The organism is Nostoc sp. ChiVER01, assembly GCF_034531155.1.
Classification (GTDB): Bacteria; Cyanobacteriota; Cyanobacteriia; order Cyanobacteriales; family Nostocaceae; genus Nostoc.
This window is the reverse complement of record NZ_JAVRBS010000011.1, coordinates 88,473-203,815: the sequence shown is the minus strand read 5'-3', so window position 1 is coordinate 203,815 and position 115,343 is coordinate 88,473. Positions and strand designations below refer to the sequence as shown.

Here is a 115,343-nt window from a genome sequence, read left to right as displayed (position 1 = left end):
GCAACAAACAACTATTAATCACTAACTACTAACTACTAACTACTGTAAGGGTAAAGCATTTTGGTGAATATTTTTCCGTTTTAGAGAAAGATTTATTTCCAAATGCTTCGCCTCTACTTTTACCATTCCCCATTCCCTAAAAATTAGTTCAGTTGGAGAGTCTTGGGTTGACCAAACATGTGAATTGTATCAACAAATCGAGCCGTATTCGATTGGTTGGAAATTACCAAGCTTTGAGTTCTTGCTCCACCACTGAAGAAACGTACACCTTCCATGAGATTACCACTGGTAATGCCGCAAGCAGCGAACAGAACAGTTTCACCAGATGCCAGTTCATGAGCATCATAGACCTTATCGGGGTCATTGATATTCATAGACTTTAAACGATCAATATTGGCTTCTCTGCTTTCTCCAATCAGACCTGTTTTTACTATTGCAGGATCGTAAATCAGTTGACCTTGGAAGTGTCCGCCCAAAGCACGCATTGCGGCTGCTGAGATTACACCTTCAGGAGCCGCACCGATACCCATCAGAGCGTGGATATTAGTTCCAGCAAAACCACAGCTGATAGCTGCACCCACATCACCATCTGAAATTAGGGCGACTCTCGCTCCAGCCTCACGGATTTCTTTAATTAAATCGTTGTGGCGTTCGCGCTTCATAACCACAACTACGAGTTCTTCAATAGAACGTTCTAGACACTCAGAGAGAATCTTCAGGTTTTCTGTTGCTGACTTGTTGATGTCTACCTTGCCTTTAGCTGCGGGGGGTGCTGCTAACTTCTTCATGTAAAAGTCAGGAGCAGCAAATAAGCCACCCTTTTCAGAAATTGCCAACACAGCCATCGAACCAGGTTGTCCATAAGCTACCAAGTTCGTACCTTCACAAGGGTCAACAGCGATATCAATTTCGATTAATTCATCAGGGTTACAGAGAGCTTCAGCATTTGGTTGAGTACAAATACCAACTTCTTCCCCGATGTATAACATAGGCGCGTCGTCGCGTTCGCCTTCCCCGATCACAATGCGACCCCGCATATAGATTTTATTCATCCGCTCCCGCATAGCTTCCACAGCTACTTGGTCAGCGATATTTTTTTCGCCTTTACCCATCCATTTTGCGGATGCGATCGCGGCTTGTTCCACTACTTCAATAATCTCTAACCCAAGTGTATTTTCCACAGAGTCTGCCCTCTCAACTGCTTGAATTTCTGCCGCTTTATCTGGCTATTTCAGTCTTCAAGTCTACCAAAGGGCGGATACACCTGGAAGAAAGTTAAGTTTTACTGCTAACTCGTTAAAAAAGTGCCATTTGTGACATTGTTTTTTGATCATAACTATTCCAGCATCAAGCGTGTTCAAAAGTAACTAAGTTTTGAACCATCCAGAACATTGCTTTTCTTCAGTATCTATCTTTAGGTATAAAATAATAAAGAAAAAAAGCTGGTGAGTTCTCTCAAAACTGAAGAGCAATCCAGAAGGACATTAAGAGGTTAATCGTGTTTATCGACTACATCACACTAATGTTAATCAATATGGTAGCTGGGCTATTTCTACTAGCTGACTATGTGTATCGTGGTATAGATAGTTCTAATCAAAGACAGTGGATTCCCGGCTTTGGAATTACAGGTGCGATCGCCTTAACAACTGGTTTACACATGATCTTCACCTGGCCAGTCATGGGTAGCTTTAACATTGCCTTCGGTGAGACAACTGTTTTATTTGGTATCTTGTTTATTGCAGCAGCGATCGCACTTGCTCAAGGTTGGGATTTATTGACAATAGCAATTTACGGCTTCTTTGCTGGTGCAGTTGCGATCGTAGTAGGTATCCGCATCATCAACTTGAATATGACAAAGCAACCGATTTTATCGGGAATCGGCTTTATTTTAACCGGCTTAGGTGGTATTTTTGCAGCGCCAACTCTCTATTGGAAAACCAATAGAACCTGGCGACTAATTGGCGTAGCAGTACTGATAGTGGCCGCTCTAATTTGGGCATTAACGGGATATTTGGCTTACTGGAATCATTTAGAGGGTTTTCAAAAGTGGGTTCCAGCGCCGATGCGGTAAGCAATGATCTAGGCTAGAGACGTAGTTAAAACTTTGCTTAATAAAACATGCTGGACTTTCTTAATCCCCTTTTAAATCGCCATCCAGAGCGAGTTAAAGCCAATGTCGAACTTTACACATGGCAAACTTGTCCATACTGCATTCGCGCCAAAATGCTGCTGTGGTGGAAAGGTGTAAATTTTACTGAATATAAAATCGACGGCGACGAAGCAGCTAGAGCGAAAATGGCAGAACGCGCTAATGGACGCCGTACTGTACCGCAAATTTTTATCAATAACCAGCACATTGGCGGCTGTGATGATCTTTATAAACTAGACACACAAAGTCAACTCGATCCCCTTTTAGCCCAAGCCGCTATTTAGCTTCAGATTTTTAGTCATTGTCATTACCCCAATTTTTATAAAAGTTAAGATATTGCAATGACGCATATCCCCCCTAGAACTTAAGTTCTAAGCTAATACCTAAAGTCCACTTAAGTGGACTGAAATTCTTGTTTAATCCTCTTAAGAGGACTTGAGCTATTAGCCTTGGAATTTATTCCAAGGCGGGATAACAACGAAGCGAATATTGTCAAATGTAAGTTCTGCGGGCTATATATACTTTTTCTTTCTTGTAGCATCGGTGTCTCGCCCGTCCGCGAACATAATTTTAAAATTTTTATAAACAAGGCTTGGGGGACTGGGGTTGGAGAAAAGGTAAAAACCTCGCCCGAAGTCAAGCGACTTGTTCATCCTTTTCCCCTTTCCCCCTCGTTTTTATATTGATAAGTATATGTTAACTAAATACTCAGAATATCTTATACATCAACAATGGATGAGTTCTGCCTTAGAATTAGCAAAAGTAGCAGGTGAAGCAGGTGAAGTCCCTGTAGGTGCTGTTATCATTGATTCAACAGGCAAATTGCTAGCACAAGGAGAAAATAGAAAAGAGCGTGACAAAGATCCTACGGCTCATGCGGAAATTCTCGCTCTCAAAAGAGCAGCAACAACTTTACAAAATTGGCATCTTAATGAATGCACCCTCTACGTAACTCTTGAACCTTGCCCGATGTGTGCAGGTGCGATCGTCCAAGCGCGTCTAGGACTACTTGTATACGGAGTAGACGATACCAAAACTGGCGCAGTTCGTACAGTTATTAACATACCCGATAGTGCTGCTTCTAATCACCGCTTACAGGTAATTGGAGGCGTTCTAGAGTCAGCTTGTCGTCAACAATTACAGGCTTGGTTTGCTACTAAGCGGCGTAGTGTAAACTAACGGACAGAGGTAAAACTGTCCATCTAGTACCAGACAAGTCACGCAAGAGAATCTACGGTGTAACTAATCAGACTTTTCGTTAAATTTTACCCGTCAATCAGCTGCATTCGTCATGATGGAATTTTACTCTTCATCCGATACCTGCCAGGAGACACCAGCAAATCATCAGGTGACTGGTACTACCTCAAGGGTTTCTCCTTGGCTAAGTCCTCTGGCATATTTATTAGGGCGTCAGTGCCTATTACCATTATTCTTTGGGCAAATTAGCATAACCGGACAAAAAAATATCCCGACAACCGGGCCTGTGATCTTCGCGCCTACTCATCGGGCGCGTTGGGATGCATTGCTCGTACCCTACGCTACCGTTGATTGTCGGAGAGAACAAGACCTGCGGTTTATGGTGACTATCGACGAATGCCAAGGTTTGCAAGGCTGGTTTGTCCGACGTTTGGGAGGGTTCCCTGTAAATTCTAAGCATCCGTCAATCCGCACGCTGCGACATGGAGTTGAGCTACTTCAGCAGCAAAAAACCCTGGTTATCTTTCCAGAAGGTAATATTTTTCGTGATGGTCAAGTTCACCAGTTGAAGCCGGGAATTGCTCGTCTTGCTTTGAGTGCTGAATCTAGTCATTCGGGGCTGGGAGTGAAAATTATACCCATAGGCATCAATTACAGCCAACCTTATCCAAATTGGGGTACAGATGTGAGTATTAACATTGGCTCCCCAATCAGAGTCAAGGATTATATGAGTGGCTACATGAAACAAGATGCTAAAAGTATCACAGTTGATTTAGCAAAGGCACTGCAACAGTTAAGCCATCAAGAAACAAAAATTACTAATCGTGCATTTGCAGAAATTACTAATTCTTGATATTCTCAAAGGTCAAATGTCCAAATGACTGGCTCTTACCCATTGAGTATTAACTGTGCATGATGATTAAGAAACTGGACGTTTTCAAGGTTTGACACTGATTACTTGGTATATTCATCCTGAAAACGTCACAAAATATTAGGGCTTGTTTGCAACCTTTGAGGATGTATACATAATAGATTACCCTCTTTTAATGGAACATTTAGCCAAATTGGCATTTTTTTGAGCCAATAGCTAATAATTGTCTCGAAACAACTGAATTAGTTGATGATAAATATTTTTACTATTTGGTCAAATAATTAAATGAAAGTCTTGAGATTTTCCATAATTTTGTAACCATGACTGGTAAAAACAAAATTTTGGGAAGCGCGGGCTGGAAACATCGCCATGTTTAAATGGTTTGGTGCGATCGCCTTTCACGCCCGATGGAAGCGATCGCAAATACTTCAAGCAGCGTGAAAAGATTCTCGTGCCAAATATTCCACTTAACCTGAGATAATTATTGCAAAGGAAAGTCGGTAGCGGGACGGATGGTGAAGCAGTCTCAATTTTTTCTTAAAAAAACTCTTCATCACGGCGTTGTCAAACTATTCCCAAGCTGCTTGCTGGTAAACCGATGATTAAAAAATCAGAGGAATTAACGCGATCGCTCATAACAACGATTTTAGTTAATTAGTATACAGGGGCAATGGGAACTCTATTAAACCGATTTTCAGTCTAAATCAGAGAAACTTAGGATACGGCTTTGCTTTGTCCAAGACCAAAACAGAGTTAAGATACCCGAAGTTTCTATAACTTTTCTGTATAGTCGTTGCACTACTTGACCCCATGAACACTGCTGTCGCTGTTACCTTGATGCGCCGTACTCTTTTATCAGTCATAGCAGTCCTCAGCCTGCTATCACCTGTGAATGCTCAGGTATCACAGTTACCAGGCACTAATAGCCCACAACCTATTGACCCCAACGATCCCAATAACCTGCGCCCCATAACCCAAAGTAACAGCCTTTTGAGCATTGAAGGTGGCGATCGCTTACTGAAAGAGGCAGACCAAGCCGTTTCTGCTCAAAACTACCCCCTAGCTGTCAAGAAACTGCAAGAAGCGCGTCAGGTTTATAATCAGCTATCTAATTTTTATCAAGAATTAAACTCTAGCTTTTCGGGAATTGACAATAGGGTTTCTGATTCTCAGCGTCAGAAAGCTCTAGTAACAGCGCAAAAGCGAGATGAAGCTACCTTTCAGCTAGCATTGGTACATCGCGCCCAAAATCAGCCAGAATTAGCTGTACCATTGTTGATTCAAATAATTAAGAGTCAAAACCCGACGCGCGATTTAGGTAAAAAAGCCTATAAACAGTTATTTGAATTGGGTTTTGTTGATTCTCCCTATCCTAGAGAAGGTGGTGCTTCATCTTCCTCATCCCCAAAAAAATAAGTTTTTCCCCTCCTCCCGCATTTCTACCTCTCCTAAAGCAGTAGCTTGAGAAGTTCCCAGTGCTAGGATAGGATTATCTACCGTAGCTTTGAGCGATCGTCCTCAAAAATCCATCTCAGATCTGCGTTTATTTCTAGCCTTGCCAAAACCTGAATTTGGCACAGCCATTGCTCCATATCTGTTAATAATAGAAAAGTAAGTTTTTTCAGGAATAGCGATGATTAGTCCGCAGCAGGTTGAGGCAATGATCAAGGCGGAACTGCCAGACGCCCAGGTTCAGGTGCAAGACTTGACTGGTGGCGGTGACCACTATCAGGTAACAGTAGTTTCATCGCACTTTGCAGGTAAGGGACTAGTGCAACAGCACCAGTTAGTTTATGGTGCTTTGGGGCAAGCTATGTCAACTGAAGCAATTCATGCCTTGGCAGTAAAAACATATACTCCTGAATCTTGGCAAGCAACACCAGCTTCCTAAAGTAAAGACGCGATTAATCGCGTCTATAGAGGAGTTAGGAGTTATGAATTTTTAACTTCTCACTCGTCATCGTTGAATGTAACATAGGAAACACAAATACCATGACGCCAGAACTCAAAGAGAAAATTGATAACTTGCTACAACAGAACAAGATTTTAGTTTTCATGAAGGGAAACAAATTAATGCCCCAATGTGGTTTCTCCAACAACGTTGTGCAGATTCTCAATACCTTGGGTGTTCCCTTCGAGACAATTGACGTTCTATCAGACTCTGAAATCCGCCAAGGAATTAAAGAATACTCTAACTGGCCGACAATTCCCCAAGTGTATATCGATGGTGAGTTTGTTGGCGGTTCCGACATTTTGATTGAAATGTACCAAAAAGGTGAATTACAGCAAAAGGTAGAAGTAGCTTTAGCCTCGTAATATTCCTTTACGCAAACCGAAGGGTATACTGCTAAATTTGCGCTTCGCAATCAAGGCAATTTCCCATTTTTAATACCCTTGAAGGTCAGAGAACTGGTATCTCCTCTTTCAAGGGTTTTTTATGGGTTCATAAAAAAATACTTGATTCTGTGTTGGAATTGATTTCAGAGATAGTCAACAATCCCCTCAGTCGTATTGGCAAGACCAATATAGGGCTGAGGGGATGCGTTTTATCAATACAATATCTCCAAATCTCACACCACGGCACTAGTTGACCAATACAGATAATATGCTATAATCATCTGCGGTAATTAACGGTTACTATCAAGGACTAGGTAAATAGTACTTAGTAGTAATCGGGTTGTGGCTGTGGTTGTGGCACTGCAAAATTTGATCCATCGTACAAGTAGCGGCTGGCTTCCTCTTCTAAGCGATGAATCAGGATAGGTTCAAGAATATTACCATGTCGTAATGCGGCTAGATATCCATCCAAATACATCCGCATGTCATCCGTGCGATAACCGCGATTCCATAACTCGACGAAGGCGTCGGTGAGTCTTTGGTAATAGCGGATGGTTTGTGTGTCTTGGAGCATAACTGCTGTATTAAACTCTTTGGAATGAGAATTGTAAATGATTTACGCTCAAATGTGAACTGTAATTTCACTTTGGCATTAACTCAAAGTAAATACATCTATTTTGGACAGTACCCTCCTAACAGCTACAAGCTACTCTAATCCTATTCCAGAAAACATCGATTCTAGTTATCTGCTAAGTTATTTTTATGATTTTCATACACTCAGCAGCCCAATTGTATTGGTGATATATTCGTGGGTGTAGAAACTAATTTCTGCAAGATAGCAATCCACTATATCATCATGGTAAGAAACTGTTGTGGTAAAAGCTAGCTGCTTAGGCTATAGTTTTTTGGCAAATAATATCCATCTAAAAGCAGAATGTTAAGCTAGAAGAACTTTCCATAAGTTTAACAAATATTTCGATAAATTTAACAAAAATTTAAGGATATTTCTAATTGCTTATAGGCAAGGCATAAATTAAACATCTTGCCACTCTTGTTATGAGGAAATGTAAAGTTGATCGCAATTGAAGTAACAAAGGCTACAAAACCTTAGAGATGAGCTTGTTACTTTGAAAGTCATCGACGCTAAGGGGTCTTGCCACTGTGGGTTCGGTTTGTATAGAAATCATTGAGGGGAATCCCCATCTGAGGTCGTTGCTGGGTTGGCACTTGCAACAACTAGAATACCGTGTGCATCAAGCTGCCAGCATTTATCAAGCAAGGGAAGTATTTTTAAGCCATCAACCAACACTGGTAGTTTTAGATGCAGACCTGCCTGATGGTGATGGCATTGAGTTTTGTCGTTGGTTGCATCGTCAGCAGCAACCTCTAATCTTAATGCTATCTGCCCGTAATAGTGAAGGTGATATTGTCGCAGGTTTAAAGGCGGGTGCGGATGATTATCTGAGCAAACCTTTCGGAATGCAAGAGTTTTTAGCACGGGTAGAGGCACTAATTCGCCGGAAGCGCACACCTACTGCACCAGCTTACTTGGATTATGGCACTTTGCAAATCGATTTAGTTCAGCGCCGTGTCCGTTTCCAAGGGGAGTTTATTGACTTAACGCCCCAAGAATTCAGTTTGCTGTATGTTTTGGCACAAGCTGGGGGAGTACCTCTGAGTAGATCAGAATTACTGCGTCGTGCTTGGCCTGATGCTATCGATAATCCTCGTACCATTGATACTCATGTTTTATCGCTGCGGAAAAAGGTTGAACTTGATCCTCGCCAACCTAACTTGATTCAAACTATCCGCAATGTAGGATACCGTTTTAACATGGAAATTTTGAATAGCAATATTTCACAATCACAAACAACAAAGTTAACTAGAGAGAGATTTAATAATCAACGTTCAACGCTTAGTAGTGTGTGATGGGAATGGAGAGTGGGGAATAGGAAGTAGGGAGTGGGGGATGAGGGGATAAGGGGATAATTATTAACTCTTAACTCAGCACTCTTAATGCCCAATGACGATTGACTAATCCAAATTTAAAATCCAAAATCGTCTTGAGCTTCTGCTTGAATTAAGCTTTCTCGTAATTCAACCCAGTTTATTTCAGAGACTCTTTGATTTGACAATAAATGACCTTGGTGTAGGTGTAATAAGCGAGTACAAAACATCTGGGCTAGTTCCAGTTGGTGGTTTACCATCAAAATGGTGGTTTGATGAGTTTGACTTAACTGGGTTAAAACTTGCATTAGATGAGAAGCTGTACCAGCATCAAGGGCAGAGGTTGGCTCGTCTAATAACAATATTTTAGGCTGGATGACTAAGGCGCGAGCGATCGCTACTATTTGTCGTTGTCCCGCAGAAAGTTGCACCTCTGTTCGCCCCAACCATTCACTGGGAATATGCAGTTGTTCTGTCCAGTGACTGACTCGTTGCTCAATTGTCTGTTTGGACAAACCACGCAAAACTAAAGGATAAGCCAAGGCTTGCCCAACTGTCATCCCCAACAGCTTCGATTCTTGCAATACAAGTACAAGCATTTGGCGTAGCTGGATGACGGGAATTTGGCGATATTCTTGGTTTTCTAGATAGATTTTGCCACTAGTGGGTTCAATGAGACGGTTGATGAGTCGTAGTAAAGAAGTTTTTCCAGCGCCTACTGACCCTACAATTGCAATGCGTTCGCCCTGGAATATCTCCAAGGAGATATCTTGCAATATGGGGTATCCTTGCTGATTGCCTGGAAGTTGGGTTTTCAGCTTCGTAAACAGATTAATTTGCTCTAGCCTGAGTGTGGCTTTTGCTGTATTCAAGGGGAGTGGGGAGTGGGGAGATGGGGAAGCAGGGGAGGCAGGGGAGGCAAGAAAAAATAACTAATTCCCAATGCCCAATGCCCCATGCCTAATGCCCAATTTTAAGTTAATTGTCTGGTAGTTAAGGCTGTAGCGATCGCCCAGCCATCGACCAATAATAACAGCAGTGTGAATCCTAGTAAAATCAGGTACATCCACGGCTGCGCTAAAGGGCGAACATCTGTAGTATCAATGCCTGTCTTTGCTTGGACAATTTGCACGAAACGCGCAAATCCAACTACACGCATCGGTAGTAAATAAGCTTTCCCATCCTGGCTGACAAAGTAATAAACTATTCCTCCTTGACCAGTGGTGCGGGGTTTTAACTCTTTCACCTCTGACCAAGGTAAAAACCAGCCTTTACGAAAAAAGCTAGGTACCCAGGCGGGGTAAGTAACCTGAATTCCCTGGTCATCTACCGTTACTCGTTCAGTCAATACAGCATACAAGGCAACGAAGCCGATGCTAATCCCTATCCACAATAATTCTGGGGGTACTGGTGCAGCTGTTACCTGCGATAAGAAGGGTAATGGAACTGTGAGTGCTATGTATAGACTCAGCAGCGTCATCCGAATCAAAGGAGACAGACGAAAAATAGAAGCTGAAATATTGGCTGAGTTTGCTGTCACGGCTCAATTACAATGCTTTTCTTCATTGTACGGTAGGTCTATGTCCTACCTCGCCTGCCGTATATAAGCTATGCCACTTTAATAATTCGTAATTCGTAATTTTTTAGGGTAAATATTTTTGCACTACAATCCAACCAGTAAGGGATACCCAGGCAAATCCTATAAAAAGAATAATATTTACGCCGATGTGTAAGGGTCTAGCCCAAGGTCGTCTGGGACTAATTTGTGTCGCACTGAAAGCAGATAGTAAAACTAATGCTACTACTATCAATCCAGCAACTAAATGTGATGAGTGACCCAAGGAGCCAAAGTGACCGAAAGTGCCAACAACGCCGATCGCTAGCAGTAGTAATACTAAACTTACCATGCTGATGCCCATTGTATAGTGGAGCGATCGCACCCCTTTATTTCCGCCCATAAATGGCGTAATAAAAGGAAATTGCTGCGAAGTTCTCGCCCGAAACATCCAAACGCCGGTGACTGCTAACATCAGATATGCCAGCAGAGACAACCCCATTGACCAGGCGGCAATTTTCCACAACCAAAGAAATGAAGGCAGATTCATAAGATTGATTGTAAATGAAATGCGGAAGACGGGGAAGCAGGGGGGCAGGGAGCAGGGAGCAGGGGAAACAGGGGAAGATGAGGAGGAAGGAGAATAACCAATAGACTTCTTGCATAAGTCGGGAAAAGGGGAAGGTGGGGCCCCCTCTGGGGATAAGGGGCGGGGGGAAGGGGAAAAAGTTCTGTATCGTCCTTTTCCCCTTTAACATGAACCCTTTTCCCCAAGAGTGCAAAAAGCACTTTTGCAAGAGGTTTAATGCTTCATGCCCCATGCCTAATTCTCAATTTTCAATAAATAAAAAAGGCTGCTGAATTAGCAACCCTTAAATGTAGTAAATTTTTTTTTTAATCAACCGATGCTAAACCAAGGAATTGTAAGGGTTTTGTAGTATCTCCGATTTTTGTATTAATTTGCTGCACCATAGGTCTGGTGTTAATAAGGTCATTCTCATCTGCTGAGTCTGCATCAAACTCATAAGCACTGGGTTCGTCGAGCATTAGGCGATCGCACGGGATCTTATCGGATAAAATTGCACTTGCCATCATCCCTGTATGAATCTCCAATTGAGCTTTTCGCGGAGCTTCAAACACTAAACGTTGTCCAGGAAAAACAACCCTTTCAAAGTACCAGTTGGGAATATTGGAGATGCGAGCTATCTGTATTTTGCTCGTGGCATTAATGTAGCAGCAGAGAATTTTTCCCGATTGCTTAGGTGGTAGAGGATCTAATATTTGAGCCATAACTGCGGAGGAGCTTTACGCCACAATTTTACATTACACTAGCCAAGCCTAGCATTGCCTGATCCCCAGTTGCTGTAGCTCCGACTACCAACTGAACTTTTATAGATTATTTTCACCCTTAAGATATATCGCAGGTTATAAAAATTTTGTAAAAATTTACGCCTTGTCTGCAATTTTACACTATGTGAACATCTTTGAATTTTTAATTTCTGGCAAAAAATCTTTAACTTCCTCAGAGCAGATAATTACAAGATAGCTATGGCGAAGATCCCCTTAGCTTGAGCCTAGTTCAGAAGTGTATTTTTGTGTTTCATCTATCGCAGCATTAAAACCCTGAGATCATCGCTTAATGAATGAACTCGATGTTATCGTAAAGCTATATGAAAAATGTCTTCATAAAACTTCTCTTGATCCCATGCGTTTGGTATAGAAAGCAATTTTATTGATTTTTGCATCTGTGAACACAAGTTTCATGCATATCAATAATTTGCTTCAATGTCAAGCAAAATTGTCAGAAATTAAGAGCAGCTAAAACAAAAACACCCTTTAAAACTGGAATTTATCTCGCTTTCCCCAAAGATTGGCAAGATGGAAGTCAAAACACCCATGATGGAAAATCGAATTCTTTACGTTCGCCTTCCTTGTAACCCTATCTTTCCTATTGGGGTTGTCTACCTGAGCGATCATGTCCATAAACAGTTTCCTAATATCGAACAGCGAATTTTTGATTTAGGAACAGTGCCACCTTTAGATTACAGTTCTGCTTTGGATCGCTGTATCGATGAATTTAAACCGACACTGCTAGTATTTTCGTGGCGGGATATTCAAATTTATGCCCCAGTTGGTGGACGCGGTGGGAACCCACTACAAAATGCCTTTGAATTCTACTACGCGAAGAATCCTCTATTGAAACTACGCGGGGGATTAGGCGGTTTGAGAATCTTCATCGCTTACTATGTAGAGTTATGGCGGAACCAAGGCTTAATCAAACGCGGTTTAAAGCGTGCCCAAAAATATAATTCTAATGCCCGTGTAATTGTCGGTGGTGGTGCAGTTAGTGTCTTTTACGAGCAGTTGGGTAAAAGCTTACCTCAAGGGACAATTATTTCTGTGGGTGAAGGGGAAACCCTCTTAGAAAAACTTTTAAGTGGCAGAGATTTTCGAGATGAACGCTGTTATGTTGCGGGAGAAACTCAACCACGGAAAAGGCTAATTCATGAACAACCCACTCCACTAGAAAAAACAGCTTGTAACTATGACTATATCGAAAGCATCTGGCCGGAATTTAACTTTTACCTGCAAGAAGAAGACTTTTATATAGGTGTACAAACTAAGCGTGGTTGTCCTCACAACTGCTGCTATTGCGTCTACACTGTCGTTGAAGGTAAACAAGTCCGCATCAACCCAGCAGATGAAGTAGTGGCTGAGATGCGCCAATTATACGATCGCGGCATTCGCAACTTCTGGTTTACCGATGCCCAATTCATCCCCGCACGAAAGTTTATCGACGATGCCATAGAACTCTTGCAAAAAATCGTCGATTCTGGTATGACAGATATCCACTGGGCAGCATATATCAGAGCTGACAATTTGACACCCCAGTTGTGCGACTTGATGGCAAAAACCGGGATGAACTATTTTGAAATCGGCATTACCAGTGGTTCTCAAGAACTCGTGCGGAAAATGCGGATGGGGTATAACTTGCGAACCGTCTTGCAAAACTGCCGCGATTTAAAAGCAGCTGGTTTTAATGATTTAGTTTCCGTCAACTACTCCTTTAACGTTATTGACGAACGTCCCGAAACTATCCGCCAAACCATCGCCTACCACCGCGAACTAGAACGGATTTTTGGTGCTAATAAAGTTGAACCTGCTATTTTCTTTATTGGATTGCAACCCCATACCCATTTAGAAGAATACGCATTCAAAGAAGGCATCCTCAAACCAGGATATGATCCCATGAGTTTGATGCCGTGGACAGCCAAAAAACTCCTCTGGAATCCCGAACCTCTTGGTTCATTCTTTGGAGAAGTCTGTTTGCAAGCTTGGCAACAAAACCCTAACGATTTCGGACGCGAAGTCATGAAAATCTTAGAAGAAAAGCTAGGTTGTGCCGACTTAGAAGCAGCCCTTTCTGCACCAATAGAGACAAAAGACAAACAGTTAGCAGCTGTTTGATAAAATTTGCAAAACTAGATCAGAGCAAATTTCATCTATCTCCTTGTCTCGCGCCTACTCCCTACCCTAATCACTCCCCCTCTGCGGTTATTTTCTACCCAATCCCATGTTAGAAGGTTCAATCCTACAAAAACTAGAAACAGCCCATCGCCATAGCACTAGGCCAATTCGATTCGGTGTTTACTACAAAAATACCTTAGTTGCCCTGTGCCATGCTCTTGAAGACCATATTTTAACCGACGACGGTACGCCCCTAGTAATTACAGCCTTCCAACAGGGGAAATGGTATCTACAAGAAGCCGGGCGATATGCAGATATCGCCCAGCGCAGCGCCGAAATTGCCATTATGGCTGCTACTGAATCTGGCTTTGCTGAACATCCTACAAGCCTTTTACCCAATGTAGACTTAGTGGCATTAGATTCAGTCGATCCAGTCGCTCAGGAGTGGCACTTAATTATTTTATCTCCTAAATACACAGCAATGGTAATTTGTCAAGAATTATCAGAGGCTGATTATGGCAGCACTGGAGTTCCGACATCAGACTTAGAGCGTAAATTCTATGGCTTGTGGACATTTGAGCCAGAGTTAGTGCAAGAGACAGCAGAAATAGCGATCGCTCACATCAAAAAATACAACCCAGAACTGGCGGAAAAACTCACAGCAGATAAACAGCAAATTGTACCGTCAATGGACAGATCCCAAAATTTAGGTGCAGTTGTCTCCCGTGTTGTAGATTACCTCCAGGCTGGGCAAGATAATTTATCCATCCCTACAGCCCTTCAGAAACAAACCCTAGATCGCAACTTGGTTTCTAACGAAATCCAAGCCTTTTTGCGAATGGCGCAACTGATGGATATGGCAGATGTCAACAATCCAATGGCAGCTGCGGAAGTAGTAGCTCTTGCTGAAGCGATCGGCCAGCTTTTGGATCTTCCTGCATGGCAGATTAAGAGATTACGGCTAGCGGCTTTGTTACATCGCATAGATCCTTTACAAAAAGCAGAAAGCGTTCTCACAGATAGTATATCTACACGCTACCAAGAAGATGCTCCCAGTTGTCCCCTAACTTGTCCCTTAGTACCGGGGGCACAAGTATTGCGAACTATGCCACGACTACGAGCCGTTGCCCAAATTATCACTCACCAAACCGAGTGGTGGAATGGTACAGGAGAACCAGCCGGTTTGGCTGGAGATGAAATTCCCTTAGAGTCGAGAATTTTGTCATTATTGGCAGACTTTCAGTGGCGAGTCAATGAGCTAAAATCGTCAAATCAAAGCCGGGAACAGATATTTACTCAAGCTTTAGATGAGTGCAGACAGCAACAATCTACCCGCTTTGACCCTAAACTTGTAGATACCCTAACTTTATTAGTTATGGGTTTACAACAGGGACTCGACTTACCCATCATGACACCCAAAGTCAGCGCCGGTATCTGGATACTTGATTCCCAATGGGATAGCCATAGCAAGATCAGTGAGGAGATTGGTAGTTACTTTACATGAATATTGAAGCCATTAAATTAGGAAAACTCAAACAGCTTCCAGGGGCAAATTTAGAAGACGAGGAACTCTCTCGACTAGATTTAAGCCGGATTAATCTTGCTGGTGCTACCCTTGTTGGCACTAATTTCGCTGCTTCCAAACTCGAAGGTGGGCATTTGGAGGGAGCAAATTTGATGGGGGCTAACCTCCAAGAAGCTGACTTGCGGGCGAACCTCATGGGAGCAAACCTGATGCAAGCAGATTTAACGGGTGCTGACTTGCGAGGTAGCAATTTGCGTGGCGCTAACTTGATGGGAGCTAGACTCAGTGATGTGTCATTGGTGGGTGCTTTCTTGAGTGGTGCCAATTTGATGAATGTGAACTTGCAAGGCGTTGACTTGCGCGGTGCTGACTTGCGCGGTGCAAACCTGACTGGGGCAAATCTCAAAGGTGCAGACTTGAGCCGCGCCGATTTGCAAGGGGCATTATTGAGTGAAGCAAACCTCGAAGAAGCCGACTTGCGGGGGGCGAATTTGGCGGGGGCGAATTTAACGGGGGCGAATTTACTCTGTGCAGAGTTAGAAAGTACAAATTTGAGCGGCGTTAATTTGAATAAAGCTTGTGTGGTGGGGACAGTTGTAGAGGCTACGTTTTAAATAGGGGTTAATTTATACAAACTGCAATGAATAATATATTAGACTACCCAAATGTATGTCCTCAAAGTAGCCAATTTTCTACACTTAAACCAGGTACACGCTCAAATTCGCGGATATTTGCTGTAACAAGCGTCAGGTTAAGGGCTAGGGTATGGGCAGCAATCAGTAAATCATTGGGGCCGATGGGCTTTCCTGTTTGCTCTAGGTGTGTACGAATTACTGCATAGTGCCGATCCACCGGAGGCGACAGCGACAAAATAGGTAACACTTCAAGAATGCTCTCTAGTTGCTGAAGAAGACGGAGAGAGCCACTTTTAGCTGCACCAAATCGCAGTTCACACACCACAATAATGCTGGTACAAATGCAGTTTTCCTCTACGGCTGCGAGTCGCTGAAACACCAAACCTTGAGGATGTCTTACCAAATCTGAAATGATGTTGGTGTCTAGCAGGTATTGATAGGTCATTGGGTAGGATTAAAGCACAATATCATCGAGTGGCAGTAACCCTTCATCTATGTTAGGAAAATTTTCTGTAATGTCTTCTAAAGTAGCAAGCAGTGAAAGTAGAGAACCGGAAGAAATGGGTTCGATGATTAATCGATTACCTTCTTTGCGTAACAAAACTTCTGTACTGGATAGAGCAAATTCATCAGGAATGGTTAGGACTTGATGTTGCCCATCCCGTAATAGGTAAACATGATATGAGTTTGGCATCAAGCAATCTTCTTAAAATTATAATTATTTCGCCGCAGTGTGTTGCTTTACAATATCATATCAAGTTTTATGCTGCACGGTCGAAATAACTGATGGGTATTAAGCGTTAATTGTTGGGTTTCACTTGGTTGAACTGAAACGCTTTTGCAAAGTTGTATGTGCCTTAAAAATATCTTCTAATAAATCTTGTGGCAATTCTGATATTAAAGCAACTCTATCAGGATTTTGCTTATGTAATATGTACTTTTTTTGAATTGATAATAAACACAATACCAGCCCTGTGAGTTCATAAAAACTTTCTGGTGTTGCCCACCTGTATATATTAAAAATCCTATCAGTAATACACAGAAAGTCCAGAAAACTAACTTGGTAATCTGAATCAAGACTGACTAAATAAGTTTGGTTAAACTCATATCTAGCAATTTGCCAGTATCGCAGGTTTTCCAGAAACTCCGTTTCATCACTTAAATCAGCGATCCACTCCCATTCAGTAGATTCATTGCTATCGTCAACAAAGAAGTTTGTATGGAACTTTCGCAAATGCATTTCTCTTACTCCGATAGAAAACACTACCTCAACTTTTAGCTGATAATACATTTAATAAGCTGTAAGTTAAACAGCTTATCTAAGCTCCTAGTGAAGAATGGGCTAGCTTTCTACGGGAGGATATTTGATGCTACGTGCTGTATTATCAATATATTCTTGTGGGAAAATTTTCCTTCCTAATACCAACGCTTCTTGCCTTTCCTCATCTGTCATATAATCATCTCCCTTGAGTCCTCTTGGGGTATGTCGAGGATTTCCTCCTGCATCCAAATATCGCTGACGTGCGATCGCAAATAGTTCTAATATTCTTTGCGCTTGCTGCTGTCTAATGGCATTAGGTTGCGTCATCGTTTTATTCCCATCCGAAGGTCACTACTTCGCCGTTTTGTAATATCGTTGCCAAGGGTAAAACAGTGCTAGGAGTTTGAATGTGCCAATACCCTGTGTCTTCATCATATAATCTCCAAACAAGTAAATTTAGAGCTTCTAGGGCATTTATTACTAAGTATTGCTCTTGGAGTGGGTTCCACAAATGGTGAGTGTGTATGTAAGCCAGTGCTGATCTTATCAGAGAGGCGATCGCTCAGTCCTTCCTCGTATCCACAAAGCTAGTACACTCATTAACAACACCCCCATCACTCCTTGCAGGGGATTATTATTCACACCAGTTACCCAATCAGGAACTTGGCCAGAATATTTCACTAATTTACCTACATTAATAATGTAGTAACCCCAAACTAAACCGCCATGTAAACCAATTGGAAAACCCAAGCGTCCCCTCCGCCAACGCTTTCCCCATACTTGCGTTAATCCCAGCAGTACTAAAGCTGGAAATTGCGGCAGTGTATGAATAATTGCCTCCAAAGGTTTAATAAAATGCAATGTAGCAAAGGCAGTCGCATCTGTCCACAATGCCACACGCGGACTGTAATCTCGTTGTAATTCATTTAGCAACCAGCCTCGGAATAACAATTCCTCAGCAAATCCAACACCTAAGCCAACAAGTAAACCCTCTAAAATAACTTTCAGCAATAAAACTTTCGGTTGTTGCCACACCAACCAACCCAACAAACTTTCTACCCCAAAAAGTATCAGAATATTAATTATTCCCAGAGCCAAGCCACGCAGTAAATCCACACCGTTTTGTCGCGTGAATTCTAAACCATAATGCCGCAGAATTTGGGACTGTTGATAGACATATTTACCCCATATTCTCAGGAGGCAAATAAATATCGCATATAACAATACCAATGTCAATATACTTTCTAAGTTTGAATCATGCACTAGAAAGTATATTGGTGCAGCCAATGGCAACCATAGCAGCAATAAAATCAAAATAAAACAGCCCAGCCTGATAGGGGCAGGGCGTTCAGCTAAACGGACAAGGTTTTCTTTCATACCAATGTGAGTCACCAGCCAATACTCTATACTTCGACTAATGACCAATGACCAATGACTATTCGTCAGGTTCAATCGTGCTACTTAAACCGTGACTTTTCAATGTTTCGCAATAGAACTCAGCGTGTTCTAGAGCGCAAGTAATAACTAAAGCTAGCCCGTTAGTATGGGCTTCCATCATGATGCTCACAGCTTGGGGTTGGGTAAGGCTAGGTACAGTGGCTATTAGTGATTGTACAACATGCTCCATCGAGTTGTAATCGTCGTTATGGAGCAAAACGCGATACCGAGGCGCGAGCTTACGGGTTGTGGAAGGCTTTTCAATGGTTTCAACTGACACGGCTCTTTGCTCTTTTCTTGTTGATTCACTACTACAAAGTATCTGTGTAGCGATCGCTTAACAGTTATTTACCTATTCTATAGTATTTCTGTCCAAATCCTATGTTAAGAAAACCCTTTGCTGGCAAGGATTGGTCGTATTAGTTTTGTGTAGGCACTTGTGAGGCATGGTTGCCGTGAGAGTGCTACCCTAATGTAACAGAAGCTCCTTTAAAAGTAGCGCATTCTCACTTTTCAATTAAACAAGTTACAAAACAATCGTTGTCGCTGCCCAAACTGCATAATGATGGACATTAGCCTAAATTTTCTTCAACCAGGACAAATTGTGTCTTTAGAGCATGGTGACAGGAATCTGTATGCAGAAGTCATTCAATTTGTAGTTTCCCGCCAGTTATGCTGGGTGCGTCCTTTATTAATGGTTACTTTCATTCAAGAATCGCCGCTAATTACTGATTTGCGAGACGCGTCTGACCTGCTTTGGCCTGCCAACTTATTTCGACCAGCATTAGACACAGAAGTAATTACCTTCTTGAGCCAAGTTTTAGCAAAAGAACCAAAAACGGAACCTGACTCAGCCGCCAAGCAGCAACTCAATCAATTTATTCACCAACTTTGGCAAGCATACCAATAAGAATTAGGGCATTGGGAATTAGGCATTGGTTATTAATTCTTCTCCCCCTACTCCCGACTCCCCATTCCCTTTTAGAGAAGATGTTGCTGAAGCTTTGATGTTAATAACAATACTTTTAAATATCCTCTTACTAAAACATGTTTTATCTACTTGAAATTTTAATTGCTTTAGCCATAATCAAATTCAATTGATATAAGTAATAAATCTCTATACCTAAGCAATTAGGCATATCCTAAATTAGGAACCAACTGAATTCTACCAGCATCCATCTCTGCCATTAATAATTCCAGAGCTTCGTAATCAACGTCAGAAATGTAACCCAGTTCCGTCAATTCTGAGTTGATTTCATTTTCTATCTCAGGAGTTAGTTTTTTAATGTCAAGAGCTTTTTCTACTAATTTACGAATAGCGTACTTAGTTCTCATAAATAATAACCCAAGTTTATATGATACTAATTATTTCCGATTTTTCTAAGCAGAAATAGTGATCTAAAAGTCATATAGATCACAATTTAACTAGTTAAAGAAATAATTTGCTATGAGGATATCGAATGCCATCAGCAACGCTAAAGTGAGGAATTTAACTTACCGTTAAGACTTGACTAAATTAGCTTTGGTTATAGACTAAGCAAGTTTTATCAGCATACTTACTGATGATTTATTGTTTCTACGGCTGTCTATAGTTGATTGTTTTTGAACTAGCATAAAAAAAAAGTATATATAAGCACATTTTAACCTGAAATTATGACAATCTTTAAACAGAGATACTAAAGTAATAAAGATTCAGCAAAGAGAAGTAAGACATATGGGCGATGCAACAAAATAAAGTTTATGTTCAAATAATTCTTAGCTTGACGCTTTAATAATTCTCAATAGGATGTGACTATGCAGGCAGTGCTGAACTATCCGAAGATTGCAGTGATTCGCCCCCAAGGCTTTTTGAATGCTACAAATGCCTTAGAATTTGAACGAGACATGACCACAGCGTTAGCACAAAATGGTATTTCCATCTTGGTAGTAGACCTCGCAGCAGTAGAATCGTTAGACAGCGCTGGGTTGATGGCATTGTTATCTATACACAAGCTGGCTCTTAGTTTAGGAAGGGGTTTTCGACTCTGCGCTATTGCTCCGTCAATAAGAATTATTTTTGAGTTAACGCAACTCGATAGGGTGTTTGAAATATTGGATGGTGAAGTTGAGTTGGCTGCAACATAACTTTATATAAAAGCACCAAGTTTTGGATATGAAAGGGACTTTATGTAAAGGAGTTATAAGTTGCAACGGTAAACTCGGTTATAAGACCTAATTCAATGCTAAGGTTGGGTTTGAGTAGCTGTAATTAAGGTAGCTAGAAGATAGCACAGTGGCTGTTGCAGTTGAAAAATTAATAACATCGGATATTTTAAAACCAGGGCGTTACCTGGGTAATGAGCGTTTAGCAGTACACAAACCTTGGGATACGGCAGCGATACGCTGGGTATTAACTTATCCAGAAGTATATGAAGTCGGTGCATCCAATTTAGGGCACATCATTCTCTATAACATTTTGAATGTCCAACCGCGTCAATTGTGCGATCGCGCCTACCTGCCAGGAAAAGACCTCGCAGCCAAACTACGCGAAACTAATACGCCATTGTTTGCTGTAGAGTCAAAGCGATCGCTCACAGAATTTGACATTTTAGGTTTTAGCCTCAGTTACGAACTGGGTGCAACTAATATCCTAGAAATGTTGGATTTAGCTGGAATTCCCTTGACGTGGCAAGAACGGCAAAATGCAGCAAGGGATGCAGGGGGAGAACTTACGAATCTCCAATCCCAGTTTCCATTGATTTTTGCCGGTGGGCAAACAGCAACATCTAATCCTGAACCTTATGCCGACTTCTTCGACTTTATCGCCCTTGGAGATGGAGAAGAACTGCTGCCAGAAATTGGCTTGGTACTAGAAGAAGGTAAACAAGCAGGATTGAGTCGGGAACATCTGTTACTGGACTTAGCACAGATACCAGGTGTATATGTGCCTCAGTTTTACTACATGGCACAGGATGGCTCAGTTCATCCTCGTCGCCTAGACGTACCAAAACGAATTTTGCGAAGGGTTGCAACTCCCATACCCGCGTATTCCATTGGGTTAGTTCCCTACGTGGAAACGGTGCATGACCGCTTGACCATTGAGATTAGGCGTGGTTGCACTCGTGGCTGTCGCTTTTGTCAACCAGGAATGCTAACTCGACCAGCACGGGACGTAGAACCCAATCAGGTTGTAGATGCAATTGAACAGGGGATGCGGGCAACTGGTTACAATGAGTTCTCCCTATTATCTCTGAGTTGTTCTGATTATTTGTCCCTGCCAGCAGTGGGGATGGAAATCAAAAATCGCTTAAAAAATGAAAATATTTCTCTGACTCTACCAAGCCAACGGGTAGACAGATTTGATGAAAATATTGCCAATATCCTTGGGGGTACGCGGCAAAGTGGACTGACTTTTGCTCCAGAAGCTGGAACTCAGCGAATGCGAGACATTGTAAATAAGGGTTTGACAAATGAAGAATTATTGCGAGGGGTGAAAACCGCTTGGGAGCAAGGCTGGGATAAAATCAAGTTGTATTTTATGATTGGCTTGCCGGGTGAAACGGATACTGATGTTTTAGGCATTGCCGAGACAGTAAGCTGGCTACAGCGAGAATGTCGGGGCAAGGGCAGAAAACCTCTAAACTTTAACCTGACGATTTCTAACTTTACGCCCAAGCCGCATACACCATTTCAATGGCACTCAGTTTCTACCACTGAATTTAAACGCAAACAAAACCTGTTGCGGCAAGAATTCCGCCGAATAAAGGGAGTGAAGGTAAATTTTACCGATGTTCGCATTTCGGCAATGGAAGATTTTGTGGGACGAGGCGATCGCAATTTGAGCAAAGTAGTCAGGCGTGCCTGGGAATTGGGTGCAGGTATGGATTCCTGGTATGAAAATTTAGATCAGGCTTTTAGCGCTTGGGGAGATGCGATCGCTGGGGCCAATCTAGACTGGAAATACCGCCAAGTAGAAAATGGCGAATGGAATTTGTTTCACGCACAAGATCAGACGAAATCGCCAGATGCAGAAAATACCCAATTTTGTACAGACGCGATTAATCCCGTCTCTACCCACTCCCTCGATATTCCCCTCCCTTGGGATCATATTGATACCGGAATTGACAAAAAGTGGCTCAAAGAAGACTTGCAACGCGCCTTAGAAGCTGCAATTGTACCCGATTGCTCTTTTGAAGGTTGTTCCCACTGTGGCGTATGTGGAACCGACTTTGGCCATAACGTTGTGATTGAATCACCAGCTATTCCGAAGTTCGCTGGCGAGTTTGTCCCCAACACAACTAAGGTACAAAGACTGCGAGTTTGGTTTGGGAAACAAGATAATATGGCTTTGGTAAGCCACCTAGATTTAATCCGTCTGTTTGACCGAGTTGTGCGGCGAGCAGGCTTACCAATCGCTTTCACTGGTGGATTTCATCCAATGCCGCGAATTTCTGTAGCAACTGCTTTAGCTCTAGGAGCTACTAGTAGTGGTGAAATTGCAGATTTTGAGTTAACTGTACCAGTGGCAGTCGATACTTTTCGAGAACAGTTGGTTCGGGAAATGCCCACAGACATACCTATATATAATGTGGAGCAGATAGATTTAAAAACTCCGGCAGCTACTCAACTGCTGGAAACAGCAGAATATTTAATTACCGTAGCAGCACTTGAAGAAGTAACACCTATACAATGGCAAGAATGGATTGATACCATCAAAGCAAAAGATGAACTGTGGTACGAGCATACAACAAAGTCAGGCAAGAGCCAGTTAATAAATCTGCGCGATCGCTTATTTGAACTGGAATTAGTAGAAACCCACAAAGGCATTGCAGAATCCATATCTGTTATCCGTTATGTAGGTAGCTATCGCCAAGATGGTTTTCTATTGCGTCCTGAACAAATCCTGTTTATGCTAGGCATGGTGGCTAGTAGAGAATTCCAACTCCTGCACATCCACCGCAATCGGCTAATTTTAGGGGTATAATCCCTGTAGGGCAGCTTGCTAGTAGTTGTCCTAACATGGCTATATCGTTGGAATTGATTTTTAGCAAGGTTGCGTTAGAATGGGGTGAAGAGAAATTTTCTGGCGCTGCATTGAATTTAGCTGGTTCACTACCCTGGTGTTCAGGGGGCGAAAGCAAAGATATTTAGAGTGCAAATTCTAGGATTTTATCCCAGATAAACTGAGGCAGATTAAAGAACCCACACTCTCTCTATAGCTACCTTGTGAATCAGTAACTAACAGCAGGTTCGCTTAAATTCTCTAAATCCATGCTTTTTAAACAGCTGCTGAATGTTTAATCCCCAGTAGTGCCAAAGAGCTAGTGAGCTACTTTTCTAGAGTTGTTCGCCTTTGGCATTCCCGTAGGTTAAACAACTGCTCTCGGTTAGGTCGAATTTGCAGACGTTCACTAGACGCGCAAAGCGCGGCTTAAAGTAGAGTAGCAGCTGGCGTTGCTGAGTATAACCCTAAGGAGAAATCCGGGGAATGGAAAATAGAAATAGTTTCTTTTTCTTAACGACATCAGTAGGTTACTCTCAAATAAAGCTTCCTGAGTTAAAAACTCACTCAGGATTCAGAACTTTTAAACTCAGAACTCTCTTTATTGAGAGTATGGCATCACAAATCAACCACGGATGGTTGATTTAATTGCTTAAACATGCAGCCGTTCTGGAATAATCCACCGTAAAAATGCTCTTAAGAGCGCCAATAGCTATTTAATTTAGAAGCTCAGGTTTGCGATTTTTATTATCAGTAGCACCTTTTGAGGGTTGCAGGGGCAACAAAGGTATAACAAACCTCCAGACCTATTGGTGCTGCCAATTTTGAGGAAATTGAATGCCAAAACAAATTATCATCGCGGAGCAGCACCAAATTGCTGCTGTCTTTTCTGAAGATCAAATACAGGAACTAGTTGTTGCTACGGGTCATCATCAAATAGGTGATATCTACTTAGGAGTAGTAGAAAACGTATTACCTGGGATAGATGCGGCTTTTGTCAATATTGGCGACCCAGAGCGCAACGGTTTTATTCACGTCACCGACTTAGGGCCATTAAAGCTAAAGCGTACCGCAGCAGCAATTACAGAATTACTAGCACCACAGCAGAAAGTTTTGGTGCAAGTAATGAAAGAACCAACGGGGACAAAAGGTCCCCGACTTACGGGTAATATTACTTTACCTGGACGCTACGTAGTACTGATGCCCTATGGTAGAGGTGTAAATTTATCCCGACGGATTAAAAGTGAAAGTGAGCGCAACCGCTTACGGGCACTAGCAATTTTGGTCAAACCGGCGGGAATGGGTTTGCTTGTGCGTACAGAAGCAGAAGGCAAACCCGAAGAAGCGATTATGGAAGATTTGGAATTGCTGCAAAAGCAATGGGAAGCCATTCAGCAAGAAGCGCATTCCACCCGTGCTCCAGCACTACTCAACCGTGACGATGACTTCATTCAGCGCGTATTGCGGGATATGTACGGCGCCGATGTAAATCGGATTGTGGTGGATTCCAGTACTGGTTTGAAGCGCGTGAAGCAGTACTTGCAGAACTGGAGCGGAGGTCAAACACCGCAGGGATTGTTAATTGACCATCACCGCGATCGCTCCCCCATTTTAGAGTATTTCCGTATCAGTGCCGCCATTAGAGAAGCCCTCAAACCAAGAGTAGACCTACCTTCTGGCGGCTACATCATCATTGAGCCGACAGAGGCATTAACCGTAATTGATGTTAACTCAGGTTCCTTCACGCGATCGGCAACAGCTAGAGAAACAGTTTTGTGGACAAACTGCGAAGCTGCAACAGAAATTGCTCGCCAGTTGCGTCTGCGGAATATCGCCGGAGTGATCGTTGTTGATTTTATTGATATGGAATCACGACGCGATCAACTACAAGTTCTCGAACACTTTAATAAAGCACTCAAAGCAGACAAAGCTCGTCCGCAGATTGCCCAATTAACCGAACTGGGTTTAGTAGAACTGACCCGCAAACGGCAAGGTCAAAATATTTACGAATTGTTTGGTGAAATTTGCCCCACCTGTGGCGGTTTAGGACATACTGTGCGTCTGCCTGGAGAAATCGAAAACCGATTACCAATACCAGCAGAAACACCAGAGCGTGAACGTGAACGTTTTGTACCCTTGCCTCATCGAGAACCACGTCAGCCTACTGCCCGCATCCCAGAACCACGAGAAACTTATGATGGATTTGGGGAAGCATTTGACAGCGATCTAGAATCGGGTAACTTAAATCTGATCAATCATCCTAGTTATCAAGACCTTAATGATAATAAGCGTCGTACCCGCACTCGCCGTAGTCGAATTGCTATTAATGGATTAAACGGAAAAGATGAAGCTAGGGTTGTAGCCAATCCACTGGCTTTTGTTAACGAGCCAGACTTAGACCTTGATATTGAACCAGAACTAGGAGTTGCACCAGAGATTTCCTCACCTACCCTTGGTAAACCAGGTTGGAGTGAAAGAGTAGAGCGCACTGTAGTAGATCGCACTATAGACCGGACTGTAGAACGCGCTAAAATTATCAAAGCAGAGCCAGTCAAACCAGTGGTAGAACCACCGGAGATTAGAACTGTAGAAATGAGCCTCCAGGAACAGGATATCTTTGCTTTGATGGGAATATCTCCCTTGGTGAAGTTAGAGCAAGAGGTTAAAAATCCCAAGTCTGTGATTATTAACGTGATTCAACCTGGCCAACAGCCAACGACTCCAACTGAATCAACCTCAGAATCAACTATTGTCCAAAAAGCAACACCTGAAATAATCCCAAGCAAGATACCAATACCAAAAGTTATTGAGCCAGAACCAAAACCTTTGATAGAAGAGACAACTGAACCATCTGAGACTGCTAGCCCAACGAGTAGCTTGTCTGCGAAAGCTTCTGCTAACGAAGATGAAAGTGATGCTAACAGCGCCGCCACTGCTAGCCGTCGCCGTCGCCGTCGTTCCTCAGCCATCGAGGATAATTAGTTTGCTTTATGGTAGAAATGTCGCCAACGTCCTTGGAACAATCCAATTGGCTGGAGTTTTCTACCTTGTCAGGGCTGCCAGGGTTGGTTGCAGGTGTAGATGAAGTAGGGCGAGGCGCTCTATTTGGGCCTGTGGTGGCGGCAGCAGTGATCCTACCAGATCATGCTTTGCCAATACTAATGGCAGCTAAAATCAAAGATAGTAAAAAGTTATCTAGTTCTCGTAGAACTCAGCTAGCACACCAAATTTGTGAGCTGGCTATAGACTGGAAAATTGGGTTTGCTTCTACTGCCGAAATTGACAAGATAAATATTTTGCAAGCAACGCTCTTAGCAATGAAGCGGGCTGTACTGAAGTTAAAGGTACAGCCTGCACTTTGCTTGGTTGATGGTAATCAGTCAATCAAAGATTTGCTATTGCCCCAACAAACAATAATCAGGGGGGACGAGCGATCGCTCGCCATTGCCTCTGCTAGTATTGTTGCCAAGGTTTGGCGTGACAATTTGGTACTGCGTCTAGCATTAAAATACCCTATGTACAGCCTGGAGTGTAACAAGGGTTATGGTAGCCAGCAGCATTTGCTGGCTCTGCAACAATATGGGCCCTCGCCTCTACATCGTCAGTCTTTTCGTCCTTGCCAAATCAAAATACTAAACGCTGAGTGATTAAATAATTACTCAGCATTCAGGATTGGCAATTCAGTATTGTTACCGCTAAGTCCTCTATCTTTGGTTTGTGATATCACCCAATAGCGATAATCCGCCAAAAGTTGATTTAATAACCGTTGTTTGACTGATAACAACACGCTTTTGAGCAAAGCATTACCAGTAGTTTCTAAAATCGGCTTGGGAGTGAAAGAAAATGGCGGTGGCAAATCGACCAGCACTTCTAAATCAGCCCTTCCTTGCAGGCGAGTACCACTGCTTGACTCTTTGGGAGACAAATGTCCTTTTAAATTCAGAGCAAAACGCTGGTTAATATACTCGAAGCCCAGGATTTCACAGCCTAGCGATCGCAAATTAATTATTCCATTTGATTCTGCCCAAACTCTCATGTCTACAGTAGGTTGAATACTCAATGACATAAAACTTAACGGACGCATTTTCAAACGAAATACTTCCTCAGAAAGCTGCTCAATTCTACTATTGTCAGCCAAAGCCTTAACTAGACGTTGAGGCTGGCGTAAGTAGTGCTGAATGGGAATAGGCTGCTCTGGAACAGCGATTTCAACCGATTGGGAGGCAGTAAACCGGGTAGCCATGAGCGGATAAAAATATATGTTTCTTAATTTTAATATTTTTTAATAAATTAAATCTGATTATTAGAAAACTACAAAATTTATTGACTATAAAAATGATTGTTGCTTATCAGCTATACATTATTAGCAAAAAGTTGGTACGCTCATTACTATCTTTAGTTCAAAAAATATATATTCTAATTTAACTATTGACAGGAAAACAATAATATGCATACTTATAATATCAGAAACCAATATAATAATTGCTTTTAAATCTTTAGAGGAATCTAGCAAAAAAAACTACTAGGAAATCTATCTGATAGAAGTGCTGTTTTCCATAAATTGTTTTCTTAGATACATATTTCGCTCTATTCGCTTAGTGCGTAAATTTTAGAGATAACAGTGTTTAGTAAGAGTAGATTTGGATATATTAGCTAAGACCAAAACCTTATAATTTCTTAGGACTTACGCAAAAATTTCTAAAAAGCTTAATTTATCGAACCGCCAAGACGCCAAGAGCACCGAGAATTCGTAGAGTGTGCGTAAGTCCTATTTCTGTTTACCGATTAAACTCGCAAATCAAGGCTAAAAGCATGACTTTATTGATCGCACATTTAGGGCCTCCCGGCACTTATACAGAACAAGCAACTGTTTTTTATGCCAACTGGCTAACTAAAAATACGGCAGTTGAAGCTAGTCTATGTCCCTATCCCAGCATCTCCCAGTCACTGCACGCCGTTGCTGATGGTCAAGCCCACTTGGCTGTTGTGCCAGTAGAAAATTCTATTGAAGGGAGTGTGACTATGACACTAGATACACTATGGCAGTTGGACAGTTTGCAAATTCAGTTAGCCTTAGTATTACCTATTGTCCATACGTTAATTTCTTGCGCTTCTAGCTTAGATAAAATTAAAACTGTTTACTCTCACCCGCAAGCTTTGGCACAATGTCAGGGATGGTTAGAGAGGTTTCTCCCGACTGTACAGATTATTCCTAGCAATTCTACAACCGAAGCATTACAGCGATTGGAGCATGAGACAACAACAGCAGCGATCGCTTCTAGTAGAGCAGCTCAACTATACAACCTGCCCATACTTGCTAGTGGCATCAACGACTATCCAGAAAACTGTACTCGTTTTTGGGTAGTAAGTCAGGGTGAAGCAGATATTGGATATCAGGCATCAACAACAAGCGCCAGTCACACATCGCTAGCTTTTAGTATGCCTGCCAATACACCCGGAGCATTGCTCAAACCCTTGCAAATATTTGCTCAACGAGGAATTAACCTCAGCCGGATTGAATCTCGTCCGACGAAGCGATCATTAGGCGAATACTTGTTTTTCATGGATTTAGAAGCGGATACCAAAGAAGCACAAATGCAATCTGCTTTAGCAGAATTAACTATGCACACAGAAATTTTAAAAGTTCTTGGCGCTTACAATGTTTTGCCGATCAGCGCTGTTACTTCATAAGTTAGGAGTTAGGATTTTGGAGTTATCAGTTATTAATTATCAGGTAGGGAATATAAATTATAAGTTGCCAATCTTTTATTTTTTGTTATTTATTCCTAACTCCTCACTCCTCTACAGACGCGATTAATCGCGTCTTTACTCCTCACCCCTGTACAGACGCGATTAATCGCGTCTTTTCACTTTTGATTAAACGTGTCTTTAAGAACAGAGCGAGCGGCCAAGTGATTCCGAGTAGAGGTTAAAATTTCCGCTTCTCGCTCAAGACGAGTTGCAGTATCTTGCATTTCTAGCAATAACTGCTGCTCTGCGGCAACACCATAAAGATTACTCGCTACCCAATAAGATAACTCTGTTGGTAGGTCAGGCAAATCTTCTGGCAGTTCGATATTTTGTTCGGTTAATTTGGCTGATAGACGCACAACATCTCGCAGTAGTTGTTCTACCTCAGTTGATAAAGGTCGCAAATCTTTAGCAGGTGGTTGGTCTTCAATCCACTCAACTAAGCCAACGCGGTATGGTTTTTCACGAACATACTCTAATACCCGAAATCTTTGCTGCCCTAAAGTTAACATCTTGATGCGATCATCTGGCAGCCGTTGATGATGAACAATTTCCGCACAGCAACCAGTGTTTGCAATTGTACCTTTAACAGGATCGACCATCAAAACACCGAACCTGCGATCGCTCTCCAAAATCGTGTTCATCATGATTCGGTAGCGAAATTCAAAGATGTGCAGAGGCAATGGTCTGGTAGGAAACAGAACTACTTCGGGTAACGGGAACAGAGGTAGTTCACGAACTGCAATTTTAGAAGATGATGTCATTGTTATCTTGGTATAAACTTAATCTTTAAAATTTGTTTTTCTCTGCTTTTCCCGTACTTTATCTACATTCTATCATTTGTTTCCTAGCTAAATAAAAGCCCTGAGATATATTTCTTCAGGGCAATGTAAAAATTCATACTAATGTCATTTGTCTTTTGTACTTTGTTTGAGTACTTATGACTAATGACCACTGATTAATCACTAAATTAAAGTTTGACTTCGATATCTACACCCGATGGTAGATCCAATTTCATCAGGGCATCAATAGTCTTAGAAGAGGGCTGGTAAATATCAATAATCCGGCGATGAGTACGGGTTTCAAAGTGTTCCCGTGAATCTTTATCTACGTGAGGTGATCGCAGCACACAATAGATCCGGCGTTTTGTTGGTAAAGGAATTGGGCCTACGGCTGTAGCATTGGTGCGGTTAGCTGTGTCTACAATCTTCTCGCAAGATGTGTCTAATAAACGTCGGTCAAAAGCTTGTAAGCGAATTCTAATTTTCTGCTGCTGTAGAGTTGCCATCTTTAATTTTCCAGGTTCTGCGTAATTAGGGGTATGGTGAATGAAGGAGAGACGCGATTAATCGCGTCTGTACAAGAGTGGTAAGTGGGGTTAAAGGAGACAAAATTGCTTGGCTTGTTCCTACTTACTCCCTACTCCCTTTAATTAAAAAGGAAGAGAAAGGAGCAGAGAGGCACAATAAAGACCATCTCTGCTCCTTTGTTATGAGCGAAATGCTACTTGATAATTTTGGAGACGACACCAGCACCAATGGTACGGCCACCTTCGCGGATAGCGAAGCGCATTCCTTGTTCAATAGCGATCGCGTTGATCAATTCTACTGTCATCTTGATGCGATCGCCTGGCATCACCATTTCTACTTCTTTGCCTTCATCGGAGGTGTAAGCTTTGATGGTACCAGTTACATCAGTTGTCCGCACATAGAATTGGGGACGGTAGCCAGCGAAAAATGGAGTCTTACGACCACCTTCTTTTTCTGTTAGGACATAAACCTCACCTTCAAATTCATTGTGAGGTTTAATCGAACCAGGTTTAGCGATGACCATACCCCGTTCAATATCAGCCTTTTGGATACCCCGGAGTAGTACCCCAGCGTTATCCCCAGCCATACCTTGGTCGAGACTCTTCTTGAACATCTCAATACCAGTTACGGTAGTGGCGCGAGTATCTCTGATACCCACTAGTTCAACGTTATCGCCAACTTTGACTACACCCCGCTCAATCCGACCGGTGGCAACAGTACCACGACCTGTAATTGAGAAAACGTCTTCTACAGCCATCAAGAAGGGTTTATCAACATCCCGCTCAGGAGTGGGGATGTAAGAATCTACAGCATCCATCAATTCGTAGATTTTGTCTACCCAAGGATTTTCACCGCGTTGGGTTTTAGGATTCTTGGTCATTGCTTCCAGAGCTTGCAGACCAGAGCCTTTGATAATGGGGATATCATCGCCAGGGAAATCGTAGCTTGAAAGCAGTTCTCTAAGTTCTAGTTCTACTAGTTCCAAGAGTTCTGGGTCATCCATTAAGTCTTCTTTGTTCAAGAAGACAACCAGACTGGGAACGCCTACCTGTTTTGCTAACAGGATGTGTTCGCGGGTTTGGGGCATAGGGCCATCGGTAGCAGCAACTACGAGGATACCTCCGTCCATCTGAGCAGCACCGGTGATCATGTTCTTCACATAGTCAGCGTGGCCTGGACAGTCTACGTGAGCATAGTGCCGATTTGCAGTTTCATACTCTACGTGAGCGGTATTGATGGTAATACCCCGTGCTTTTTCTTCTGGAGCATTATCAATTTGGTCGTAGCCCTTAGCTACAGCCTGACCCATAGCTGCCAAGGTCATGGTGATGGCTGCTGTCAAGGTAGTTTTACCGTGGTCAACGTGGCCAACTGTACCGATATTAATGTGGGGTTTATTCCTTTCAAACTTTGCGCGTGCCATGAATGCTCATTTCCTTATTTTAACTAAGCGTTCCCTTTGCTTTTTGCAATGATAGTTTCAGCTACGCTGCGAGGCACCTCTTCGTAGTGGCTGAACTCCATCGTGAAGGTACCCCGACCTTGCGTTTTTGACCGGATATCAGTGGCGTAGCCAAACATGCTCGCCAGTGGAACTTTAGATGTTACCTTAGCGAGTCCCTTTTCGGTGCTTTGGCTTTCAATCTGCCCTCGACGGGTGTTGAGGTCGCCAATGACGTTCCCCATATAGTCTTCAGGAACTTCAACTTCAACTTTCATCATAGGCTCTAAGATGACAGGTGAAGCTTTCAGCACAGCCTCTTTCATCGCCATTGAGCCGGCGATTTTGAAAGCCATTTCTGAAGAGTCTACATCGTGGTATGACCCATCAATTAAGGTCGCTTTAACGTCAATCAAAGGATATCCAGCTAGAACACCGGATTCGCAGCTTTCTTTCATCCCTTGTTCTGCGGGGCCAACGTACTCTTTAGGTACTGAACCACCAGCAATTTTGGAAACGAATTCAAAGCCAGTACCGGGTTCTCCAGGCTCCAAATTGATCACAACGTGACCGTATTGACCTTTACCACCACTTTGGCGGATGAATTTGCCTTCAACTTTGTTCACAGCTTTCCGAATTGTTTCTCGGTAAGCTACTTGTGGCGCACCTACATTCGCTTCCACCTTGAATTCTCGTAACATCCGGTCTACTAGAATTTCTAGGTGTAGCTCTCCCATTCCCGCAATTACGGTCTGGTTTGTTTCCGGATCGACGCGGACTCGGAAGGTGGGGTCTTCTTCTGAGAGAGATTGTAGAGCTTTGGACAGTTTGTCCATGTCGTTCTTGGTTTTGGGTTCAACCGCCACCGAGATCACAGGCTCAGGAATGAATAGGGATTCCAGAATTACTGGTGATCCATCATCACAGAGTGTGTCACCTGTCAAGGTGTCTTTCAATCCCAGAGCTGCTCCCAAATCACCCGCTCGCAGTTCATCGACATCTTGCCGATCGTCTGCCTTCATTAGAACTAAGCGGGAAATCCGTTCTTTTTTATTCTTACTAGCGTTGAGAACGTAGCTGCCCTTTTTCAGGACACCAGAATAAACGCGAACAAATGTCAGGCGACCGTAAGGGTCAGCCATAATCTTGAATGCCAGAGCAGCTAGAGGTTCGTCGTCATCAGCCCGCCGCTCAACAGTATCACCATTAGGAAGTAAGCCTTGAATTGGCGGTACTTCACTGGGCGCTGGCAGGTAATCGACAACGGCATCCAGCATCAACTGCACGCCTTTGTTTTTAAATGCTGAACCGCAAAGTACTGGTACAATTGTCCCGTCAATTGTGCCTTTACGCAGGGCTGTCCGAATTTCCTCTTCTGTAAGTTCTTCGCCATCGAAGTACTTAGTCATCAGAGCATCATCGGTTTCTGCTGCGGCTTCTACTAGCTTGGTGCGGTATTCTTCTACCTGCGCTTGCAATCCTTCCGGGATATCGGTTTCCTGGATATCAGTACCTTGGTCATTTGCGTAAATATACGCACGTTGCCGTACTAAGTCAACGATACCTTGGAAGTCGTTTTCACTACCAATCGGTAGTTGAATAGCGATCGCATTCGCCCGTAGGCGATCGCGAATTTGTTCATGAACTTTATAAAAGTTCGCTCCGGTGCGATCCATCTTGTTGATAAAGGCGATCCGAGGAACTTTGTAGCGTTCTGCTTGCCGCCACACTGTCTCAGACTGCGGTTGCACGCCGCCCACAGAACAAAATACTGCGATTACACCATCCAACACGCGCATGGAACGCTCAACTTCAATTGTGAAGTCTACGTGACCCGGAGTATCGATAATGTTTATTTGATGATCTTTCCAACTGGTACTGATAGCAGCAGCTGTAATGGTGATTCCCCGCTCCCGCTCTTGCTCCATCCAGTCTGTGACGGCAGTTCCTTCATGAACTTCGCCAATTTTATGAATTATCCCAGAGTAAAATAATATTCTCTCTGTTGTTGTTGTTTTGCCCGCATCTATATGCGCCGCAATACCAATGTTGCGTACTTTCTCTAGCGGGATCGTGCGTGCCACAGCTACCTCCTATAGTTTTTGCCTCATGATATCTTGTATATTACTCTTTGTTAAGATTCTATACTTTTAGGGAAAACCGTCTTCTTTTTGTAAATCATACGATATACCGCTTCTGGAGCGCGATATATCGCTTTTCTACTTAGTAACGATAGTGTGCGAATGCTTTGTTAGCTTCCGCCATCCGGTGCGTTTCTTCACGTTTCCGAATCGCATTGCCAGTTTCGTTGGCAGCATCCATTAATTCATTTGCCAGTTTGCTTGCCATTGTCCGGCCTGGTCTTGAGCGAGAATATTGCACTAACCAACGCAGTGCTAGGGTAGTACCCCGTTCTGTACGCACTTCCATTGGTACTTGGTAGGTTGCTCCACCAACTCGCCGAGCTTTTACTTCTACTAAAGGCGTGGCATTTCGCACTGCTCTTTCAAAGGTTTCCAAAGCACCAGCACCAGTGCGTTCTTCAATAGTTTTTAATGCATCATAAACAATCCGTGCGGCAAGTGATTTCTTGCCATGACGCATGATCCGCCTGATAATCATGCTCACAAGGCGACTGTTATATACAGAGTCAGACGGAACTGGGCGCCTTTGAATAACACCACGACGAGACATACTTCACCTTTAATTCGGAATTGGCAACGAAATTATATGCTATCAGACACCGGAAACTAAAAGCTGTGGAACTAAACCCTCAGACTTTCTCAATTTTGTTTTCGACTGTTACAGCAAGGCTGACTTAAATTGACTGCTAATTTTGGATTAGAGTTTTTGGTAGATGTTCCGACCACAAGGATTGGAAAAAATCAAAAGTCTGTAAGCCTCATCCCCCTGTGGGTTCGACCAATCCAAAAGTGCAAATCTAAAATTTAAAATTCATTGAATTACTAGCTGCAACTAAATACTCAAGGCGACAAGACTCTAAACTTTAATGTCCAGATTAGAATTCTGCTGTGGGTTACAGCATTCTCCTCAGAACTTCTACACTTGCTCGCTTAGTGTAGGTGTAGCCTGCTTGATTTTTTTAACAGACTTGAGCAGCTTTCGTAACTGCTCTTAGTACACAGACCTTGATAGTTTTTTTGTCTTTGAGCGCTTGTAAGCTAGACGATTAATCGTGTTGGATGCGATTAATCGCCCGATCCTATTTTTTCGCTTCTTTCGGACGCTTGGTTCCATACTTGGAACGCCCTTGTTTACGGTCTTTGACTCCGGCTGTATCTAGGGTGCCACGGATAATGTGGTATCTCACGCCTGGTAGATCCTTAACCCGACCACCACGAATCATTACAACTGAGTGTTCTTGTAAGTTGTGACCAATACCTGGAATATAAGCTGTGACTTCAAATCCAGAGGTAAGTCTGACTCTTGCTACTTTACGTAGAGCTGAGTTAGGTTTTTTTGGTGTAGTCGTGTATACTCTGGTACAAACTCCCCGACGTTGGGGGCATTGTTTCAGAGCTGGGGACTTGGTTTTCTGACGCGCTTGTTCGCGCTCGTTACGTATTAGCTGCTGTATTGTTGGCATGAGTTACAGCGCGTAAAGCTGCTTATATGTCTAAGTTTTAACAAATCCTAATTATATCGTTTTTTACGGTTTTATGTCAATTGTAATTTTTCCTTAATTAGTTAGTCATTTTTCCTTTATTATTGGCAAATGATCGCTAAATTTTGGACTATTGACTAGTTATGGAGAATGAATTACCACAGCCACAGGTTGCGATCGCCTGAGGGTTTTGGAAGCGAAAACCACCACCCATTAAGTCTTCTGAATAATCCATCCTCAAACCATTGAGGTAACTTAAGCTTGTGGCATCTATGACTACTTGAATCTCATCCAAGTTAAAAACCTGGTCGTCAACTTTTATTGCTTTATCGAAGGACATATCATAAAAGAACCCGGAACAACCACCTGGTTTTACTGCCAATCGAAATAAGACATTTGGTTGCTGCTTGGACTTTATTCGCCCAATCTCACTCGCGGCTGCTTGACTCAGATGAATCATGGAACTCGTTTTTTATAATTGAAAACCCTATCTTGATTTTACAGACGGATGGATTAATCCTAGCTTCTTGAAAATTCCAAATCATCGAAGCTATGAGGGCGATCGTTATTACTACATTTATAGCACAAAATATTTCAGTCCCCACCTAGTTAAGGTGGGGATTTCTGGGGTGTAGTGGTTCCCAAAGACGGTTTGCACAAAAATGTATTCAGTTTTTAGATTAGAGCTTTAATCTTTGGTACGAGCATAGTCATCTTGGTAGCGAATAATATCATCTTCTCCTAAATATTCGCCATTTTGCACTTCAATCAACACCAAAGGAATCACGCCAGGATTCTCTAAACGATGAGATGTACATTGGGGTACATAAGTTGACTCATTATTACTCAGTAGTACTTCTCTCTCGCCACAAGTTACCCTAGCTGTGCCAGATACGACAATCCAATGTTCGCTGCGGTGGTGGTGCATTTGGAGACTGAGGCGGTGTCCGGGCTTAACTTCAATGCGCTTGATTTTGTATCCGCGCCCTTCTTCCAAAACTGTAAAAGCACCCCAAGGACGTAGCTCTGTTGCAGCAATGCCTCTGGAAGTGATATTTGAAGGTAAATGTAGAGTTTCAGTCTGTGTAGTTTCTTGATATCGAGCCATAGTTACCTCATTTGAAGACATAACAAACCGTTGGTACTCTTACTATTGATAGAAAAATCTGGCGCTATCTTGCAACGTTGGAAACCAGCAATTTTGTCGCACCTTGATAAAGATAGCAAAATCAAACGTGACGGTGTAAATCATCACTCCTAAAACTCTTGCATCTACACTAAGTCTTCATCAAGCAAAATGGCAGCTTGTTGTAATCTTTAAAAAAATAGGAAGTGAGGAGTGGGGAATTGGAGTGAAGGATTATCTCCCTTATGTCCCATTCCCTACTCCTTGATTATCGTGGTTTTAGGAAAATACCAATTCCATTATGAACACGGGCAGCTGTACTAGGGGAGCGATCGAGTAGTTGTCCTCCTAAATAAAGGCTGGTAGAACTACCACCATCTAAATTTAGGGCATCCACACAGCCCATCTGTTGCAGCAATTGGGCATGTTCTCCCAAATTAGGGCCATAACCGCCCGGACGATTATGTGTGGCAGTAATCATCAATGTACCTGTTGCTGTTGTGCAAATACCGCTACGAATAGCCTTTTCGGCAATAAAAGCATTGCTGAATTTTTCGCCTTTGGCATCGAGGACAATTTGACGGTTTTGGACTAATAGCGGCCCGGCTCCGATTATGTGGGGATAACGACTAAAATCAGCCGGGGTAGTGGTGCTGGAAATGCTTACTGCGCTTCCAATAAGTAGCTGTGAGGCAGCACTAGCTGCGTTGGCACGTAAGGTTAGTAGGTAGCCATCCTGAGGAATGGGAACGGCCGTCTCACCAACTTTGCCGCCTGGTAATTGTTGAGTAATTTGGTTTTTCTCTACCACTAGGATAATTTCGTTATCCGTCAAGGGCGTATAAGTTGATCCCCAAGCTGGCGTGTAACGAGAAATACCACTTTGGATGTAGCCGCTATTGAGAAACAGAATTGGTAGGCGCTGGTCATTTGCCGTGATTAAAGTTTCTTCTAAGGTGAGACGACCAAAGTAAAATTGACCAGAATCATTCCAAGCGATCGCACCTCGGTTGAGAATAGGGCCTGATAACCACTGACCATCCCGACGAATCGCACCCAAGGGGAATCTGTTATTGCGGTTAAAATAACCACCATTAATTCCAGCTACTGCTAGGTAACGTTGTGCTGTTTGAATTAAGGGAGCAGTACCCGCAAGTCCATTAGTACTAGCCCACATAGGTTTTAGAGTTAGACCAAATTTACGAGGATTAACTTCTAACCAGACTACTGGAAAGCGTTCTGTACCTAAGCTGACATAATGCTGTCGCCAGCGCAATCCTGGCGCCCAAGTAATATCTCTTTCTTCTAGGGGATCGGGTCGAATATTGATAATCAGGCGATTGGGGTTATCTACAGTACTAACTTGAGGCGATAGACCGAAGGGAACGCTCAGACTAATTATGGTTTGGTTTTTCACGACCTCCACTTGTTGAATTAGTGGTTCAGGTACTGGTGCAGGTGCTGGTGCTGGTGGTATTGGTTGTGTTGGTGTAACTGGTAATAATTGTTTGAGCAAGTTTGGCAGCAATGTTGGTGGTACTGCTGGTGCTGGTGGTGGCTGGGGGGTATAGCGTTCTATCAAAAGGGGATCGGCTATTCCATCCAGCGTAATTGTCCACTCTCGATTTGGAGGTGTAGTGGGTTTTAGGGTTGGTGTATCTGGATCGAGGGATGGAGTTTCAATTTTTTTAATAATTGACCCTTGTGCAACTTGCCAGGGAGTTGGATGATCTAAATTGACAAGAATCCGAGTCTGTTGCAAAGGGGTACTCGCTTCTGGAGGTTCCTGGCTTTGAACAATGTTTGTAATTTGCACTTTTGGGGTAGCAATCACCAAAATGTTGCCATTGGTTCGGATTTCCCATCCAGATGTTTGAGCAAAATTAGTAATATCAAGATAGCGATATGCGCCTAGTAGCTTAGTGGATAAAATCAGTGGCTTTGTCACCGATGAAAACCACTGTATTGGTTGCGTTGCTGAGTTACTACTGTTTAAGAAATTTACTCCAATTAACTGCCTAAATGCCCCATCACTGAGATGAGTTGTAATCCGACCAGCTTTTCCAGATTGCTGTAACCAAGTTCCTGGTAGAGTACGACCATTGAGGGAAATTTGATTACCAGAGGATACTACGCCTGTTAAAGCAGGTGTAGGTGACTGGGAGATAAGCCTGGGTCTTGATTGGGCGTTTTTTGAGGACTCTTGGGCGATCGCAGCACATGTAGTAGTTAAGCATAGTGTTATTAAAAATATTGATGACACAGTAGCCCGGAAAAATCTGCGTTCGCCATTCTCTGATTGGCAATAATTCGGCATTTTTACCATAATTTACTAGGTTTTTTGAAAACTATCAGCCAAGGTATAAACTAACTAATTATTTGGAAATATAAAAAAAACATGAGTTTATTTTTGAAAAAACATGCTATTGTATATATTGGCTAGTTATCTCTTTTAAAAGCCAAGAAGTTTATTTAGACGCTAAAGCAACTGCAATGAAGTGTTTTAACTGGCACTAATTCTAACCACACTATACACGGTAGTTTTGATTATCAAAACTGGATTAAGATATTTAATCCTGACTGAACGTTGCTAATTCAGTAAGGTCTAGTTAATAGTAATACATGCGCTAACTAGTAAGCGGAAAAACTCTAGATAACAAAGATATTTGGGAATTGTCAAATGGGTATATATTGTAATACGCTGATTTTATTGCTGGATCGGGATAACTAAATAATTACTAATTCGTAATTAATAAGGGTACAGCAGCCCACACTAAATTAAAGATTTAGTGGTTAACAAGACAATGGAGGGTGCGACCCCCCACTGATTACAACTACGAATTAAGGTAGCGTAACTTAAAGCCTTCTCTCTGCCTTGGCGCTAGCCTCTCCCTTTGGGAGAAGGAGAGAGGCTAGCGCCAACGTTTAAAGCAAGTCCTTGATTGTCACGATCAATTATGAATTATTTCGACTTTGGCTTTAAAAAATACTACAGCGTTTAGTTTTGTTTCAGGTGAGCCGAAATAGGCTCTATGAGTAGCTAGCGTGCATCTGGAAAAAGAGAATTGAGAAAATATTTAGCTTCACAATATAAAAAAGAAACTGTCAGGGCAAAAATAATGTCTTGGCGGAGGTAAGTTGTCTAACACCGCATAAATACATAAAAAGTACGCATAAATTTTAACACGGGTGAACTAAGAAAGTAAAACCGAAGTTAAAATTTTTTTTCCCTAAATTTCGGTGCTTTTATATTTTTCCATCGCTGAATTTAGAAATTTTTTCCATAACGTAGTGGCAAAATTGGTAACTCAATACTTCAGGAACAGGGTATGAATAATAAACCGATGAATCAAAACCAACAAATCACAGCGAATATCAACTCAAGAGATACCTATCAGGGGCAAAAGTGGTTAGTAGAGGAACGAGATGCCTGTGGTGTGGGTTTTATTGCTCATCGCCAAAATCATACCAGCCACGAAATTGTCGAAAAAGCCTTAGCTGCTTTAACTTGCTTAGAACACCGGGGAGGTTGTAGCGCCGATCAAGATTCTGGTGATGGTGCTGGAGTATTGACAGCTATCCCTTGGGAGTTGTTCCAACAAGACTTTGCCGAAAGTGGAAAGGAACTTCCATCCATCAATAATATAGCTGTTGGGATGATCTTTCTACCACAAGACCAGGAAGCAGCACAAAAAGCTAGGGCGGCAGTTGAGCAAGTGGCTGCTGAAGAAAAATTCACTGTACTGGGTTGGCGAGTTGTGCCAGTGCAACCTGATTTGCTTGGGGTACAAGCAAGAGAAAATCAACCCCAGATTGAACAAGTTTTATTAGCTTCTGTTGACAAAAGCGGCGATGAATTAGAACGGCAATTGTACATTACCCGCCGCCGAATTAGTAAAGTTGCAACTAATATCTCAGAAGAATTTTATATCTGCTCGTTGTCAAGCCGCACAATTGTCTATAAAGGCATGGTGCGTTCTGCCGTATTGGGCAGCTTTTATGACGATTTAAAAAATCCAGCTTACAAAAGCGCCTTTGCTGTCTATCACCGCCGCTTTAGTACCAACACAATGCCCAAGTGGCCCCTAGCTCAACCAATGCGGCTTTTGGGCCACAACGGCGAAATCAATACTTTGTTGGGTAACATCAACTGGATGATGGCACGAGAAGCTAGCCTAAACCATCCTGTATGGGGCGATCGCATCAAGGAACTCAAGCCATTAGTTCATATTGATAACAGCGACTCAGCTACCCTAGACAATGTGCTGGAATTGCTGGTTTGCTCTGGACGCAGCCCTTTGGAAGCTTTAATGATTATGGTTCCAGAGGCTTACCAAAATCAGCCTTCTTTAGCTAACTCTCCAGAAATTGTTGATTTCTACGAATATTACAGTGGTCTGCAAGAAGCGTGGGACGGGCCAGCACTTTTAGTATTCAGCGATGGCAAAAAAGTTGGTGCAACACTAGATCGTAATGGCTTAAGACCAGCTCGCTACCTGATCACCAAAGACGACTACATTGTGGTAGCTTCGGAAGCTGGTGTAGTAGACTTTCCAGAAGCTGATATTGTCGAGAAAGGTAGGCTCGGCCCAGGACAAATGATTGCCGTGGATTTAGTAAATCATGAAGTCCTGAAAAATTGGGAGATTAAGCAGCGCATTGCCAAGCAGCACCCTTATGGTGAATGGCTGCAACAGTACCGTCAAGAACTAAAGTCATTAGTTGGTCATCCGTCATTAGCAAATGGCAATGGCAAAGGACAAGTGACAATTGACAAGCAAACATTGCTTCAGCTGCAAACTGCCTTTGGCTACACCACAGAAGATGTAGAAATGGTGATTCATCCAATGGCGATCGCAGGTTCAGAGCCAACTTTCTGCATGGGGGATGATATTCCTTTAGCAGTGCTGTCAACAAAACCCCACCTGCTGTATGACTATTTCAAACAGCGTTTTGCTCAGGTGACTAACCCAGCGATTGATCCCCTGCGGGAAAAGCTAGTGATGTCTTTGAAAGTCGAACTGGGTGAACGGGGTAATTTATTAGAACCTAAAGCCGAATATGCTCGGAGATTGAAACTTGAATCGCCAGTATTAACAGATGGTGAGTTAGAGGCAATTAAGCTGTCAGGATTTGCCACGGCTGAGTTGTCAACCCGATTTGCGATCGCTACCGGCCCTGAAGGATTAAAGGCCGCAGTCCAATCTTTACAAGCACAAGCAGCCCAATCAGTCCGCGCAGGTGCAAAAATTTTAATCTTAAGCGATAAGGCAAATGACGGTATCAGCCCAGAAGATACATACATTCCTCCCCTGTTAGCAGTGGGTGCTGTACATCATCACCTGATTCGGGAAGGGTTGCGAATGAAAACATCCCTAATTGTCAATACTGCTCAATGCTGGAGTACTCATCACTTTGCTTGTCTCATTGGCTACGGTGCTGGTGCAGTTTGTCCGTATATGGCTTTGGATACAGTGCGTGATTGGTGGTCTGATCCCAAAACTCAAAAGTTAATGGGTGTAGAAAAAATTCCCACCCTCACCCTAGAACAAGCTTTAGGAAACTATCGCAAAGCAGTAGAGTCAGGTTTGCTAAAAATTCTCTCCAAAATGGGAATTTCTCTGCTCTCCAGCTATCAAGCAGCCCAAATCTTTGAAGCTATTGGCATTGGTGGAGATTTAATCAAACTGGGATTCCGGGGTACGACTTCCCGTATCGGTGGTTTGAGTGTTAACGAACTAGCTGATGAAGTGCTTTCCTTCCACTGCAAAGCTTTCCCAGAAGTGACGGCCAATAAGTTACAAAACCTCGGCTTTGTGCAGTATCGCCCTGGCGGCGAGTACCACATGAATAGCCCAGAAATGGTTAAGGCGCTGCATAAGGCTTTAGATGGCAAAAACTACGACCACTACGAAGTTTACAAGAAGCATCTTCAAGGTAGGCCAGTAACAGCCTTGCGCGACTTGCTAGACTTCCAAGGCGATCGCACCCCAATTTCTATAGAAGAAGTTGAGTCGGTAACTGAAATTGTTAAGCGCTTCTGCACCGGTGGCATGTCTTTGGGTGCTTTGTCAAGAGAAGCCCATGAAACTTTAGCGATCGCCATGAACCGCATTGGCGGTAAATCTAACTCTGGAGAAGGCGGCGAAGATCCAGTGCGCTATACGGTTTTAGATGATGTAGACGAGTCTGGTCACTCGCCAACCTTACCTCATTTAAAAGGATTGCGGAATGGCGATCAAGCCTATAGTGCCATCAAGCAAGTTGCATCAGGACGCTTTGGTGTCACGCCAGCGTACCTAGTCAACGCCAAACAAATTGAAATCAAAATTGCCCAAGGTGCTAAACCTGGGGAAGGTGGACAGCTACCAGGGCCCAAGGTGAGCCAATACATAGCGATGTTAAGGCGCTCGAAGCCAGGTGTCACGCTGATTTCACCACCACCGCACCACGATATCTATTCCATTGAAGACTTAGCACAACTGATTTTTGATCTGCACCAAATTAATCCCAAAGCCAAGGTGTCGGTGAAGTTAGTTGCAGAAGTTGGCATTGGCACGATCGCAGCTGGTGTAGCCAAGGCAAACGCTGATATTATCCAGATTTCTGGACATGATGGTGGTACAGGTGCATCGCCACTAAGTTCGATTAAACATGCTGGTTCACCGTGGGAACTGGGTTTAAGTGAAGTGCATCGCGTCTTGATGGAAAATAGCCTGCGCGATCGCGTGATTTTGCGCGTAGATGGCGGACTCAAGAGTGGCTGGGATGTGGTAATAGGTGCATTGATGGGCGGTGAAGAATTCGGTTTCGGCTCCATCGCCATGATTGCTGAAGGCTGTATCATGGCGCGAGTTTGCCACATGAATACCTGCCCTGTGGGTGTTGCTACGCAAAAAGAAGAACTCCGCAAGCGGTTTACCGGAATGCCGGAACAGGTTGTCAACTTCTTCTACTTCATCGCCGAAGAAGTGCGTAGTTTGTTAGCACGACTTGGCTACCGTTCTTTGTCAGAAATTATTGGACGTGCAGATTTGTTGAAACTGCGCCCAGAGGCAAAACTCACCAAAACGCAGTCATTGAACCTAGATTGTTTACTGAAGCTACCAGATACCAGAGACAATCGTGATTGGTTACTGCATGAAGAAGTCCACAGCAACGGCGTGGTTTTGGATGACAAGATGCTTGCCGATTCCGACATTCAGACTGCCATTAGGGATCAGTCCACTGTTACCAAGACTTACCCAATTATCAATACTGACAGAACAGTAGGTACAAGATTAGCGGGAGCGATCGCTTCTCAATACGGTGACAGCGACTTTGAAGGACAAATTAATCTCAATTTTACAGGTAGTGTTGGGCAAAGCTTTGGTGCGTTCAACCTCCCCGGTATAATTTTGACCCTGACAGGAGAGGCAAACGACTACGTAGGTAAAGGAATGCATGGTGGTCAAATCATCATCAAACCTTCACCCGATGCTACCTATAACGCATCACAAAACGTCATAGTTGGCAATACGTGCCTCTATGGTGCTACTGGTGGCATGTTATTTGCCAACGGTTTAGCAGGAGAGCGCTTTGCTGTGAGAAACTCCAAAGCCATAGCAGTGATTGAAGGCGCTGGAGATCACTGCTGTGAATACATGACTGGTGGTGTGATTGTCGTCCTCGGCAAAGTAGGACGTAACGTAGCAGCTGGAATGACTGGTGGATTGGCGTACTTCTTAGATGAAAACGACTCATTTCGTGAGTTAGTCAACCCGGAAATTGTCAAAATCCAACGGGTGATTACAGAAGCAGGTGCAAAACAACTGCAAGAGTTAATCAAAACTCATGCTGAACGCACTGGTTCACCAAAGGCGAAGAAAATTCTGCAAAACTGGCAAGAATTTTTGCCGAAATTCTGGCAGTTAGTTCCGCCTTCTGAAGCTGATAGTCCAGAAGCCGATCCTGAGCAAAAAACAACTAAGTTTAGTTTAGTAAGCAGTCATTAAGAGACTTCCAACAAATAAATTATCCAATCTTATGAGGCAGGCCGGAAAGCCTGCCTTTTGATAAAACAAGGTTCTCATACCCCAAATAAGTAAAATACCTCAAGAGAAATACCCTTGAGGTATAAGCATAATTGTTTAAGAATAAAGTTTAGATTCTTAGACAATCATTCACTCCCCAGCAAAATCTATAAAAACCTTGATTTCTTGTTGAGAGGTGGAGAGGAGTGTGAACGGTTACATTTTTTCAGAAAATAGCTCTACTGTTATACAGGCTCTACTCTCACAGTGCGCCATCTCCTCGCTTGCTTATCTATTACTTGAATATTTCTCAACATTTGTAATAGCGATCGCTCTCGTTTTTTCTAAACTTTATTCGTTCGTTATTCATTCTCAATAAAAATCTAACTTTAGCGATAAAACTAAGAGCTGGTCAAGTGTATCTGAAACTTAAGTGTTCAACATACTTATCAAACAAGCTTTCCAATATTAAGAAAAATGTGGTTAACAGATAGCTTGATTGCTCTTAGGCAAGGATATTTCATACAACGAGATAAAAATAATAATGATATCTAGAGGTGGAAAAAAATCGGTAACTAACAAGTGTGAATCTTGTTGAATAATCGCAGGAAGTAGCAGACTATCGACAAATCTGGGAACGAAGATATGAATTATGGTTAGTATTTAGCCAATTACTATTAACTAATTACCTATAATTAATAATTATTACTTTTTTTTAGCAATGAACTTTTGGTCTGCATCTTCCATTTCTAAAAGTTCTGGAATAGTAACAAAGCGATAGCCTTGCTTTCTAAAGTTGCTAATAATTTCTGGTAAAGCTTGCACAGTTCTAGAACGGTTACCGCCACCATCATGCATTAGGACAATACCACCAGGTTTTGAATCTCTAATCACATTATTTATCAACTTTGGTACAGCCGGCAACTTGTAATCTGTGGAGTCAGCTGACCACATCACCACAGCATATTTTTCGCCTTTCGCATAAGCAGCTAATCCATTGTGCAGAATGCCACCAGGCGGTCGGAAGAGGTTTGTTTTAGCACCTGTAACTTGATAAATGAGGTCTGCTGTGCGATCTATTTCAAAAGCAGCAGCTTGTGGATTCATGAAGTGATACCAGTGATGCCAAGTATGATTGGCAATGACGTGACCTTGAGCTACAATTTGCTTTCCTAACTCTGGATAATTTTTTAGGTTCTGCCCGACGACAAAAAACGTCCCTTTGATATTATTTGATTTTAGAATATCTAGCACTTGTTCTGTGGTCTTGGGCCAAGGGCCATCATCAAAGGTGAGAGCAATTACTTTTTCCCCCTTAGTAAGTTTTGCAGCGTTAATTATTGCCCCTTGAAAACGTGATGGTACAGAGTAGGCTAGTCCCTTTACTTGTGCTTCTTGCTGCCAAATTGTAAGCATCGCCGCCTTTAATTTCTCAATGCGCTGCTGAGTTCCTGCGTTTGCAGCTACCTCCTTGAAATTTATACTCTGTCTACTCTGAGCCTCCGAAAGATTTGGCCTTAGAAGCATCATGAAAGCAAGGCTAAAAACACCACATAAGGCAAGCAGTGCAACTAATATTCCTTCTGGCCACAGAAACGACTTATTGTTTTCCACCTCATAGCTCCTTCAAATATCGAACCATCAGCCACGTTATGACGGTACGTTATAGCACACTTTTTTTAGATATTTTAGATACCATTTGCTTTTTGGTAATCCTGAAAACTGGAATTGGGAATAATGAAAATTCACAATTTAGAAGACAGACTATACAGCTTTAACTGAAATCTAGATGCTCTAGATTTGGGCCATCGCTTATACAATACCTAATACTGTTTAATGTCAACCCATTTATAACAAACAAGATTCTTACCCCTAGCTTTAATAAAAAGCGCAATCGAATAATTAATGACATCCCAAAATCTTCTTTATCACAGTTCTGAATTAGTTTCTGTCTTTCTCTTCACCGCTAAGGTAGGATTATCCTTTCAACTTTTATAGCTTTCCAAATAAGATGTAGCTTAACTATCAATGCCTACAATTAGCATTTTTTGTGGGCTGAAGTTTTTAGAGCAATACTTTCTGACAGTAAAGCTGTATAAGTTGTAGCTGAGTAAATTATTTAATTAACATACAAAACTACTTATAAAGGCTGGAGTATCTTTCAGAAAAGAGTCTAATAAACTATTAGCTCTATTCTTGATAAGATATATCTTACTGCCTACTAGCATTCCTTCCTTTTTAAGAAAAAGTTAAATTTTTAACTTTTAGAATGTTGCCTTGAACTTTCTATGAAATAGACAGACGAAAATCCATTAAATATAGTTTCTCATTGCCAAGGGGCATTTATTCGTTAATTTAGATGCTTTTAAAGCATTCAGCAAAAATGATTCTATTCAACAGCTTAACTCTGTTTTTGATGCTGGTACTTAAGCCTAAATTCCTAGTAGCTTTTTGTCTGTTAATTTTCTTCTTGATAGTAAGGGAGATTTATATATTATTAATAGTACAATCTAGTATATACTGTCACAGTAAAATTACGCAATTTATTCAAATCTTGATAGCCCTACTGTTAAAGCAGTACCTAATTGGTATAAAACATACTAATGTTGAAACTCAGTAGAATTAGTTGACGTAAAATTCAGAATATGTAAAATTTTTGAAATACACGTAATCGCGTGATACAGATAAAATTATGAAACGCAAAACCCAACATTTATCGGAGTTGCATCTCATACTTCGCTGTGCAAAGCTGACGCAAACGACCCAGCCGACAAAATTTATTGCACTAATTTTAGGTGGCTCACGTCACTAGATATACTTAGATTTTTTCACCCAATCAAATTAGATCACTATATTTAAGTAAAGCATTCGCTAAGGGACTTTCAAAAAAAAATACTCGGCTATTTGTTGTAGGGTGAGCTGAAAATACCGCCTTGTCCTATCGGCAGGCGAGACAACCACCTTACAAAATTGGGTAATTTATTTGTTGGAAGTCCCTAAACTGTATTTGCCATTCAATGAGCAATTTTCTGCTCAAAGAAAAAACCGACTGGCTGTATCGCTCTACCAATCGGTAACTACTTTTTTAGCAGTAAGAAGCAAAATTGAAAATCATCTCATAACTTGCCTTATAATTGCAGCAATTAGAATTAAAATTTTTAATTATCTATTTAAAAATCCTAATTATTACCTTATGTTGCCTTAAACAGGTCATAGTTGATTTACAGTAGTTTTGCTTATCTTTGGTAGATGCGATAATTGTATTATTTAATATCTAGTATGGATTTATGCAGAATCCAGCTTGTTTATTAGTATACCTTTTGAGTCAAAATAATCAAGGTATTTGTTCCACTTCTTAAACTGGCTAGAAACTTTTATGATTCCTCACGAAAGTGATGCAAAAGAAGATCGTCCGTCGTTAAAAGTATGGCGTAGTTGGCAAGAAAATCTGATTTTAATTGTGATCGCATTGTGTTTGGCATTTTTTATCAGGACTTTTATCGCCGAACCCCGCTATATACCTTCTGATTCGATGCTGCCTACCTTACATACAGGCGATCGCTTGGTAGTTGAAAAAATATCCTACCATTTTCACCCTCCCATAACTGGGGATATTATTGTTTTTCAGCCACCCGCAGAACTACAACGTCGAGGATATCCCAAAGACCAAGCCTTCATCAAGCGGGTTATTGGCCAGCCTGGTGAGGTAGTTAGTGTTGCTTCTGGCAAAGTCTATCTCAACGGTCAACCTTTGACAGAAGACTACATCGCTGAACCCCCAAATCAGCCATATCGGCCAGTGAAAGTTCCAGAGGATGAGTTTTTTGTTATGGGAGATAACCGCAACGATAGTAATGACTCTCGTTATTGGGGCTTTTTACCCAGAGAAAATGTCATTGGTCGAGCAGCGTTTCGCTTTTGGCCTCTTAATCGTATTGGGTTCATTTAAATAGTTAGGAGTTAAGAATTTGGAGTTAGGAGTTAGGAGTTATATAGACTTAACCCCCAACCCCAACGCTACAAGGGTTGGGGAGTAAGATTCAAAACCTCTCTTCTGTAAGGAGAGAGGTTTGGAGAAAGGTCAAAATATATTGCATACAAACGAAAAGCCCTATATTTTAAAACTTCTAACTTAAAACCTTAAATAATACATCAATTGAGTGATCGCATCACCAGTTAACTCCAAACGTCGTTGGAAATCAGCCAGGTTACGGTAAGGCCCGGCTGATTGCCGATTTTGAATCACTGCTTGCGCTAGAGACAAATCTATAAATGGAATTTGGGCTAAATTTTCAACTGTTGCTGTATTTGGATTGATTAAATGGGCTGGACTTTCTAAAGATTCGTGGTCATAGTAAATAAAATTCAGCAGAGGCTTTAATGGTTCCAAGCGCGGCGCTGGTACAGCCAAAGCCGCAGCGATATCTTCAATACAGTAAAATTTAACACCCGAACGCGAAAGTTCTACAAGCGATCGCGCTTGGTGAATTGACAAACCTGGTAAGCGTAACCAATCATCTACAGTCGCTTGATTAGCATCAATGCGGATACCTAATTTAGCCGCTAGCTGAATTTCTTCTCCAGATTGTAGGCGATAGTAAGGATCGTTGAGGAGCTTGGCCCGAAGTTTTTGCAGTCTGGGATTCAAAGGTAGCCAATTATTCATGATTGTCGCTTACCTCAAGAAATCTGGTCTAGCAATTGGCGGCGCTTTTGCTCAAATTCATACTCTGAAATTAACCCATCCTGGCGCAGAGCATCTAATTCCCGCATTGCGTCAGCGATCGCTCCTACCTGATTACTCACTTTTTGTGAGTTTCTTGTTGCTGACTTGCCTAGATTAAAATTTTGATCAAAAGCTTCTTCATTTTGAGCTAAATACCAAACTCCCTCAATGGCACTAGCTACCTTGGGGATCGGTGTCCATGAAAGCAACACATACAAAACGCCCCATAACCTCTGTCCCAGATAGAATTTATGTAATCCTGAAATTGGTGCCAGTGTGCCAGAAAAAGCTAAAACAGCAGCAACACTTCGACTTTTGCGCTTAGTCAACATATTTTTAGTAAATATACCAATACCATAGTTCCTACAATCAGACAGTCAACTACCCTGTCTTGTCCTTGAGACTTTTAGATAGGAAGTCCCAGACATAATTTAGTATTTGCAGAAATTTGAGTAAGTTTCACATGACTGTGCATTGAGCTTTGATGCTAATTTTAAGTTTTTAACAGCTTAATTACTACTATGTCACAGACCTTCCTACCGCCAAAATGGCTTGAACAGCTTTGTGATCCTTACGCTGTGCTAGGAATTTCTGTAATTGCTAACGATCGCCAGGTTTTAAAACGCTATCACACTTTAGCGAAACTACTACATCCCGATCGCCATACCAAAAACTGCAATCCAGACCAAGAATTAGCAACGGCAATATTTAGCCATTTAATCAATCCAGCTTATGAACAACTGAAACATCCACAGAAGCGCTTGATGGCGATCGCTATGCTGCGATCCCTAGCATTTGCTTCTGAGCAGAAGCCTTTGTCTTCTCAAAGTGCTATAGCTCAGAAAATTATGGAAATGTATACACCCCAAGCAGAATTATTTTACGAAGAAGCGATCGTCTGCTATGCAGAAGAGCAATACAAATCATTAGATCAGTTTTATCGGGTGACGCAACAAATTAATAGACTGAATTTAGTATACTTACGGTTACATAAACCAGACCTACAATCAACACAAAAACCTGTTAGCATCCTTTCTGAGGTAGAAGTTAAGCCACTTGAATTGACATTAAATGAAAAAACTAGTGTCAAACCAGTTGTGACATACGCTCAACGTCACTACCAGCGAGCTATTGAGTACGTCAAGCTAGCCAAGTGGCCCTTAGCCGTGCAAGAATTGCGCGATGCCATCAAATTAGAGCCAAATAACAGCGACTATTATGCCTTATTAGGTTTGGTACATTTCAAACAAAAATTTCTCGGCATGGCTAGGGTTTACATCCATCAAGCATTAAAACTGAACCCGCAAAATTCACTAGCTTTGAAATACGCTCTCGAAATGAAAATTCAATCTGGTAAAAACACCAATCCCAAATCAATGGCTACAGCTATAAGTATTGCGGCTTTATTAAGTCGGTTTACTCAAAAGAAAGGTTCTCAAGTCAAGTGTTGAAATTTCGGTAACAAACCGTACTAAAACCGAAGCTTTGTTACTAGATTACTCTCCTAGACTAAAATAATAATAGAAGTAAAACTATTAAGCTGCTGAGTCTGGACACTCAGTTTAATATAAGCAATATGGGATTCTTCGATTCTGAGATAATTCAGCAAGAAGCAAAACAGCTGTTTGAGGATTATCAAGCACTAATCAAGCTTGGTAATAACTACGGCAAATTTGACCGCGATGGCAAAAAGCTATTTATTGAGCAAATGGAAGCCATGATGGATCGGTATCGCATCTTTATGAAGCGCTTCGAGCTATCAGAAGATTTCATGGCACAAATGACAGTAGAACAACTGAAGACACAATTAGGTCAGTTTGGTGTCACCCCACAACAAATGTTTGACCAAATGCACCTCACTTTAGAACGGATGAAAGCCGAACTAGAAAAACAAGCCTAAAAAAAGTTAGTAGTTAAGAGTTAGGAGTTCTCAATAAACTCATAACTCATAACTTATCACTTCTAACTTTAATTTGACTTGGGCCGAGGAAACTGGGAAGGTGGCTTAAAGTTTTCTACTGGTGTGTTCTTCAGTGCCTTCTCCATAAAATCTTTCCAGATGGGAGCAACCATAACACCACCTGTTGCATGGTCAGCTAATTGTCTGTTGTCATCTCTCCCCACCCAAACAGCAGTTGTTAGTTGTGGTACAGTGCCAACAAACCAAATATCTTTTTCTGATGATGTTGTTCCCGTCTTACCTGCGGCTGGGCGACCGATAGCAGCCCCTTTACCTGTACCTTCAGAAATTACCGATCGCATCACATCGATAATTGCTGCTGAAGCCCAAGGATCGAGAACTAGCTGTGGTTTAGGGGTATTGTCTAGCAACACGTTACCACTACTATCGGTGACACGGGCAATTACAGTTGGTGGAGATTGCCAACCATAATTAGCAAAGGTAGCGTAAGCACTAGCCATTTCCAAAGGTGTGACACCAATTGCACCGAGAGGCAAAGAAGACACAGGTTCCATTGGACTCATAATGCCCAAGGTACGGCAGGTTTCTATGACTCTATTCATGCCCACAGCCTTACCAATCTTGATCACGGGAATGTTACGCGATTGGGCTAAAGCTGTGCGGATTGGCATCGCTCCCCTAAAACTATTATCATAATTTCTGGGAAAGTACCAACCGTTACCATCTCGATAACTAACTGGAGCATCTACTACTGTTGTGTCTGGCCCATATTTACCAGTAGCAAAAGCAGTATAATATACAAACGGTTTAAAAGAAGATCCTGGCTGGCGTTGAGCTTGAGTTGCACGATTGAATTCACTGGTTTTAGGATCTATCCCACCCACCAATGCTTTAATAAAATGTGTGCGCGGATCTATTGACACCAGAGCCATTTGATTTTTAGATAATCCTTGCTCCAGAAGGGTTTTATGCCACTTACTAACGGTTTCTTCTGCCATAATTTGGAAGTTGGCGTCAACCGTAGTTTGTACCCGCATCCCGCCTTTAAGTAGTGTCTCACGCCCAAACTTTTTAGCCAACTCCTGCGCTACAGTATTGGTTACATAAGGTAGGGCACTACCTTGAAAGGATTTGATTTTACCAAGTTTGATTTCTTGTTTGAGGGCATTGTCATACTCTGACTGGTTGATCCAGTTCAACTCCAGCATCCGTCCTAGCACTTCTTTTTGTTTCTGTTTGGCCAGCTTCATGCTCACAAACGGGCTGAATTCTTCTGGTGCTTGGATTAAACCCGCCATCATTGCTGACTCACCCAAGGTTAAATATTCTGCTGACTTATTAAAGTAACTGCGGGCTGCCGTTTGTACACCATAATTGTTATGACCCCAATAAACTTGATTGAGGTACATTTCTAAAATTTGGTCTTTGGTAAGAATTTGTTCTAACCGAATTGCCAGCACCGCCTCGGCTAACTTGCGGGTAAAGGCACGCTTTTGAGACAAAAATAGGTTTTTTACCAATTGCATAGTAACAGTAGAGCCACCCTCTTTGACTCCACCTGCTACAGCGTTAACTACTATAGCCCGACCAACACCAGTGGGGTTAATACCGTGGTGATCGTAGAAGTGACTATCTTCACTTGCTAATACTGCCCGTTTTAAGTTCGGGGAAATTCTATCCAGGGGCACGACTTCCCGGTTGGCTTCTCCGTGGATACTGGTTAAAAGTTTACCTTTAACGTCATAGATGTAAGTTGTTTCTGAGGGAAAAAAGTTACGTAGCTGTCTCACATCTGGCAAATTGCGGAAACTAATGGCTAAGCCAACCAGTCCTCCGGCTACAATGGAACTTGCCAGCATGGTCATTGAGAGGAGAGTACCGCCAGCTACCTGACCGACTCCTTTCAAAAACTCAAAACCTGATGAAGCCTGACGTTGTGGCTGCTTATCTTCAAAAGTTCTAGAAGACGACACGGCGATTTCACTTCCTCACTTGTAAATTTAACTGTAATTGATTGGACGAAGCAAGGCGGTTAATTTTTTGCAATTATAGTAGTTTGGCAGATGAGAAAGCGGATAAATTGCAAGTGTTTATAACCAACTTAACTTCTGGTGTGCAAAACATAGCTAACAGTGGATTTTCTAGTATGACGCAAGATTTAGCTTGGCTGCGTCGTGGTGTGGTAGAAGTTTTCCCACAACCAACTGATGTTAACAGTGAAACTCTAGAAAAGCGCTTGGTAACTACAAACCAACCTTTGAGGATCAAATTGGGCATTGATCCCACAGGTACCGATATTCATCTTGGTCATAGCATACCAGTACGGAAACTGCGAGCGTTTCAAGATGCAGGACATATAGCAGTTCTGATTATTGGCGATTTTACCGCACGTATTGGCGATCCGACAGGTAAATCTGAAGTGCGCCGTCAGCTTACAGAAGCAGATGTAGCCCAAAATGCTCAGACTTATCTTGACCAAGTACGTCCTATCTTGGATTTTGACACACCAGGAAGGTTAGAGGTGCGTTATAACTCCGAATGGCTTTCTGGACTAAACTTAGAAAAAATTTTGGAGTTACTCTCCACGATGACGGTGGGGCAGATGTTAGCTAAGGAAGGATTTGCCGATCGCTATAAAAAAGAGAATCCAATTTTTATCCATGAGTTCCTGTACCCGTTAATGCAAGGTTTTGATTCCGTTGCTGTTGAGGCAGATGTGGAATTGGGAGGTACTGATCAAAAATTTAACATTGCTGTGGGCAGAGATTTGCAACGCCACTTTGGTCAAAAGCCACAGTTTGGGATGCTGCTGCCGATTTTGATTGGCACGGATGGGGTGCAAAAAATGTCTAAGTCTTTAGGCAATTATATTGGCTTATCAGAACATCCGGGGCAAAAATATCAGAAGTTACAAGGAGTTCCCGATCATCTGCTAGAACAATATTTTGAACTGCTGACAGATTTACCTTTGGATAATCTGCCAGAAAATCCCCGCGATCGCCAAACACTTTTAGCTTATGAAGTTGTCAAACAGTACCACGGCGAACAAGCAGCTAAAGAGGCGCAAGAAGCTGCCCAAAGTGGCGGAAAGGAAGGTGCTGTTCCAGAATTCTCTCTAGCTGAGGTATCGCAGTTCCCCGCTAAGTTAGCCTATATTCTCAATGTCACTGGCTTATGCAAAAGTACGGGTGAAGGAAAGCGGAAAATTCAAGAAGGTGGAGTGCGTTTAGATGGCGATCGCATTACCGATGTTGATACTACTTTTGCACAAGCCGCCCAGTTACAAGGTAAGGTTTTACAAGTTGGGAAAAATAAGTTTGTGCGTTTAGTTTAAATGGGGAATGGGGAGTAGGGAATGGGGAATAGGGAACAGGTAGAAAAACGAGTTATTGTGGCTTTAGATGTGCCGGATGAACAAAGTGCGATCGCTCTTATAGATCAGCTACCGCAAGTCGGTTTTTGGAAAGTCGGTTTAGAATTGTTTACCAGCACTGGCCCAAAAATTCTGGAAGTGTTAAAGTCTCGGCAAAAGCGCATTTTCTTGGATTTAAAGTTTGATGATATCCCCAATACCGTTGCTGGTGCTTGCCGGAGTGCAGCTACATACGGAGTGGATTTACTGACAATTCATGCTACTGCTGGTAGAGATGCCCTGAAAGCTGCAACTGAGGCGGCACAGGAAGGAGCTGCAAAAGCAGGTATACAACCACCAAAATTAATTGCGATTACCCTGCTAACGAGCATTTCTGCTAGGCAGTTGGCATTTGATTTAAAAATACCCCTAGAATTGCCAGAATATGCTCTAGAAATGGCCCTGCTGGCTCAGGAATCTGGTTTGGATGGGGTAGTTTGTTCGCCCCAAGAGGTGGCACAGCTACGGCAAACTTGTGGAAATGACTTTTTGCTTGTTTGTCCGGGGGTTAGACCAACTTGGGCTGATATTGGCGATCAAAAGCGATCGCTCACTCCAGCACAAGCAATTATTGCTGGTGCAGATTATCTCGTGATTGGGCGTCCCATTACTACTGCTACCGAGCCGCAGTTAGCCTGGAAAAGGATTTCTGAGGAGTTAACCACGGTGGCATGAAGCTAAAAGTTAGTAAGAAGCCGGGGAATAAGGTGCAGGGTGGAGGGGAGAAGAATTTTATCTCTTCGCTCAAAAAGAAAAATTATAGTTTGCTTTTAGCTTGTGGCTTCTGGGTTTTAGTATCAAATAGCCTTGCTTACCCAGCCTTCTCGATAAACCTCACCCTTAAACCTTCTGCGCTAGCAGAAAAGGAAAATATCAACGGTAGGGTGAAGTCTTTATGTTCTGAGCAAAATTTAGAAACATTAACTATACAGCTACTGCAAGATTTACCTAGTTATACTAATCGTGCTAGTCAACGCGCCCGCCGTCTCAGCAGAAGCAGTGATGTTTACAGTTATATGCTAGTAGCAGGAAGACCTGAGTTTATTCCTTTGCCCCTTAACCTTGAAGAATATAGTGCAAACGCTTCTAAAAGTTCAGCATCAGGAATTGAGCAAGTTTTCTTTACTACCTTAGAACGGCAGTACATAGGAAAGAAAGCGGTAGAATTGCAGGAATTCCACTGGCTATTGTTGACTAAAACTAAAATTGGTTGGCGTTTAGTAATGATGTTTTCTCAAACTGGTTCCTATTCAGCACAGCAGCCACTATCTCCGCCACGCGATAGTAGTAACGGCAATATTGCCCAAGGAATAAAAACTTGGTTACGCGATTGTCAAGCTGGAAGTGTAAGTCAAAGAAGAGGAAAAGGGGCAGGGGAAAGAACCCCATAAATCAATACGCTTGGGTTAAAGATTTTTGGTATTGATTTTAGGTATGTAGAGACTAGCAATTGCAACGTCTCTTGCATTGGATTTGGTATTTAACTGAACTTTATTGCCCTAAAACCTAATTCCAAATCTTCGTAAATTAGGAGAATATAAATAATGTCTAAAATACTCGCTCAAATTATTTCTGAATAGGATTATCACAAAAAGAAAAGTGGATTGAATTGTTTTCCACAAACTTGCCTTTATAGCATTGAGCAAATTTTAGATGTGGATTATTTACCACCATTTATTTATTGATAAAGTACACCACCCAACTAGCTTGTATCAGTGTAATTACGCCTGTATCTATGGGAGGATTTTGAGGAAAAATAGCTGATAAATAGTGAAAAAAAAGCAGACATTATTTAAAAACGAAGGCTGGCTTGAATTTAATCGTTGTGACTCCTGTTTTTTGGCGATAACATGTAAATAAGTTTACTTTAAGCTTCTCAAACCGCGTTTGGCGTCAGTTTTTTATGGAGATTCAGTTAATTAATATCGGTTTTGGTAACATCGTGTCTGCCAATCGAGTAGTTGCCATTGTCAGTCCAGAGTCTGCCCCGATTAAGCGGATTATTACCGATGCACGGGACAGGGGTCAACTGGTTGATGCAACTTACGGTCGGCGGACTAGGGCTGTAATTATTACCGATTCCAGCCACGTAATTCTGTCGGCAATTCAGCCGGAAACGGTAGCAAATCGCTTTGTGATTTCCCGCGAGCATCAAACTGTAGATAATTGATTAAGTGTGGATTAACAATCTCACTTTTATTTGCACCGTATCGGTAGTACCATGTGAATTAGACAAGTTTTATGTCACCCTTGCTACAAATTCTTTAATCACTAGTACAGTGCGGCGCAAATAAACCACCCGCTTGAAATGTCTAAAACCTTTACGAATTACTAATTACGCAAAGCGTTAGTAGTGGACTTGGCCAGGAACATAAAACTAATGAATAATATCTATTGATTGATTCACAGATTGAGGGGATAATGCCAGTTTTACCCATCCAGAGTATTGCTACTACCGAAGAACGCTTACATTTAGGCAGGTTGATTGTCTTAACTGGCCCCAGTGGGGTCGGTAAAGGCACTTTAATGCGATCGCTTCTAAAACGTCATCCAGAACTTTATTATTCTGTATCCGTAACTACTCGTTCTCCTCGTCCAGGAGAAATCGATGGCAAAGATTATTACTTTATCAGCCGCAGTAAGTTTGAACAATTACTTGCTGAAGGTGAATTTTTGGAATGGGCAGAATTTGCTGGGAACTATTATGGCACTCCCCGTGAAGCTGTACTTAACCAAATTCATTTTGGCAAGTTGGTAGTGCTAGAAATTGAGCTAAAAGGAGCAAGACAAATTCGTGCTTCCTTCCCCAGTGCCCTGAGCATTTTTATTTTACCGCCTTCTTTTGATGAATTAGAAAAACGGATACGCGATCGCGCCCACGACTCTGAAGAAGCGATCGCCCGTCGTCTACTCCGCGCCCAAGAAGAAATTCAAGCCGCAGATGAATTTGATATTCAAATCGTTAATGACGATTTTGAAACTGCTTTAAATGACATTGAAACGGTTTTGTTTAAATAAGTTAGGAGAGACGCGATTAATCGCGTCTGTAGAGGAGTTAGGAATTTAAACCCCTAACTCCTCATTTCTAAATTAACCAAATAAACCTTGAATTACTCCCAAATTGCTAGTCAAAAAGTAAGCAACTACTGCACCACCAATACCACCAATTAAGAAAGAACTGGCAAAATTGTTCCAGCTTTCTTTAGAGTTAAAAGCATCTACTGGAGGATTGGGTACAGTAACACTAGCAAGTGCTTTCGGAGGATTGCTATTCGCATACAGGGATAGTCCCGCAGTTAGAAGAACAATCAAGCCAATAGCTGCCAATAATCCAGCTAAGTTTGCATTAGCTGTATCCCGCAGTGGGCCCAATTTGGCAAAGGGGCCAAATATCCAGTAACCATGAGCCATACCAACTTCTAGCCCACGTCTGGAAGGAGTTATACCAGGACGATAAGCTGGCAAGTTATTAATGAACCACTTGCTTAAGGGAGAAGAATTAATCGGGGTTTCTAGATTACCGATTTGTTGATTGCGGAATGCAGGAAAAACAACTTCCCGATTTCTCGGATCGCTGGGGGAATTCTTTGATGCATCTACTGCTTGTGCCATATTTTATGTTCGCCTCTAAATTTAAAATGGTGGCATTTTTATATTAATAATAATTGTCGCTAAAGATGTTTTTTGCGTAATAAGTTTAGAAAAATTAATTTAGCTACTTTAAAAACAGTGAAACTCGTTATCTGTAAACAGAATCACGAGTTTCAAAAAACTATTTTTGCTGCGTATCTTCGTGATAATTCCGGCTATTTAGGCAGAATACATCCACTACATAATATTAGGCAAAAAATTAAGACATTCATTCAACTGTCCCAAATCCAATTCTCCACTTATGGCAGTGGATGGAAAAGTAGATCGGGGAAAAAGCGATTGAACTCAATCAAGATACCGGCTGTGATGAACAGCCATATCGTAGCTGCCACTGGCGCTGTAGTAATAAACTTAACCAAATAAGATGATTGGTTGTTATTGTCTGCCATGAATTTAGTCTCCAAAACAAATGAATTAGTTAAGCTGATTTAGCGTGGAGAAATGGGGATTTCTGTATCCTTAGCTGCCAATTTGTTAGATAACAACTCTTGGATTGCTGCTACTGGCCAAGTAAAGCCTGACGCTATTATCGGTAGTGCCAAACCAATATCGATTTGGATTTCTTTTTGTTCAGGGTTCGGGTCTTTTTTGACCGCTTGCAGATAGGCACGACCTACCCAGCCAATCCAACCAGCAATATATAGAAACAGAATGCTGGGGATCAAAAAGTCACCAGCATGATCTAGACGGCCATCAACGATCAAGTGAGGATAACCCTCAGGCCCACATAGCTCTTGAGAATAACGCTCAAACCGCTTTCTCCCAGATTGGGGATCGGCAGTGGTATTACGGGCATTAGCAGCTAGCTGTTGAAAAGCGGGATTGTCACTACACGGTGTCAAATTAGCCCCTAAAGCTTTTGCTGGGGAGGCAAAATTGAACCAAAGACAAATCGCTAAAATCAAAGCAAACAATCGTCGCATAGAGTTGTTTCCTTTTACTACAAAACAAAAAGTTTTATGTACAAAACGAAGCGGCTTGTACAGTGTTTATTTGCATAACTAGGAAGTCATCATACTCTTGGGTGGGAACCGAGTAAAGTTTAAGTAAATAAAAGTTAAAGCTTCTCAACCAAAATGAGTGGGGGATGGGGAGTGCTAAGGATAATAATTGATTGTAGTAGGGTAGTTATAGAGTGCTGAGTATAAGAATTTTCCTTGTACGGTAGTAAACAAACAAGGTTTTGTTTGTGCTACTCAAAACTCAAAACTCATAACTTGGAACTCCCTACTCCCCACTCCCTACTCCCCACTCCCTACTCCCCACTCCCCACTCTCAATGACAACCGTTTTAGCAATAGAAACCAGTTGTGATGAAACAGCAGTCGCAATTGTTAACAATCGTAAAGTTTGCAGCAGTATTGTAGCCTCGCAAATACTAGTCCATCAGCAGTATGGCGGGGTAGTGCCAGAAGTAGCGTCTCGTGAACACTTGGAAACGATAAATGTTGCGATCGCTCAAGCCTTAGAGCAAGCCCAACTAGACTGGGAAAAAATTGACGCAATTGCTGCCACTTCTGCCCCTGGACTCGTAGGAGCGTTGTTGGTAGGGTTAACTGCTGCCAAAACCCTGGCAATGGTACACAACAAACCATTTTTGGGAGTTCATCACCTTGAAGGTCACATTTACGCAACTTATTTGAGCGAACCAAGTTTAAACCCCCCTTTCTTGAGTTTATTAGTTTCTGGCGGACATACAAGCTTGATTTTTGTCAAAGATTGTGGTACCTACGAAATGCTAGGACAAACTCGTGATGATGCTGCGGGTGAAGCTTTTGATAAAGTGGCCCGATTATTAAAGCTAGGTTATCCGGGTGGCCCAATAATTGACAAGTTGGCACAACAGGGGAATGCCCAAGCCTTTGCTCTACCAGAAGGAAAAGTTTCTTTACCTGGTGGGGGGTTCCATCGTTATGATGCAAGTTTTAGTGGATTAAAAACGGCTGTATTGCGTTTAGTGCAGCAGTTAGAGAAAGATGGTGGACAAGTACCAGTGGCAGATGTAGCAGCTAGCTTTCAGGAAACCGTCGCACGATCGCTAACCAGAAGAGCGATCGCCTGTGCCCTAGACTATGGTCTAGACACAATTGCAATTGGTGGCGGTGTTGCAGCCAATAGCGGCTTAAGAAAAAACCTCCAAGCCGCCGCCGTTGAACATAACCTACGCGTCCTATTCCCACCTCTAAAATTCTGTACCGATAACGCCGCCATGATTGGCTGTGCCGCCGCCGAACATCTATCTCGTGGTCATACATCCTCTCTCACACTAGGTGTTGAGTCTAGGTTAGCCCTTACCCAGGTGATGAAGTTATATCAACCTATTAAGTAGTCATTAGTCATTTGTCATTGGTCATTTGGAGAGAAGAACTTTCTGTTTGCTCTAATGCCCCATGCCCCATGCCCTATACCCTATAACTATTGACTATTGCTCGGATGTGTTCAGCTACAGCATCCGGCTGTTCCAACATAGCCAGGTGTCCGCAATCAGGAATTTCTAGAACATTGTCACCACAATATTGGAACAGTCTGTGAAAGCTAGCTAAATGGCGTACATACTTGGGTTCCATAACCTTATCTTCGGCACCAGCCAAAAAATAAACTGGCTGTTTCAATTGGGATACTAGTTCAGGTAAACGATTGATTTCTTCTTCAGTTGTAGAGTCTAACAGACTTCCCAGAGCCGCTTCTGGGTCAGCCACAACAAAATCTATTACCCGTTGACGTGCCCAATGGCGCCCCAAAGGACGAGCGACACTGGCTCTAGTAAACAGTAAATCAATCAAAGGCACTTGGGATAGCCAGCGCGGGCGAACTTGCAAAAATTTCTGACCCGCCGAGCGAAACTGCTCAAAGGCTTCTTTGAGGTAAATACCACCGCCAGCGTTGATACAGATCACTCCCTTAACACACTCAGGTATTTGATCTGCTCCCCAAAGAGCGATCGTACCTCCCAAAGAGTGACCAATGAGCCAAGCACTCTTAATATTCAGCTGTTTCAGGAGAATTGCTAAATCCTGAGCATAGGCAACAGGAGTATAAAGAGAATCGATTGTTGAGCCAAGCGCATTACTGGAGATGGGCGTTAGGCTCAAAGACATTTCTGCCCGACTAAAATCAGTTTTCACCTGAGATTGGGATTCACCAAAACCCCGCAAATCATAGGAAAGGCACTGCAAATCATCTGATAGGCGGGAAATCACAGGTTGCCAATATCCACGGCTATTGAGCCAACCGTGGATAAATACTAAAGCATCGGGACAGGAAGTGGGAGCCGTTAGCTCGTATGCGTGTGGAACGCCCAAGATTTCGATAGTTGCCATACTTATATCGTAACCTTAAGGGCGGGTGCGACTAAATACGGAGTGTGAAAATTTAGAAATAGAGACACGATTAATCGCGTCTGTACAGGAGTTGTTAATTTTTAACTCATAACTCATAACTCCTAATTCCTAACTCTTAACTCATAACTTTTTCATTTATCCAGCAACCTCTGTCGCACCCCTTCAGCAATTTTATGACCTAGATATTCAGGAATAAGACTTTCATTCGGCCCCAACAAGTAAAGAATTAGCCGTGTACGTCCGCGCCAAACTAGTAAATTTGCATTGACTACCAGCAAATCTTCTTGCCAGATGGCGTACATCACTTTGTAGAATAATCCTGGTTGATTATCGGCTTCAATCATTAGGGCAGGGAGATGAAAGACCGGATCAACATAGAACTCAGTTTGTACCTGCTCTAAGCCAGTATCAAGATTAAATTCTACTGCCAGCATCTCTTCTACCTCAAACCGACCTCCTAAAGCTTCACGAATAGCACGACAGACATTTTCTGCGGTTTTCTCGGTTAAGGCTTTACTACCACGAGATACCAACAATTTAATAAAAACTAACATTGGCGGCCGGATCTGACCGTATAGACTCAGACCGTGAATAGTCAACCCATAAGCTGCTAGTACACCAAAAATATCGCTGAGAAGAAAAGACTGGTTACGATAGGCAAAATGCAGGGCGCTTTTGCTACCTTCAGGTTTCAGTTCAATAACAGCGCGTCTAGTTTTATAGAGACGGTAGGCTAGCCGCAAATTTTGCAGTTGAATCTCACTGCTGACGAATTGCTCATAAAACTGAGGAAACGCTCGGTTGAAGCGTTTTAGGAGTTCCAGTGTCGAAGATTTTAAACCAGAAGCCATTGTTAAGGGTAAGACTCGCTTGCTTTCATCACTTGGGGACTAGGGGCTGTTGGGGACTGGGGACTGGGGAAGAATTTTTTTAAATACTCAATTTTTTGTATGCAATTCACTCCTAAGCTAACGTGCATTTAAACTCTATACGAGCAATTGCCAGGATTAGGTTTTTCCATTTTGAATTTTGAATTACAGCAGTTTGCTTTTTAAGCTAGGTACAAAATGCAAGGCTTACGCATCACATATTCAGACCTCCTGCCTCAAAACCCGCAGCTTCGTACTTCATGCAAAAGAAAACTGCTGTATTTATATCCTTACCCTTTTGGTGAATTTCTCCTAGCCTCTACAACAAAATGCTAAAGTTGAAAATGATTGGTGTGAAACACGCCCTAACTGGCTCTTACCATTGCAAATCCCGAAAACAACCGAAAAAATTTGAGTGTAAAAGGTAGTAAATGGGGTAGCTATGTTAGACGTGAATCAACGCTCCTGAGAGTGGAAACCAATTCAGTTATACTACCCGAACCACGTTGGCATGGGTTTTTGGAAAACTTGGTTTAGTACTCCTGAATCTGTAGCACCTAGTAGGACAAACCCCTTTGAAGAATATAGAGCCGATGCTGCGGGCAACTCCAACTCCAGCAGCCTTAGCGAAGCTTCTTCAAAGGAAACTCGCATCGTCTTCAGTACGGAGCGAGACATTGACCTTTACGAGCTAGAAGAACTCTGTGATGCAGTTGGTTGGTCGCGTCGTCCTCTAAGAAAAGTGAAAAAAGCTATTGAGCATAGTTTTCTCGTCGCCTCAATGTGGCAGGTGAGAGGAAACCAAAAGCGGCTCATTGGTTTTGCCCGTGCTACCTCAGATCACGCATTTAATGCAACTATTTGGGATGTCGTGGTTCACCCAGACTTTCAAAGTCAAGGACTGGGCAAGGCACTGATGAAATACGTTCTCAAAAAACTTAGGAGTGAAGAAATTAGTAATGTCACTCTCTTTGCTGATCCCCATGTTGTAGATTTCTACCGAACTATGGGGTTTATGGCTGATCCGGAAGGCATTAAAGGCATGTTCTGGTATCCTCACTAGCGCTTAATCAAAATCAAACCCGATTTACACAAAAAAATCAGGTAAAATAGCGAAAATCTATTATTTTGATGTGGTTTTGCTTTTTTCTGCCGACGAAGGCGCAAGTATATATCTTGTAAAACTAAGTCGGCAAAAAACCTTTATCAGTAAAAAATGTAATTTATCTTGTCTTTGGCAAATGATAAAAAAGATTAGGCATAAGCGGTCTGATGTGATATAGTCATCTTAGTGCTTTTGGTAAAGCGCGATCGCTTTGATCGAATAAAAGCAAACCAGAAAAAGCAGATAAGTTTAAACGGGATGTAGCGCAGCTTGGTAGCGCGCCTGCTTTGGGAGCAGGATGCCGCAGGTTCAAATCCTGTCATCCCGATTTTTGAAATAATTAAATTGTTTAACAGTTCAGATGGATTGTCTAAAGCTGTCTTCTTAAGATATGCAATTAAATTATAAATTTTTTTCGATAAAAACAAATTGGCTGTTATAGTGTTGAGTTAGGTGTTGAAGCCTAACAAGCAAATTTCGCTTTTAAGCAGTAAGATATTCCTAACACTAAGCTTTGTATAGATTTGAGAAGATATTAAAGTAAGCGGTATGGAACGATTGATTAAGTAATAGCGTCACCCCATATTAGCGAAAGCCAGATAAAATGGCATTTATTAGATTCAAGATCGAATACAGAGAGACTTTTGACTGTTTGAAAATACATAATAATAGGCATCTACAGCATTTCGTGGTGAATAACAAAACGAAATCGAGAAAAACACAACTTTCGCATAGTCGATTTTTCAAAACGCCAGTATAGCAACCCTAAATAGTTGCGGAATATTGGATTTTGACCGTTGAGGTTAATGCTCAATCTCAACGCGCACAATGAATTTTTCACAATTGAAATAGATTGCTATATAACTAAAGCTAGTTGATGCTGTGCAACATCCAACCGTTTGTTTAATTAATTGGACTATTAATACGAGGAGCAATCATGAAATCATTTATTCGCTTAGGCGCAACATTGGGTATAGCTGGGACTGTATTTTTAACAGGGCTTTCAGGAATAGGCAATCTACCAGGAATAGGCAATCAAGAGGCGATCGCATTACCACAAGATCAGGTAGTGAAAAAGCTCCAAGAAGTACCTGTATTTACGCTCACCAATCCCAAAGGCGAATTCGTAGTACTTTCGAGGAAGAACGAATCTAAGCCAATCTCGCAAGTGGGATTTTTTATTAGCAAGCAAGATGCTCAAAAATTCCTTGACAATCGGCTCAAAAAAGAAAACCCCCAGTTGGCAAGCACCCTACAGGTAAGACCTTTGTCCTTGGCAGACTACTATAAAATAGTCCAAGAAAGCAAAAAGAAATCAGACTCTGTAATTTATACTTTAGTACCGTCGCAAGCACAGGTAGCTTCGGCAACAAGTATGCTGAATCAAAATGGTAAAAAAGGGGAGCAATTTAATGGTATTCCTCTATTTGTACCCAAATTTAAGAAAGATAATAGCTATTTGACGATTCCCCTCCCCAACGGCAAAGAGCGGTATATCCCTTTCTTTTTTGAGAAAGAGCAAGCAACGGCTCTGTTAGACGAATTCAAAAAAGCGGTTCCAAAGGAAGGAGCTAACACTGAAATTCAGGTGGTGGATTTGTACGGTGTTATGGAAGCTCTAAATAGCAGTACCGACCCTAGTATCAATAAAATTGTTCTCTATCCATCGCGGGAGTCGATCAATTTTATTCGCTCGCTTGCACCGAATCAATCTCCAGCTGCCAAGCCTGCTGCTGCACCCGCTACTCCAAAAAAATAACGGTTATGCACTCCAAGGTTGAGGCATGGGGGAGAAATATCTGATATCTGGTTTACAACTTTGGCAGTGGCGCAATACTGCTCAACAAGAAGCGATAGCCACTGATGTCTCACCTACCGAGGTAGATTGGCTGCTCTTAGAAGTTGCTGGGTTAGACCGCTTGGCACTGCGTTTGGAATCCTTTAAAAACTGGCCGCAAATTCAGCTGCAATTACCTCTAGAAGAGTTAGATGGTTTGTGGCAGAGGCGATTAAATGACCGCCTACCAGTGCAGTATATTGCCGGAGTTACACCTTGGCGTAACTTTCAAATTGCAGTGTCAAGTGCGGTTTTGATTCCTAGACCAGAGACAGAATTATTAATTGATTTAGCTTTAGCATCTGCCAGTAATGCTTCAGGAAACTGGGCTGATTTAGGCACTGGGAGTGGAGCGATCGCACTGGGATTAGCAGATGTCTTGCCAGCAACAATTTATGCCGTTGATTACAGTTTAGAAGCTTTGGCGATCGCGCAAACCAACGCCCGTAATTTAGGTTTTGCTGACCGGATTAAATTTTATCAAGGTTCCTGGTGGGAGCCACTGACATTTCTCAAAGGTCAGTTCAGTGGTATGGTGTCGAATCCCCCTTACATCCCCACTAATACCTTACCTACTCTGCAACCAGAAGTAGTTAACCATGAACCACATCTAGCTTTGGATGGTGGTAGTGATGGCTTAGATTGCATTCGCCATTTAATAGAAATCTCCCCTAGCTATTTGCAACCTGGTGGCGTGTGGTTGATTGAGATGATGGCTGGACAGGCAGATACAGTGCGAGAGCTTTTACAAAATCAAGGGAGCTATTGCAATATTCAAATTCACGCGGACTTAGCTGGAATTGAACGCTTTGCCCTAGCTTATAGAAGTTAGGGTTTCCCTTGCTCAAGAAGAAATTTACTTTCTCTTGTTTTATGATGCTCAAACTTCAAATAAGATTGCTTTACATAATAAAAATAATTGACGGTGTTTTTTATTAATCTTCAAAGTCAAAATAACACTATTTTTTAGCAAAATTAGTTTTAGCAGGTTTCTTGGTATGCAAGTAATTTTTAAGCTACCGCATAGGGAAAAGTGCTATTAGTAGAAAGAACCTTTGTTCAAATCAAAATTGCTTGCTATTCTCAATGGTAGCGGCAGTTTTAACAAGAGAGTTAGGGAATTTGCTCAAAAAAGAGTTAGATTTAACAGTAATTTGGAATTACCCCACATCGCATCTCTCTGGCAACATTTAAGCGAGTAATTGAATACTGTGCTACTGGTTGATAAATATTAGACATCTTGCATAAATATATTTATGCAAAAATGGGGGAAAAGATTTTGAGTCCTTTCCTTTCCCCTTTTCCCTAACTTATGCAAGAAGTATAGGACTAATGTTTGATTTCTGAAAAAGCTCTGTACAAATTAAAAGCCTAATTCCCTACTCCCTACTCCCCACTCCCCGCCCACGGAGATAATTTCAAAAATCAAATACGATTCCTATATATATTGAATTGTTCTCGCTGACTTACTTAGTAAAATGACGCAAGTTTCCCTCTCAGACATAATAACTGGCGCACGCGCTGGCTTTTTGGTGAGTTTTCCCACTGATACAGTACCTGCACTTGCAGCTATACCAGAAAAAGCCGGATTAATTTTTACGGCTAAACAACGCAGTCAGGATAAACCTTTGATTTTGATGGCGGCTAGTGCTGAGGATTTGTGGTTATATGTCAAAGGTAGTGAGAATGAGTGTAAGATTTGGCAAGAATTGGCAGAGAAATATTGGCCAGGAGGGCTGACGTTAGTTTTACCAGCAAGCGATCGCGTGCCAAAAGTCATGAACCCTACTGATCCAACTACAATTGGTATTCGAGTCCCAAATAGTGCGATCACTAAAAATATTTTGGCGCAAACAGGCCCGCTTGCTACTACTAGCGCTAATTTTTCAGGCCAGCCGCCTTTGCAAACGATGGCAGAAATTGAGGTTCAGTTTCCCAAGGTTCTGACTCTAGAATACGAGGGTGAAATATCAGGCGCGGGTGTACCTTCCACCGTTGCTAAATGGACAGGAATAAATTGGCAGATTTTGCGACAAGGTGCAATAAAGTTAGATATTTCCAGTGATAACCAAATATAGGTCGTTATAATGTTGTCTTCCTGGTTTTAACAACAGAGAAATCTGGAACTTTAGTTTGCGCTGTTGTGGTCAATTAACAAGTTAATAATTGCCAAATTATGAATTGGAGCAACTGGATATATCTAGGAGCAGGAATAGCACTAGGTATGATTTTCCGTCAGTTATTTGCGCGATGGCTACGCCCAAAGCAGGCATCGCTTAATGTTTTATCTAGCTCATCTCCAGTAGCGCCATTAGATCAACAAGATATGCCACCAATATCGCAACAGCTACAGCAAACGCAACTGGCATACCTTATGGCAAGGGAAATGAGCCAGTTTAAAGGTGGTTTTCTGGCGCGGACTACCCATGAATTGCGATCGCCTGTTAGTGGTTTGATAGGTTTACACCAGTTAATTTTGTCGGATCTGTGTGAAGATCCGGCTGAAGAGCGAGAATTTATTGCCCAAGCTTACGAGCGAACGCTGAAGCTACTCAAGTTGATGGATGAAATTCTTAGCGTTGCTAGAACTGAACACGGTACTAATAAATTAGATATTCAGCCTAGACCATTAGCCCAAGTTTTGGAGGAAGTTTATGAATTAACTTATATGCTGGCGGCCAATCGCAATCTTTCCTTGCAATTTTTACCCGCCGACCCAGAAATTTATGTTTTGGCAGATTACCTCTGGCTCCGCCAAATATTAATAAGTTTAATAGACACTGCCATTACTCAAATGGAGGAAGGCAGCATCTGTATTTCTAGCAGCACAGTGCCTACAAGTAATTTTGTAAACATTTGGTTGGATGTACCAACCCATGCCCTACCCTGGAGCGAACCGATTGATTTAATTAAATCTGAAGATCAGCTACCCGGTATTAACCAAGAAAACGCTGCTCTTTCCCCAGGAATGAGGCTATTAATCAATCAAACTCTAGTGAAAGTTATGGGAGGTAAGTTAGAAATTCTGCCCTCGACTATTACGAAGGAACCACATCAGGAGATTAGCAGACTACAAATCTCTATCCCCCTAGTGATTCCTGAAAGTGAACTTCTGTAGCAGGAACAAAAGCAAGGTTAGGTTGGTTGTGTAACACCATCGTAGTGGTGGTATTGGTTTGAAAACCAATCTTTTTGTAGAAACTCTGCTGGTAAGTAGTCATCAAGTAAACGCGCTCAACCGACCTCATGCGCGGATGACTCAAAACGGTTTCTACTAACTTGCTTCCCAGCCCACTACTTTGATACTCTGGATGAATCACAACATCCCAAATTGTGGCGCGATAGATGCCATCAGATGTTGCCCTAGCAAAGCCAATGAGTCGATCGCGATCGCAGACAAAAATCACTGGCTCACTGTTAGCAATGGCTATACCTAAATCTTCAATACTGCGGCCTTTTGCCCAGAAAGCTGAAACATTTAACAGTTCTTGGAGTTGGTAAAGGTCAATTTCTGACTTGCAATCGCTAAATTGAATCTGAGACTCGTTCATTATGGCATCCACTTTTGGCAGTATCTTTGTATATTTAAGCCATATTTTGCTAGAAAATGCTGTACGTGTATATGTATATGCAACGAGAAAGAAAGTTTAATCATCTATCCCAATATTTAATGACAAACCCACTTCCATAAAGGATGAGTTGGCCCCTGCTGACGTATCCGATAAACTTGTTTTTCTAAACGTTGTTTTTCCTGTTCTGGTAGTCCGAATAAGATATTTCGACTTTGCCAAACTAAAACAGCAGCAGTCATTCCAATACAAAAGGTTAAGCCAAAGGTAGACAGTGGATGATAGAAAAGTCCATATCGCACCGCTACCCAGGTAAAATATTGTTGCCACAGATAAATTTCTGTACGTAGACCCCACAAGCTAACAGGTGCAATGGTGAGCCACAAAAAACCCACAAACAGCCACCTGCCATATATTGTCAATTGGTGTAGCCTTTGTACTTGTTGACTAAAAGATGGGTCAGATTTTTCCAAGTCTGGGCCAGTAATTAATGGTTCTTCCTGTTGATCCATAGGGGAATAAAATTCCAAAGCATAGGTAAGCAATTCAAAATCAGTAAACCGATTGTGAAATGCACAGAAGTTTAACTATCCTGGGAACTGGTAGATGTATCAATCGATTCTAAGCTTTCTACCACTTGAGATTGACCCCTTTCTCGCCACCAAGTAAGGAGAGTACTGGCGATGAAAATACTTGAATAAGCTCCCATCGTGAAGCCAACAATCAAAGCTAAAGAGAAGTTTCTCAGTGTTTCTCCGCCAAATAGAAAGATCGCAGATAATGTTAGCAACACGGTTAAGGTCGTGTTGATTGATCTTGTCAAGGTTTGGTTAACCGCATCATCTACAATTTCGGCAATCGGGTGTTCAGGATTGATTTTAATGGTTTCCCGAATGCGATCGTAAATTACCACTGTATCGTTGACAGAGAAACCTGTAATGGTAAGTAAGGCGACGATAAAAAGGCTATCTACTTCAATACCCGCTACCAAACCTAAAATCGAGAATGCCCCTACCGTAATCAAAATATCGTGAAATAGGGCAACGATCGCAAACACCGCATAATCTAACTGGAAGCGGAAGCTCATATAGATAGTAATACCGATAAAGGAAACTATCAGAGCTAATAGCCCAGACCTCAACAGTTCTTTTCCTAAGGTAGGGCCAACGGAGTCAATTTGGTTTTTTTGCGGATCAAAAGCACCAATCTGTTGGCTTAAAGAATTTTGTAACTTAGTGCGCTGATCTACACTTAAATCTTTTGACCGAATTAATACACCATTTTCTGCCCCATTTTCGGAGATCAGTTGGATGCTGCTATCACCTAGCCCCTGCGCTTTTGCTACTTCCCGGACAGCGTTGATATCAATTGGTTTGTCGCAATTACCTGGTTTGCTGCAATCTCGGACAAACTGCAACCGTGTACCACCGATAAAGTCTAAACCAGGGCGTAAGGGTGCGTGAATATTGGGCTGTTGCCAAGAAATCACCATTGAGATGATACCAGCAAGAATGATAACAGCAGAAATAATCCACCAGAGCGATCGCGATTTGTTTATACTCAGTTTCATCGAGCCACCTCTGCCTTATTCGACGCTGGCAGGTTTGGACAGAAAAGTTCTGTCTTTCGTAAAGAAGGAATTGAAATTGCCAAAAACAGCAATGTCCGACTACAGGTAATTGCAGTAAACATACTCACAGCTACCCCCAAAGCTAAGGTCAGTGCAAAGCCTTTGACTAAACCAGACCCCAACCAAAATAGTGCTGCACAAGCAATCCATGTAGTGACGTTGCTATCTAAAATACTAGAAAAGGCTCGGTAAAAACCAGATTCCACAGAACGATATAGGGATTTACCAGCTCGCAATTCTTCCCGCGTCCGTTCAAAAATTAGCACATTGGCATCAACTGCCATCCCAATACTGAGAATAAAACCGGCAATTCCGGGCAAAGTTAGGGTGACGCCCAATAAAGCAAAGGTTGACCAAGTTAAGAGAGAGTAAATTACTAATGACACATCCGCAATCAGTCCAGGTAATCGATAATAAAACACCATGAATATTAATACTAAAGTTAGACCACCAACTCCAGCATAAATACTGCTTTGAATACTATCTTTACCCAAAGTTGCCCCTACTGTCCGCCTTTCTGCAATTTCTACTGGTACGGGTAATGCACCACCACGTAGCTGCACGCCTAAATCATTGGCTTGTTGTGCGGTAAAGCGTCCTGTAATGATGGCAGAACCACCAGTAATACCAGTGGCGGCAAATTCTATACCCACAGTAGGAGCGCTGATTAGTTCATTGTCGAGAAAAACACCAATGCTACGCCCAGTACCGGCAAGATTTTTGGTCAAATCGGCAAACAGTTGACCACCCTCTTGGTCGAAGCGAATGGCAACATGCCAGTTATTACCTTGACTGGGTTCACCATAGGCATCCTTGAGGTATTTGCCAATTAGGGGTGGTTTGGTGCTTTCAAACAATTCTGCGATCGCTTGATTATTTTTTTGTAAATCTTCTTGATTCTTGACAATTGCTGCTTTGTCTGTACTCTTTCTCAACTCTTCTTGCTTGGCTTTCAATTCGGCTCTAGATGCTTGAAAAGCAAGCAATTGAGTTTCTGTATTCGGCTTTTGGGTGCGAAATTCTAACTGCGCCGTACCGCCTAGTACCCGTTCGGCTTGCTCTGGATCATTGACTCCTGGTAGTTGCACCAGTATTTTATCTGCACCGACTGTTTGGATCAATGGCTCAGAAACACCCAGACCATTAATCCGACCTTCGACAACTTTCTTCACACCTTCCAATTCTCGTTCGGTGATTTGGGGAATATCTGCTGATGGTTTCACCTGAATTGTGAGCTGTGAGCCTCCGCGCAAGTCCAGCCCAAGAGGTATCGGAATTGTGGCAATCACCGTAATTGCGGCGATTATCAGGACTAAAATCAAAATTAATAGCGATCGCTGTCTTTGCATACCATAACTCGCAACTGACAAAGGCTATAATAGCGCTCTTTTATGGAGTTATGAATGGGGAGTGGGGATCGGGGATCGGGGATTGGGCATTGGGCATTGAAAAGAGGCAGAGGTGCGGAGGGGCAGAGGGGCAGAGGAGAAAGACTTACTGCAACTGCTCCCCTGCTCCCCTGCTCCTCTGCTCCTCTGCCTTCTTCCCAATCCCTAATCCCTAGACTCGCAACGCTACCATTTTTTCTACAGCTTCTACGATTTGCTCTGGTTGGATGATTGTTAGTCGTTCCAGGTTGCCGTTGTAAGGTGTGGGGATATCTTGGGAAGACAGGCGCAGTACTGGCGCATCTAATTCATCGAATAAGCGATCGTTTATTGAGGCAATAACTTCTGCTCCAATACCCGCAGTTCGCATGGATTCTTCTACAACAATGACTTTATGGGTTTTACGTACTGAGGCACCAATCGTATCAAAATCTAATGGTTTAAGAGATATTAAATCGATAACTTCTGGATCATATCCTTGTTTCTCAAGAGTTTTTACTGCTTGTAGCACATGATGCCGCATCCGCGAGTAAGTAATAATGGTTACATCTTTACCCTCACGCACCATTTCTGCTTTATCTAGGGGTAGCAAATATTCTTCTTCTGGTAAATCTTCTTTCAAGTTGTAGAGCAAAACGTGTTCAAAGAACAACACGGGGTTATCATCGCGGATAGCGGATTTCAGTAGTCCTTTAGCGTTTCTTGGTGTGGAGCAGGCAACAATTTTCAACCCTGGCACAGCTTGGAAGTAAGTTTCTAGTCGCTGGGAATGTTCTGCGCCTAGCTGTCGTCCGACACCGCCAGGGCCACGAATCACCATCGGAATTTTAAAGTTACCGCCAGAAGTATAGCGCAGCATCCCAGCGTTGTTGGATATTTGGTTGAAGGCGAGCAGTAAAAAGCCCATATTCATGCCTTCAATGATAGGACGTAACCCTGTCATTGCTGCTCCCACTGCCATGCCAGTAAAGCTATTTTCGGCAATGGGGGTGTCTAAAATGCGGAGTTCGCCATATTTTTGGTACAGGTCTTTTGTAACTTTATAGGAACCGCCGTAGTGTCCGACATCTTCACCGAGAACGAATACGCTGGAATCACGCGCCATTTCTTCATCAATGGCTTCGCGTAAGGCGTTGAAAAATAGTGTTTCTGCCATTTAGACCTTTTGTTACGATTATAGTTTTAGAATTTTATCGTGCTGCTGTCGCAAATAAGGTGAGCGATCGCACTAGTTAGAGTTTAGGTTGTTTAAACAAACCGCCTAAGCATAATATCAAAGCTCTTTTGCCGTTAGCTAGAGGTAATTTAGAACCTGGAATTACCTCTAGCTAGAGCTAGGTTCTCATTTAACCTCCGTTACACTAAATAGTAACTTTAATCAAGTAGGAGCTTTCACGGCCGCTTCTGCTTGGGAGTGCAACAACAAACCATATTCCAAGCCTTCCACCACCGCTTGATAAGAAGCCTCCAAAATATTGGTGGAAACCCCTACTGTAGTCCAGCGTTGACGACCATTGCCTGACTCTACCAACACACGGGTTTTCGCCGCAGTACCCGTATGTCCGTTAAGAATCCGCACTTTGTAATCTGTCAAATCAAAGGTCGCTATTTGGGGATAAAAATTCACCAAAGCCTTGCGTAAAGCCGCATCCAAAGCTGCCACGGGGCCGTTACCTTCCGCCGCCTCCAGGATATTTTTGCCATCAACAGCGAGTTTAACCGTGGCTAAGGCATTGCTAGTTTCTTTCCCCTCAATCAAGTCACAGTGGACTTGAAAACCTTTGACTTCAAAAAACTTCTGGCGACCTCCTAAAGCTTCGTGCATCAACAGCGCAAAACTAGCCTCTGCTGCTTCAAATTGAAATCCTTCGCTTTCCAAATCTTTGAGGCGCTGGAGAATTTGCTTGGCTTCAGCTTTCAGTTGATCGAGGTCAATGCCAAAACTGCGGGCTTTGGCTAAAACATTGCTAAGTCCAGACTGTTCAGAAATCACAATGCGGCGATGATTCCCCACTTGTTCCGGCTGAATATGCTCGTAAGTTAGAGGATTACGTTCCACGGCTGATACATGAATACCGCCCTTATGGGCAAAAGCCGAAAGTCCGACAAAGGGAGCGTGTTCATCTGGCGCAAGGTTGACCACCTCACTCACAAAACGACTAGCTTCTGTAAGTTGTGTTAGCTGGTCTTCTGTGATACAACTGTAACCCAGCTTCAATTGTAAATTAGGAATTAACGAACAGAGGTTAGCATTACCGCAACGTTCACCGTAACCATTAATTGTCCCCTGTACCATCTTTGCCCCTGCCATCACGGCGGCTAGAGCGTTAGCAACCGCCATTTCCGAATCGTTATGAGTGTGAATTCCAATTTTAGGAATTGTCCTTTGTCCATCGTCCTTGGTCATTGGTTCTTGACAAATGACTAATGACAAATGACTACTGACATCTTGAACAATTTGGCTAATTTCATGAGGTAAAGTACCACCATTAGTATCACAAAGGACTAACCATTCAGCACCAGATGCGATCGCAGCCTCTAATGTCTGTAAAGCATAATCTCGATTGTGCTTGTAGCCATCAAACCAATGTTCGGCATCGTAGATAATGCGACGCCCTTGAGAACGGAGGTACTCAATCGTATCGCGGATCATCGCCAAATTTTCTTCTAATGTCGTCTTGAGGCTTGTTGTAACGTGTAAATCCCAAGACTTACCAAAAATCGTTACCCAGCGAGTCCCCGCAGCCAAAATATCCTGTAGCATCGGTTCGGTTGCGGCAGTGGAATTGGGGCGGCGAGTCGAACAAAAAGCTACAATTTCAGCTTGTTTTAGCGGATCTTCTTGGAGTTGCCAGAAAAATTGTACATCCTTGGGATTGGCACCAGGCCAACCGCCTTCAATAAAGGGAATTCCCAGTTGATCGAGTCTACGAGCAATGCGTAACTTATCTTCTATCGATACTGATAGCCCCTCGCGCTGAGTGCCATCTCGTAATGTAGTGTCATAAAGCCAAAGTTGAGGTGAAGAATTTGTGGTCATAAAGCTGGGACCGACGAGACAACTTTCAAGGCAATGTGTCAATATACAACAAAACGCCAGTTTGGCAATTTAAAAATGCCTAAGGTACTAGCTCAAGGTAAAACAATTGAGTGCGTAAGCAAAAGCAATCTCCGAACAATTTTGCTGCAAAATGGAATAGAACTCTACAATGACGGTGCTAAGTTAATAAACTGTCGGGGCATTGGCAGTTGCGGAACTTGCGCGGTTAAGGTAGAGGGCGAAGTATCAGCAGCGAATTGGCGTGATCGAGCACGGCGTTCGCTTCCTCCCCATTCTCCTACAACAGACTTGCGTTTAGCCTGTCAAACTCTGGTTTTAGGCGATGTGAAAGTGACAAAGTTTGATGGATTTTGGGGACAAAATTCTCGAATAGTGTGGACACCAAAAGGTTAAAAAGGAGTAAGACAAGATGGGTAGATGGACACCATTAATTTTAATGGCTGGAGGTTTGGCCATTCTGCTTGGTACATTACTGGGCATCAACTTTCCTATGGGAGTACAAACCGCTAACGCTCCCAGTGACAAAAAATCACAAGTCCTGCCAGCTAATATCAATGTTAATAGCAGTGCTGGCAGCAATAATCAAGAAACTGCAACTGAAGGAAACGAAACAACCGAAACAAACGCAAACAGGCGCAGTATTGTAGCTCCAAGACCTGAGAACAGGAGTAACGTTGCTCAGAATCCTTCTGATGATTCAACATCACCTGCTGACACTACAACAGACAACAATACAGATTCTTCACAAACAAATACGCCATCTAACGAGACAAATCAAGGCAACGAACCAATTCGCGCCTTGTGGTAACAGATCCGTCTATAGTTACGAGTTATAAGTTATAAGTTATGAGTTATTAGTTATTAGTTATGTACTAATGACTAATGACTAATGACTAGTGACTAATTGACTAATGACTAGTGAGACTGTAATTATTGGTGGCGGCGTTATTGGTTTAGCGATCGCCATTGAGCTAAAACTGCGCGGGGCAAGTGTCACCGTGCTTTGTCGTGACTTTCAGGCTGCCGCTACCCATGCTGCTGCTGGGATGTTAGCACCAGATGCGGAAAACCTCCCTAATGGGGCAATGCATTCCTTGTGTTGGCGATCGCGTGCATTATATCCCGACTGGACGCGCAAACTAGAAGAACTAACTGGCTTAAATACTGGCTACCGTTCCTGTGGTATCCTTGCACCCGTCTTTGAAGAGGCAGGGGGGCAGGGGGCAGGGGGAGCAGGGGGAGCAGAGGAGCAGAGGAGCAGAGGAGAAAGTTTTTCCTCCTCATCTCCCTCATCCTCCTCATCCTTTTCATCCCCGGCTTACTGGTTAAACAAAGAGGCAATTCATCAATATCAGCCAGGCTTGGGAGCCGAGGTAGTTGGTGGCTGGTGGTATCCTGAAGACGCGCAAGTTGATAATAAAGCTCTAGCTCAGGCATTGTGGACGGCGGCTGAGTCTGTTGGTGTTGAACTCAAAGACGGGATTACAGTAGAAGCATTTTTACAGCAGCAAGGGCAAGTGGTTGGCGTGCAAACCAATGCGGGAATAATCCGCGCCACGCACTATGTTTTAGCTTCAGGTGCTTGGTCAAATGAGTTATTACCAGTTCCCGTGCGTCCCAGAAAAGGGCAAATGCTGAGTGTGCGGATACCAGAAATTACGTCGGAATTGCCCTTGAAGCGAGTTTTGTTTGGACAGGATATTTACATCGTACCAAGACGCGATCGCCTCGTTATTGGCGCAACCAGCGAAGACGTTGGCTTCATTCCCAACAACACTCCAGAAGGCATTCAAACATTACTACAAGCTACCATCCGTCTGTATCCCCAACTCAAGCATTATCCCATCCAAGAATTCTGGTGGGGATTTCGCCCAGCCACCCCCGATGAGTTGCCCATCCTTGGCACTAGCCATTGTCAAAATTTAACCCTTGCTACAGGTCATTACCGTAACGGGATTCTACTTGCACCCGTAACAGCCACCTTAATTGCCGATCTCATCTTGGAACAAAAGTCTGACCCTCTACTTGCTGATTTCCACTATTCACGCTTCCAGTCCAAGCCATCTACCTCCACCCCAATGCTGACTCACTCTGCCAATTTCTCCAACGGGAATCGCCCTGCCATATCCCCCCACTCGCCACTCGCCACTCCCCACTCCCCACTAATTATTGCTGGCAAAACTTTCCAATCCCGTTTGATGACTGGAACTGGGAAGTATCGCAGCATTGAAGAAATGCAGCAAAGCGTCGCCGCCAGTGATTGCCAGATTGTCACCGTGGCAGTACGACGGGTACAAACCAAGGCCCCCGGACATGAAGGTTTAGCTGAAGCCTTAGATTGGACAAAAATCTGGATGTTACCTAATACCGCAGGTTGCCAAACTGCTGAAGAGGCGATTCGGGTAGCGCGTTTAGGGCGAGAAATGGCGAAACTGTTAGGGCAGGAAGATAATAACTTTATAAAGTTAGAAGTAATACCTGACCTTAAGTATTTACTCCCAGATCCAATTGGGACGTTGCAAGCCGCAGAACAATTAGTTAAAGAAGGTTTTGCAGTATTGCCTTATATTAATGCTGACCCCATGTTAGCCAAACGTTTAGAAGAAGTAGGCTGTGCTACAGTCATGCCTTTAGCATCGCCGATTGGTTCTGGACAAGGGCTAAAAACAACCGCCAACATCCAAATCATCATCGAAAATGCAGGTGTGCCAGTGGTGGTAGATGCCGGAATTGGTTCACCCTCAGAAGCTGCCCAAGCAATGGAATTGGGAGCAGATGCTTTGTTGATTAATAGTGCGATCGCACTTTCTCCAAACCCGGCAGCAATGGCTCGTGCCATGAATTTAGCAACAGTTGCCGGTCGTTTGGCATACCTTGCTGGCAGAATGCCTATCAAAGATTACGCCAGTCCTAGTTCACCTTTGACTGGGACGATTACTAGTTAGGGAATGGGGCATAGGGCATGGAAAGTAGGCAGAGAGGAGAAGTTGCAGAAAGTTTTTCCCCTCTACTCCTAATCTTGACTGATATTGATGAATAGCTTCTTTGTTTAACCAGTAAGCCGGGGATGAGGAGGATGAGGAAGAATTTAATTGCCTATCTCTCCCTGCTCCCTGCCCCATGCCCCTCTACATCTTCTAATGTAACGATTTGTCTAGCAGTTTAAGGGCGGATTTCCCATTTATGTAACATTAAATGAACGATAAAGATAAAGGAATTAATTCATGCCCTATACAAACGAAGAAGGCGGCCTTCTAAATAATTTCGCCAAGGAACCAAAGATTTATCAAGCAGAACCCCCCACAGAAGGGCAAAAGCGAACTTATCTTTTACTAGGAATAGTCGCTACAGTTTTGGTTGGCGGCTTGATTCTAGTTGCCTTCTTTGTTTCTAAGAGCAGCTGATCGTAAAATATTTTAATAAAACTTCATTTTATTGATATTTTTTCAGGTTCCGATTTTAAAAGGAGCCTGCTTTTTTATTTTTTGTTAAAATTGAATTAGAAATTAGAGTATCATTATATACTAACTTAATTTAAACTATACCTGAAAAACTCAATTTATCCTAAACAGCACAGCGTTAGCTTAAAAATCATTTCTATTATGAGATTAGCCGACTTGGATATGCCGAGAAAGGCGATATGTACTGTGTTTTGGCTCTTTAGCCGTCATGAGCGTGAATGATACTGCACAAAATGATAATTCCACTTGGAATCGGCAAGTATACCAACGATTGAAGCTTGCCCTAAGTCTTGGCTTACGACGGCAACTTTTTTTAGCAGTATGTGATGATTTACACCTGAGAAATCAAGTAGCGACTCGTCTGCATTCTACATTGGCTTATCCTATTGGACAAGTGCTATCTCAGCCATCAAATGCCCAAGAAAATAGCACTCTAGCTTATCCGCGATTAGTCACGCTGCGTTTGAATTTAAATGACCCCAATCCCATACTTCAAATAAATCAATGGTTGGCAAACTATCCACCGCCAACTGTTGGGGCATCAAAGGATTCCCCTGGAAGACCTTTTCCAGTACCAGCATTTCAAATTGTCGGCGTGGAGCATCTCACTAAGCAACCAGTCGCTACACAACGGTTATTTTTGCACCATCTCCGCTTAAGCGAACAATATTTCTCTTTACAAGAATCCAGCCGATTCCTTGAATCTAACTTGTTGTTATGGATACCGCGTCCTTGGTTATCTGCTATCAAGCAATCAGCACCACAGTTTTGGCGTTGTCGGACTGGCGTATTTGTGTTTGCCGGAGAACCTACACCAGCGACTCAGAATTCAGGTTATCCAGAACGTTTTTCTAATCCTAGAAGCTTGGATTTAGGCTATATTGAGCAGTCGATTGTAGATGAATCAGTTACCCAAACCGAACTCAGAACCGCAGGTACTGAGTTAAAGTTGAAGAATAATTCTGATTTTCCGGCAGAAATACAAGGGAATAGCGTAGATAAAACCCAGGAATCGCTATCGACAGCAGATTTATTAAAGGCTGCGCCACAACAGCAAGAATCTACTAATAGGTCTGGTAGCGCAAGTAATAATCAATCTCTGTCGTCTTTATCTCATATTAGTAGCGAGTTAACAGAGCTAGTAATAGCAACAATAAATACAAATATTGCCCAACATACAGAGGATTACTGGCAACCGCAGCAGATTTTGTTGGAAATTGAAGAATTACACCAAAAACAAGTTCCAGGGGAAGTACTGGCAGAAGCTTATCATCGCTTGGGCACTTTATACCGCCTTCGCATTGAGCAAGGAGAGTCAACCTTAGAAAATCTGATGGTGGCAATTATTGCCTATCAGGAGGCAATTAGCTATGACGAAACCTCACCACAACTCCCAGATATCTTAAATGATTTGGGTACACTCTACTGGATGCTATACCGTACACCGCCCAATTCTGAGGAAGGACAAACTTATATAGAACAGGCAATAGAATTTTATCAGTTGGCGTTAAAGATGATTTCGCCCCAGACACATTCAGAAACTTACGCTCGTGTGCAAAATAATTTGGGAACGGCTTATGGTGATTTAGCTCGTTTTTCTCACCCATCTGAAAATTGGCAGCAAGCAGTTTTAGCTTACAATGAAGCACTGAGCTACCGTACAGCTGAGATGGATTCATTAAAGTATGCGGCTTGCCAGAATAATTTGGGTACTGCTTACTGGCATTTAGGGCAATATAACCAACCGATTGTGCATTTAAAGAAGGCGATCGCAGCTTACAACGAAGCACTTATACACTACAACCCCGAACAGGAACCGCTCAAGTATGGCATGATTCAAAACAACATCGGCACCGCCTGTTGGAATCTAGCACAATACGAACAACCTGCCCAAAATCTCCAGCTAGCTATAGATGTCTACACCGAAGCTCTCAAGTATCGTACTCCAGCTAATGTTCCCAGCGCCTGTGCTGCTACACAAAATAATCTCGGTACTGCCTACTGGCATCTAGCAAACCTATCTCAAACAACTAAAGAGGTACGGCAAAAGTATCTGCAACTATGTATCAGCGCTTACGAAGAAGCTATAGCTTTGGCTCACTCACTTAGCAGTATTCCTTTAAGTTTTGATTTGCTTGCCTCTTATAATAACTTGGGACTAGCACATTATCAGCTAGTAATAGATAAGTCGTTTAATGATGACAAAGCAACACGTTCTCAACATCTAGAAGTAGCATTAGACAACCATTTACAAGCCTTAAACGGATTAAGCAAACAGCCAGAGGCTTATCAAACAACTTTTAATTATATAGTGAAAACTATTCGTGCTTTTCATAATGAATTAGGTATACAAGGACAAAACTTAGCTTTATCTAAAGTTCCTAGTCAGTTGTTACCAGAAATTTTGTCAAAGCTATAAAGCATATACCGAAAATCCTTGAAAGAAAGGCAAGGAAGACAGAGGGAGAAAAAATAGCAAGTGTCTTTAGGGCTATTTCGGTAGTAAAAAATACTAAAATTTTCTCTTATTTATCCTTGAATTCAACTAATAAATCACATTCGTCTCAATAGTGCAGAGAGTGTAAAAAAAAGTAACTTTATATTGACTTGACAATTGATCACAGAAGCAAGTAAGGTAACGATGTCTACAATGAGCTACGCTTACGCAATTACTGTTTTACGAATTTATAATTATTAAAACATTTTTTTGATATACATAAGGTTAAATTAATAAAATAATTTTTTAGATAATATTTAATAATATATAAATCTAATAAAATACTGGTGCATTTTAAAGAAATTTACTAATTTAGACTCGAAACATAGTTTAAAAAAGCTCCAAAATTATATTTGGATACTTAAGTTATGAAAATAAGTTTGGTTTTTGCGACTGCTATATCTAGTTTTTTTGTGGGTGCGACTGTAACACTTGGTTTCTCTAACCGAGCAGATGCTCTAACTTTTTCTGGTATCTCTACTGGTACATGGGGAGAACCTACTCCAGGAAGCATCGATATCAATCCCAATCCCATATACACAGGTGTGGGAAACAACATATTTACTTGGGGTGATGCTAATGTGTGTCTACCAAGTCCAAATCCTAGTGGGTGTACAATAACTGGCTCAAATAAACTTACCTTTAGTGGAAATTCGTTTTCAACTGACATTAACTCTGTATTCAAAATAGCTGATTTAACTTACTTTAACGGAACTGTAGTTAAGGGTACAAGCGTTGAAGAGGTGCCTTTAAATCTCAATGTATCCTTCATATCTCCCGTTGGAATCAGCCAAGTTTTTGACTTGAAACTGCATCTAGTAAATACATTTAATAGCGTAACAAATTCTGAAGAAGAGAATGCAGACCTTGTATTTATAGACGAAAACTTGAGTAATCCGAGTTTTGACTTTGAAGGCAATAAATACACGCTTGAACTAATTGGTTTTAATCCAGACGTTGAGCAGACAAGTATTAAGGCTTTTGAAGGAGGCACAACTAAAACAGCTATTTATGCCAAAATAAAAACCATACCTGAACCTGCAACAGTAGCGGGTCTATTCCTGCTAGGCATGTACCTGATATCTAATAAAAAATTGCTGGAGAAGAAATAAGTCAGAGCTTTAGCGCTCTTGTATTTTATGCAATTGAGAACCGCTACATACTCATATTCCATAATTAATAAATTTTAACCCAGCACAAGAATTGCTGCGATCGCATCAAAATTTATTCCCATAGAAGAATTCAGGAGCAAAGCCAAAGACGCCCTCTACAAGACGCGTAAGGGATGCAGACTCGCTCTAAGCGGTAAGTGCGTCTTTGTACCACTCGCTTTGCGAACGTGGAAGCAAGCTACGCGCAGCAGCTACCATAGAAGAAGGAGAAGAGAAGGACATAAACAATAAAACAACTTTGGCAACAATTAGATTAATTTTGCGTCATGTTGAGAGTATCTCACCATCTATTTAGTAACGCACATTAATAAGATACAAATTCTAAGGAGCGATATCTCCGATAGAACTAGTTGCAACACAAACTCTCGGTTATGTAAGCACCTTCATATTCAGAATGCGCCTATAAACAGGTTTCATAAATTTTAGAAACAAACTAAGTGAATCAACGTCATTAAATACATCACATACACAAAGGTTTACCCACTTATGACTAGCCTACATCAATGGAAATCTGGAACTGCTGCACTTATGGCAATAGCAGTTACTGCAACCGTGACTGCCCCACTGTTAACTTTAGCTCCTGCTAATGCACAATACAGAATTGGGCAAGACAGAATTGGACAATATGGAAACGTTACCATTCCTTCTGGGGTTACTTTCCCTGTTACCTACGAGAAAGAGACAATCACTATTGCTCCTGGAGAAAGTAAATCTCTAACCTTGAGAATAGCCAATGACATTATTGACAGAAATAGAAATGTCTTGATTCCCGCCGGTACTAAGGTAAATGGACGATTAGAATCTGTTGACCTAGATAGTTATTATTCCAGAAATACAGATGATAATCAAGGGAAAGGCGTGCGGTTTGTAGCTGAAGAATTAGAATTTTCTAATGGTCAGCGTCAGCCAATTAATGCAAGTTCTCGGACATATACCACGACTCAAAAAGTTTCACAGGGGCCTAGCACAGGTCAAGTTTTAACTGATGCAGCTATCGGTGCTGGTGCTGGTCTTTTAGGTTCACTAGTAACTGGGAACCGCAAAATTGACGATTTAAAACCTGTTCTCGGTGGGGCTGCGGGTGCGGGAGCAAGTGTGCTGTTGAGGAAAAAACAAGGAAATGCCTTTGTTATTAGACCCGCACAGGATTTGAAGCTTACACTGAATTCTAATTTGAATTTAGTACCACAATCCCGCTACTAGATTTAACTTAATTTAAGTCGTGACTTTAATCACCCCTAATAGGCGATCGCAACTTTAAATATACTGTGCGATCGCTTTAATTTTTAATAGTAAAAACTTATATTTAATAATAACTAGTTTACCTTTATATCGTTTTACTCACTATTAATATTTATTAGAATCCTTATCTAATTGCACTATGTGGGGAACTAAAAAAATTAACACTATTTTATTCTCTATCCAAAAGAGTATTCAAAATTACGTAATATCCTGATATTTTTGTTAAATAGTGGCAAAAAGGAGCTTTTGCTTGTGGAAATTCGAGGTTTTGGTATAGGTGCATGTCTTGCAATTCCTGTAGTATTAGGTCTTTTAACTCAGGGAGAAAGGATAAAAGAATTTTTAGTTCAAAACATCAATCAAGTATCCACTAACAACGAAATGAGCCTATCTAGTGACCAGCTAATTAGCGCGAATTCACAACCGAAAACATACTATGTTAGTGGTAGTGGAAACGACAAAAATAACGGACTCTCTACTTCAGACGCTTTTAGGACAATTCAAAAGGCAGCAGACCTTACCAACCCTGGCGATACAGTATTGATTATGAACGGCGTATACAAAAATATAGCCAAAGCTGTAAGTGTAGTAAATATTAAACGTTCTGGAAAAGCAAATGCGTGGATTAAGTATAAAGCATATCCTGGACATTCCCCAAAAATTCAGCACAATACATGGAATGGTATCTTGATTTCAAATGGAGCTTCATATATTGAGATCAATGGGCTGGAGGTGATAGGGAACAATGCCAATATCACCCTTGATTATGCGATAAGTCAGAAGACTAACAAAGTAAACCCACTGACTAATGGAAACTGCATCAGCGTTGACGGACGAAAAAATAGTCGTAGTCATCACATCCGTATTCTGAACAACAAAGCGCATGACTGTGGGGGAGCGGGTATTTCAGCGATTCAATCTGACTATGTGACAATAGATAATAACGTAGTGTTCAATAATGCCTGGTATAGCATTTATGGTAATAGTGGTATTTCATTGTTGAACAATTGGAATTCTGACAATAACCGGGGATACAAGATGGTGGTTACCAACAACAAGAGCTACAACAATCGCATGTACATCCCTTGGATTGCAGTCGGGAAAATCACAGACGGAAATGGCATCATTATTGATAGTTCAAGAAATGGCGATCAGAATTTACAAATGAGTCCATATACAGGACGTACTTTAGTTAAAAATAATCTTTCGTTTAATAATGGTGGTTCTGGTATTCATTCATTTTTAAGCGATCATGTGGATATTGTAAATAACACTGCTATTGCAAATAATCAAAGTCCAGAAATTGAAGATGGGCAAATATTTGCTATCAGGTCATCTGATGTCAGAATTTTAAGAAACATTCTTTATGCTTTTCCTGGCAAGGTTATTAATAGTAATTATCAAGCTCAAAATGTTACTTATGACTACAATATCTACCTCAATAGTTCTAAGATAAGTGTTAAGGGGTCTCACGATGTTGTTGCAGACTCAGAGTTTTTAAGTAAGCATCCTACGATTGAAAAAATATTTAACAATTGGAAATCAAAGGTAAATAAACAAAATCCGCCAACGCGGAATAATGTAGAGTCTAAGTCGGCAAGTTTAGTTTGTGAACCAATGACCTATACTTTGCAAAGCGAACCCATCCAAGTGGGATGCTCCTCGACATTTGTGGCTCAAACTCCTACTGCACCTTCGGCTCAAACTACTGCTTTTTCTGATGTTTCATCTAATTATTGGGCGGTACAATTTATTCAACAATTGTCACAACGAGGTGTAATTGCTGGATTTCCTGATGGTACTTTCCGCCCTGAAGAAGCGGTGACACGCGCTCAATTTGCCGCTATGGTCGATAAAGCTTTCAAAAAATCACAGCAACGACAGGCAATCAAATTTTATGATGTGCCTAGCAACTACTGGGCATCAAGTGCCATTCAACAAGCCTATAGCATTGGTTTCTTAGCAGGGTATCCTGGTAATCGCTTTGGGCCTAACCAGGCTATTCCCCGCCAGCAGGTTTTGGTGTCCCTCGCCAACGGTCTGGGATATACTTCTGGTGGCAATACCCAAAGCACTCTCAGGTATTTCAACGATGCCTCTAGGATTGCTAGCTACGCCCGTAGCCCGATCGCAGCAGCAACAGAGAAAGGAATTGTGGTGAACTATCCGAATGTGAAGTCCCTGAATCCAACCGCAACTGCTACTCGCGCCCAGGTAGCAGCTTTTATCTACCAAGCACTGGTTAGTTCTAATCAAGCCCCAGCAATTAACTCGCCCTATGTAGTGTCAAACCCCAGGAATTAACTGCTTGATGTCGTAACTCAATTCAAGTCGTGACTTTAATCATCTCTGATAGGCGATCGCCACTTTAACTATAGTGGGCGATCGCCTTCATTTTTAACCCCAAAAAATCTGTTTTTCAGCAACTATTCTATCTCGGTACCGTCTCATTCAATGTTCATATTTTCTCAAATACTTATTTAATAGTGTTAATCAGTAATAAGCTGATTACACTATTACCTATTGCTAGCTCTGTTGGCAGATATTCTCTGAATTTGACTATCTAATTATATTGTATGTCGGAAGTAATGGTTTTGACAAAAACAGAAATAATTGGGAACCTAATACTTCAGTAAATGTCTAATTAGTTAACAGTAAAAAAACTAATTGTACTGGGATTAAAAATTAATGTTTACTTTAAATAGGTTGCAATCTGGAACAGCTGCACTCATGGCTTTAAGCGTCACAGTCGTTACTGTAGCGCCTTTCATTACAGCTTCACCATCTTTTGCTCAAACTACTTTTTCTGATGTTTCATCTAACTATTGGGCAGCACAATTTATTCAACAATTGTCACAGCGAGGTGTAATTGCCGGATTTCCTGATGGTAGTTTCCGCCCTGAAGAAGCGGTAACACGCGCTCAATTTGCTGCTATGGTCAACAAAGCTTTCCAAAAACCAGCGCAACGGCAAGCAATCAATTTTGCTGATGTGCCCAGCAACTATTGGGCATCCAGCGCCATTCAACAAGCCTATACCATTGGTTTCTTATCTGGTTATCCTGGAAATCGTTTTGAGCCTAACCAAGCTATTCCCCGCCAGCAGGTTTTAGTTTCCCTCGCCAATGGTCTGGAATATAGTCCTAGCGGTAATACCGAAAGTACTCTGCAATACTTCAACGATGCTTCTAACATCGCTAGCTATGCCCGTAGCCCGATCGCAGCAGCAACAGAGAAGCAAATTGTGGTGAACTATCCTAATGTGAAATTCCTGAATCCAACTGCAACCGCCACTCGCGCCCAGGTAGCAGCTTTTATCTACCAAGCATTGGTTAGTTCTAATCAAGCCTCAGCAATTAACTCGCCTTATGTCGTGGCTGTCGGGTCTACTACCCCAACGCCTGTAGCTGTGACAATTCCTCAAGGGACTGCTATCCCTGTGAAGTATGACAAGGCAGAAAAAATTCTGGTTACAAAGGATGAAACAGCGCCTTTGACATTAACAGTATCCCAGAACGTAGTTACGCAAGACGGATCTGTAGTGATTCCGGCTGGTAGTCAAGTTATTGGTCAACTCAAACCTGCTACAGGTGGTTCTCAATTCGTTGCCGAGAAACTAGTTTTGACCAATGGTCAGGAGTATCAGGTTAACGCTACTTCAGATGTGATTACCAAAACTGAAACCGTCAAGAAGGGTACTAGTATTGGTTCAATTCTCAAAGATACTGTATTGGGCGCAGGTGCAGCAACTGCCGTATCTGCCGTCACAGGCGATCGCGCGATCGCCACAGAAGAAGTCTTGGGTGGTGCTGGTATCGGTGCGTTGGTTGGTCTGTTCTTCGGTAAAAATAGTGTTGACTTAATCGCTATTGACCCAGATACCGATTTACAAATGACCATCAATCAAAACTTGTTGGTTTCACTAAAATAATCATTGGTCATTGGTGATTGGTCTTTAGAAAGGACAAAGGACAAATCCTAAATAGGACTTACGCACACTCTACGAATTCTTGGCGTTCTTGGCGTCTTGGCGGTTCGATAAATTAAGCTTTTCGGCAATTTTTGCGTAAGTCCTGCTAAACTTCTGGTAACCAAATAATAAACGTGGTTCCCGGCGCATTAGGTGAAGTTATCTTAGAGTTGATTGCAGGGCTGAAAATCTCGATTTCGCCCTGCATTTGCTCTATTAATTGTTTTGCGATCGCTAACCCCAAACCAGTGCCAGGGATTTCTGTTTGCGCTTGTACACCTCGATAATGCCGTTCTCCAAGATGTTCTAAATCCTGGGGGGGAATGCCAGGCCCATTGTCACTAATGACAATTCCCTGAAAATTAGCTTTTTCTTGCCCGGCCTGAATTAAAATTTTGCCACCAGTGGGAGTGTATTTCAAAGCATTATCAATAATGTTAGTTAATACCTCTCGTAATGCTTTGACGTTGGCACGTACTAGGGGTGAATTCTGTTGAATTTCAGTTATTAGTTTTAGCTTTCGCTCTTGGGCGATCGCTTTGGCTGATATTAATAATGGTTCTAATATATCTGCTAACGAGCAGTCAACTGCTTTGTCTCCCGTTCCCGGCAATAATAACGGCGGTTTAGCATCTTTTTGGATAGTTGCTTCTACAAATACTTCTTCGGGGAGATGTAGTGGTGCTAAATCTGCCTCTGTTAAGTTAATTACTTGATCAAATTGTTGCAGCAATTCTTGGAGGCGATCGCTTTCCCGCACAATACTATTTGCCACATTTCGGTTGGTATCTGCTGGTCGCAACCTTTTCAATAGCAGTTTACCAAAAGTTCGCAATGCTGTTAATGGGTTACGAAACTGATGCAACAGATTATCTAGCAAATCTCGCTGTTTTTCTTGGAGAACTTGCTGCTCATGTAATTGCTGCTCAAACCATGCTCGCCGTTGATCTAAAATACAAGCGATCGCCAGTGTTTGGGCTATGCGTTGAATCTGACTTTCCTCGTGTTCATTCCATCCCCGATCTTTCCTACCCGTTACTAGTAACCCCATCATCACACCCTCATAAACCAGAGGTAAAACTATTTGATTACCACTAAATAGATATTCCTCTTTTAGATGGGGTTGAGACGCATTTGGGATCTCAGACTCCGGTGACGAGGTTGAAGACTCTGATCCTGCTGTCAATAACCTTCTCTGTTGATTAGGTAATATCAACACATTTCCAACTTGAAGTTGCTTGTGTACTGTCGCTTCAGCAGCCTCTTCCCCTGGAGGCAATAATGCTGTTTCCGGGTAAATTACTACAGGAATCAGTTTGGCATCACCCGAAGGAGTGTCTACCAATTCTTGTGTCAGGTACACAATACTTAAAGTTGCTCCCAGCCCTTGGGTTAGTAGCGCTATTTGCTCTCGACATAGAGCCAGAAAATCGGAACTGGCAGACATTAACATTTTTTAGCTTTTGCTCAATATTACAAATTTTGAGGCATGATTAAGAAAGGATACTTAGTTTTACCTCACCCATTTAATAAAGCTTAACTAAAATCTTCTACATGAAAGCTTTGTACCAAGGAATTATATCCTTCGGTAGTTTTGTTTTACCTATCTCCAAAGATATTAATTTTCTTAAATTAAAAGGTTAAAAACTATTGATATTTTGAACTAGAACATATATAATTACGACTGATTTTGTAGCTATCACTACAATCTATAGCTTGAAAGAGGAGGACAATAGATTGGCAAGGAGACGCAAAAGGAAAAGTCGTCGTCGTCAGGAAGGACGGCGGATTTTGGAACATGTGCCTCAATATAGCATCGAAAGTGGCGAAGAAAAACCTGTGACAGCAGCGAGAAGATTCATTCAAGCTGAAGGTATTTTGCCACCCGCCTTGTTACTCGTAAAGCGAAATGAACACACCACAGACCGCTATTTCTGGGCAGAAAAGGGACTGTTTGGTGCTCAATACGTAGAGGAAAACCATTTCTTGTTTCCTAGCTTGAGGGTGTTAGAACCTTCGCCAGGTCAAGAACCTCTTGCTTTAGCTAGTCGGTGAACCATAAATAATCATCTTAGGCATTGAATGTGGCTCCTGACTATCATTAACTGGCAAAATTGCTAAGTTTATGCAAAATTTAATTTTTTTTTAGTTTGGAGTTGATTTGCTTTTTAAGGCTAGTCCAGGTAGTTGGAATTTCAACTTGTGTCAAACCACGCTAGATTGCATGGATTGATACTATTTTGAAGATGCAGAAGGGAGTAGGTATAGAGCCAAGCGCCTCCAAAAGCGCTAGTAAAGTTACGTTTTATGCCATAAATTGTTAAACCTTGCTCTGTCAACAAATTTAAGTTTATGAATTTAAATTTTTCCCCACGACAAAAGTAGTGGGGGTTGACAAAGCAGAAGTTTTAATTTGCTCCTTCCTACTTTCTAATGCCTAAAGAGTAGGTCAGATCAGAAGTCTGCATATCATAGTTAAGAGATGGTCATAAAAACCAACAGTTATTCAGCAGCCTTGAGCTGTAAAATCCTCTGTAACTCGCCCAGTTCATCTCGATGGGCGACTACAGTGATTTTACTTGAGGAGGTTTGTTTGCTCTGAGTTGTTTCTATTTTGAGCAACACCTTCTCAAGTCTTCCAGATTTTTTCCAATAAAATAGACCACTCAAAGGCGACAGCAGTACCATAGGTAGAACAAAGGTACTGAGGTTAGGAAAAAGCAGGTACACGACTAGTGATAGACAAACAATACCAGTCGCTGCTAGCAGAGTTAAAAATATAGCTAAGAACCAACTGGGGCGAACAAAACCTTCAAAAGTCACTTGGTTTTGTTCTCTGTTTACCTCAGCTACTCGGTAAGACCGCGAACGAAAATACTCTTTTAATTGAGACATTAAAGCAGCTTCGTCTTGCTCAGATACCAGTTGTGCTGTTTCTATGCGGTCTTTAGTCGAGGCACGAATAAAGAAAAACAGCCCAACTGATAACAACAAGGTTAGCAGGAACGTAGATGGCAAAATAGCAGTATCCATAACTAATTGTTATTGTTTGACTGGAGGAGACTTATTCATTATCAATTATTCGTTACTTTGTCCTCCTGTTTACGTAGTCAAGCCATTGAAAAGCTAAATCCTGCGCTTGAACTTGCCATTCTGGAGAAACTTGGTACATTCGCCTGGGGCGTCCTCGTCCTTCGAGTTTCTTCCAATATCCAGTGATTGCCCTTTCATCTTCCAGAAATTTGATTGCACTATAAAGTACGGTATCCGAAAGTCTATAGGTTGGATATTCAGTTTCTAATCGCTCAATCAACTCGGTTCCGTAAGATTCACCTTGTAACAAAACAGACAGTATGTAACAAACTGCTACTTCCTGACAAAGGTAAGTTGGCGGAGGATTCTCAAAGAATTGATATATATCCTCAAGTTTCATGGTTAGTGAATGGCTAAAAAAATGCCTTAGGGTAGGGTCTACAATCCTTGTAGCCAGTATATAGTGCTACTGCTAAGTGAGTAATATATATAAAGCTACTTAGGCTAGATATCCATTGTGTAAATACGAAATAATTACCCACAACTTCACAGGTGTGGGACGAGTTTGCGAGTTTAGGGGCACAAAATAGTGTATCCCTACTCAAGCTCGATACGGGTGGTGAGGAGCGAACAGACAGTGGCAAAGTCACTGTCTTGGTGTTAAGTAATGCCGAGCTAGTTAGAACTGCTGAAGCAATAAAATGCCATCGAAGAAATTTTACAGGTAAAATGCTATTTTGTCTGTAAAAGTTCATAAACACTTTGTTTTACAGTGATTTTTCCAATGCGGATTCTGAAAGCTTGCGCTAAGTGATATGTCTGGGTTAAAGCTGCTACGGCAGTAGAAACACTTAAGCAGTAACCGTTACTGATTTTCTCAACAAGAGAATCTTTTGTCTCTTATGGCAGGTGTGATAGTAAATTTATCAAAGAAGACCTCAAGGCGGGGGAAAGAAGACCTGACAATTCAAGTTATATGATAAAAGCCCACGAAAAATTTAAGCCCCTAGTCCCCTTCCTGCTTCCTAAAGCGGGAAGATTCAAAGTCTCTCTTCTAAAAGGAGAGAGAAATAGAAGTGAGATTTTCTAGATGCCGTGAAAAGTCAGAAAGAAGGGCGAAAGGCGTGGAAAAAGAACTCTCCGTGTCTTTGTGTCCTCTTCCGTGCCCCTTGATCAAGCACCCAGCAAATTGGTATTACTATGTCACAAATCCCTGATGCCCCATCATCTTCCTCAACTCTGCGGGCAATTGCCCAAATATTTCGTCTCTTCGGTTGGAGTAGCTTCTGGATTCAGTTAGCTTTAGGTGTAGTTTCTGGCGTGATTTTGCTGGCTAACAGCCTTTTTGGTCGGAATATTGGTAGCACTAATAATGCGGGAACAGGTTTTGGTGTCTTATTAGAAGTTTGTGGACTTTTGGCATTGGGTGGAGGCATTTATTTAGCTTACCGTTACACCAGAATTGGCAACCAACTCCAATCCTCTAATCCCAGCAACCGCCCCCGGAAAAGTGAGACTGTACAAGTGTTACGCTTAGGATTGTGGGTGAATTTGGGGGGAATATTATTAACTCTATTAGGGGCGCAAGCAATTGTAGGTAGTTTTACGCTTAGGGCTTTGTCTCAAGGTCAATTGATATTTTCTGCCCAAGCTAATCAAGCGATTATTAGTGGTTTAGATATGTTTGTGGTTTTAGCAAATATCCAGACTTTACAAGCCCACTTTGCTGGACTGTTAGCATCACTTTGGCTACTCAATCGCATCAACCGACCTTAGTTTAGGAGTCAAAAGTCAAGAATTACTAGGTTCTTCTCTCCTCATTCCCCTCTTTTGACTTGGGTGCATAATTGGCTATATGCTGCTGAAATGTTGGCTGGAAGATAATAGGCTAAAAACTGAGAAAAATTTGTGCTGGATATCAAGCAAATACGGGAAAATCCGCAATTAGTTCAAAAACGATTAGATAGTCGTAGTGGTAAATACGACATCGAACCGATTTTACAGTTAGATCGGCAACAACGGGAACTTGAGGGAACGCGCAGTCAACTCCAAGCTCGTAGCAACGAAATTGGTAAAATTGTCGGGCAAAAGATTAAATCTGGGATAAATCCTCAAGACCCAGAAATTCAGGCTTTGCGGGATGAAGGTAACTCTATCAAAGCTACGTTGAGTGAACTGGAACCCCAGGAAAAAAACCTCAAAGCTGAAATTGCCCAACTTGTATTGGCACTTCCTAACTTACCAAGCGACTCTACACCCCTTGGTAAAAATGAGGAAGATAACATAGAAGTACGTCGTTGGGGTGATGAGTACATTCCTCAAAATCCGAATATTCTCCCTCACTGGGAAATTGGCGAACAGCTAGGTATTCTCAATGTTGAACGGGCTGTAAAAGTTGCCCAAAGTCGCTTTGTGACTTTGATAGGCGCTGGTGCGGCATTGGAAAGAGCATTAATTCAATTTATGCTATCTCTCCATAGTCAAGCTGGTTATGTGGAAGTCAGTCCGCCTCTGTTAGTGAATACCGAGTCTTTGACGGCGACCGGTCAGTTACCCAAGTTTGCAGAAGAAAGCTTTAAATGCGCTGATGATGATTTGTGGCTGATTCCGACGGCGGAAGTTCCAGTTACAAATTTATACCGGGGTGAAATTCTCGCTGCTGAAAACTTGCCTATCTACCACTGTGCTTTTACTCCCTGCTTTCGCCGCGAAGCTGGTAGCTATGGACGCGATATGCGGGGGTTAATTCGCCTGCATCAGTTCAACAAGGTGGAAATGGTGAAATTTGTCGAACCCAGTACATCTTTTGATGAATTGGAGAAATTGGTAGGGAATGCAGAAGCAATCTTACAGGCGTTGAAGTTACCTTACCGAGTAGTAAATTTAAGTACAGGAGATTTGGGATTTGCTGCTACCAAAACTTATGATTTAGAGGTTTGGTTGCCCTCTTCTGGCAAATACCGCGAAATTTCTAGCTGTTCCAATACTATAGATTTCCAGGCGCGGCGGGCTGATATTCGCTTCAAAGAGGCGGGAAAAAAAGGCACTCAGTTCGTACATACCCTCAATGGTTCGGGTTTGGCTGTGGGAAGGACTATGGCAGCAATTTTAGAAAATTATCAGCAACCTGATGGGACAGTAAGAATACCAGAAGCGCTGCAACCTTACTTGGGGCGTGAAGTATTGTAATTAGTCATTAGTCTTTTACCAATGCCCCATGCCCAATGCCCAATGCCCAATACCCAATGCCCAATTAGAATGGAGATAACTATAGCTTAATATTTTCACTAATTTACTCTATGTCAGTTTTAGCAGCGATCGCAGTTTTGGCTGTTTTGATTTTGGTACACGAGTTGGGACATTTTGTTGCAGCCCGTTCTCAAGGCATTCTCGTTAACCGTTTTTCTTTGGGTTTTGGCCCAGTTCTTCTTAAGTATCAAGGAAAGCAAACCGAATATGCTGTCCGCGCCTTTCCCTTGGGCGGCTTTGTGGGCTTTCCCGATGATGACCCCGATAGCGATGTTCCACCCAATGACCCAAATCTACTACGTAACCGTCCAGTTTTAGATAGGGCGATCGTTATTAGTGCTGGAGTAATCGCAAATTTAATATTTGCCTATTTAGTGTTGGTTCTGCAATTGGGTATCGTCGGCATTCCCAAGGAATTAACCTATAAAGCTGGTGTCGCCGTACAGCCTGTTAATCAAGAATCTGTTGCTTATCAAGCAGGAGTTCGGGAAGGAGATATTATTCTGGCTGTTAACGGTCAAGAACTCCCGGCTTCTGAAAAGTCAACTCCTTTGCTGACAAAAGAAATTCAAACTCATCCTAATCAGCAAATCGAACTGAAAATTCTGCGTGACAACCAACAACAAACTCTGAAATTAACACCAAAATTGGGAGCCGATGGTAAAGGTGTAGTTGGTGTGGCACTTAGTCCAAATGCTACGGCAGTTTATCGCCGTCCTAATAGTCCTTTTGAAATTTTTGGGATTGCTGCTAACAGATTTCAACAATTATTTGTTGGTACACTCAGTGGTTTTGGGCAATTAATTACTAACTTTCAACAAACTGCTGGACAAGTTTCTGGGCCAGTTAATATTGTCAAAATCGGTGCAAAATTAGCTGAAGACAATAGCGCAAATCTGTTGTCTTTTGCGGCAATTATCAGCATTAACTTGGCTATTATCAATATTTTGCCTTTACCAGCTTTAGATGGTGGACAACTCGCTTTTCTGCTGATTGAAGGTTTACGCGGTAAGCCTGTACCAGCCAGGATTCAAGAAGGTGTAATGCAAACCGGTTTGGTGTTACTCTTAGGGTTAGGAATTTTTCTGATTGTCAAAGAAACTACTCAATTAACTAGTCAATTAGAGTGGGTGCAAAGATTGTTTCAGTGAAAATAAGGAGTGGGGAGTAGGGAGTGGGGAATAGGGAAAAGGAAGTTTTACCTTTAAAGCAACGGGCGATTGAAATTTTAGCTAGGCTAAAGCGTCTTTATCCAGATGCAACTTGCTCTTTGAACTACTCAACGCCAGTACAATTATTAGTGGCAACGATTCTCTCGGCTCAGTGTACTGATGAGCGGGTGAATAAGGTAACACCAGCTTTATTTGATCGGTTTCCTGATGCTGAGAGTTTAGCGATCGCTGACTTGGTAGAATTAGAAAACTTGGTGCGTTCAACAGGGTTTTATCGCAATAAAGCCAAGAACATTCAAGCCGCCTGTCGGATGATTGTTAGCGAATTTGACTCTGTTGTGCCTAACCAAATGGAGCAATTATTAAAGCTTCCAGGTGTGGCGCGGAAGACAGCCAATGTAGTCCTGGGTCATGGTTATGGCATTAATGTTGGAGTGACGGTAGATACTCACGTTAAGCGCCTTAGCGAACGTTTGGGTTTAACCCAAGAAAAAGACCCCGTTCGGATTGAGCAAGATTTAATGGGTTTATTGCCACAGCCTGATTGGGAAAATTGGTCAATTCGGCTGATTTATCACGGTCGTGCTATTTGTAAAGCACGCTCTCCTGTCTGTATTGCTTGTGAACTTGCCGATTTATGTCCTGCTGCTAATAAGCCAGTAGTTGTAGGGTAAGCGACACAAGTAACCCCAGAATTGATAGAGAGACTGTAGAATGGAAAACGGTGTCTTTAAATAAATTAGAGAATAATGGCAAAAAAGAGCATGATTGAGCGCGAAAAAAAGCGCACTAAGTTGATAGAAAAGTATGCTGACAAGCGGGAAGCTCTTTTAGAAGAGTTCAGAAGTGCAGCATCTCCCCTAGATAAGCTGGAAATCCACCGGAAAATTCAACAGCTACCCCGGAATAGTGCGCCCACCCGCCACCGCAATCGTTGCTGGTTGACTGGTCGTTCTAGAGGTGTTTACCGCGATTTTGGACTGTCTCGGAACGTGCTAAGAGAATGGGCACATGAAGGTCTTTTACCTGGAGTTGTTAAGTCTAGTTGGTAGTTAAGAGTCAGTAGAGACGCGATTAATCGCGTCTGTACAATGGTCATTGGTAAATAACAAAGGACTAATGACAGAGGACAAATGACAAAATATTATTGACCACAACACTTATCAATTCCCAGACTTTCTAAGAGTAGATCGCTGACGGCGTTAGCGATCGCAAACTCTCCATAGAAGCTATTGGAAAAATCATACGACTGCATCTCTGTGACAATGGCAATTACCAGAGAACCAAGGTCGTTTTCTCCTTCCATCCGTTGACGCACAAAAATCTGTGCGGCTCGTTGGGCAATGTTTTGGTTGACTGCTTCAGGGATAAATTCTGTATCTAGCCACCGTTGTAAGCGTTCTCTTAACCATTCACCTTCGAGGAGAGGGTTTTCGGGTGGTGGTAGGGTAATGGGTGGAATTGGTTGAGTCATTTTTTTTATTTTAAACGCAGAGGGACGCAAAGGGAAACGCAGAGGAACGCGGAGGATGATTGATAGGATCAAATGGCGTTTCTAAGAGTGTTTTTTTATATTTATTTATGCAATATGATATCGCGGCTATTGTTGGGGGTTATGCACAAGGCTATTTTCTCATGGCTGATGAGCGCGATCGCCTGAGTTGGTATGCAAGTCGCGATCGAACTTTTATTCCTTTGGATGAACGGTTTCGCTACCCTAAGTCTTTGCAGCGTGTCTTGAATCAAGAGCGTTTTAGTGTGGCTATTAATCGGGACTTTCAAGCTGTGGTGGCTGGGTGTGCTGACAGAGAGACAACTTGGATTTCACCGGAATTACAAAAGATTTACTGGCTACTTTACCAGAGTGGTTATGCTTTTAGTTTTGAAACTTGGCAGGGTGACGAGTTAGCTGGGGGAATTTTAGGGATTGTTATTGGTGGGGCTTTCATTGGAGAGTCGATGTTTTACCGGATTCCCGAAGGCTCGAAGGTAGCGATGGTAAAGTTGGTGGAAAGATTGCGTCAAAGGAAATTTGTGTTTTTTGATGGCCAAATGATGAATCCGCATTTGAAGAGGTTTGGGGCTTATCGGGTTGAAGATGAAGAATATCAAGGTTTACTTAAGCAAGCATTGGAACGTCGCTGTTTTTTACTATAAAAATAAATGGATTTCTCATTCATCTGTAATAAGCGATAATGGGCTTAACTGTTTATGTATTGCTCATTAAGTCTTCATGCAGTTTGAGTGGGACGAAACAAAGAATCTTGAAAATATTCGTAAACATCGAATTGATTTTGCAGATGTCCCCGGAATGTTTAATAATTCCATGCTGATTGAGCTTGATGAGCGTTTTGATTATGGCGAAGATCGCTGGATCGGAATCGGCTTTTTAGGCAACGGTGTAGCGGTTGTCGTTTGGGCAGAACGGCAGAACAACATAATCCGCGTTATTTCAGCACGAAGGGCAAACCGATATGAGCGTCAACGACTTGAACAATACCTCACGTACTGATTGGGCTGCATTAGAGGCGATGACAGATGAGGACATTGATTACTCAGACATTCCACCATTGAGCGATGAGTTTTTTGAAAATGCCACGCTGAGGATTCCCGCAACACGAGCTAGTGACCTGATTGAGTTAGATTCAGAAGTGATAACGTGGTTTCGTAAACAAGGTGCAGAGTACAAAACACTAATTAACTCAGTTTTGCGCCGTTACATTGAAAACAGTGGCGATCAAGGTGCACGCTAACAATAACTTTACAGCAAACGGTCTACCACTTATCCCGGTAAAGATGGAGACGATGTGCCAATCTATCTAGAAAAACAGTTAGCAAGTTTATTAACTGAACTCCAAGAGTTAAGGGAGGACGAGGATTCATGAATCGATACAGTATGATTCTTCAATGGTCTGATGAAGATCAGCTTTTCCTAGTCACCATTCCAGAGTTTGCCGATCGCGTTATTATGCCTTGCACTCATGGCAAAACTCGTGAGGAAGCTATTCGTAATGGCGAAGAAGTGATTGAAATGTACTTGGAAGCTTGGCAAGTAGAAGGTGAATCTATTCCTGAACCTAGTACGCTTCAAATTGCCTGATTACCATTCCAAAACCAAAGAAATGTTTACTGCTTATATGCCTCTAGTGAACTGTGGGGTGTTGGCGATCGCACTCTCAAATCCCTTAGACTTTTTCTTCAGTAACTAATGTCAAACTAATCCATTCGCCTTTATCGTTATAGCTGCGAATCATCCTCTGGCGCAGGTTTGGTTGGATTAACCAACCCGCTTCCAAAAATAATGGTTGACGTAATTGCACCTTTAAAGGAGAAGTTGCAGAAGCGCCATCAGGTAACAATAATACTTGTATTTGCTTTTCGGGATCTTGGTCAAAGAGAACGATGGAACCTTTGATGGTAGCAGTTGAGGTAATTGTACGCTCGCCAAAAGAGGTACTTTGAATTAATCGCCCAGTATCATCAAGTTGTATTTTCAAAGTTGTAGAGTAAATATCAGGCGATCGCAAATCTCGATATATTGTTACTGCTTGCCCTTGCCATTCTCCCAACAAATCATTTATCTGCAAAGGTGGACGTTCTGTTGCTGCGGTTCTGGCTAGATGTTCTCGAATTAGAACTAGTCTACTTAGATTACCAGTCTTATCAAACAGTTGCACCAGGCGTAAGCGGCGATTTTCATGAACAAAAGCAAGTTCTGCACCAAATTCTGAAAATGGCCCTAGCTGAATTAAACCCTCAGAAAATGAACCATTTTCAAAAAAAAGTAGACCCCCTCCCACAGAACTATATTCTCTAATTACATCATCTCCTCCTGAACGGCTTAGAGTTAAGCGTACTGTCTGGTTATTGTTTAAACCTTCTAGGGAAAGATGGCTAGGAGCATCGTTAAGAAGTGTACCTTCGGGAGAAAAGTTGGTAAATGAACCTTCCCATACACCGAGATTTTGCAGAAAACATTCCCATTGTGATTTCATAAGATTTTGTCATTAATCATTAGTCATTTGTCCTTTGCAATGTCCAATGATTAATGATTAACCTTTGGCAAAACGTCGGACAGCGAATAAGCTTCCCATTAATCCTACAGCTGCACCGAAACTTAAGAGAATTAGGGGCAATAATAAAATTTGGGCTGGAGTGAGTTGCACTCCGTTGGTGATAGCTTGAATAAATTCAGGTTGATTGGCTAGCAACTTACCGAGAAACTGTTGAATCACAGAAATGAAACTCCAAGCGATCGCACCACCAACCAAACCGAAGGTAATCCCTTGTAAAATAAACGGGAGGTAAATCCAAGCTCTGGTTGCTCCTACTAGTTGCATAATTTCAATTTCCTGGCGTCGCGCCATGACAATCAGCCGAATTGTCGTAGTAGTCACTGCGATCGCTGTTAAAGTCAGAATAATCGTAATTGTTAAAGTAATCCAGTTTAGACCTTGGTGCAATTGGGCAATGCGTTTAACTGCTTCATCCACATACTGCACCGTCTCAACTCCCGGTAATTTGGCCAACTCCGTTGCTAAAGTTGGTACAACTTGAGAATTACGCGCCTTCACCTTTATCTCATCAACCAAAGGATTCTCACCTAGCTGCTGCGTAGCCCCCTCTATATCAGAAATTCTCATTTCCTTAACTAACTTAGTCCAAGCTTGTTCTTTGGTAATACTTTGTATCGCCGCCACCTCTGGCATTGTTGCGATGAGTGACTCCATGCTTTCGGCCCGCGTATCCGGTTCGAGATAAACTGAAACTTCTAGCTGACTACCAAACTGATAGAGAAGTTTTTCAACTTGCCAAGAGGTTTGCAAACTCAAGCCAAATAAAAACAGTAACACTGTTACAGTACTTACAGCTGCCCAATTCATCCAACCTCCCCGCAGTAAACCGAGGAAAGTTTCTTTTAGCAGGTAGTCAAGTTTCGTAAAAGATTTAAACACACATCACCTCGAAATTTGAATGAACTTATCGTGTTGACGTTAAGTTCAGCTTTTATGTATTTGCGTCAATAACATCACTATTTATAGTCAATAGTGCAAAATTTGCCAATACAACATCAGCCTTTCTACATTTCTACTTCCTTGCTGCTCCTTTGCTCCTGCTGTCTCGACGACTTACTTGCCCTTGTGCCATTCACTATAGATAGCCTCACTGTCGATCCCACAGTTATTAATAACAATTGGCTACCTGGTTTGCTTTCTAAGCAATTTTACTGTTTTTACAAGTGACTTTAAAAAAGGGAGAAAATAATTTGGTAGTTCTACGATGTTTAGTATCTAAGGAGAGGTGTAAATTTAAAGGAACAAACAAGATTGAGTGAAGGAATTTTAAATTATGAACTTCTTAACTAAAGCCAATTTTAATAATAACTTATTAAGCCAAATCCGATATCAACTTGAGTCCGTAGAAATACATGATTATCATCTAGCCAAACTATTGTGCAAATTAATTCCCTCCAATTGCCCTTTTGCAAGAACTGTTACAGTTTTCGGTCGGACTCTGTTCCAAATTCCACCTTTGTGTAAAATTAACCCCCTCTATGAACAAATAGTTGGTCTTCGTTTTAAGTGTTTATTATATTTAGTTAATGAATGTGGTGAGGATGCAAGAAAATATTGTTAAAGAATAGGTTTATTCCAATAAAAAATACATTGAATAAATCTTTTTAATAAAAAAATTGTATAAGAATCGTAGTTGTAATCAGAGGTAAGTCAGAAATTGGCGGCTTACCGCACGCTACCACTCCAAACGCAGAGAACACAAAAAGAGAAGAAATAGAGAGAATTCTTGCGTTAGTTTTGGGATATTTTTTTATTTGGAAGTTCCTAAAGATTTTTGGCTATATTTTAGTCATCTTCGCAGACGCACTCGCATTCGCTTAGAGTAGGTCAGACGCTTGTTCCAACGCTCGTTCCTTGCTAACGCTGCGCTATCGAGCTTTAGGAACCTCCGCAAAACACTGTCTCCCTGTATTTCAAAAATTAAATATGAGTCTTATAGAATAAAGATAGTAGGAATTTTCACCATCTAGCCATCAAGACTCATGCCTTCTGAAATTGCTGTAGAGAAAAAAAAGTTAAAAAATCCACCTTTGGAGCTTCATTATTTAGGCGATCGCGTCCTACGTCAAGCTGCAAAGCGAATTACAAAAGTAGATGACGAACTCCGCCAAATGGTGCGCCAAATGTTGCAAACTATGTATAGCAAAGATGGCATTGGTTTGGCTGCACCCCAAGTGGGAATTCACAAACAACTAATTGTCATCGACCTGGAACCAGAGAACGCAGCTAATCAACCTTTGGTGCTGATTAACCCTACCATTAAACAAGTAAGCCGCGACATCTCCGTAGCCCAAGAAGGATGCTTGAGTATCCCCAACGTATATCTAGACGTAAAGCGCCCTGAAGTCGTAGAAATTGCCTATAAAGACGAATACGGTCGTCCCCGGACATTAAAGGCTAATGACCTACTAGGACGCTGCATTCAGCACGAGATGGATCACCTGAACGGCGTGGTATTTGTAGACCGTGTGGAAAATTCCTTGACTTTAGCCCAGGAGCTATCTAAGAATGGCTTCTCGTATCAAGCGGTGAAACCAATAAAATAGGGGGCTAGTTGTGTATTTAACTCCAAAAAGCGGTTTATTCCTGGGTGGTTCTTGTGTAAGTGCGATCGCAGCTGTCGGTTCGATTTTTGAACTCAGTTACGGACGACCAGATTTTGGTTTCACAGCCACGGCGATTATCCTGGCATTGAGCATTCCACTCACAGGATTATTTTTCTTTGCCGCAGTGAAGGACGCAAGAGCTAACATGAAATAAGCATCAGGTACATAAAAAAGGTAAAAGGATGGAGTTAAAAGGCAAAATTCATTCTTTTACCTTTTATTTTTCCTCTCATCTTCTACCGCACCTAAAGCTTTCAGTGTTGCCTTCTGAGCTGCTGTTAAACCGATAGAGCCTGTAATCTCCATATCCTCGTATGGTTTGGGGATACTAAGAATTTTCAAACATTCACCAGTGTCTGGATTCCATATCCTCACGGTTTCGTCTTCACCACCACTAGCAAGGAATCGTCCATTGGGGCTGAAGACAACTGACCATATCCTTTTAGTATGTCCTTCCAGGGTTTTAAGGCATTTAGTAGTGTTCACATCCCAGATTTTCAGGGTATTGTCATCACCAGCACTGGCCAAAAGGTAGCTAACTTTATTAGTCTCACTGGTGATTGGATAACCTTGAGGACTGAAAGCAACGGCTCGGACTTTATCGCTGTGTTCCTTCAAAGAAGGTTCTAAAGGTTCTGGGTTGTCGTTGTTGCTAGCCTTCCATAATCTCACTGTATGGTCTTCACTGGCACTGGCTATCATTTGACCATCAGAACTGAATGTTACTGACCTTACCCAATTAGTATGTCCTTTCAAAGGTTCTAGAGATTGACCGCTACTAAGGTTCCACAATTTCACTGTATGATCTTCACTAGCACCAGCTAAAATATCACCCTTGGGACTAAAGGCTACAAACCATATTCGGTTAGTGTCTTCTAACAAAGTTTTGAAGCATTTACCAGTATTCACATCCCATAACTTTACTGTTTGGTCGTCACTAGCACTAGCTAAGATATTACCTTGAGGATTGAAGGCAATTGACCATACCCAATTAGTATGTCCCTTCAAAGTTTTGAAACATATACCAGTGTTAGCATCCCATAACCTGATAGTTTGGTCATCACTAGCACTAGCTAGGATTTGGCCATCGGGACTAAAGGCGACCGATCGCACTCCATTTGTATGACCCTTCAAAGTTTTAAGGCACTCACCAGTGTTTACATCCCATAGTCTAACTGTGTAGTCATCATTAGCACTGGCTAAGATTTGAGAATCGGGACTGAAAGCTACTGACCACACCCAATTAGTGTAACCCTTCAAAGTTCTTAAGCATCTACCGGTATCAGCATCCCACAGCTTTACTGTTTGGTCATCACTAGTACTGGCAATTGTCTGATTTTGGGGACTGAAAGCTACTGACCAGATTCTATCTGTGTGTCCAGGCAAAGTTTTTAGACACTGACCGGTGTTTACATCCCACAGTCTAACTGTTTGGTCATCACTACCACTAACTATCATGTCCCCTTCAGGACTATAGTCTACTGACCATACCCAATTAGTGTGACCTTCCAAAGTTTTCAGGCACTTTCCAGTGTTAGCATCCCACAGCTTTACCGTTTTGTCATCACTGGCACTGGCGATCGCATCACCTTGAGGACTGAAAGCTACTGACCAAATTCTATCTGTATGCCCTAACAATGTTTTTAGGCATTCACCACTCTGAACATCCCAAATTTTTACGGTTTGGTCTTTGCTACCAGTAACTAAAGTTGTACTATTGCGACTAAAAGCAACTGATCGTACTCCATTAATATGACCCGTCAAACTTTTGAGGCATTTACCACTCTTGACATCCCAAATTTTCACAGTTTGGTCTTCACTAGCACTAGCGATCGCCTCACCTTGAGAACTGAAATCTACTGACCAGATTCTATCTGTATGCCCTAAAAGTGTTTTTAGGCATTCACCGCTCTGAACGTCCCAGATTTTTACTGTTTGGTCTTCACTGCCGCTAATTAAAGTTGTACCATTGGCATCAAAAGCGATTGACCAAACTTTATTAGTATGTCCTTGAAAAAGCAAAAGTTGTTGACCAGTAGTAACTCGCCATAGGCGAATCTCACCGTTAGCATCTCCTGTAGCTAAAAGTTGGCCATCTCGACTAAATGTTACTGACAATACAGTGGCAAAGTTTTTAGCGAAGACAGACCGAGTGAGGTCGCTGTAAGCAAAATTGACCTTATGCAGATTTACGTTCTGTAGATAAGCTTGCCGAATAGCTAGATAGGAGAAGTCATAACCTGTTAAATCAGTCTGTAATTGACACAGTAAATTAAGAACATTACTGCCAGCATATCCAGGTTTGACAAAAAATTTGTCTCGTAGGGGTTCTAGAATTTGAATTAGCTTGTCTTCAATATTTCTTTGAATGATAAAAACACTCAGCAATCTTTTGATGATTGGCTTCAAAATCAGGCGAATTTGAATATCTCTAACATAATCTTTGATATTGGCTCCCATCAGAGCATGACTCATAAATAGTGCGATTTTACCTGTAGTAATTTCTTGACAAACTTGTTCAATTATGGTTTCTGTGATGTACTCCATAACCACAGGTTGCAGGGTGAACAGTGCTGTGCTTTTTTCAATAAGCGATCGCCTCCGTAGAGATTCTAGTGCCTCCAATAATTCTCTTTTTGCTAAGGGACGCACAATATCTTCTAACAATTCTTCTAGCACAACTGGCTCACGCTTAATTGCCAACCAGTAGATAATTTCTTTTTCTAGCTCTGAAGCGCGTTCAAACTGTTGGTCTAATAAATTACGAGTATCACCAAAAATTATTTCTCCTTCGGCTAAAAAGGCAGCAATATCCCCACCAAACAATTCTCGGATTGTCTCTGAGACTAGCTTTAAAGCCAATGGATTGCCTGAATAATTTTTAACTAGTTTCGCCCAGTTTTGCGATGACCCAGATAAGCCTTTATCTTTAAGAATTTCTTGCCCTTCTGTTTCTCCCACACCAGGTAATGATATTGTTCTGACTGGCGATGCTTTGCCTTCTAAAGGTGCAAATTCTTTCGGTTTTTCCCGACTAGTAATCACCAAGCAGCTTTTATGAGGTTCTTCCCCTATCCGTCTAAATAGTTGACCATAACCTTCATATCCTTCTTGATAGTATCCGGCGCGAACCTCCTGCGAAGAATCCACGCTCATGCCTGTTTGCAAAATTGTCTCTGCATTATCCAACACTATAAGACAACGCCGCTTTCGTAAATAATTAATCAGCAGCGTGACTCTACCATTTACGGTTTCTGGTAAATTCGTTTCTCGCTCATCAGATAGAAATCGGATCAGATTCGCTAACATCTCTTGGATAGGTGGAGCATTGCGAAGAGTTCGCCAAACTAAGTAATCAAAATTCTCTTGAACTTCATGTGCCAGTTTTACAGACAAAGCAGTTTTGCCAATTCCCCCCATGCCTAATAGTGCTACCAATCGACATTTATCGTTAACAATCCACTGCTTAAGATTAGATAGTTCTGTTCCCCGTCCGTAGAAGGCATCACGGATACTTGGTGCTTCGCCCCAATCTTGACGCTTGTTGGCAGCCGTTTCTATAGTCTGCAAAGATACTTGATATTCACTTTCAATAATTTGTTGTAACTTAGTGAGTTTACCCGGGCCACCCCCACTCACTTGGAATTTTTTGTAAACCTCGCTCAATCTTTTACGTACCGCTTCGGCGCTAACACGCAATTCTTCAGCGATCGCATTTGGCGATTTACCCTCAACAGCATATATAAATACCTCTAGCTCACTACTAGATAAGCAACGCTCTTGGGCTAAAGCCAAAAGAAAATCTTCGGAAATCTGACTCATACTCACATCAAGACAAACTATACTCCAATGTTACCTCACTAGGTGAGAAGATAATCTACTTAAAGTGACGCTTTAACTATTGTCTGGCAAGCAAAATACTTTATTTAGTCAATATTTCTTAAACAATTTCCTTAAGTTACTTGACTAAGTAACTAAGTTACTTTATATTGGTTTTAACCCAGGTAGCTTAAGTGATTTAGTGAGTTTGATGTTAACTTTCTCAAACTTAGTGAGGAAAATGTAAAGACAAAGGCTGGAACCAGCATCCAAAGTCTGTAGGAATTGCATTTTAGGGGTTGATGCGCGTAGTGGGCGTTTTGCATCATCACGAGCATTGAGCATCTAACTTTAATTTCATTCAAAATTAGCTTTGCAATCCACTAAAAATTTACTTTCACCATTTGTAAATACCGAAGCCACTGTTGTTGGTATTCAAACTTGATTCAGGTTTGATAGGACTACTGCGTGCTTTGACTAGCTATAAAGCAACGCAATTATTGACTCTTTTTTTAGGACAATCGAGGTAGTCCTAGCTGATGCTTAAATTCAATCAAAACAGGACAAAAAGTATGAAAATCAATCACAAAAATGATGAAAATCTACTATTCAAGTGGTTTTGCCGGGGACTCAAGTATTTTCTGCTGACTCTGCTTGGCTTGGCGATCGCGCTTGTACTATCTCATGTTTTTGGCGCTGTTTCAATAGTTGGGATGCTGTTATCCACAAATCTATGGATATGCTTTTTGAGGATAGCAGTATTTCTGTTTTGTCTATTTGCGATCGCCATGATTGTTGAGTCTTGGAGTTGATTCCTCATCCAATCATCAGCAACAAGATTGCAATTTTAGGTTTGTAGTGAAGTTTAGTCAACTTTCTTAAGTTAAGTACAAGTTAGCCCAAGACTTACCACTAGGAGATTGTATCATGTCAAGCAACAGCAACGGCTCTGGGGTAGGAGAAACACTTTCGCCGCTTTTAGTCATCTTAGTGGCAGGGTCAATCTCTTTGGCGATCGTTAACAAAGCTAATCATCCAGCATATTTTGACATTGTTAAAATAGCTATGGTCTACAGCTTTGGCTCAATCAAGTCCCAAGGAAAAACTAAATATTCTAATAACCAGGATGATGTAGATAAGGATGAGTTGAAATAGCAGACATGAGAACTATCTGTGAAAGCAGTAAAAAATCACTGTTTTTTACAGATAGCCTGCCAAAGGTGAGTTGCAGATTAAAATTTGCTTCTAAAATAGAAGAATGCTGTTAACTCCCACTCAACTACTGCGACTGTCTCAAGGACAACTTAACTTACTAGAAGCTTGTCCGCGTAAATTCCAACATACTTACCTAGAACAACTAAATTCACCCTCAAATCCAGAACAAGAAGAACGGCTAACTTTGGGTAGTCGCTTTCACTTGTTAATGCAGCAGCGAGAAATGGGTTTGCCTATTGATAGTTTCCTGCAAGCAGATGCTAAACTCCAAAGCTGGATGCTAGCTTTTGCTGATGCAGCCCCAGAAATTTTAACGTCTACATCTGATAATCAAATTTTCCGTGAGAGTGAACACTACCGAACTGTGCAAGTTCAGGATTATTTGCTAACGGTTGTATATGATTTACTGATTGCAGATAACCAACAAGCGCAAATTCTCGACTGGAAAACTTATCCTAAACCACCTAATAAACGCAAGTTAGAAGCTAACTGGCAAACACGGCTTTATCTGTATGTATTGGCAGAAACTAGCGACTATTTACCAGAAAATATTTCGATGACCTACTGGTTTGTCCAATCTGAGGGTAAACCGCAAAATATTAAGTTTAATTACAGTACTGTTCAACATACACAAATAGCAAAGAAACTTAATCAACTATTAACCCAGTTAACTATTTGGCTGGAAAATTACCAAAATAACCAGCAATTTCCTCAAGTGGTGGAGGGTAGCAAAACCTGTGATTATTGTCAGTTTGCTAAAAGGTGTTATCCTTACGGCGGTAAACTACACACCCAAGCTCCTGAAGAAGTAGTGAAAGACTCATTACCAAATTTTGATAGCATTCAAGAAGTCTCACTCTGATTTTATCTTTAGAATTGTGTTATTAAAAAAAATTTTTTATAGTTGTATTAATAAAAAGTCATTTTTGTAAATTTAAAGCATTTAAAAGCATTTTAATTAAAAGAACTACAGCAATATTATATAAGTTGTGGAAATTATCAAACCGCCTTCGCTATGAGAGGTTTTCGTCAAGGTGAAGCGTCTTGTAAAGAAGACGCCAAAGGGAAAAGAAGAGAATTTCATGAATGATTTAGGACTGCTATATATAAAAAAATCACAACTTCTAAATTTATGTCAAGCTCTGACGAAACTGAAGCGATTTATGTCCGCGAATTAGGAATTGATGACATTGCTCCCGTTTACCACTTGGGAGAAGAGTTATTTACCAGCGATTTATATCCTTATTTATACCGCACCTGGGATGAATGGGAGGTGATTGGACTTTACAATACCGATCCTGAATATTGCCTCGTGGCCGAAACCGCCGGGGAATTAGCAGGCTTCGTTTTGGGAACCATCATCACCAAAGCATCCTGGACTTACGGTTATATTTTATGGCTAGGAGTTAGCCCAAAGTTTCAGCGTCGGGGAGTAGCAGACAAGTTAGTTGATAAAGTCGTTGCCCGGATGATTGAAGATGGGGCGCGGTTTATGCTGGTAGACACTGACCCTACCAATACTTCAGCATTAAAGTTTTTTAACCGCAAAGGTTTTGGTAATATCCGCCAGCATATTTTCTTATCGATGAATTTAAGCAAGCATGAATATTATGGCAGATTGATTGATTACGAACACCAAAAAGCTGAAAGAGCCGGTTACAAGCGTTCGCGTCCAGCAATTCGTGCCCGTAAACCCGATAGCGTCGCCAATGAAGTAGTCCTTAATTCCCTAGTCAGTGAATCTCAAACGCCTGAAGATCAATCTCCAATCTAACAGTTAAAAGTTAATAATTAAAAGTTATAAATTAAAACTCTTAACTCCTAACTTCTCACTTCTAACTCCTAACTTTCTTTGTATGCCAGAACAACAGCAGTGGAATATAGCAGCAACAGAACAACCCCCGGAGTGGTTCATCCAAGCGGTGAAACAGCATACACCCGCATCCAGTGGAATATACGCAGCGCAATTGTTGTGGCAACGGGGAATTAAAGATCATCAACAATTAATAGCTTTTATTAACCACAAAGCTTATCAACCAGCAAGTCCCTTTGAGTTTGGGCAAGAAATGCACTTAGCGATCGCCCGGTTGCAACAAGCATATAATATCAAAGAAAAAATTGCCATTTGGGGAGATTTTGATGCTGATGGGATTACCGCTACATCTGTACTCTGGGATGGATTGGGGCAATTTTTTAAACAAAATACTCAGTTAATTTATTACATTCCCAATCGCCTGAAAGAATCTCACGGACTCAATAATCAAGGGATTGATAACCTCGCAAAACAAGGTTGCAAATTAATTGTTACTTGCGACACAGGCAGCACAAACATTGAGGAAATTATCTATGCCAAGCAACTAGGTATAGACGTAATAGTTACAGACCATCACACCTTACCCGTCGAACGTCCACCCGTTCCAGCAATTATTAATCCTCGTTATTTGCCCAAAGAACATCAACTGTTCAATCTGTCTGGGGTAGCGGTAGCTTATAAGTTAGTTGAAGCATTATATCAAAGTCTGCCTAATATTGCAAAAGATCCGTTAGAGGATTTATTAGATTTAGTAGCAGTAGGCTTAATTGCTGACTTAGTACAGTTAAGTGGAGATTGTCGCTATTTAGCACAAATGGGAATTCAACGACTGCAAGCAGATTTTCAACAGCCAGCAGCAGCGCGTCGGCGTCCGGGGGTGGGGCGATTATTAGAATTGTGTCAGAGAAGTGGCGATCGCCCCACAGATATTTCCTTTGGTTTGGGGCCAAGAATTAACGCCGTTAGTCGCATTCAAGGCGATGCTAGTTTTTGCGTTGAATTATTAACTAGTCGGGATGCCAAACGTTGTAACGAACTAGCCGAAGTTACAGAACTCGCAAACACCCGCCGCAAATCTTTGCAAAAAGATGTGCAAGCGCAAGTAGCACAAAAACTTACTCAATTAGACTTATCAACCACCAGCGTCATCGTCCTAGAAGATCCCCAATGGCCTGCGGGTGTCTTGGGCTTAGTTGCTGGACAAGTAGCACAAGAAACAGGTCGCCCGACTATTTTGTTAAGTACGGAAGGGAGTGGGGAATCGGGAGTAGGGAGTGGGGAAGAAGATTCCGCCCCTACTACCTTAGCAAGGGGTTCCGCTCGTTCGGTGAATTCAGTTGATTTATACCAACTGGTAAAAGACCAAGCACATTTGTTACATCGCTTTGGTGGACATCCCTTTGCAGCAGGTTTGAGTTTGTTGGTGGAGAATATTCCTTTATTTACAGCAGCGATTAATCAACAGTTACGGCAATCTTTAGGTAGTACAACCCTAACGCCAAGCGTGCAAGCAGACTTGACGGTAACAGTCGCAGACTTGGGAAAAGAGTTATTTTTGGAGATGAAACTGCTAGAACCTTGTGGAATGGGTAATCCTGTTCCGAAATTGCTAATTCAAAACTGCTGGTTTGAAAATTCTTGGCATCGTAATCAGCAGGATTGGCAAGGGAAAAAGGTACAGTATATTAAAACTGAGTTTGATATTCGGGATGATTCCAGCAGAAGTGCTTTTCCTGGCATATGGTGGGGGCACTACAAAGATGAATTGCCTATAGGAAGGTGTGATTGCATAGCAGAGCTAGACTATAACACCTTTAAAAAACGTTATGAAATCAGATTAATTGCCGTGCGTCCCAGTGTTAACTCAGCACTCAGCACTCGGAATTTACCACTCATCTTAGACTGGCGCAACTTTCCGACTCCCCACTCCCAAGTACAGACGCGATTAATCGCGTCTCTACCCACTCCCCCATTCTTGCTTGAAGATTGTCCTACAAACTGGGATGATTTACGTGCATGGTTGCGGCGATGTTTAACGATAAGTAGTTCGCAACAATTAGCGATCGCTTGGTCTAAACCCAACCTGCAACCACCCAATCAAATTTGGTTGACTCTTGTAGGAATTGCCAAATATCTTAGTCGCACAAATCAACTAGTTACCCGCGTCCAACTTTTAGAGAAAATCGGCATCACTGACCAAACCTTACTTCTAGGAATTAAAGCCTTAAAATATTTAGGGTTCACAGTTAAGCGACAAGACCGTTATTTGCAAATCACCTGGCATTCAAGCGATAGTGCAGAAAACTTGGCACAGGCAGCAGTAGAACGATTTTTAGCTGCTGTCAGAGAAGAACAATTTCAGCGACAGTATTTTGCTGAAGTTCCTTTATCTACTATTGTGGCGATCGCAAGTTCCGACAATTACATGGGTACAAACTTTTAACGATAAATACGTCAAGCCTCTATTCTGAAAAGGAAATATTAGAAAGATTCATCATCAGACAGAGGCTCAGGTGGTAGCAGGATGAGGGGATGAGGATTGTACGTAGTTGGAGGTTGGAAGTACAGCAAACGTACTCCTTTGGCTTCTAAGTTCTGTGGTTTTGTGTAGACATCGTAAGCTAAATCCACATACCAGGATTTAGATTTGTCTATTACTTTCGCCAAAGCATTATCAATGCGTTCAGCATAACCCTTTAATACTTCATCTTCTAAATTAAATAATAACTCTGAATCTGGAGCTTCTACCAACAGCCGCTCGTACTCAGCTTCAATTCTTGCAATTTCAGGAGCTACGTTTACTTGCATTGCTGCCTCCATCGATTGTGGCACATTCAATAGAGAAAACTGCGGGGGCAAGCCTGGTGTATCAACTTGCTCATCATAAAACTGATCGCTTTCACCTTCTTCAGCATTAACACAACCAGAAATGAAGATGTGACCTGTTGCATCAGTTTCTAGCAAGATACCGTTGATGTCACGAGTCACCCTAAAATGAAAAGCATCGCACCCTAGTTCCATTGCCAGTGCGGACAAACGAGGGCGACTAGCACCTTCTGCGCGCGCACAAAGCAGATCGACTGGCCAAGTCTTAACAATCGTCCACCCGCCCTCACCAGCAAAAAAGCCAACAATCCACCCACCCGTTCCATTAAAAAAGCATACAATTCCCAGTTCGCGTACAATTACTTCCCACAGATATTCATCCAGATTGCAAACAAGCTCAGGAGGCTGGGGAATACGCAGACAATCTGGCTCCTGTTCTAACAAGCGCGTCACTTCCTGTTCGATCACATCAAAATCGTCTGAACGAATACAAGTAGTATAATTCGCGTACCTAAAAAACATCTCAAACCTCCCTTACTAAAAACATAGTTTGGTTTTTTCACGCCGACTTACTCAAGTTGAAAGTACAATAACAATAGCCTGTCTGAAAAGTAAAAAAGCCCACGTAACGGTATCCTCTTAATAGAAAAAATCCCGTCGACCTCACATTTTAAAAAATAAAGCCTGTATTCATTACTGAATCAGGCTTTTGAGGCTATTTAAGACTTTTGCACAGAGAACTTCGGTTTAATTACTGAACAGTGAATCCTTCTGGTCTGATTGCATCTTCCAAATCAACCCCCATTAGGTTAATCCCCTGGATATTTGCATTTGTGAGATTTGTCTTTTCCAAGTCTGCGCCCTGTAAGTTAGCCGTTTGCAGATTTGCTCCCAATAGGTTGGCTTTCTCTAGGTCTGCATCAAATAGGTTTGCTCCCACAAGGTTTGCTCCCAAAAGGTTTACCTTACCTAAATCTGCTCCTTGAAAGTTTGCCCCTTGTAAATTTGTTTGCTGTAAGTTAGCCCTTTCTAAGTCTGCATTTTGTAAGTTAGCACCCTCCAAGTTTGCGGCTTGCAGATTTGCGTCCTTTAGCATTGCTCCAGTTAAATTACATCCGATACATTCATTGGTTTGTAATAAACGTCTAACGTTTTCTGCAACAGACACTATTGGCGATGTAACCGGAGATATTACTGGGGCAGTAACAGACTCTGTTGGCAATGTAACCGGAGATATTACTGGAGCTAGTTCAGATTCCGTAGGTATGGATGGTGTTAGTGTTTGAGCTTTAACTGCTTGCTGATCAAGGAGCGAAAATCCTATTACAAGTACCAGAAATACTGCTGTTACGATCCACTGAGTTAATTTTTTTGGATTTGGTTTATTCATTAGTTCCTTCCTATGATGATTCGTAGTGCTGGGCTTGCTTTTATAAGAGCCATCAATAATGTGCTTTATTCTCACTTTAGATAACTTGATTGATAACATCAAATATTATTTTGATTCTAATTGATAAATTCAAGTGATTAAAAAATCTTTTTAGATGGGAAGCGATCGCTGACTTTTTTGGTTACATCACAGAGATAGCACCCATCAATAATTTCGAGTTTTCAGATCGGGTGCAATCGCCTCATGCCTAATGAGAAAGCATTGCCAGACTAGGTAAAAGCCGATATGTTTCACTCTTAATTAAGATAGAGAGTCCCAAGTAAATTAAGACGAAGGGGAAGATTTTTCGACCGAAGCGAGTTAAAACGGGAGCCATGAGAGGATTACGAGTCAGGTTGTAAGACAGTAAGCACCACATCCCAACAGTGAAATAGCAAGCACAGAGAATTACACCCAAACTTGGAAGATTACTACTGGCAAACAATGGTACATAGATCCCAATGTTGTTTCCTCCATTGGCAATGGTGACAGCAGAAACGCGGTAGGTTTGCGGATCGCGGATGGTTGCTAATAGTGATTTCTTCTGGCGTCCAGATTTAACAGGAGAGGTTAAGTCAACTGACACAGCTTGCACTGTCTCTTCTTCTTCTCGACTGATAAGATTACTAATACCAATGGTGATGGGAAGCAAACCCAGCAAACCAATCCAGGTAGTTGGAATAATTAGACCGCCGAAGAAACCAGGGAGACTAGCGCATACTAAGGCTGTAAATCCCAGAAATTCACCAATAACAACATGCTTAGGACGAAAGCTGCGATTGACTTTTCCAAAGAAAGCTGTCAAATATAAATTGTCGTCAAAGGTGGTTGCAAAAGCGGCAGAGATTCCAATAATTAATGTACTAATTAACCAACTCATAATTGCTGCTCACGATATATTCAATGCTGTTTGTCCTAGTCCTTCTCTGCTCCTTGATGTCAGGGCAGTTCAGGATATTTTGTGACTGTTTTACCCAACGACAACCGATCGCCAGTTCCCCAGTTTTTAGAAGCTATCGCCTCTAATCAGATTGGTGATTTTTTTCTCAGCAAGGTACCTTGGGAGCTCATGAAGTCAATATTATGGCTTTCACCCAAATAAGAGCAAATACTCTTGTTTTTTAAAACGATAAATAAAAGTGATTCTTAAAGGAGGCAGATAGCGCAGCGTAAAGCCTTTGGCATGGCGACGCTACCGCGTAGCTTGCTTCCCCGTAGGGGTACGCTTAGAGCGAGTCCGCGAACGTCGGGCAGAAGGTTCTTTTCACTGATAGGATTCAAACCCCCCTTGATTTGGAGCGAGTTTGAGAAGTTTCTTTGCTCTTGCTCCTATTGAAGCAATGCTAAGTAGTTTTCTGTCGGTAAAGTTTAAGATATTCTTGACCGCTAGCGTTCAACATCGGTTAATATGACTAATCGCGTGGCTTCAGTTTTTAAATTTACAGTAATGTTTAATATTTAACTTGTAATTATGCTAACCAGTGTTGACCGTTTATTATTTGTCCGGCGAGTCCCAATTTTTAAGGAATTGCGGGATGATTTTATTGTGCGGCTCACTTCAGTAATGAACGAATTGTCATTTCCAGCTAATTACACAATTTTTCGCCAGGGAGAAGAAGGGCGATCGCTCTATATTGTCGTCTCAGGCCGAGTTAAAGTTCACATCGGAAATAAACAGTTGGCAGAGGTGGAACAGGGAAAATACTTCGGGGAGATGGCAGTATTTGATACTCAACCTCGTTCCGCCAGCGCAACGACTTTAGAACCTTGTGAGTTTTTAGAACTAACCCAAGAGCAGCTGTATGATGCGATCGAAGAAACTCCCGAAATTGCGGTGAATATCATTCGTGAGTTATCCCGTCTGATTCGCAAGTTGAATGACGATCTGAGTGTCACTTCTTTACGGAGTTAATGCTTTGATAGTTTTTAATTCACCCTACTGGGTTTTGTGCTTATATCCACGTTTCTATAGATGCTAGTTTTTGACATTCTCGAAGAAACTGCTGGGGAATTTCTCTACTTTCTCCCCAGTGCGAATGCACATAAGAAGCATAAACATTTGCAGGCAAACCCCATCCCTCGCATCCCATATTTTCCTCAGAGTCGTAGCGAGAAGTTTCAAATAGGGGCTGAGTAGGATTTAAGGTTAAATGGGAACGATGAAACTCATGTCCGTAAACAGTTGTACCTGCTTTGACTAATAGATTATCTTGCAAAGCTACTGCCCGACGATAGCCTAAAGTTAAACGCCCACCCATTACAGCAGATGTCGGTAAAACTCCCGCCATTGACCAAGATTTACCCTTAAAATCGATAATTTGCTCACATAAATACATTAATCCTCCGCATTCAGCGATCGCAGGCATTCCTTGAAGAATTGCTGTTTTCACTGCATCACGAACGCTAGTATTTTCTGCTAATTGCTGGGCAAAAACTTCTGGGAAACCTCCGCCAAAATACATTCCCTGTACATCTTTTGGTATTGCCGCATCTTCTAAGGGACTCCAGAAAACCAATTCGGCGCCAAGTTGTTGCAGCAAATCAAGATTGTCTTGATAGTAGAAATTAAAAGCGCGATCGCGGGCTACTGCAATCCTAACTGGGGATAAGGGAGATAGGGAGGATGA

General features: G+C 42.0%; 109 protein-coding genes, 1 tRNA gene and 1 pseudogene (1 of these 111 only partly in view). 62 read left to right on the top strand and 49 right to left on the bottom strand.

Annotation, left to right across the window (positions count from 1 at the left end; genetic code table 11):
* Positions 1-143 precede the first annotated feature (143 nt).
* Entirely contained in the window at positions 144-1,181 is a 1,038-nt protein-coding gene (glpX, locus tag RMY00_RS16805; protein WP_322648611.1) for a class II fructose-bisphosphatase, read from the bottom strand.
* A gap of 317 nt (positions 1,182-1,498) precedes the next feature.
* Between glpX and RMY00_RS16800 the strand changes: the two genes are divergently transcribed.
* From RMY00_RS16800 to grxD, 7 genes are all read left to right on the top strand, one after another.
* Entirely contained in the window at positions 1,499-2,071 is a 573-nt protein-coding gene (locus tag RMY00_RS16800) for a DUF981 domain-containing protein (RefSeq protein ID WP_322648610.1), read from the top strand.
* A 47-nt stretch (positions 2,072-2,118) separates the two neighbouring features.
* A complete protein-coding gene (grxC, locus tag RMY00_RS16795; protein WP_322648609.1) occupies positions 2,119-2,433 on the top strand; it encodes a glutaredoxin 3 in 315 nt (104 codons plus the stop codon).
* Between the two features lie 409 nt (positions 2,434-2,842).
* On the top strand, positions 2,843-3,328 hold the full coding sequence (gene tadA / locus RMY00_RS16790; protein ID WP_322648608.1) for a tRNA adenosine(34) deaminase TadA: 486 nt from the start codon (positions 2,843-2,845) through the stop codon (positions 3,326-3,328).
* 112 nt (positions 3,329-3,440) lie between these two features.
* Entirely contained in the window at positions 3,441-4,199 is a 759-nt protein-coding gene (locus RMY00_RS16785; RefSeq protein ID WP_322648607.1) for a 1-acyl-sn-glycerol-3-phosphate acyltransferase, read from the top strand.
* 828 nt (positions 4,200-5,027) lie between these two features.
* Positions 5,028-5,633 (top strand): hypothetical protein, encoded by a 606-nt coding sequence (locus tag RMY00_RS16780; protein ID WP_322648606.1) that lies wholly within the window; start codon positions 5,028-5,030, stop codon positions 5,631-5,633.
* A 217-nt stretch (positions 5,634-5,850) separates the two neighbouring features.
* Complete coding sequence (locus RMY00_RS16775; RefSeq protein WP_100899811.1) at positions 5,851-6,108, top strand: BolA family protein; 258 nt, start codon at positions 5,851-5,853, stop codon at positions 6,106-6,108.
* A gap of 101 nt (positions 6,109-6,209) precedes the next feature.
* The gene (gene grxD / locus RMY00_RS16770) at positions 6,210-6,533 is read left to right on the top strand and encodes a Grx4 family monothiol glutaredoxin (protein WP_322648605.1); all 324 of its coding nucleotides are present in this window, start codon (positions 6,210-6,212) and stop codon (positions 6,531-6,533) included.
* 346 nt (positions 6,534-6,879) lie between these two features.
* On the opposite strand, the gene RMY00_RS16765 is transcribed toward grxD, so the two are convergent.
* A complete protein-coding gene (locus RMY00_RS16765; protein ID WP_190938947.1) occupies positions 6,880-7,128 on the bottom strand; it encodes a DUF6761 family protein in 249 nt (82 codons plus the stop codon).
* A 587-nt stretch (positions 7,129-7,715) separates the two neighbouring features.
* Here RMY00_RS16765 and RMY00_RS16760 point away from each other — a divergent pair.
* Positions 7,716-8,483: a response regulator transcription factor gene (locus RMY00_RS16760; protein WP_322648604.1), complete on the top strand. Its 768-nt coding sequence runs from the start codon at positions 7,716-7,718 to the stop codon at positions 8,481-8,483.
* Between the two features lie 116 nt (positions 8,484-8,599).
* Here RMY00_RS16760 and RMY00_RS16755 read toward each other — a convergent pair whose 3' ends face one another.
* The 4 genes from RMY00_RS16755 to RMY00_RS16740 form a co-directional block, all read right to left on the bottom strand.
* Positions 8,600-9,373 (bottom strand): ABC transporter ATP-binding protein, encoded by a 774-nt coding sequence (locus RMY00_RS16755; RefSeq protein WP_322648603.1) that lies wholly within the window; start codon positions 9,371-9,373, stop codon positions 8,600-8,602.
* 101 nt (positions 9,374-9,474) lie between these two features.
* Positions 9,475-10,041: a hypothetical protein gene (locus RMY00_RS16750; RefSeq protein WP_322648602.1), complete on the bottom strand. Its 567-nt coding sequence runs from the start codon at positions 10,039-10,041 to the stop codon at positions 9,475-9,477.
* Positions 10,042-10,144: 103 nt separating this feature from the next.
* Entirely contained in the window at positions 10,145-10,606 is a 462-nt protein-coding gene (locus RMY00_RS16745) for a DUF4079 domain-containing protein (RefSeq protein WP_322648601.1), read from the bottom strand.
* A gap of 344 nt (positions 10,607-10,950) precedes the next feature.
* The gene (locus tag RMY00_RS16740; protein WP_322648600.1) at positions 10,951-11,346 is read right to left on the bottom strand and encodes a DUF1830 domain-containing protein; all 396 of its coding nucleotides are present in this window, start codon (positions 11,344-11,346) and stop codon (positions 10,951-10,953) included.
* Positions 11,347-11,934: 588 nt separating this feature from the next.
* Here RMY00_RS16740 and RMY00_RS16735 point away from each other — a divergent pair.
* From RMY00_RS16735 to RMY00_RS16725, 3 genes are all read left to right on the top strand, one after another.
* Positions 11,935-13,524 carry a photosystem II high light acclimation radical SAM protein gene (locus RMY00_RS16735; RefSeq protein ID WP_322648599.1) on the top strand — a complete coding sequence of 530 codons (1,590 nt, stop codon included), beginning with the start codon at positions 11,935-11,937 and terminating at the stop codon, positions 13,522-13,524.
* A gap of 106 nt (positions 13,525-13,630) precedes the next feature.
* Complete coding sequence (locus RMY00_RS16730) at positions 13,631-15,028, top strand: DICT sensory domain-containing protein (RefSeq protein ID WP_322648598.1); 1,398 nt, start codon at positions 13,631-13,633, stop codon at positions 15,026-15,028.
* Positions 15,025-15,663, top strand: a complete 639-nt coding sequence (locus RMY00_RS16725) for a pentapeptide repeat-containing protein (RefSeq protein ID WP_322648597.1) — start codon at positions 15,025-15,027, stop codon at positions 15,661-15,663. The genes RMY00_RS16730 and RMY00_RS16725 overlap by 4 nt, the downstream gene beginning before the upstream one ends.
* Before the next feature lie 61 nt (positions 15,664-15,724).
* On the opposite strand, the gene RMY00_RS16720 is transcribed toward RMY00_RS16725, so the two are convergent.
* The 6 genes from RMY00_RS16720 to clpS all read right to left on the bottom strand — a co-directional run bounded on the left by RMY00_RS16720 (position 15,725) and on the right by clpS (position 18,662).
* On the bottom strand, positions 15,725-16,129 hold the full coding sequence (locus tag RMY00_RS16720; protein WP_322648596.1) for a type II toxin-antitoxin system VapC family toxin: 405 nt from the start codon (positions 16,127-16,129) through the stop codon (positions 15,725-15,727).
* A gap of 9 nt (positions 16,130-16,138) precedes the next feature.
* Positions 16,139-16,378 carry an AbrB/MazE/SpoVT family DNA-binding domain-containing protein gene (locus RMY00_RS16715; protein WP_322648595.1) on the bottom strand — a complete coding sequence of 80 codons (240 nt, stop codon included), beginning with the start codon at positions 16,376-16,378 and terminating at the stop codon, positions 16,139-16,141.
* 120 nt (positions 16,379-16,498) lie between these two features.
* Entirely contained in the window at positions 16,499-16,924 is a 426-nt protein-coding gene (locus RMY00_RS16710; RefSeq protein WP_322648594.1) for a hypothetical protein, read from the bottom strand.
* Positions 16,925-17,026: 102 nt separating this feature from the next.
* Positions 17,027-17,272: a hypothetical protein gene (locus tag RMY00_RS16705; RefSeq protein ID WP_322648593.1), complete on the bottom strand. Its 246-nt coding sequence runs from the start codon at positions 17,270-17,272 to the stop codon at positions 17,027-17,029.
* Between the two features lie 219 nt (positions 17,273-17,491).
* Positions 17,492-18,322 (bottom strand): type II CAAX endopeptidase family protein, encoded by an 831-nt coding sequence (locus RMY00_RS16700; protein ID WP_322648633.1) that lies wholly within the window; start codon positions 18,320-18,322, stop codon positions 17,492-17,494.
* A gap of 58 nt (positions 18,323-18,380) precedes the next feature.
* Positions 18,381-18,662: an ATP-dependent Clp protease adapter ClpS gene (clpS, locus tag RMY00_RS16695; protein ID WP_100899825.1), complete on the bottom strand. Its 282-nt coding sequence runs from the start codon at positions 18,660-18,662 to the stop codon at positions 18,381-18,383.
* 285 nt (positions 18,663-18,947) lie between these two features.
* Between clpS and RMY00_RS16690 the strand changes: the two genes are divergently transcribed.
* The gene (locus RMY00_RS16690; RefSeq protein ID WP_181374237.1) at positions 18,948-19,292 is read left to right on the top strand and encodes a hypothetical protein; all 345 of its coding nucleotides are present in this window, start codon (positions 18,948-18,950) and stop codon (positions 19,290-19,292) included.
* 221 nt (positions 19,293-19,513) lie between these two features.
* Here RMY00_RS16690 and RMY00_RS16685 read toward each other — a convergent pair whose 3' ends face one another.
* Entirely contained in the window at positions 19,514-19,717 is a 204-nt protein-coding gene (locus tag RMY00_RS16685) for a hypothetical protein (protein WP_322648592.1), read from the bottom strand.
* Between the two features lie 459 nt (positions 19,718-20,176).
* Here RMY00_RS16685 and RMY00_RS16680 point away from each other — a divergent pair, with 459 nt between their 5' ends.
* The 4 genes from RMY00_RS16680 (at position 20,177) to RMY00_RS16665 (ending at position 27,010) form a co-directional block, all read left to right on the top strand.
* Positions 20,177-20,506 (top strand): STAS domain-containing protein, encoded by a 330-nt coding sequence (locus RMY00_RS16680; RefSeq protein ID WP_322648591.1) that lies wholly within the window; start codon positions 20,177-20,179, stop codon positions 20,504-20,506.
* A gap of 148 nt (positions 20,507-20,654) precedes the next feature.
* Entirely contained in the window at positions 20,655-23,345 is a 2,691-nt protein-coding gene (locus RMY00_RS16675; protein WP_322648590.1) for a TIGR03960 family B12-binding radical SAM protein, read from the top strand.
* Between the two features lie 855 nt (positions 23,346-24,200).
* Positions 24,201-26,345, top strand: a complete 2,145-nt coding sequence (locus tag RMY00_RS16670) for an Rne/Rng family ribonuclease (protein ID WP_322648589.1) — start codon at positions 24,201-24,203, stop codon at positions 26,343-26,345.
* Positions 26,346-26,353: 8 nt separating this feature from the next.
* Positions 26,354-27,010 carry a ribonuclease HII gene (locus tag RMY00_RS16665; RefSeq protein ID WP_322648588.1) on the top strand — a complete coding sequence of 219 codons (657 nt, stop codon included), beginning with the start codon at positions 26,354-26,356 and terminating at the stop codon, positions 27,008-27,010.
* Between the two features lie 8 nt (positions 27,011-27,018).
* On the opposite strand, the gene RMY00_RS16660 is transcribed toward RMY00_RS16665, so the two are convergent.
* A complete protein-coding gene (locus RMY00_RS16660; protein WP_322648587.1) occupies positions 27,019-27,606 on the bottom strand; it encodes a DUF1997 domain-containing protein in 588 nt (195 codons plus the stop codon).
* Between the two features lie 569 nt (positions 27,607-28,175).
* Between RMY00_RS16660 and pheA the strand changes: the two genes are divergently transcribed.
* Positions 28,176-29,054, top strand: coding sequence for a prephenate dehydratase (pheA, locus tag RMY00_RS16655; RefSeq protein WP_322648586.1), 879 nt, complete (start codon positions 28,176-28,178; stop codon positions 29,052-29,054).
* Between the two features lie 176 nt (positions 29,055-29,230).
* Here pheA and RMY00_RS16650 read toward each other — a convergent pair whose 3' ends face one another.
* The 9 genes from RMY00_RS16650 to RMY00_RS16610 form a co-directional block, all read right to left on the bottom strand.
* Positions 29,231-29,878, bottom strand: a complete 648-nt coding sequence (locus RMY00_RS16650) for an LON peptidase substrate-binding domain-containing protein (RefSeq protein WP_322648585.1) — start codon at positions 29,876-29,878, stop codon at positions 29,231-29,233.
* Positions 29,879-30,084: 206 nt separating this feature from the next.
* Positions 30,085-30,402, bottom strand: a complete 318-nt coding sequence (gene rpsJ, locus RMY00_RS16645; RefSeq protein WP_017320518.1) for a 30S ribosomal protein S10 — start codon at positions 30,400-30,402, stop codon at positions 30,085-30,087.
* 215 nt (positions 30,403-30,617) lie between these two features.
* Positions 30,618-31,847: an elongation factor Tu gene (tuf, locus tag RMY00_RS16640; protein ID WP_109011175.1), complete on the bottom strand. Its 1,230-nt coding sequence runs from the start codon at positions 31,845-31,847 to the stop codon at positions 30,618-30,620.
* Positions 31,848-31,870: 23 nt separating this feature from the next.
* Entirely contained in the window at positions 31,871-33,949 is a 2,079-nt protein-coding gene (fusA, locus tag RMY00_RS16635; RefSeq protein WP_322648584.1) for an elongation factor G, read from the bottom strand.
* Positions 33,950-34,088: 139 nt separating this feature from the next.
* A complete protein-coding gene (gene rpsG, locus RMY00_RS16630; protein WP_069070112.1) occupies positions 34,089-34,559 on the bottom strand; it encodes a 30S ribosomal protein S7 in 471 nt (156 codons plus the stop codon).
* A 529-nt stretch (positions 34,560-35,088) separates the two neighbouring features.
* Complete coding sequence (gene rpsL, locus RMY00_RS16625) at positions 35,089-35,472, bottom strand: 30S ribosomal protein S12 (RefSeq protein ID WP_012410236.1); 384 nt, start codon at positions 35,470-35,472, stop codon at positions 35,089-35,091.
* A gap of 148 nt (positions 35,473-35,620) precedes the next feature.
* Positions 35,621-35,950 (bottom strand): iron-sulfur cluster assembly accessory protein, encoded by a 330-nt coding sequence (locus tag RMY00_RS16620; protein WP_322648583.1) that lies wholly within the window; start codon positions 35,948-35,950, stop codon positions 35,621-35,623.
* A 228-nt stretch (positions 35,951-36,178) separates the two neighbouring features.
* Positions 36,179-36,598, bottom strand: coding sequence for a cupin domain-containing protein (locus RMY00_RS16615; RefSeq protein WP_322648582.1), 420 nt, complete (start codon positions 36,596-36,598; stop codon positions 36,179-36,181).
* Positions 36,599-36,884: 286 nt separating this feature from the next.
* Positions 36,885-38,933 carry a phosphodiester glycosidase family protein gene (locus RMY00_RS16610; protein WP_416212072.1) on the bottom strand — a complete coding sequence of 683 codons (2,049 nt, stop codon included), beginning with the start codon at positions 38,931-38,933 and terminating at the stop codon, positions 36,885-36,887.
* A 1,012-nt stretch (positions 38,934-39,945) separates the two neighbouring features.
* Here RMY00_RS16610 and RMY00_RS16605 point away from each other — a divergent pair.
* Positions 39,946-44,610, top strand: coding sequence for a glutamate synthase-related protein (locus RMY00_RS16605; protein ID WP_322648580.1), 4,665 nt, complete (start codon positions 39,946-39,948; stop codon positions 44,608-44,610).
* A gap of 723 nt (positions 44,611-45,333) precedes the next feature.
* On the opposite strand, the gene RMY00_RS16600 is transcribed toward RMY00_RS16605, so the two are convergent.
* Positions 45,334-46,242, bottom strand: coding sequence for a polysaccharide deacetylase family protein (locus RMY00_RS16600; protein WP_322648579.1), 909 nt, complete (start codon positions 46,240-46,242; stop codon positions 45,334-45,336).
* 1,762 nt (positions 46,243-48,004) lie between these two features.
* Between RMY00_RS16600 and lepB the strand changes: the two genes are divergently transcribed.
* On the top strand, positions 48,005-48,577 hold the full coding sequence (gene lepB, locus RMY00_RS16595) for a signal peptidase I (RefSeq protein ID WP_322648578.1): 573 nt from the start codon (positions 48,005-48,007) through the stop codon (positions 48,575-48,577).
* 183 nt (positions 48,578-48,760) lie between these two features.
* Here the strand turns inward: lepB and RMY00_RS16590 are convergent, their stop codons facing one another.
* On the bottom strand, positions 48,761-49,294 hold the full coding sequence (locus tag RMY00_RS16590; protein ID WP_322648577.1) for a ComEA family DNA-binding protein: 534 nt from the start codon (positions 49,292-49,294) through the stop codon (positions 48,761-48,763).
* 14 nt (positions 49,295-49,308) lie between these two features.
* On the bottom strand, positions 49,309-49,686 hold the full coding sequence (locus tag RMY00_RS16585) for an SHOCT domain-containing protein (RefSeq protein ID WP_322648576.1): 378 nt from the start codon (positions 49,684-49,686) through the stop codon (positions 49,309-49,311).
* A gap of 189 nt (positions 49,687-49,875) precedes the next feature.
* Here RMY00_RS16585 and RMY00_RS16580 point away from each other — a divergent pair, with 189 nt between their 5' ends.
* Together RMY00_RS16580 and RMY00_RS16575 are read left to right on the top strand one after the other, a co-directional pair.
* A complete protein-coding gene (locus RMY00_RS16580; RefSeq protein ID WP_322648575.1) occupies positions 49,876-50,805 on the top strand; it encodes a DnaJ domain-containing protein in 930 nt (309 codons plus the stop codon).
* A gap of 125 nt (positions 50,806-50,930) precedes the next feature.
* Entirely contained in the window at positions 50,931-51,254 is a 324-nt protein-coding gene (locus tag RMY00_RS16575; protein WP_109011164.1) for a DUF1825 family protein, read from the top strand.
* Between the two features lie 68 nt (positions 51,255-51,322).
* Here RMY00_RS16575 and RMY00_RS16570 read toward each other — a convergent pair whose 3' ends face one another.
* Positions 51,323-53,248: a transglycosylase domain-containing protein gene (locus tag RMY00_RS16570; RefSeq protein ID WP_322648574.1), complete on the bottom strand. Its 1,926-nt coding sequence runs from the start codon at positions 53,246-53,248 to the stop codon at positions 51,323-51,325.
* A 173-nt stretch (positions 53,249-53,421) separates the two neighbouring features.
* On the opposite strand from RMY00_RS16570, the gene tyrS reads away from it, so the two are divergent.
* The 5 genes from tyrS to gmk all read left to right on the top strand — a co-directional run bounded on the left by tyrS (position 53,422) and on the right by gmk (position 57,705).
* Positions 53,422-54,609 (top strand): tyrosine--tRNA ligase, encoded by a 1,188-nt coding sequence (gene tyrS / locus RMY00_RS16565; RefSeq protein ID WP_322648632.1) that lies wholly within the window; start codon positions 53,422-53,424, stop codon positions 54,607-54,609.
* 21 nt (positions 54,610-54,630) lie between these two features.
* Positions 54,631-55,362, top strand: coding sequence for an orotidine-5'-phosphate decarboxylase (pyrF, locus tag RMY00_RS16560; RefSeq protein ID WP_322648573.1), 732 nt, complete (start codon positions 54,631-54,633; stop codon positions 55,360-55,362).
* Complete coding sequence (locus tag RMY00_RS16555) at positions 55,359-56,078, top strand: hypothetical protein (RefSeq protein WP_322648572.1); 720 nt, start codon at positions 55,359-55,361, stop codon at positions 56,076-56,078. Before pyrF ends, RMY00_RS16555 begins: the two co-directional genes overlap by 4 nt.
* A 512-nt stretch (positions 56,079-56,590) precedes the next feature.
* Positions 56,591-56,857, top strand: a complete 267-nt coding sequence (remA, locus tag RMY00_RS16550; RefSeq protein WP_109011161.1) for an extracellular matrix/biofilm regulator RemA — start codon at positions 56,591-56,593, stop codon at positions 56,855-56,857.
* Positions 56,858-57,108: 251 nt separating this feature from the next.
* Positions 57,109-57,705, top strand: coding sequence for a guanylate kinase (gene gmk / locus RMY00_RS16545; RefSeq protein WP_322648631.1), 597 nt, complete (start codon positions 57,109-57,111; stop codon positions 57,703-57,705).
* 72 nt (positions 57,706-57,777) lie between these two features.
* Here gmk and RMY00_RS16540 read toward each other — a convergent pair whose 3' ends face one another.
* The 3 genes from RMY00_RS16540 to RMY00_RS16530 all read right to left on the bottom strand — a co-directional run bounded on the left by RMY00_RS16540 (position 57,778) and on the right by RMY00_RS16530 (position 59,261).
* The gene (locus tag RMY00_RS16540) at positions 57,778-58,299 is read right to left on the bottom strand and encodes a photosystem I reaction center protein subunit XI (protein ID WP_322648571.1); all 522 of its coding nucleotides are present in this window, start codon (positions 58,297-58,299) and stop codon (positions 57,778-57,780) included.
* Between the two features lie 278 nt (positions 58,300-58,577).
* Positions 58,578-58,727: a photosystem I reaction center subunit IX gene (psaJ, locus tag RMY00_RS16535; RefSeq protein ID WP_322648570.1), complete on the bottom strand. Its 150-nt coding sequence runs from the start codon at positions 58,725-58,727 to the stop codon at positions 58,578-58,580.
* 39 nt (positions 58,728-58,766) lie between these two features.
* Positions 58,767-59,261, bottom strand: a complete 495-nt coding sequence (locus tag RMY00_RS16530; RefSeq protein ID WP_322648569.1) for a Photosystem I reaction center subunit III — start codon at positions 59,259-59,261, stop codon at positions 58,767-58,769.
* Positions 59,262-59,616: 355 nt separating this feature from the next.
* Between RMY00_RS16530 and tsaD the strand changes: the two genes are divergently transcribed.
* Complete coding sequence (gene tsaD / locus RMY00_RS16525; RefSeq protein ID WP_322648568.1) at positions 59,617-60,666, top strand: tRNA (adenosine(37)-N6)-threonylcarbamoyltransferase complex transferase subunit TsaD; 1,050 nt, start codon at positions 59,617-59,619, stop codon at positions 60,664-60,666.
* 73 nt (positions 60,667-60,739) lie between these two features.
* On the opposite strand, the gene RMY00_RS16520 is transcribed toward tsaD, so the two are convergent.
* Positions 60,740-61,657 carry an alpha/beta hydrolase gene (locus RMY00_RS16520; protein ID WP_322648567.1) on the bottom strand — a complete coding sequence of 306 codons (918 nt, stop codon included), beginning with the start codon at positions 61,655-61,657 and terminating at the stop codon, positions 60,740-60,742.
* A gap of 152 nt (positions 61,658-61,809) precedes the next feature.
* Positions 61,810-62,529 (bottom strand): hypothetical protein, encoded by a 720-nt coding sequence (locus RMY00_RS16515; protein WP_100899857.1) that lies wholly within the window; start codon positions 62,527-62,529, stop codon positions 61,810-61,812.
* 529 nt (positions 62,530-63,058) lie between these two features.
* On the opposite strand from RMY00_RS16515, the gene RMY00_RS16510 reads away from it, so the two are divergent.
* The 6 genes from RMY00_RS16510 (at position 63,059) to RMY00_RS16485 (ending at position 68,607) form a co-directional block, all read left to right on the top strand.
* The gene (locus RMY00_RS16510; protein WP_100899858.1) at positions 63,059-63,610 is read left to right on the top strand and encodes a GNAT family N-acetyltransferase; all 552 of its coding nucleotides are present in this window, start codon (positions 63,059-63,061) and stop codon (positions 63,608-63,610) included.
* A gap of 296 nt (positions 63,611-63,906) precedes the next feature.
* A tRNA-Pro gene (locus RMY00_RS16505) sits at positions 63,907-63,980 on the top strand.
* Positions 63,981-64,589: 609 nt separating this feature from the next.
* Complete coding sequence (locus RMY00_RS16500; RefSeq protein WP_322648566.1) at positions 64,590-65,411, top strand: Tic22 family protein; 822 nt, start codon at positions 64,590-64,592, stop codon at positions 65,409-65,411.
* A gap of 25 nt (positions 65,412-65,436) precedes the next feature.
* The gene (gene prmC, locus RMY00_RS16495) at positions 65,437-66,321 is read left to right on the top strand and encodes a peptide chain release factor N(5)-glutamine methyltransferase (protein ID WP_322648565.1); all 885 of its coding nucleotides are present in this window, start codon (positions 65,437-65,439) and stop codon (positions 66,319-66,321) included.
* A gap of 646 nt (positions 66,322-66,967) precedes the next feature.
* Positions 66,968-67,567: an L-threonylcarbamoyladenylate synthase gene (locus RMY00_RS16490; protein WP_322648564.1), complete on the top strand. Its 600-nt coding sequence runs from the start codon at positions 66,968-66,970 to the stop codon at positions 67,565-67,567.
* A 98-nt stretch (positions 67,568-67,665) separates the two neighbouring features.
* Positions 67,666-68,607 (top strand): HAMP domain-containing sensor histidine kinase, encoded by a 942-nt coding sequence (locus tag RMY00_RS16485; RefSeq protein WP_322648563.1) that lies wholly within the window; start codon positions 67,666-67,668, stop codon positions 68,605-68,607.
* Here the strand turns inward: RMY00_RS16485 and RMY00_RS16480 are convergent.
* From RMY00_RS16480 to cimA, 6 genes are all read right to left on the bottom strand, one after another.
* Positions 68,570-69,040 (bottom strand): GNAT family N-acetyltransferase, encoded by a 471-nt coding sequence (locus RMY00_RS16480; protein ID WP_322648562.1) that lies wholly within the window; start codon positions 69,038-69,040, stop codon positions 68,570-68,572. The two genes, RMY00_RS16485 and RMY00_RS16480, sit on opposite strands and share 38 nt — an antisense overlap.
* Positions 69,041-69,156: 116 nt before the next feature.
* Positions 69,157-69,570 (bottom strand): hypothetical protein, encoded by a 414-nt coding sequence (locus tag RMY00_RS16475; protein WP_322648561.1) that lies wholly within the window; start codon positions 69,568-69,570, stop codon positions 69,157-69,159.
* 71 nt (positions 69,571-69,641) lie between these two features.
* Positions 69,642-70,628 carry a protein translocase subunit SecF gene (gene secF / locus RMY00_RS16470; RefSeq protein WP_322648560.1) on the bottom strand — a complete coding sequence of 329 codons (987 nt, stop codon included), beginning with the start codon at positions 70,626-70,628 and terminating at the stop codon, positions 69,642-69,644.
* Positions 70,625-72,037 (bottom strand): protein translocase subunit SecD, encoded by a 1,413-nt coding sequence (gene secD / locus RMY00_RS16465; protein WP_322648630.1) that lies wholly within the window; start codon positions 72,035-72,037, stop codon positions 70,625-70,627. Before secD ends, secF begins: the two co-directional genes overlap by 4 nt.
* A gap of 211 nt (positions 72,038-72,248) precedes the next feature.
* A complete protein-coding gene (locus RMY00_RS16460) occupies positions 72,249-73,232 on the bottom strand; it encodes an alpha-ketoacid dehydrogenase subunit beta (RefSeq protein ID WP_190892814.1) in 984 nt (327 codons plus the stop codon).
* A gap of 222 nt (positions 73,233-73,454) precedes the next feature.
* On the bottom strand, positions 73,455-75,116 hold the full coding sequence (gene cimA, locus RMY00_RS16455; RefSeq protein WP_322648559.1) for a citramalate synthase: 1,662 nt from the start codon (positions 75,114-75,116) through the stop codon (positions 73,455-73,457).
* Positions 75,117-75,191: 75 nt separating this feature from the next.
* Between cimA and RMY00_RS16450 the strand changes: the two genes are divergently transcribed.
* The 9 genes and pseudogenes from RMY00_RS16450 (at position 75,192) to RMY00_RS16410 (ending at position 87,439) form a co-directional block, all read left to right on the top strand.
* Entirely contained in the window at positions 75,192-75,530 is a 339-nt protein-coding gene (locus RMY00_RS16450; RefSeq protein WP_322648558.1) for a 2Fe-2S iron-sulfur cluster-binding protein, read from the top strand.
* A 16-nt stretch (positions 75,531-75,546) separates the two neighbouring features.
* The gene (locus tag RMY00_RS16445) at positions 75,547-75,945 is read left to right on the top strand and encodes a hypothetical protein (protein ID WP_322648557.1); all 399 of its coding nucleotides are present in this window, start codon (positions 75,547-75,549) and stop codon (positions 75,943-75,945) included.
* A 103-nt stretch (positions 75,946-76,048) separates the two neighbouring features.
* Positions 76,049-78,082, top strand: a complete 2,034-nt coding sequence (gene thiO / locus RMY00_RS16440; RefSeq protein ID WP_322648556.1) for a glycine oxidase ThiO — start codon at positions 76,049-76,051, stop codon at positions 78,080-78,082.
* Positions 78,083-78,361: 279 nt separating this feature from the next.
* On the top strand, positions 78,362-78,541 hold the full coding sequence (psb34, locus tag RMY00_RS16435; protein WP_109011140.1) for a photosystem II assembly protein Psb34: 180 nt from the start codon (positions 78,362-78,364) through the stop codon (positions 78,539-78,541).
* A gap of 265 nt (positions 78,542-78,806) precedes the next feature.
* Positions 78,807-81,017, top strand: a complete 2,211-nt coding sequence (locus RMY00_RS16430) for a tetratricopeptide repeat protein (protein WP_322648555.1) — start codon at positions 78,807-78,809, stop codon at positions 81,015-81,017.
* Positions 81,018-81,463: 446 nt separating this feature from the next.
* Entirely contained in the window at positions 81,464-82,207 is a 744-nt protein-coding gene (locus RMY00_RS16425) for a choice-of-anchor K domain-containing protein (protein WP_322648554.1), read from the top strand.
* A gap of 546 nt (positions 82,208-82,753) precedes the next feature.
* On the top strand, positions 82,754-83,470 hold the full coding sequence (locus tag RMY00_RS16420; protein WP_322648553.1) for a conjugal transfer protein TrbI: 717 nt from the start codon (positions 82,754-82,756) through the stop codon (positions 83,468-83,470).
* A 1,656-nt stretch (positions 83,471-85,126) separates the two neighbouring features.
* Positions 85,127-85,798 (top strand): annotated as a pseudogene (locus RMY00_RS16415) (S-layer homology domain-containing protein); the annotation flags it as partial.
* Between the two features lie 399 nt (positions 85,799-86,197).
* Entirely contained in the window at positions 86,198-87,439 is a 1,242-nt protein-coding gene (locus RMY00_RS16410; RefSeq protein ID WP_322648552.1) for an S-layer homology domain-containing protein, read from the top strand.
* Between the two features lie 145 nt (positions 87,440-87,584).
* Here RMY00_RS16410 and RMY00_RS16405 read toward each other — a convergent pair whose 3' ends face one another.
* Entirely contained in the window at positions 87,585-88,931 is a 1,347-nt protein-coding gene (locus tag RMY00_RS16405) for an ATP-binding protein (RefSeq protein ID WP_322648551.1), read from the bottom strand.
* A 284-nt stretch (positions 88,932-89,215) separates the two neighbouring features.
* Here RMY00_RS16405 and RMY00_RS16400 point away from each other — a divergent pair, with 284 nt between their 5' ends.
* Positions 89,216-89,533: a DUF3155 domain-containing protein gene (locus tag RMY00_RS16400; protein ID WP_041566316.1), complete on the top strand. Its 318-nt coding sequence runs from the start codon at positions 89,216-89,218 to the stop codon at positions 89,531-89,533.
* A gap of 447 nt (positions 89,534-89,980) precedes the next feature.
* On the opposite strand, the gene RMY00_RS16395 is transcribed toward RMY00_RS16400, so the two are convergent.
* Both RMY00_RS16395 and RMY00_RS16390 read right to left on the bottom strand, forming a co-directional pair.
* Positions 89,981-90,511: a cofactor assembly of complex C subunit B gene (locus RMY00_RS16395; protein WP_322648550.1), complete on the bottom strand. Its 531-nt coding sequence runs from the start codon at positions 90,509-90,511 to the stop codon at positions 89,981-89,983.
* A 52-nt stretch (positions 90,512-90,563) separates the two neighbouring features.
* On the bottom strand, positions 90,564-90,911 hold the full coding sequence (locus tag RMY00_RS16390) for a PadR family transcriptional regulator (RefSeq protein WP_322648549.1): 348 nt from the start codon (positions 90,909-90,911) through the stop codon (positions 90,564-90,566).
* Between the two features lie 152 nt (positions 90,912-91,063).
* On the opposite strand from RMY00_RS16390, the gene RMY00_RS16385 reads away from it, so the two are divergent.
* The 6 genes from RMY00_RS16385 to rpsN all read left to right on the top strand — a co-directional run bounded on the left by RMY00_RS16385 (position 91,064) and on the right by rpsN (position 95,984).
* A complete protein-coding gene (locus tag RMY00_RS16385; protein WP_322648548.1) occupies positions 91,064-91,258 on the top strand; it encodes a hypothetical protein in 195 nt (64 codons plus the stop codon).
* A gap of 453 nt (positions 91,259-91,711) precedes the next feature.
* Positions 91,712-92,287, top strand: a complete 576-nt coding sequence (locus RMY00_RS16380) for a DUF3611 family protein (RefSeq protein ID WP_322648547.1) — start codon at positions 91,712-91,714, stop codon at positions 92,285-92,287.
* 132 nt (positions 92,288-92,419) lie between these two features.
* Entirely contained in the window at positions 92,420-93,700 is a 1,281-nt protein-coding gene (serS, locus tag RMY00_RS16375; RefSeq protein WP_322648546.1) for a serine--tRNA ligase, read from the top strand.
* Positions 93,701-93,810: 110 nt separating this feature from the next.
* On the top strand, positions 93,811-94,911 hold the full coding sequence (gene rseP / locus RMY00_RS16370; protein ID WP_322648545.1) for an RIP metalloprotease RseP: 1,101 nt from the start codon (positions 93,811-93,813) through the stop codon (positions 94,909-94,911).
* 23 nt (positions 94,912-94,934) lie between these two features.
* Positions 94,935-95,606: an endonuclease III gene (gene nth / locus RMY00_RS16365; protein WP_322648544.1), complete on the top strand. Its 672-nt coding sequence runs from the start codon at positions 94,935-94,937 to the stop codon at positions 95,604-95,606.
* A gap of 75 nt (positions 95,607-95,681) precedes the next feature.
* Positions 95,682-95,984 (top strand): 30S ribosomal protein S14, encoded by a 303-nt coding sequence (gene rpsN, locus RMY00_RS16360; RefSeq protein ID WP_190939279.1) that lies wholly within the window; start codon positions 95,682-95,684, stop codon positions 95,982-95,984.
* Positions 95,985-96,076: 92 nt separating this feature from the next.
* Here rpsN and RMY00_RS16355 read toward each other — a convergent pair whose 3' ends face one another.
* A complete protein-coding gene (locus RMY00_RS16355) occupies positions 96,077-96,406 on the bottom strand; it encodes a hypothetical protein (RefSeq protein WP_012410384.1) in 330 nt (109 codons plus the stop codon).
* A 107-nt stretch (positions 96,407-96,513) separates the two neighbouring features.
* On the opposite strand from RMY00_RS16355, the gene aat reads away from it, so the two are divergent.
* From aat to RMY00_RS16335, 4 genes are all read left to right on the top strand, one after another.
* On the top strand, positions 96,514-97,089 hold the full coding sequence (gene aat, locus RMY00_RS16350) for a leucyl/phenylalanyl-tRNA--protein transferase (protein WP_322648543.1): 576 nt from the start codon (positions 96,514-96,516) through the stop codon (positions 97,087-97,089).
* A gap of 76 nt (positions 97,090-97,165) precedes the next feature.
* Complete coding sequence (locus tag RMY00_RS16345; RefSeq protein ID WP_322648542.1) at positions 97,166-97,444, top strand: BrnT family toxin; 279 nt, start codon at positions 97,166-97,168, stop codon at positions 97,442-97,444.
* Positions 97,407-97,685 (top strand): BrnA antitoxin family protein, encoded by a 279-nt coding sequence (locus RMY00_RS16340; protein WP_322648541.1) that lies wholly within the window; start codon positions 97,407-97,409, stop codon positions 97,683-97,685. Before RMY00_RS16345 ends, RMY00_RS16340 begins: the two co-directional genes overlap by 38 nt.
* Before the next feature lie 128 nt (positions 97,686-97,813).
* Positions 97,814-98,032: a type II toxin-antitoxin system HicB family antitoxin gene (locus tag RMY00_RS16335; protein WP_100899697.1), complete on the top strand. Its 219-nt coding sequence runs from the start codon at positions 97,814-97,816 to the stop codon at positions 98,030-98,032.
* Between the two features lie 85 nt (positions 98,033-98,117).
* Here RMY00_RS16335 and RMY00_RS16330 read toward each other — a convergent pair whose 3' ends face one another.
* Both RMY00_RS16330 and RMY00_RS16325 read right to left on the bottom strand, forming a co-directional pair.
* On the bottom strand, positions 98,118-98,927 hold the full coding sequence (locus RMY00_RS16330) for a DUF3598 family protein (protein ID WP_322648540.1): 810 nt from the start codon (positions 98,925-98,927) through the stop codon (positions 98,118-98,120).
* Between the two features lie 57 nt (positions 98,928-98,984).
* On the bottom strand, positions 98,985-99,887 hold the full coding sequence (locus RMY00_RS16325) for an ABC transporter permease (RefSeq protein ID WP_322648539.1): 903 nt from the start codon (positions 99,885-99,887) through the stop codon (positions 98,985-98,987).
* A gap of 394 nt (positions 99,888-100,281) precedes the next feature.
* On the opposite strand from RMY00_RS16325, the gene RMY00_RS16320 reads away from it, so the two are divergent.
* The 3 genes from RMY00_RS16320 to RMY00_RS16310 all read left to right on the top strand — a co-directional run bounded on the left by RMY00_RS16320 (position 100,282) and on the right by RMY00_RS16310 (position 101,768).
* On the top strand, positions 100,282-100,569 hold the full coding sequence (locus RMY00_RS16320) for a Mo-dependent nitrogenase C-terminal domain-containing protein (protein WP_322648538.1): 288 nt from the start codon (positions 100,282-100,284) through the stop codon (positions 100,567-100,569).
* Positions 100,570-100,990: 421 nt separating this feature from the next.
* Complete coding sequence (gene def / locus RMY00_RS16315; RefSeq protein WP_322648537.1) at positions 100,991-101,554, top strand: peptide deformylase; 564 nt, start codon at positions 100,991-100,993, stop codon at positions 101,552-101,554.
* 10 nt (positions 101,555-101,564) lie between these two features.
* The gene (locus RMY00_RS16310; RefSeq protein ID WP_109011114.1) at positions 101,565-101,768 is read left to right on the top strand and encodes a hypothetical protein; all 204 of its coding nucleotides are present in this window, start codon (positions 101,565-101,567) and stop codon (positions 101,766-101,768) included.
* 56 nt (positions 101,769-101,824) lie between these two features.
* On the opposite strand, the gene RMY00_RS16305 is transcribed toward RMY00_RS16310, so the two are convergent.
* Positions 101,825-105,436, bottom strand: a complete 3,612-nt coding sequence (locus tag RMY00_RS16305) for an NB-ARC domain-containing protein (RefSeq protein WP_322648536.1) — start codon at positions 105,434-105,436, stop codon at positions 101,825-101,827.
* Between the two features lie 569 nt (positions 105,437-106,005).
* Here RMY00_RS16305 and RMY00_RS16300 point away from each other — a divergent pair.
* From RMY00_RS16300 to recJ, 5 genes are all read left to right on the top strand, one after another.
* Positions 106,006-106,245 carry a hypothetical protein gene (locus RMY00_RS16300; protein WP_322648535.1) on the top strand — a complete coding sequence of 80 codons (240 nt, stop codon included), beginning with the start codon at positions 106,006-106,008 and terminating at the stop codon, positions 106,243-106,245.
* Positions 106,246-106,360: 115 nt separating this feature from the next.
* Complete coding sequence (locus tag RMY00_RS16295; RefSeq protein WP_322648534.1) at positions 106,361-106,588, top strand: hypothetical protein; 228 nt, start codon at positions 106,361-106,363, stop codon at positions 106,586-106,588.
* Between the two features lie 103 nt (positions 106,589-106,691).
* Positions 106,692-107,510 (top strand): PD-(D/E)XK nuclease family protein, encoded by an 819-nt coding sequence (locus tag RMY00_RS16290; RefSeq protein ID WP_322648533.1) that lies wholly within the window; start codon positions 106,692-106,694, stop codon positions 107,508-107,510.
* A 270-nt stretch (positions 107,511-107,780) separates the two neighbouring features.
* The gene (locus RMY00_RS16285; protein WP_322648532.1) at positions 107,781-108,422 is read left to right on the top strand and encodes a GNAT family N-acetyltransferase; all 642 of its coding nucleotides are present in this window, start codon (positions 107,781-107,783) and stop codon (positions 108,420-108,422) included.
* An 82-nt stretch (positions 108,423-108,504) separates the two neighbouring features.
* A complete protein-coding gene (gene recJ, locus RMY00_RS16280; protein WP_322648531.1) occupies positions 108,505-110,904 on the top strand; it encodes a single-stranded-DNA-specific exonuclease RecJ in 2,400 nt (799 codons plus the stop codon).
* A gap of 38 nt (positions 110,905-110,942) precedes the next feature.
* Here recJ and RMY00_RS16275 read toward each other — a convergent pair whose 3' ends face one another.
* The 3 genes from RMY00_RS16275 to RMY00_RS16265 all read right to left on the bottom strand — a co-directional run bounded on the left by RMY00_RS16275 (position 110,943) and on the right by RMY00_RS16265 (position 113,596).
* A complete protein-coding gene (locus RMY00_RS16275; protein ID WP_322648530.1) occupies positions 110,943-111,809 on the bottom strand; it encodes a hypothetical protein in 867 nt (288 codons plus the stop codon).
* 229 nt (positions 111,810-112,038) lie between these two features.
* Positions 112,039-112,677 (bottom strand): pentapeptide repeat-containing protein, encoded by a 639-nt coding sequence (locus tag RMY00_RS16270; RefSeq protein ID WP_322648529.1) that lies wholly within the window; start codon positions 112,675-112,677, stop codon positions 112,039-112,041.
* A 247-nt stretch (positions 112,678-112,924) separates the two neighbouring features.
* Positions 112,925-113,596 (bottom strand): cadmium resistance transporter, encoded by a 672-nt coding sequence (locus RMY00_RS16265; RefSeq protein WP_322648528.1) that lies wholly within the window; start codon positions 113,594-113,596, stop codon positions 112,925-112,927.
* A 591-nt stretch (positions 113,597-114,187) separates the two neighbouring features.
* Here RMY00_RS16265 and RMY00_RS16260 point away from each other — a divergent pair.
* The gene (locus tag RMY00_RS16260; RefSeq protein ID WP_229553802.1) at positions 114,188-114,628 is read left to right on the top strand and encodes a Crp/Fnr family transcriptional regulator; all 441 of its coding nucleotides are present in this window, start codon (positions 114,188-114,190) and stop codon (positions 114,626-114,628) included.
* Positions 114,629-114,668: 40 nt separating this feature from the next.
* Here RMY00_RS16260 and RMY00_RS16255 read toward each other — a convergent pair whose 3' ends face one another.
* A protein-coding gene (locus RMY00_RS16255; protein ID WP_322648527.1) for a cobyrinate a,c-diamide synthase crosses the window boundary here: on the bottom strand, positions 114,669-115,343 show its 3' end. It continues 759 nt past the right edge of the window; the window shows 675 of its 1,434 coding nt (coding positions 760-1,434); its start codon lies beyond the right edge, outside the window; the stop codon is at positions 114,669-114,671.

What these genes read in the sequence shown, in the direction of transcription:
- grxC (WP_322648609.1), top strand. Translation starts at nt 2,119, where the DNA reads ATGCTGGACTTTCTTAATCCCCTTTTAAATCGCCATCCAGAGCGAGTT.
- tadA (WP_322648608.1), top strand. Translation starts at nt 2,843, where the DNA reads ATGTTAACTAAATACTCAGAATATCTTATACATCAACAATGGATGAGT.
- RMY00_RS16785 (WP_322648607.1), top strand. Translation starts at nt 3,441, where the DNA reads ATGATGGAATTTTACTCTTCATCCGATACCTGCCAGGAGACACCAGCA.
- RMY00_RS16780 (WP_322648606.1), top strand. Translation starts at nt 5,028, where the DNA reads ATGAACACTGCTGTCGCTGTTACCTTGATGCGCCGTACTCTTTTATCA.
- RMY00_RS16775 (WP_100899811.1), top strand. Translation starts at nt 5,851, where the DNA reads ATGATTAGTCCGCAGCAGGTTGAGGCAATGATCAAGGCGGAACTGCCA.
- grxD (WP_322648605.1), top strand. Translation starts at nt 6,210, where the DNA reads ATGACGCCAGAACTCAAAGAGAAAATTGATAACTTGCTACAACAGAAC.
- RMY00_RS16765 (WP_190938947.1), bottom strand. Translation starts at nt 7,128, where the DNA reads ATGCTCCAAGACACACAAACCATCCGCTATTACCAAAGACTCACCGAC.
- RMY00_RS16745 (WP_322648601.1), bottom strand. Translation starts at nt 10,606, where the DNA reads ATGAATCTGCCTTCATTTCTTTGGTTGTGGAAAATTGCCGCCTGGTCA.
- RMY00_RS16740 (WP_322648600.1), bottom strand. Translation starts at nt 11,346, where the DNA reads ATGGCTCAAATATTAGATCCTCTACCACCTAAGCAATCGGGAAAAATT.
- RMY00_RS16735 (WP_322648599.1), top strand. Translation starts at nt 11,935, where the DNA reads ATGGAAGTCAAAACACCCATGATGGAAAATCGAATTCTTTACGTTCGC.
- RMY00_RS16730 (WP_322648598.1), top strand. Translation starts at nt 13,631, where the DNA reads ATGTTAGAAGGTTCAATCCTACAAAAACTAGAAACAGCCCATCGCCAT.
- RMY00_RS16725 (WP_322648597.1), top strand. Translation starts at nt 15,025, where the DNA reads ATGAATATTGAAGCCATTAAATTAGGAAAACTCAAACAGCTTCCAGGG.
- RMY00_RS16720 (WP_322648596.1), bottom strand. Translation starts at nt 16,129, where the DNA reads ATGACCTATCAATACCTGCTAGACACCAACATCATTTCAGATTTGGTA.
- RMY00_RS16715 (WP_322648595.1), bottom strand. Translation starts at nt 16,378, where the DNA reads ATGCCAAACTCATATCATGTTTACCTATTACGGGATGGGCAACATCAA.
- RMY00_RS16710 (WP_322648594.1), bottom strand. Translation starts at nt 16,924, where the DNA reads ATGCATTTGCGAAAGTTCCATACAAACTTCTTTGTTGACGATAGCAAT.
- RMY00_RS16705 (WP_322648593.1), bottom strand. Translation starts at nt 17,272, where the DNA reads ATGACGCAACCTAATGCCATTAGACAGCAGCAAGCGCAAAGAATATTA.
- RMY00_RS16700 (WP_322648633.1), bottom strand. Translation starts at nt 18,322, where the DNA reads ATGAAAGAAAACCTTGTCCGTTTAGCTGAACGCCCTGCCCCTATCAGG.
- RMY00_RS16690 (WP_181374237.1), top strand. Translation starts at nt 18,948, where the DNA reads ATGGACATTAGCCTAAATTTTCTTCAACCAGGACAAATTGTGTCTTTA.
- RMY00_RS16685 (WP_322648592.1), bottom strand. Translation starts at nt 19,717, where the DNA reads ATGAGAACTAAGTACGCTATTCGTAAATTAGTAGAAAAAGCTCTTGAC.
- RMY00_RS16680 (WP_322648591.1), top strand. Translation starts at nt 20,177, where the DNA reads ATGCAGGCAGTGCTGAACTATCCGAAGATTGCAGTGATTCGCCCCCAA.
- RMY00_RS16670 (WP_322648589.1), top strand. Translation starts at nt 24,201, where the DNA reads ATGCCAAAACAAATTATCATCGCGGAGCAGCACCAAATTGCTGCTGTC.
- RMY00_RS16665 (WP_322648588.1), top strand. Translation starts at nt 26,354, where the DNA reads ATGGTAGAAATGTCGCCAACGTCCTTGGAACAATCCAATTGGCTGGAG.
- RMY00_RS16660 (WP_322648587.1), bottom strand. Translation starts at nt 27,606, where the DNA reads ATGGCTACCCGGTTTACTGCCTCCCAATCGGTTGAAATCGCTGTTCCA.
- pheA (WP_322648586.1), top strand. Translation starts at nt 28,176, where the DNA reads ATGACTTTATTGATCGCACATTTAGGGCCTCCCGGCACTTATACAGAA.
- RMY00_RS16650 (WP_322648585.1), bottom strand. Translation starts at nt 29,878, where the DNA reads ATGACATCATCTTCTAAAATTGCAGTTCGTGAACTACCTCTGTTCCCG.
- rpsJ (WP_017320518.1), bottom strand. Translation starts at nt 30,402, where the DNA reads ATGGCAACTCTACAGCAGCAGAAAATTAGAATTCGCTTACAAGCTTTT.
- tuf (WP_109011175.1), bottom strand. Translation starts at nt 31,847, where the DNA reads ATGGCACGCGCAAAGTTTGAAAGGAATAAACCCCACATTAATATCGGT.
- rpsG (WP_069070112.1), bottom strand. Translation starts at nt 34,559, where the DNA reads ATGTCTCGTCGTGGTGTTATTCAAAGGCGCCCAGTTCCGTCTGACTCT.
- rpsL (WP_012410236.1), bottom strand. Translation starts at nt 35,472, where the DNA reads ATGCCAACAATACAGCAGCTAATACGTAACGAGCGCGAACAAGCGCGT.
- RMY00_RS16620 (WP_322648583.1), bottom strand. Translation starts at nt 35,950, where the DNA reads ATGATTCATCTGAGTCAAGCAGCCGCGAGTGAGATTGGGCGAATAAAG.
- RMY00_RS16615 (WP_322648582.1), bottom strand. Translation starts at nt 36,598, where the DNA reads ATGGCTCGATATCAAGAAACTACACAGACTGAAACTCTACATTTACCT.
- RMY00_RS16610 (WP_416212072.1), bottom strand. Translation starts at nt 38,933, where the DNA reads ATGCCGAATTATTGCCAATCAGAGAATGGCGAACGCAGATTTTTCCGG.
- RMY00_RS16605 (WP_322648580.1), top strand. Translation starts at nt 39,946, where the DNA reads ATGAATAATAAACCGATGAATCAAAACCAACAAATCACAGCGAATATC.
- lepB (WP_322648578.1), top strand. Translation starts at nt 48,005, where the DNA reads ATGATTCCTCACGAAAGTGATGCAAAAGAAGATCGTCCGTCGTTAAAA.
- RMY00_RS16590 (WP_322648577.1), bottom strand. Translation starts at nt 49,294, where the DNA reads ATGAATAATTGGCTACCTTTGAATCCCAGACTGCAAAAACTTCGGGCC.
- RMY00_RS16585 (WP_322648576.1), bottom strand. Translation starts at nt 49,686, where the DNA reads ATGTTGACTAAGCGCAAAAGTCGAAGTGTTGCTGCTGTTTTAGCTTTT.
- RMY00_RS16580 (WP_322648575.1), top strand. Translation starts at nt 49,876, where the DNA reads ATGTCACAGACCTTCCTACCGCCAAAATGGCTTGAACAGCTTTGTGAT.
- RMY00_RS16575 (WP_109011164.1), top strand. Translation starts at nt 50,931, where the DNA reads ATGGGATTCTTCGATTCTGAGATAATTCAGCAAGAAGCAAAACAGCTG.
- tyrS (WP_322648632.1), top strand. Translation starts at nt 53,422, where the DNA reads ATGACGCAAGATTTAGCTTGGCTGCGTCGTGGTGTGGTAGAAGTTTTC.
- pyrF (WP_322648573.1), top strand. Translation starts at nt 54,631, where the DNA reads ATGGGGAATAGGGAACAGGTAGAAAAACGAGTTATTGTGGCTTTAGAT.
- RMY00_RS16555 (WP_322648572.1), top strand. Translation starts at nt 55,359, where the DNA reads ATGAAGCTAAAAGTTAGTAAGAAGCCGGGGAATAAGGTGCAGGGTGGA.
- remA (WP_109011161.1), top strand. Translation starts at nt 56,591, where the DNA reads ATGGAGATTCAGTTAATTAATATCGGTTTTGGTAACATCGTGTCTGCC.
- gmk (WP_322648631.1), top strand. Translation starts at nt 57,109, where the DNA reads ATGCCAGTTTTACCCATCCAGAGTATTGCTACTACCGAAGAACGCTTA.
- RMY00_RS16540 (WP_322648571.1), bottom strand. Translation starts at nt 58,299, where the DNA reads ATGGCACAAGCAGTAGATGCATCAAAGAATTCCCCCAGCGATCCGAGA.
- psaJ (WP_322648570.1), bottom strand. Translation starts at nt 58,727, where the DNA reads ATGGCAGACAATAACAACCAATCATCTTATTTGGTTAAGTTTATTACT.
- RMY00_RS16530 (WP_322648569.1), bottom strand. Translation starts at nt 59,261, where the DNA reads ATGCGACGATTGTTTGCTTTGATTTTAGCGATTTGTCTTTGGTTCAAT.
- tsaD (WP_322648568.1), top strand. Translation starts at nt 59,617, where the DNA reads ATGACAACCGTTTTAGCAATAGAAACCAGTTGTGATGAAACAGCAGTC.
- RMY00_RS16520 (WP_322648567.1), bottom strand. Translation starts at nt 61,657, where the DNA reads ATGGCAACTATCGAAATCTTGGGCGTTCCACACGCATACGAGCTAACG.
- RMY00_RS16515 (WP_100899857.1), bottom strand. Translation starts at nt 62,529, where the DNA reads ATGGCTTCTGGTTTAAAATCTTCGACACTGGAACTCCTAAAACGCTTC.
- RMY00_RS16510 (WP_100899858.1), top strand. Translation starts at nt 63,059, where the DNA reads ATGGGTTTTTGGAAAACTTGGTTTAGTACTCCTGAATCTGTAGCACCT.
- RMY00_RS16500 (WP_322648566.1), top strand. Translation starts at nt 64,590, where the DNA reads ATGAAATCATTTATTCGCTTAGGCGCAACATTGGGTATAGCTGGGACT.
- prmC (WP_322648565.1), top strand. Translation starts at nt 65,437, where the DNA reads ATGGGGGAGAAATATCTGATATCTGGTTTACAACTTTGGCAGTGGCGC.
- RMY00_RS16490 (WP_322648564.1), top strand. Translation starts at nt 66,968, where the DNA reads ATGACGCAAGTTTCCCTCTCAGACATAATAACTGGCGCACGCGCTGGC.
- RMY00_RS16485 (WP_322648563.1), top strand. Translation starts at nt 67,666, where the DNA reads ATGAATTGGAGCAACTGGATATATCTAGGAGCAGGAATAGCACTAGGT.
- RMY00_RS16480 (WP_322648562.1), bottom strand. Translation starts at nt 69,040, where the DNA reads ATGAACGAGTCTCAGATTCAATTTAGCGATTGCAAGTCAGAAATTGAC.
- RMY00_RS16475 (WP_322648561.1), bottom strand. Translation starts at nt 69,570, where the DNA reads ATGGATCAACAGGAAGAACCATTAATTACTGGCCCAGACTTGGAAAAA.
- secF (WP_322648560.1), bottom strand. Translation starts at nt 70,628, where the DNA reads ATGAAACTGAGTATAAACAAATCGCGATCGCTCTGGTGGATTATTTCT.
- secD (WP_322648630.1), bottom strand. Translation starts at nt 72,037, where the DNA reads ATGCAAAGACAGCGATCGCTATTAATTTTGATTTTAGTCCTGATAATC.
- RMY00_RS16460 (WP_190892814.1), bottom strand. Translation starts at nt 73,232, where the DNA reads ATGGCAGAAACACTATTTTTCAACGCCTTACGCGAAGCCATTGATGAA.
- cimA (WP_322648559.1), bottom strand. Translation starts at nt 75,116, where the DNA reads ATGACCACAAATTCTTCACCTCAACTTTGGCTTTATGACACTACATTA.
- RMY00_RS16450 (WP_322648558.1), top strand. Translation starts at nt 75,192, where the DNA reads ATGCCTAAGGTACTAGCTCAAGGTAAAACAATTGAGTGCGTAAGCAAA.
- RMY00_RS16445 (WP_322648557.1), top strand. Translation starts at nt 75,547, where the DNA reads ATGGGTAGATGGACACCATTAATTTTAATGGCTGGAGGTTTGGCCATT.
- thiO (WP_322648556.1), top strand. Translation starts at nt 76,049, where the DNA reads ATGACTAGTGAGACTGTAATTATTGGTGGCGGCGTTATTGGTTTAGCG.
- psb34 (WP_109011140.1), top strand. Translation starts at nt 78,362, where the DNA reads ATGCCCTATACAAACGAAGAAGGCGGCCTTCTAAATAATTTCGCCAAG.
- RMY00_RS16430 (WP_322648555.1), top strand. Translation starts at nt 78,807, where the DNA reads ATGAGCGTGAATGATACTGCACAAAATGATAATTCCACTTGGAATCGG.
- RMY00_RS16425 (WP_322648554.1), top strand. Translation starts at nt 81,464, where the DNA reads ATGAAAATAAGTTTGGTTTTTGCGACTGCTATATCTAGTTTTTTTGTG.
- RMY00_RS16420 (WP_322648553.1), top strand. Translation starts at nt 82,754, where the DNA reads ATGACTAGCCTACATCAATGGAAATCTGGAACTGCTGCACTTATGGCA.
- RMY00_RS16410 (WP_322648552.1), top strand. Translation starts at nt 86,198, where the DNA reads ATGTTTACTTTAAATAGGTTGCAATCTGGAACAGCTGCACTCATGGCT.
- RMY00_RS16405 (WP_322648551.1), bottom strand. Translation starts at nt 88,931, where the DNA reads ATGTTAATGTCTGCCAGTTCCGATTTTCTGGCTCTATGTCGAGAGCAA.
- RMY00_RS16395 (WP_322648550.1), bottom strand. Translation starts at nt 90,511, where the DNA reads ATGGATACTGCTATTTTGCCATCTACGTTCCTGCTAACCTTGTTGTTA.
- RMY00_RS16390 (WP_322648549.1), bottom strand. Translation starts at nt 90,911, where the DNA reads ATGAAACTTGAGGATATATATCAATTCTTTGAGAATCCTCCGCCAACT.
- RMY00_RS16380 (WP_322648547.1), top strand. Translation starts at nt 91,712, where the DNA reads ATGTCACAAATCCCTGATGCCCCATCATCTTCCTCAACTCTGCGGGCA.
- rseP (WP_322648545.1), top strand. Translation starts at nt 93,811, where the DNA reads ATGTCAGTTTTAGCAGCGATCGCAGTTTTGGCTGTTTTGATTTTGGTA.
- rpsN (WP_190939279.1), top strand. Translation starts at nt 95,682, where the DNA reads ATGGCAAAAAAGAGCATGATTGAGCGCGAAAAAAAGCGCACTAAGTTG.
- RMY00_RS16355 (WP_012410384.1), bottom strand. Translation starts at nt 96,406, where the DNA reads ATGACTCAACCAATTCCACCCATTACCCTACCACCACCCGAAAACCCT.
- aat (WP_322648543.1), top strand. Translation starts at nt 96,514, where the DNA reads ATGCAATATGATATCGCGGCTATTGTTGGGGGTTATGCACAAGGCTAT.
- RMY00_RS16345 (WP_322648542.1), top strand. Translation starts at nt 97,166, where the DNA reads ATGCAGTTTGAGTGGGACGAAACAAAGAATCTTGAAAATATTCGTAAA.
- RMY00_RS16340 (WP_322648541.1), top strand. Translation starts at nt 97,407, where the DNA reads ATGAGCGTCAACGACTTGAACAATACCTCACGTACTGATTGGGCTGCA.
- RMY00_RS16335 (WP_100899697.1), top strand. Translation starts at nt 97,814, where the DNA reads ATGAATCGATACAGTATGATTCTTCAATGGTCTGATGAAGATCAGCTT.
- RMY00_RS16330 (WP_322648540.1), bottom strand. Translation starts at nt 98,927, where the DNA reads ATGAAATCACAATGGGAATGTTTTCTGCAAAATCTCGGTGTATGGGAA.
- RMY00_RS16320 (WP_322648538.1), top strand. Translation starts at nt 100,282, where the DNA reads ATGAACTTCTTAACTAAAGCCAATTTTAATAATAACTTATTAAGCCAA.
- def (WP_322648537.1), top strand. Translation starts at nt 100,991, where the DNA reads ATGCCTTCTGAAATTGCTGTAGAGAAAAAAAAGTTAAAAAATCCACCT.
- RMY00_RS16305 (WP_322648536.1), bottom strand. Translation starts at nt 105,436, where the DNA reads ATGAGTCAGATTTCCGAAGATTTTCTTTTGGCTTTAGCCCAAGAGCGT.
- RMY00_RS16300 (WP_322648535.1), top strand. Translation starts at nt 106,006, where the DNA reads ATGAAAATCAATCACAAAAATGATGAAAATCTACTATTCAAGTGGTTT.
- RMY00_RS16295 (WP_322648534.1), top strand. Translation starts at nt 106,361, where the DNA reads ATGTCAAGCAACAGCAACGGCTCTGGGGTAGGAGAAACACTTTCGCCG.
- RMY00_RS16290 (WP_322648533.1), top strand. Translation starts at nt 106,692, where the DNA reads ATGCTGTTAACTCCCACTCAACTACTGCGACTGTCTCAAGGACAACTT.
- RMY00_RS16285 (WP_322648532.1), top strand. Translation starts at nt 107,781, where the DNA reads ATGTCAAGCTCTGACGAAACTGAAGCGATTTATGTCCGCGAATTAGGA.
- recJ (WP_322648531.1), top strand. Translation starts at nt 108,505, where the DNA reads ATGCCAGAACAACAGCAGTGGAATATAGCAGCAACAGAACAACCCCCG.
- RMY00_RS16275 (WP_322648530.1), bottom strand. Translation starts at nt 111,809, where the DNA reads ATGTTTTTTAGGTACGCGAATTATACTACTTGTATTCGTTCAGACGAT.
- RMY00_RS16270 (WP_322648529.1), bottom strand. Translation starts at nt 112,677, where the DNA reads ATGAATAAACCAAATCCAAAAAAATTAACTCAGTGGATCGTAACAGCA.
- RMY00_RS16265 (WP_322648528.1), bottom strand. Translation starts at nt 113,596, where the DNA reads ATGAGTTGGTTAATTAGTACATTAATTATTGGAATCTCTGCCGCTTTT.
- RMY00_RS16260 (WP_229553802.1), top strand. Translation starts at nt 114,188, where the DNA reads ATGCTAACCAGTGTTGACCGTTTATTATTTGTCCGGCGAGTCCCAATT.